118 protein-coding genes, 2 pseudogenes and 1 riboswitch (1 of these 121 running past the window's edge) are annotated in these 115343 nt (G+C 41.6%); of the genes and pseudogenes, 93 read left to right on the top strand and 27 right to left on the bottom strand.

The window, feature by feature from the left end; all coding sequences use genetic code 11:
• Positions 1-25: 25 nt before the first annotated feature.
• Positions 26-880: a COX15/CtaA family protein gene (locus tag AC0VXY_RS17150; RefSeq protein WP_475525993.1), complete on the bottom strand. Its 855-nt coding sequence runs from the start codon at positions 878-880 to the stop codon at positions 26-28.
• A gap of 490 nt (positions 881-1370) precedes the next feature.
• On the opposite strand from AC0VXY_RS17150, the gene AC0VXY_RS17145 reads away from it, so the two are divergent.
• The 6 genes from AC0VXY_RS17145 to nhaC all read left to right on the top strand — a co-directional run bounded on the left by AC0VXY_RS17145 (position 1371) and on the right by nhaC (position 8193).
• Complete coding sequence (locus tag AC0VXY_RS17145; protein WP_435989681.1) at positions 1371-1730, top strand: ArsR/SmtB family transcription factor; 360 nt, start codon at positions 1371-1373, stop codon at positions 1728-1730.
• Between the two features lie 21 nt (positions 1731-1751).
• Positions 1752-3851 (top strand): heavy metal translocating P-type ATPase, encoded by a 2100-nt coding sequence (locus AC0VXY_RS17140; RefSeq protein ID WP_475525992.1) that lies wholly within the window; start codon positions 1752-1754, stop codon positions 3849-3851.
• Positions 3852-4703: 852 nt separating this feature from the next.
• The gene (locus AC0VXY_RS17135; RefSeq protein ID WP_475525991.1) at positions 4704-4889 is read left to right on the top strand and encodes a hypothetical protein; all 186 of its coding nucleotides are present in this window, start codon (positions 4704-4706) and stop codon (positions 4887-4889) included.
• A 29-nt stretch (positions 4890-4918) separates the two neighbouring features.
• Positions 4919-5446, top strand: a complete 528-nt coding sequence (locus AC0VXY_RS17130; RefSeq protein ID WP_475525990.1) for a P-loop nucleotide/nucleoside kinase family protein — start codon at positions 4919-4921, stop codon at positions 5444-5446.
• Between the two features lie 104 nt (positions 5447-5550).
• The gene (locus AC0VXY_RS17125; RefSeq protein ID WP_475525989.1) at positions 5551-6651 is read left to right on the top strand and encodes an amidohydrolase; all 1101 of its coding nucleotides are present in this window, start codon (positions 5551-5553) and stop codon (positions 6649-6651) included.
• 123 nt (positions 6652-6774) lie between these two features.
• Positions 6775-8193, top strand: a complete 1419-nt coding sequence (gene nhaC, locus AC0VXY_RS17120) for a Na+/H+ antiporter NhaC (protein WP_475525988.1) — start codon at positions 6775-6777, stop codon at positions 8191-8193.
• Between the two features lie 5 nt (positions 8194-8198).
• On the opposite strand, the gene AC0VXY_RS17115 is transcribed toward nhaC, so the two are convergent.
• Positions 8199-9449, bottom strand: coding sequence for a transcriptional regulator (locus AC0VXY_RS17115; protein WP_475525987.1), 1251 nt, complete (start codon positions 9447-9449; stop codon positions 8199-8201).
• A gap of 86 nt (positions 9450-9535) precedes the next feature.
• Between AC0VXY_RS17115 and AC0VXY_RS17110 the strand changes: the two genes are divergently transcribed.
• The 6 genes from AC0VXY_RS17110 (at position 9536) to AC0VXY_RS17085 (ending at position 13899) form a co-directional block, all read left to right on the top strand.
• Positions 9536-10645, top strand: a complete 1110-nt coding sequence (locus AC0VXY_RS17110) for a mandelate racemase/muconate lactonizing enzyme family protein (RefSeq protein WP_475525986.1) — start codon at positions 9536-9538, stop codon at positions 10643-10645.
• A 13-nt stretch (positions 10646-10658) separates the two neighbouring features.
• Positions 10659-11366: a GNAT family N-acetyltransferase gene (locus AC0VXY_RS17105; protein ID WP_475525985.1), complete on the top strand. Its 708-nt coding sequence runs from the start codon at positions 10659-10661 to the stop codon at positions 11364-11366.
• 154 nt (positions 11367-11520) lie between these two features.
• Entirely contained in the window at positions 11521-11862 is a 342-nt protein-coding gene (locus AC0VXY_RS17100) for a hypothetical protein (protein WP_475525984.1), read from the top strand.
• 51 nt (positions 11863-11913) lie between these two features.
• Positions 11914-12429, top strand: coding sequence for an RNA polymerase sigma factor (locus AC0VXY_RS17095; protein WP_475525983.1), 516 nt, complete (start codon positions 11914-11916; stop codon positions 12427-12429).
• Positions 12416-13462, top strand: a complete 1047-nt coding sequence (locus AC0VXY_RS17090) for a hypothetical protein (RefSeq protein ID WP_475525982.1) — start codon at positions 12416-12418, stop codon at positions 13460-13462. The genes AC0VXY_RS17095 and AC0VXY_RS17090 overlap by 14 nt, the downstream gene beginning before the upstream one ends.
• Before the next feature lie 143 nt (positions 13463-13605).
• Complete coding sequence (locus tag AC0VXY_RS17085) at positions 13606-13899, top strand: DUF3784 domain-containing protein (RefSeq protein ID WP_475525981.1); 294 nt, start codon at positions 13606-13608, stop codon at positions 13897-13899.
• Between the two features lie 34 nt (positions 13900-13933).
• On the opposite strand, the gene AC0VXY_RS17080 is transcribed toward AC0VXY_RS17085, so the two are convergent.
• Complete coding sequence (locus AC0VXY_RS17080; RefSeq protein ID WP_475525980.1) at positions 13934-14173, bottom strand: hypothetical protein; 240 nt, start codon at positions 14171-14173, stop codon at positions 13934-13936.
• Between the two features lie 239 nt (positions 14174-14412).
• Between AC0VXY_RS17080 and AC0VXY_RS17075 the strand changes: the two genes are divergently transcribed.
• Positions 14413-14928 carry an MgtC/SapB family protein gene (locus AC0VXY_RS17075; RefSeq protein ID WP_430340057.1) on the top strand — a complete coding sequence of 172 codons (516 nt, stop codon included), beginning with the start codon at positions 14413-14415 and terminating at the stop codon, positions 14926-14928.
• Between the two features lie 97 nt (positions 14929-15025).
• Here AC0VXY_RS17075 and AC0VXY_RS17070 read toward each other — a convergent pair whose 3' ends face one another.
• The 3 genes from AC0VXY_RS17070 to AC0VXY_RS17060 all read right to left on the bottom strand — a co-directional run bounded on the left by AC0VXY_RS17070 (position 15026) and on the right by AC0VXY_RS17060 (position 16251).
• The gene (locus AC0VXY_RS17070; RefSeq protein WP_475525979.1) at positions 15026-15442 is read right to left on the bottom strand and encodes a hypothetical protein; all 417 of its coding nucleotides are present in this window, start codon (positions 15440-15442) and stop codon (positions 15026-15028) included.
• Positions 15443-15665: 223 nt separating this feature from the next.
• Positions 15666-16124, bottom strand: coding sequence for a putative toxin-antitoxin system toxin component, PIN family (locus AC0VXY_RS17065; protein WP_475525978.1), 459 nt, complete (start codon positions 16122-16124; stop codon positions 15666-15668).
• The gene (locus tag AC0VXY_RS17060) at positions 16114-16251 is read right to left on the bottom strand and encodes a hypothetical protein (protein ID WP_475525977.1); all 138 of its coding nucleotides are present in this window, start codon (positions 16249-16251) and stop codon (positions 16114-16116) included. Before AC0VXY_RS17060 ends, AC0VXY_RS17065 begins: the two co-directional genes overlap by 11 nt.
• Before the next feature lie 485 nt (positions 16252-16736).
• Between AC0VXY_RS17060 and AC0VXY_RS17055 the strand changes: the two genes are divergently transcribed.
• The 6 genes from AC0VXY_RS17055 to AC0VXY_RS17030 all read left to right on the top strand — a co-directional run bounded on the left by AC0VXY_RS17055 (position 16737) and on the right by AC0VXY_RS17030 (position 21906).
• Positions 16737-18011 carry an ABC transporter substrate-binding protein gene (locus tag AC0VXY_RS17055; RefSeq protein ID WP_475525976.1) on the top strand — a complete coding sequence of 425 codons (1275 nt, stop codon included), beginning with the start codon at positions 16737-16739 and terminating at the stop codon, positions 18009-18011.
• Positions 18012-18102: 91 nt separating this feature from the next.
• Positions 18103-18993: a carbohydrate ABC transporter permease gene (locus tag AC0VXY_RS17050; protein ID WP_475525975.1), complete on the top strand. Its 891-nt coding sequence runs from the start codon at positions 18103-18105 to the stop codon at positions 18991-18993.
• A 15-nt stretch (positions 18994-19008) separates the two neighbouring features.
• Positions 19009-19818 (top strand): carbohydrate ABC transporter permease, encoded by an 810-nt coding sequence (locus AC0VXY_RS17045; protein ID WP_475525974.1) that lies wholly within the window; start codon positions 19009-19011, stop codon positions 19816-19818.
• Positions 19819-19826: 8 nt separating this feature from the next.
• The gene (locus tag AC0VXY_RS17040; RefSeq protein WP_475525973.1) at positions 19827-20570 is read left to right on the top strand and encodes an MBL fold metallo-hydrolase; all 744 of its coding nucleotides are present in this window, start codon (positions 19827-19829) and stop codon (positions 20568-20570) included.
• A gap of 271 nt (positions 20571-20841) precedes the next feature.
• On the top strand, positions 20842-21627 hold the full coding sequence (locus tag AC0VXY_RS17035; RefSeq protein ID WP_475525972.1) for an HAD-IIA family hydrolase: 786 nt from the start codon (positions 20842-20844) through the stop codon (positions 21625-21627).
• Between the two features lie 123 nt (positions 21628-21750).
• Complete coding sequence (locus AC0VXY_RS17030; protein ID WP_475525971.1) at positions 21751-21906, top strand: hypothetical protein; 156 nt, start codon at positions 21751-21753, stop codon at positions 21904-21906.
• Positions 21907-22114: 208 nt separating this feature from the next.
• On the opposite strand, the gene AC0VXY_RS17025 is transcribed toward AC0VXY_RS17030, so the two are convergent.
• Positions 22115-22279 (bottom strand): hypothetical protein, encoded by a 165-nt coding sequence (locus AC0VXY_RS17025; protein WP_475525970.1) that lies wholly within the window; start codon positions 22277-22279, stop codon positions 22115-22117.
• A 257-nt stretch (positions 22280-22536) separates the two neighbouring features.
• On the opposite strand from AC0VXY_RS17025, the gene AC0VXY_RS17020 reads away from it, so the two are divergent.
• The 3 genes from AC0VXY_RS17020 to AC0VXY_RS17010 all read left to right on the top strand — a co-directional run bounded on the left by AC0VXY_RS17020 (position 22537) and on the right by AC0VXY_RS17010 (position 26519).
• Positions 22537-23454 carry a proline dehydrogenase family protein gene (locus tag AC0VXY_RS17020; protein ID WP_435989699.1) on the top strand — a complete coding sequence of 306 codons (918 nt, stop codon included), beginning with the start codon at positions 22537-22539 and terminating at the stop codon, positions 23452-23454.
• A 53-nt stretch (positions 23455-23507) separates the two neighbouring features.
• A complete protein-coding gene (gene pruA, locus AC0VXY_RS17015) occupies positions 23508-25139 on the top strand; it encodes an L-glutamate gamma-semialdehyde dehydrogenase (RefSeq protein WP_430337248.1) in 1632 nt (543 codons plus the stop codon).
• A gap of 108 nt (positions 25140-25247) precedes the next feature.
• On the top strand, positions 25248-26519 hold the full coding sequence (locus tag AC0VXY_RS17010; RefSeq protein WP_475525969.1) for a PucR family transcriptional regulator: 1272 nt from the start codon (positions 25248-25250) through the stop codon (positions 26517-26519).
• A 125-nt stretch (positions 26520-26644) separates the two neighbouring features.
• Here the strand turns inward: AC0VXY_RS17010 and AC0VXY_RS17005 are convergent, their stop codons facing one another.
• The gene (locus AC0VXY_RS17005; RefSeq protein ID WP_475525968.1) at positions 26645-27148 is read right to left on the bottom strand and encodes a GNAT family N-acetyltransferase; all 504 of its coding nucleotides are present in this window, start codon (positions 27146-27148) and stop codon (positions 26645-26647) included.
• A 483-nt stretch (positions 27149-27631) separates the two neighbouring features.
• On the opposite strand from AC0VXY_RS17005, the gene AC0VXY_RS17000 reads away from it, so the two are divergent.
• Complete coding sequence (locus AC0VXY_RS17000; RefSeq protein ID WP_475525967.1) at positions 27632-28177, top strand: GNAT family N-acetyltransferase; 546 nt, start codon at positions 27632-27634, stop codon at positions 28175-28177.
• 93 nt (positions 28178-28270) lie between these two features.
• On the opposite strand, the gene AC0VXY_RS16995 is transcribed toward AC0VXY_RS17000, so the two are convergent.
• Positions 28271-31255 (bottom strand): lamin tail domain-containing protein, encoded by a 2985-nt coding sequence (locus tag AC0VXY_RS16995; RefSeq protein ID WP_475525966.1) that lies wholly within the window; start codon positions 31253-31255, stop codon positions 28271-28273.
• A gap of 403 nt (positions 31256-31658) precedes the next feature.
• Here AC0VXY_RS16995 and AC0VXY_RS16990 point away from each other — a divergent pair, with 403 nt between their 5' ends.
• Entirely contained in the window at positions 31659-32201 is a 543-nt protein-coding gene (locus tag AC0VXY_RS16990; protein WP_475525965.1) for an MgtC/SapB family protein, read from the top strand.
• A 37-nt stretch (positions 32202-32238) separates the two neighbouring features.
• On the opposite strand, the gene AC0VXY_RS16985 is transcribed toward AC0VXY_RS16990, so the two are convergent.
• Both AC0VXY_RS16985 and AC0VXY_RS16980 read right to left on the bottom strand, forming a co-directional pair.
• Positions 32239-32808 carry a glycerol-3-phosphate responsive antiterminator gene (locus AC0VXY_RS16985; RefSeq protein WP_475525964.1) on the bottom strand — a complete coding sequence of 190 codons (570 nt, stop codon included), beginning with the start codon at positions 32806-32808 and terminating at the stop codon, positions 32239-32241.
• 183 nt (positions 32809-32991) lie between these two features.
• Complete coding sequence (locus tag AC0VXY_RS16980) at positions 32992-34164, bottom strand: iron-containing alcohol dehydrogenase (RefSeq protein WP_475525963.1); 1173 nt, start codon at positions 34162-34164, stop codon at positions 32992-32994.
• A gap of 519 nt (positions 34165-34683) precedes the next feature.
• Positions 34684-34788, top strand: a riboswitch (SAM riboswitch).
• Positions 34789-34909: 121 nt separating this feature from the next.
• On the opposite strand from AC0VXY_RS16980, the gene AC0VXY_RS16975 reads away from it, so the two are divergent.
• The 5 genes from AC0VXY_RS16975 (at position 34910) to AC0VXY_RS16955 (ending at position 39224) form a co-directional block, all read left to right on the top strand.
• Positions 34910-35935 carry a methionine ABC transporter ATP-binding protein gene (locus AC0VXY_RS16975; RefSeq protein WP_475525962.1) on the top strand — a complete coding sequence of 342 codons (1026 nt, stop codon included), beginning with the start codon at positions 34910-34912 and terminating at the stop codon, positions 35933-35935.
• Positions 35925-36587, top strand: coding sequence for a methionine ABC transporter permease (locus AC0VXY_RS16970; RefSeq protein ID WP_060674923.1), 663 nt, complete (start codon positions 35925-35927; stop codon positions 36585-36587). The genes AC0VXY_RS16975 and AC0VXY_RS16970 overlap by 11 nt, the downstream gene beginning before the upstream one ends.
• An 11-nt stretch (positions 36588-36598) precedes the next feature.
• Entirely contained in the window at positions 36599-37435 is an 837-nt protein-coding gene (locus tag AC0VXY_RS16965; protein WP_435989713.1) for a MetQ/NlpA family ABC transporter substrate-binding protein, read from the top strand.
• Between the two features lie 12 nt (positions 37436-37447).
• Positions 37448-38644, top strand: coding sequence for a M20 family metallopeptidase (locus AC0VXY_RS16960; protein ID WP_475525961.1), 1197 nt, complete (start codon positions 37448-37450; stop codon positions 38642-38644).
• Between the two features lie 133 nt (positions 38645-38777).
• A complete protein-coding gene (locus tag AC0VXY_RS16955) occupies positions 38778-39224 on the top strand; it encodes a hypothetical protein (protein ID WP_475525960.1) in 447 nt (148 codons plus the stop codon).
• 192 nt (positions 39225-39416) lie between these two features.
• Here the strand turns inward: AC0VXY_RS16955 and AC0VXY_RS16950 are convergent, their stop codons facing one another.
• Complete coding sequence (locus AC0VXY_RS16950) at positions 39417-40814, bottom strand: HD domain-containing protein (protein ID WP_475525959.1); 1398 nt, start codon at positions 40812-40814, stop codon at positions 39417-39419.
• A 377-nt stretch (positions 40815-41191) separates the two neighbouring features.
• Here AC0VXY_RS16950 and AC0VXY_RS16945 point away from each other — a divergent pair, with 377 nt between their 5' ends.
• From AC0VXY_RS16945 to AC0VXY_RS16870, 16 genes are all read left to right on the top strand, one after another.
• A complete protein-coding gene (locus AC0VXY_RS16945; protein WP_475525958.1) occupies positions 41192-41698 on the top strand; it encodes an N-acetyltransferase family protein in 507 nt (168 codons plus the stop codon).
• Between the two features lie 134 nt (positions 41699-41832).
• The gene (locus tag AC0VXY_RS16940; protein ID WP_475525957.1) at positions 41833-42264 is read left to right on the top strand and encodes a GNAT family N-acetyltransferase; all 432 of its coding nucleotides are present in this window, start codon (positions 41833-41835) and stop codon (positions 42262-42264) included.
• 260 nt (positions 42265-42524) lie between these two features.
• On the top strand, positions 42525-43136 hold the full coding sequence (locus tag AC0VXY_RS16935) for a hypothetical protein (protein ID WP_475525956.1): 612 nt from the start codon (positions 42525-42527) through the stop codon (positions 43134-43136).
• 21 nt (positions 43137-43157) lie between these two features.
• Positions 43158-43811 (top strand): class I SAM-dependent methyltransferase, encoded by a 654-nt coding sequence (locus tag AC0VXY_RS16930; RefSeq protein WP_475525955.1) that lies wholly within the window; start codon positions 43158-43160, stop codon positions 43809-43811.
• Between the two features lie 130 nt (positions 43812-43941).
• Positions 43942-44166 carry a hypothetical protein gene (locus AC0VXY_RS16925; protein WP_435989729.1) on the top strand — a complete coding sequence of 75 codons (225 nt, stop codon included), beginning with the start codon at positions 43942-43944 and terminating at the stop codon, positions 44164-44166.
• A gap of 113 nt (positions 44167-44279) precedes the next feature.
• A complete protein-coding gene (locus tag AC0VXY_RS16920; protein WP_475525954.1) occupies positions 44280-44858 on the top strand; it encodes an AAA family ATPase in 579 nt (192 codons plus the stop codon).
• Between the two features lie 142 nt (positions 44859-45000).
• Entirely contained in the window at positions 45001-45243 is a 243-nt protein-coding gene (locus tag AC0VXY_RS16915; protein ID WP_475525953.1) for a hypothetical protein, read from the top strand.
• Between the two features lie 17 nt (positions 45244-45260).
• Positions 45261-45560 carry a hypothetical protein gene (locus AC0VXY_RS16910; protein ID WP_475525952.1) on the top strand — a complete coding sequence of 100 codons (300 nt, stop codon included), beginning with the start codon at positions 45261-45263 and terminating at the stop codon, positions 45558-45560.
• 11 nt (positions 45561-45571) lie between these two features.
• The gene (locus tag AC0VXY_RS16905) at positions 45572-45895 is read left to right on the top strand and encodes a phosphotransferase (RefSeq protein WP_475525951.1); all 324 of its coding nucleotides are present in this window, start codon (positions 45572-45574) and stop codon (positions 45893-45895) included.
• Between the two features lie 168 nt (positions 45896-46063).
• A complete protein-coding gene (locus AC0VXY_RS16900) occupies positions 46064-46372 on the top strand; it encodes a hypothetical protein (RefSeq protein WP_435989731.1) in 309 nt (102 codons plus the stop codon).
• 101 nt (positions 46373-46473) lie between these two features.
• Entirely contained in the window at positions 46474-46914 is a 441-nt protein-coding gene (locus AC0VXY_RS16895) for an NUDIX hydrolase (protein WP_435989732.1), read from the top strand.
• Between the two features lie 364 nt (positions 46915-47278).
• Positions 47279-47674: a hypothetical protein gene (locus tag AC0VXY_RS16890; RefSeq protein ID WP_435989733.1), complete on the top strand. Its 396-nt coding sequence runs from the start codon at positions 47279-47281 to the stop codon at positions 47672-47674.
• A gap of 161 nt (positions 47675-47835) precedes the next feature.
• Positions 47836-48534, top strand: a complete 699-nt coding sequence (locus AC0VXY_RS16885) for an aspartate/glutamate racemase family protein (protein WP_475525950.1) — start codon at positions 47836-47838, stop codon at positions 48532-48534.
• Between the two features lie 146 nt (positions 48535-48680).
• Entirely contained in the window at positions 48681-49226 is a 546-nt protein-coding gene (locus AC0VXY_RS16880) for a GNAT family N-acetyltransferase (RefSeq protein ID WP_435994417.1), read from the top strand.
• A gap of 157 nt (positions 49227-49383) precedes the next feature.
• Positions 49384-50346 carry a helix-turn-helix transcriptional regulator gene (locus AC0VXY_RS16875; RefSeq protein ID WP_435989735.1) on the top strand — a complete coding sequence of 321 codons (963 nt, stop codon included), beginning with the start codon at positions 49384-49386 and terminating at the stop codon, positions 50344-50346.
• A gap of 74 nt (positions 50347-50420) precedes the next feature.
• Positions 50421-51053, top strand: coding sequence for a type 1 glutamine amidotransferase family protein (locus AC0VXY_RS16870; protein ID WP_435989736.1), 633 nt, complete (start codon positions 50421-50423; stop codon positions 51051-51053).
• Positions 51054-51353: 300 nt separating this feature from the next.
• On the opposite strand, the gene AC0VXY_RS16865 is transcribed toward AC0VXY_RS16870, so the two are convergent.
• From AC0VXY_RS16865 to AC0VXY_RS16855, 3 genes are all read right to left on the bottom strand, one after another.
• The gene (locus AC0VXY_RS16865) at positions 51354-52127 is read right to left on the bottom strand and encodes a nucleotidyltransferase domain-containing protein (protein ID WP_435994419.1); all 774 of its coding nucleotides are present in this window, start codon (positions 52125-52127) and stop codon (positions 51354-51356) included.
• 123 nt (positions 52128-52250) lie between these two features.
• Positions 52251-52667, bottom strand: a complete 417-nt coding sequence (locus AC0VXY_RS16860) for a hypothetical protein (RefSeq protein ID WP_475525949.1) — start codon at positions 52665-52667, stop codon at positions 52251-52253.
• Positions 52668-52810: 143 nt separating this feature from the next.
• Positions 52811-53050 (bottom strand): hypothetical protein, encoded by a 240-nt coding sequence (locus tag AC0VXY_RS16855; protein ID WP_435989738.1) that lies wholly within the window; start codon positions 53048-53050, stop codon positions 52811-52813.
• Positions 53051-53274: 224 nt separating this feature from the next.
• Between AC0VXY_RS16855 and AC0VXY_RS16850 the strand changes: the two genes are divergently transcribed.
• The 10 genes and pseudogenes from AC0VXY_RS16850 (at position 53275) to AC0VXY_RS16805 (ending at position 65941) form a co-directional block, all read left to right on the top strand.
• Positions 53275-54255, top strand: a complete 981-nt coding sequence (locus AC0VXY_RS16850; protein WP_435994421.1) for a LacI family DNA-binding transcriptional regulator — start codon at positions 53275-53277, stop codon at positions 54253-54255.
• 6 nt (positions 54256-54261) lie between these two features.
• The gene (gene rbsK / locus AC0VXY_RS16845) at positions 54262-55152 is read left to right on the top strand and encodes a ribokinase (protein ID WP_435989739.1); all 891 of its coding nucleotides are present in this window, start codon (positions 54262-54264) and stop codon (positions 55150-55152) included.
• A 481-nt stretch (positions 55153-55633) separates the two neighbouring features.
• Positions 55634-56455, top strand: a complete 822-nt coding sequence (locus AC0VXY_RS16840; RefSeq protein ID WP_435989740.1) for an alpha/beta fold hydrolase — start codon at positions 55634-55636, stop codon at positions 56453-56455.
• A 1252-nt stretch (positions 56456-57707) separates the two neighbouring features.
• A complete protein-coding gene (locus tag AC0VXY_RS16835) occupies positions 57708-58979 on the top strand; it encodes an MFS transporter (RefSeq protein WP_475525948.1) in 1272 nt (423 codons plus the stop codon).
• Positions 58980-59001: 22 nt separating this feature from the next.
• Positions 59002-60207 carry a beta-ketoacyl-[acyl-carrier-protein] synthase family protein gene (locus AC0VXY_RS16830; RefSeq protein ID WP_435989742.1) on the top strand — a complete coding sequence of 402 codons (1206 nt, stop codon included), beginning with the start codon at positions 59002-59004 and terminating at the stop codon, positions 60205-60207.
• Positions 60207-61424 (top strand): beta-ketoacyl synthase N-terminal-like domain-containing protein, encoded by a 1218-nt coding sequence (locus AC0VXY_RS16825; protein WP_435989743.1) that lies wholly within the window; start codon positions 60207-60209, stop codon positions 61422-61424. The genes AC0VXY_RS16830 and AC0VXY_RS16825 overlap by 1 nt, the downstream gene beginning before the upstream one ends.
• 2 nt (positions 61425-61426) lie before the next feature.
• Positions 61427-62296 carry an aminotransferase class III-fold pyridoxal phosphate-dependent enzyme gene (locus AC0VXY_RS16820; protein WP_475525947.1) on the top strand — a complete coding sequence of 290 codons (870 nt, stop codon included), beginning with the start codon at positions 61427-61429 and terminating at the stop codon, positions 62294-62296.
• A 203-nt stretch (positions 62297-62499) separates the two neighbouring features.
• Positions 62500-63678, top strand: a complete 1179-nt coding sequence (gene fabV, locus AC0VXY_RS16815) for an enoyl-ACP reductase FabV (protein ID WP_435994425.1) — start codon at positions 62500-62502, stop codon at positions 63676-63678.
• Positions 63679-63859: 181 nt separating this feature from the next.
• A pseudogene (locus AC0VXY_RS16810) lies at positions 63860-64636 on the top strand (D-ribose ABC transporter substrate-binding protein); the annotation flags it as partial.
• Positions 64637-65083: 447 nt separating this feature from the next.
• The gene (locus tag AC0VXY_RS16805) at positions 65084-65941 is read left to right on the top strand and encodes a malate synthase (protein WP_475525946.1); all 858 of its coding nucleotides are present in this window, start codon (positions 65084-65086) and stop codon (positions 65939-65941) included.
• Between the two features lie 243 nt (positions 65942-66184).
• Here AC0VXY_RS16805 and dgoD read toward each other — a convergent pair whose 3' ends face one another.
• From dgoD to AC0VXY_RS16785, 4 genes are read right to left on the bottom strand one after another with little or no spacing between them, the layout of a single operon-like run.
• Positions 66185-67333: a galactonate dehydratase gene (gene dgoD, locus AC0VXY_RS16800; protein WP_475525945.1), complete on the bottom strand. Its 1149-nt coding sequence runs from the start codon at positions 67331-67333 to the stop codon at positions 66185-66187.
• Positions 67334-67351: 18 nt separating this feature from the next.
• Complete coding sequence (locus tag AC0VXY_RS16795; protein WP_475525944.1) at positions 67352-67987, bottom strand: bifunctional 4-hydroxy-2-oxoglutarate aldolase/2-dehydro-3-deoxy-phosphogluconate aldolase; 636 nt, start codon at positions 67985-67987, stop codon at positions 67352-67354.
• Positions 67988-67999: 12 nt separating this feature from the next.
• Positions 68000-68953 (bottom strand): sugar kinase, encoded by a 954-nt coding sequence (locus AC0VXY_RS16790; RefSeq protein WP_475525943.1) that lies wholly within the window; start codon positions 68951-68953, stop codon positions 68000-68002.
• Positions 68944-69726: an IclR family transcriptional regulator gene (locus AC0VXY_RS16785; RefSeq protein WP_475525942.1), complete on the bottom strand. Its 783-nt coding sequence runs from the start codon at positions 69724-69726 to the stop codon at positions 68944-68946. Before AC0VXY_RS16785 ends, AC0VXY_RS16790 begins: the two co-directional genes overlap by 10 nt.
• A 224-nt stretch (positions 69727-69950) precedes the next feature.
• Between AC0VXY_RS16785 and AC0VXY_RS16780 the strand changes: the two genes are divergently transcribed.
• The 11 genes and pseudogenes from AC0VXY_RS16780 (at position 69951) to AC0VXY_RS16730 (ending at position 82757) form a co-directional block, all read left to right on the top strand.
• On the top strand, positions 69951-71297 hold the full coding sequence (locus AC0VXY_RS16780; protein WP_435989758.1) for a GntP family permease: 1347 nt from the start codon (positions 69951-69953) through the stop codon (positions 71295-71297).
• A 143-nt stretch (positions 71298-71440) separates the two neighbouring features.
• A pseudogene (rbsC, locus tag AC0VXY_RS16775) lies at positions 71441-71544 on the top strand (ribose ABC transporter permease); the annotation flags it as partial.
• A gap of 208 nt (positions 71545-71752) precedes the next feature.
• Positions 71753-72106: a hypothetical protein gene (locus AC0VXY_RS16770; protein WP_475525941.1), complete on the top strand. Its 354-nt coding sequence runs from the start codon at positions 71753-71755 to the stop codon at positions 72104-72106.
• A 668-nt stretch (positions 72107-72774) separates the two neighbouring features.
• Positions 72775-73647 carry a tyrosine-type recombinase/integrase gene (locus AC0VXY_RS16765; RefSeq protein WP_475525940.1) on the top strand — a complete coding sequence of 291 codons (873 nt, stop codon included), beginning with the start codon at positions 72775-72777 and terminating at the stop codon, positions 73645-73647.
• Positions 73644-74771, top strand: a complete 1128-nt coding sequence (locus tag AC0VXY_RS16760; RefSeq protein ID WP_430339633.1) for an IS91 family transposase — start codon at positions 73644-73646, stop codon at positions 74769-74771. The genes AC0VXY_RS16765 and AC0VXY_RS16760 overlap by 4 nt, the downstream gene beginning before the upstream one ends.
• Before the next feature lie 432 nt (positions 74772-75203).
• Positions 75204-77342: an AAA family ATPase gene (locus tag AC0VXY_RS16755; protein ID WP_475525939.1), complete on the top strand. Its 2139-nt coding sequence runs from the start codon at positions 75204-75206 to the stop codon at positions 77340-77342.
• Positions 77336-79123, top strand: a complete 1788-nt coding sequence (locus tag AC0VXY_RS16750) for a UvrD-helicase domain-containing protein (protein ID WP_475525938.1) — start codon at positions 77336-77338, stop codon at positions 79121-79123. Before AC0VXY_RS16755 ends, AC0VXY_RS16750 begins: the two co-directional genes overlap by 7 nt.
• 222 nt (positions 79124-79345) lie before the next feature.
• A complete protein-coding gene (locus AC0VXY_RS16745) occupies positions 79346-79423 on the top strand; it encodes a DUF7695 domain-containing protein (RefSeq protein ID WP_475527890.1) in 78 nt (25 codons plus the stop codon).
• Positions 79424-79802: 379 nt separating this feature from the next.
• On the top strand, positions 79803-80198 hold the full coding sequence (locus AC0VXY_RS16740; RefSeq protein WP_475525937.1) for a hypothetical protein: 396 nt from the start codon (positions 79803-79805) through the stop codon (positions 80196-80198).
• The gene (locus AC0VXY_RS16735) at positions 80195-81022 is read left to right on the top strand and encodes a hypothetical protein (protein ID WP_475525936.1); all 828 of its coding nucleotides are present in this window, start codon (positions 80195-80197) and stop codon (positions 81020-81022) included. Before AC0VXY_RS16740 ends, AC0VXY_RS16735 begins: the two co-directional genes overlap by 4 nt.
• Positions 81023-81113: 91 nt before the next feature.
• Positions 81114-82757 (top strand): hypothetical protein, encoded by a 1644-nt coding sequence (locus tag AC0VXY_RS16730; protein WP_475525935.1) that lies wholly within the window; start codon positions 81114-81116, stop codon positions 82755-82757.
• A gap of 267 nt (positions 82758-83024) precedes the next feature.
• On the opposite strand, the gene AC0VXY_RS16725 is transcribed toward AC0VXY_RS16730, so the two are convergent.
• Positions 83025-83543, bottom strand: a complete 519-nt coding sequence (locus AC0VXY_RS16725; protein ID WP_475525934.1) for a cytosine permease — start codon at positions 83541-83543, stop codon at positions 83025-83027.
• A 129-nt stretch (positions 83544-83672) separates the two neighbouring features.
• A complete protein-coding gene (locus tag AC0VXY_RS16720) occupies positions 83673-83861 on the bottom strand; it encodes a hypothetical protein (RefSeq protein ID WP_475525933.1) in 189 nt (62 codons plus the stop codon).
• 193 nt (positions 83862-84054) lie between these two features.
• Between AC0VXY_RS16720 and AC0VXY_RS16715 the strand changes: the two genes are divergently transcribed.
• The 3 genes from AC0VXY_RS16715 (at position 84055) to AC0VXY_RS16705 (ending at position 85582) form a co-directional block, all read left to right on the top strand.
• Entirely contained in the window at positions 84055-84495 is a 441-nt protein-coding gene (locus tag AC0VXY_RS16715) for a hypothetical protein (protein WP_475525932.1), read from the top strand.
• A 101-nt stretch (positions 84496-84596) separates the two neighbouring features.
• Positions 84597-84809 (top strand): hypothetical protein, encoded by a 213-nt coding sequence (locus tag AC0VXY_RS16710; RefSeq protein ID WP_475525931.1) that lies wholly within the window; start codon positions 84597-84599, stop codon positions 84807-84809.
• 434 nt (positions 84810-85243) lie between these two features.
• Positions 85244-85582 carry a hypothetical protein gene (locus tag AC0VXY_RS16705; protein ID WP_475525930.1) on the top strand — a complete coding sequence of 113 codons (339 nt, stop codon included), beginning with the start codon at positions 85244-85246 and terminating at the stop codon, positions 85580-85582.
• A 272-nt stretch (positions 85583-85854) separates the two neighbouring features.
• Here AC0VXY_RS16705 and AC0VXY_RS16700 read toward each other — a convergent pair whose 3' ends face one another.
• Positions 85855-87183: a purine-cytosine permease family protein gene (locus tag AC0VXY_RS16700; protein WP_475525929.1), complete on the bottom strand. Its 1329-nt coding sequence runs from the start codon at positions 87181-87183 to the stop codon at positions 85855-85857.
• A gap of 242 nt (positions 87184-87425) precedes the next feature.
• On the opposite strand from AC0VXY_RS16700, the gene ald reads away from it, so the two are divergent.
• Complete coding sequence (ald, locus tag AC0VXY_RS16695) at positions 87426-88544, top strand: alanine dehydrogenase (RefSeq protein ID WP_430337213.1); 1119 nt, start codon at positions 87426-87428, stop codon at positions 88542-88544.
• A gap of 318 nt (positions 88545-88862) precedes the next feature.
• Positions 88863-89543: a metal-dependent hydrolase gene (locus AC0VXY_RS16690; RefSeq protein ID WP_435989764.1), complete on the top strand. Its 681-nt coding sequence runs from the start codon at positions 88863-88865 to the stop codon at positions 89541-89543.
• 125 nt (positions 89544-89668) lie between these two features.
• On the opposite strand, the gene AC0VXY_RS16685 is transcribed toward AC0VXY_RS16690, so the two are convergent.
• Positions 89669-90001 carry a hypothetical protein gene (locus AC0VXY_RS16685; protein WP_475525928.1) on the bottom strand — a complete coding sequence of 111 codons (333 nt, stop codon included), beginning with the start codon at positions 89999-90001 and terminating at the stop codon, positions 89669-89671.
• Between the two features lie 184 nt (positions 90002-90185).
• The gene (locus AC0VXY_RS16680; RefSeq protein ID WP_475525927.1) at positions 90186-90521 is read right to left on the bottom strand and encodes a DUF3784 domain-containing protein; all 336 of its coding nucleotides are present in this window, start codon (positions 90519-90521) and stop codon (positions 90186-90188) included.
• Positions 90522-90776: 255 nt separating this feature from the next.
• Here AC0VXY_RS16680 and AC0VXY_RS16675 point away from each other — a divergent pair, with 255 nt between their 5' ends.
• Positions 90777-91019 carry a hypothetical protein gene (locus AC0VXY_RS16675; protein ID WP_475525926.1) on the top strand — a complete coding sequence of 81 codons (243 nt, stop codon included), beginning with the start codon at positions 90777-90779 and terminating at the stop codon, positions 91017-91019.
• 108 nt (positions 91020-91127) lie between these two features.
• On the top strand, positions 91128-92447 hold the full coding sequence (locus AC0VXY_RS16670) for a DRTGG domain-containing protein (protein WP_475525925.1): 1320 nt from the start codon (positions 91128-91130) through the stop codon (positions 92445-92447).
• 243 nt (positions 92448-92690) lie between these two features.
• On the opposite strand, the gene AC0VXY_RS16665 is transcribed toward AC0VXY_RS16670, so the two are convergent.
• Positions 92691-92996 carry a YtpI family protein gene (locus AC0VXY_RS16665; RefSeq protein WP_435989769.1) on the bottom strand — a complete coding sequence of 102 codons (306 nt, stop codon included), beginning with the start codon at positions 92994-92996 and terminating at the stop codon, positions 92691-92693.
• Positions 92997-93089: 93 nt separating this feature from the next.
• Here AC0VXY_RS16665 and AC0VXY_RS16660 point away from each other — a divergent pair, with 93 nt between their 5' ends.
• The 7 genes from AC0VXY_RS16660 to AC0VXY_RS16630 all read left to right on the top strand — a co-directional run bounded on the left by AC0VXY_RS16660 (position 93090) and on the right by AC0VXY_RS16630 (position 101881).
• Positions 93090-94031, top strand: a complete 942-nt coding sequence (locus tag AC0VXY_RS16660; protein WP_475525924.1) for a DHH family phosphoesterase — start codon at positions 93090-93092, stop codon at positions 94029-94031.
• 334 nt (positions 94032-94365) lie between these two features.
• Positions 94366-94638, top strand: a complete 273-nt coding sequence (locus tag AC0VXY_RS16655; protein WP_435989771.1) for a heterocycloanthracin/sonorensin family bacteriocin — start codon at positions 94366-94368, stop codon at positions 94636-94638.
• A gap of 143 nt (positions 94639-94781) precedes the next feature.
• On the top strand, positions 94782-96692 hold the full coding sequence (locus tag AC0VXY_RS16650) for a putative thiazole-containing bacteriocin maturation protein (RefSeq protein WP_475525923.1): 1911 nt from the start codon (positions 94782-94784) through the stop codon (positions 96690-96692).
• Positions 96689-98635, top strand: a complete 1947-nt coding sequence (locus AC0VXY_RS16645; RefSeq protein WP_475525922.1) for a TOMM precursor leader peptide-binding protein — start codon at positions 96689-96691, stop codon at positions 98633-98635. The genes AC0VXY_RS16650 and AC0VXY_RS16645 overlap by 4 nt, the downstream gene beginning before the upstream one ends.
• Before the next feature lie 20 nt (positions 98636-98655).
• Positions 98656-100224 (top strand): SagB family peptide dehydrogenase, encoded by a 1569-nt coding sequence (locus AC0VXY_RS16640; RefSeq protein ID WP_475525921.1) that lies wholly within the window; start codon positions 98656-98658, stop codon positions 100222-100224.
• A 461-nt stretch (positions 100225-100685) separates the two neighbouring features.
• Entirely contained in the window at positions 100686-101222 is a 537-nt protein-coding gene (locus AC0VXY_RS16635) for an N-acetyltransferase family protein (protein WP_475525920.1), read from the top strand.
• Positions 101223-101419: 197 nt separating this feature from the next.
• Positions 101420-101881, top strand: coding sequence for an NUDIX hydrolase (locus tag AC0VXY_RS16630; RefSeq protein ID WP_475525919.1), 462 nt, complete (start codon positions 101420-101422; stop codon positions 101879-101881).
• A 98-nt stretch (positions 101882-101979) separates the two neighbouring features.
• Here the strand turns inward: AC0VXY_RS16630 and AC0VXY_RS16625 are convergent, their stop codons facing one another.
• Both AC0VXY_RS16625 and AC0VXY_RS16620 read right to left on the bottom strand, forming a co-directional pair.
• Positions 101980-102519 carry a PadR family transcriptional regulator gene (locus AC0VXY_RS16625; protein WP_475525918.1) on the bottom strand — a complete coding sequence of 180 codons (540 nt, stop codon included), beginning with the start codon at positions 102517-102519 and terminating at the stop codon, positions 101980-101982.
• Positions 102516-103358, bottom strand: coding sequence for a sialate O-acetylesterase (locus AC0VXY_RS16620; RefSeq protein ID WP_475525917.1), 843 nt, complete (start codon positions 103356-103358; stop codon positions 102516-102518). The genes AC0VXY_RS16625 and AC0VXY_RS16620 overlap by 4 nt, the downstream gene beginning before the upstream one ends.
• 90 nt (positions 103359-103448) lie before the next feature.
• On the opposite strand from AC0VXY_RS16620, the gene bla reads away from it, so the two are divergent.
• From bla to AC0VXY_RS16555, 13 genes are all read left to right on the top strand, one after another.
• Positions 103449-104375: a class A beta-lactamase gene (bla, locus tag AC0VXY_RS16615; protein WP_475527889.1), complete on the top strand. Its 927-nt coding sequence runs from the start codon at positions 103449-103451 to the stop codon at positions 104373-104375.
• 115 nt (positions 104376-104490) lie between these two features.
• On the top strand, positions 104491-105066 hold the full coding sequence (locus tag AC0VXY_RS16610) for a dihydrofolate reductase family protein (protein WP_475525916.1): 576 nt from the start codon (positions 104491-104493) through the stop codon (positions 105064-105066).
• A gap of 215 nt (positions 105067-105281) precedes the next feature.
• Complete coding sequence (locus AC0VXY_RS16605; protein ID WP_435989780.1) at positions 105282-105797, top strand: hypothetical protein; 516 nt, start codon at positions 105282-105284, stop codon at positions 105795-105797.
• 104 nt (positions 105798-105901) lie between these two features.
• Positions 105902-107011 carry a sensor histidine kinase gene (locus AC0VXY_RS16600; protein WP_475525915.1) on the top strand — a complete coding sequence of 370 codons (1110 nt, stop codon included), beginning with the start codon at positions 105902-105904 and terminating at the stop codon, positions 107009-107011.
• Entirely contained in the window at positions 106989-107678 is a 690-nt protein-coding gene (locus AC0VXY_RS16595) for a response regulator transcription factor (RefSeq protein WP_475527888.1), read from the top strand. Before AC0VXY_RS16600 ends, AC0VXY_RS16595 begins: the two co-directional genes overlap by 23 nt.
• Before the next feature lie 444 nt (positions 107679-108122).
• Entirely contained in the window at positions 108123-108929 is an 807-nt protein-coding gene (locus AC0VXY_RS16590) for an aldo/keto reductase (protein ID WP_475525914.1), read from the top strand.
• 290 nt (positions 108930-109219) lie between these two features.
• Positions 109220-109741 carry an RNA polymerase sigma factor gene (locus AC0VXY_RS16585; protein ID WP_475525913.1) on the top strand — a complete coding sequence of 174 codons (522 nt, stop codon included), beginning with the start codon at positions 109220-109222 and terminating at the stop codon, positions 109739-109741.
• A gap of 514 nt (positions 109742-110255) precedes the next feature.
• Complete coding sequence (locus tag AC0VXY_RS16580) at positions 110256-110549, top strand: hypothetical protein (RefSeq protein ID WP_475525912.1); 294 nt, start codon at positions 110256-110258, stop codon at positions 110547-110549.
• A gap of 32 nt (positions 110550-110581) precedes the next feature.
• Complete coding sequence (locus tag AC0VXY_RS16575; RefSeq protein ID WP_435989786.1) at positions 110582-110869, top strand: 3-isopropylmalate dehydrogenase; 288 nt, start codon at positions 110582-110584, stop codon at positions 110867-110869.
• Between the two features lie 190 nt (positions 110870-111059).
• The gene (locus tag AC0VXY_RS16570) at positions 111060-113180 is read left to right on the top strand and encodes an MMPL family transporter (protein WP_475525911.1); all 2121 of its coding nucleotides are present in this window, start codon (positions 111060-111062) and stop codon (positions 113178-113180) included.
• Between the two features lie 48 nt (positions 113181-113228).
• A complete protein-coding gene (locus tag AC0VXY_RS16565) occupies positions 113229-113900 on the top strand; it encodes a response regulator transcription factor (protein ID WP_435989788.1) in 672 nt (223 codons plus the stop codon).
• Positions 113897-115273 carry a sensor histidine kinase gene (locus AC0VXY_RS16560; protein WP_435989789.1) on the top strand — a complete coding sequence of 459 codons (1377 nt, stop codon included), beginning with the start codon at positions 113897-113899 and terminating at the stop codon, positions 115271-115273. The genes AC0VXY_RS16565 and AC0VXY_RS16560 overlap by 4 nt, the downstream gene beginning before the upstream one ends.
• A 22-nt stretch (positions 115274-115295) precedes the next feature.
• On the top strand, positions 115296-115343 hold the 5' end (the start) of the coding sequence (locus AC0VXY_RS16555) for a hypothetical protein (RefSeq protein ID WP_475525910.1). 348 nt of this gene lie beyond the right edge of the window; the window shows 48 of its 396 coding nt (coding positions 1-48); the start codon lies at positions 115296-115298; the stop codon falls past the right edge of the window.

Below are 115343 nucleotides of genomic sequence, written 5' to 3'. Positions count from 1 at the left end.
CGAAGACACAAGAAAAGCCAGGCACTTAATTCTGCCTGGCTTTCTTCTTCTGATTAAAATAACTGACTGCCGTCATCCGGCTCAATAAAGCGACTGTCAGAATGGACAGGATCATGTGTACGGACGATGTAATAGGGCTCAGTTCTTCTGTTTTTACGACAAATCCACCAAAGGTTGTCAGAATGGAAAGGAGGATCAAGAGTAAGGCGGATTTCCTCATGACGTTAAACCTCAACGCTAGGAAAACGGCATATCCAATGAAGAATAACGCAATCATACCGAGCAATCCGTGGATCACATAGGTGAAATTTGCAAGTTCCACATTCGTGTTTCTTACTTCAAACAGTAATTTGCTGAGTTGAAAATGTTTAAAGAGTGCCCCGATTAACACCTCGAGCATAAGTGCGGAAAATCCGATTAATAAAGGCTTCTTTACTTCATTCAACTTCATGTTTCCAGTTCCTCTTTGTAATCCTTCATGAAGGAAAATAAGAGAGATTAATAGGAAGAGGCTGAACATGACATCGAGTGTTGTGAAACCGGTTGGTGTTCCGAGCAGAACATTCATCCCGCCGATCATCGCCTGAGTGAATAAGAGAACCAGGGATAGTAACGAGATGACTTTCACTGCTTTATCGGTTGTCTTTCTCCAGGCAATGATGGCATTGATCAGAATGACCAGTCCGAGCAGTGTCGTGAATAACCGGTGAGAATATTCAATCACGACGCGATAATTGGTGATATCCGGGATGATTTTCCCGTTACAGATCGGCCAATCACTCCCGCAGGCATCACCCGAATGTGTCGCTACGACCAGGTTGCCGAGCACTAATGCAGCAATGGTGACGATGATCGTAAAGAATGAGAATCTATTTTTCATATCATTGAAGTCCTTTCGTGTTAGAATCAATCATATATTGATATCTGTTCATATAGTAACAGGATTGTGAGATGGAACACAATCCATAAACGTCAATGTCACATAACGTTCATCTATCGTTAGAAATGATTGGAAGATTATTAAAAGGTAGCGAGTGCTGGTTGATTTCCGCTGCAGGTGCTCGCTTTCCGCGGGGCGTGAGTTGAGCCTCCTCGGGCTTTTGCCCTGTGGGGTCTCAACTTTCCCGCTATTCCCGTCGGAGTCGAGCACCTTCCGCTCCAATCAACTTACTAAGTATGGACGACAATCATAATTCCATTCCTAATAACTTAAGCTTGAATACTTAGATGGAAAGATTTTTTTCCGGATATCCCCCCTGTTTGAAAAGAACAACAACTTCTGTTTGACAGTGGCATGTTCTTTTTTTTATCATATAAATAAGAATACATGAACACATTGTCATATATTGAAATAGAATAGGAGTGTCGACATGCGAAAGAATAATAATCATGAAGAGCTGAATGGGCATAATCAGGATGAAAAAATAGATGAGCCGTGTGTGGAGATTGATGAAGAAACGTTATTTATCGTCACTCAGACGTTTAAAGCATTGTCAGAGCCTACTCGTGTAAAGATTCTTCATCTACTCGCGCAAAAGGAACACTCTGTTAATGATATTGCTGAAAAGCTGTCGCTGCTTCAAACGACCGTATCTCATCAGTTACGATTTTTGAAAAATTTACGACTGGTCAAGTATAGACGCGAAGGCACGACATTGTACTATTCTGCCGATGATGATCATGTCATGAACATGCTTCAGCAAACGATGCACCATGCGAGACACCACTAAGGAACACTGGGGGAGTTCAAGATGGACGAATATAAGCTTCAAGGACTCACGTGCGGAAATTGTGCGCGAGAAATGGAAGAGGAAATCAATAAGCTTGAAAATGGAGAAGGATCGAGAATTCTCTATAATAGCAGCAAATTAATCCTGAATAAGGGCGTGGATATGCAAAAAGTGGAGAAGATCCTCTCATCGGATGGAGCAGTCCTCGTGAAGGATCATGGGGATGAAGAGGCTCATGACCATTCCCACGAGCATACGAACAGCAGTCACATGCAGATCCTGCTTGGAATGTCAGCCATCATCTTTTTCTCAGCGATCTATGTCGATTCGCAGTTGGATAATCTGGTACCGGTCATCATGTATCTGACGGCAGCTGCGACAAGCGGATATCCAACCTTCATCAAGGGAGCAAAGAATATACTGAAATTCAAATTCAACATCGACACGCTTATGACCATTGCCTTGATAGGCGCTTTTTCCATAGGAGAATGGAAAGAGGGGACGCTTGTAGCCATTCTATTCGGCGTCAATGAACTGCTTGAAGGAATGGGCATGGAAAAGGCAAGGAAGTCCATGGAGGAATTAATGAAGGTCGCGCCGAAAGAAGCGATTCTGATTGAAGGGGACAAGGAAAGGGTCGTACCGATCAGTTCGTTGAAAGCAGGGGACCTTGTCCTTGTGAAATCAGGTCAGAAAATCCCGTCAGACGGAATTGTCGAATCGGGGAAGAGTTCAGTAAATGAAGCGGCCATAACCGGTGAAGCCATGCCGGTGGAAAAGGAAAAGGATGAGAAAGTCTTCGGGGGTAGCATCAACAACGAAGGAGTGCTCAAGGTAAGAATTTCGAAAGAATACAAAGATTCTTCCCTTGCGAAAATCCTTCATTTAGTCGAAGAGGCCCAGGAAACCAAGACTCCGACAGAACAATTCATCAATCGATTTGCCCGGTATTATACACCAATCATCATGATCGTGTCCGCATTGGTGATACTTGTTCCTCCCCTTCTGTTCAATGGGGACTGGGGAGAATGGTTCTATCAAGGGCTGGCCGTCCTCATTGTCGGCTGTCCGTGTGCATTGATCCTGTCGTCTCCGATCGCCATCGTGTCCGGAATTGCCCGCAATGCGAAAAACGGAATCCTTGTAAAAGGTGGCGTGTTCCTAGAGCAACTCGGAAAAATTGATACCGTTGCATTCGATAAAACGGGTACGCTTACCAAAGGGCATCCTTATGTAGAAGAAATGGCTGTCTACGATCAAGAAAACTTTTTCCGGATTGCCGGTTCAATCGAAAAATCTTCTTCACATCCGATTGCAAAGGCCGTCATGAAAAAAATCAGCGAAGACGCAATAAACCAGGCATTCTCGGAACCTGAAGAGATCAACACCATCTCGGGTCAAGGGGTATCCGCCGTGATCGAAGGGAAAACCTACAGAGTCGGAAACGAGAAAAGCCTCGAATGCTCCGTTCCGTCTGAAGTCGAGCAAAGAATCCAAGCGTTGAAAGAGAACGGGTATACGCTTGTGATCGTCTCAAGCGATACAGAAGTTCTTGGATTATTCGGCATCACGGATGAAATCAGGGAAGAAAGTAAGGAAATCATCCAAGACCTTTATGCTGCCGGCATTAAACAGGCAGTGATGCTGACGGGAGACCATGACAAGACGGCAGAAAAAGTGGCAAAGCAAGTAGGATTGACCAATTACTATGCAGGTCTCCTGCCAGACGAAAAAGTCGCTAAAGTAAAAGAGCTCACAAGTCAGGGGAAAGTGGCCATGGTCGGTGACGGAATCAACGATGCCCCTGCTCTTGCTACGGCAGATCTGGGAATCGCCATGGGTAAGGGAACCGACAGTGCCATAGAAACCGCTGATATCGTGCTGATGCAGGATCATCTCGGAAAACTTCCCTCCGCCATCAAGATTGCGAAAAGGGTCAATAATATCATTAAAATCAACATTTCCCTGGCATTGGGGTTAAAACTGATTGCGTTACTCCTGACCATTCCAGGGTTACTGACACTATGGATTGCCATCCTGTCTGATATGGGTGCAACCATTTTGGTGACGTTGATTAGTTTGACGGTAATGGTGGGGGAGAAATCGAAAGTGTCAAATTAAATGAAAGGAGCGGGATGATCCCTGCTCCTTTCATTTTTTTATTGGGTATTACAGGGTTTTCGCAGCTGTTTGGAAGATCAGGCTAAGTACCAGAGCTGATAAATAGTCGGAAAAATTCCGCTTAATTAGTCATTACTATTAAAAATAGCCAAAATAGCCGGAAGAATGAGACTGTCGATTAATTAAAATGTGAAACTTTTACTTGACCTCACTGAATCTCAACTGCTATTTTAATGCACTAGAGAGTCACGATCGTTTACAAAAATCCCCTTGAGACGCATTTAAATCGATTTTCAGACAGTTAAGGCTAAAAAAGGGGGTCAAGATACTCTGGGTAATACTAAATTGATCATTGAAACCTAACGAAATTTTAAATTTTTATTTGTCTAAAATATGGAGCATTTATTAAAAGTAGTTAATCGACGGTCTCAGAATTCCGTCTATTCACCTGAAAATACAAATATGGTTGAATTTTTCTGTGCATAAGCGGAAATCCTCCGCCTATCTAACCCAAAAACAAGGTCCGAGCTGATGATAACCGGAAAATTTCCGCTTATAAACTCGCCACATATAGGGCTGGTTCGACCCAAGCGGGGAGGGCTCTTACTTTTCTTTACGTATGAAATCCGGAGAAAAAAGCATCAAATCACATTACTGTATATGAGCTCATCCTTGCTCTTTATGTTAACAAATAGTACCACTATATTTTTGCACCCTAAACTTGGGTTATTAAAAAAGTTTTTACAATTTTTTCTAATGGTGAACTGGTAGTATGCTAAACTTACATATAAAGAATCTAGTGTTTATTTGCTAAAGAATAATCCAAATGAGGTGCCAAATCGTTCGGTTGACATGATAAAACAGGCTCAATTCGTTGAGGAGTTAGTTTGCAGTCTTACGAATAAAGATGTTACGTTTCATGATTGCCTGCTTGAAGATAAACCGGAGACATTTCATTTTGGGTTGAAGAGCATTCGAAAGGATCTTCCGGAGCATTTGGTGAAGACGAATAGGGCATTGATAAGCGATTTAGTTTAGGCAGATCCTGTTGAAATGGGGGCTCACAAATGTTTGATACGTTTAATTTTGACCTGATTTACCGTGAACGAAATGATGTAACCACATTAGTGGTCATGATGTGTGGTGTGGCGGGTTCCGGTAAAACGACTTTTTCACAAATATTGGAGCGATCTGGACTTGTTCGTCTTTCAATCGATGAAGAAATATGGTCAACGAATGGTCGTTGGGGGATTGATTTCCCAATGGAAAAGTTTGAGGAATATAGAAAAGATGCAGAAGTAACATTACGCAACCGTTTAATAAAGTTAATCCACGATAAACAACAGGTGGTGATTGACTTTAGTTTTTGGGACCGTGGGAGAAGGAATCGATATAAAAAACTGATCGAGGATTCCGGCGGTAAATGGATACTGGTTTATTTGAAGGTTCAAGAACATGATTTGCGTGAAAGACTTAAGGTACGTAACCAGCGTTTTGATGCAAATTCCTTCCCGATTTCAGAAGAGCTTTTAGTGTCATATCTTAATGGTTTTGAAATACCTCAAGGAGAAGGGGAAATAGTGATAGACAATTAAAAGGTCGTAAGTAATAGTGCAGGCCCATGCTTTTTGAACAAAAGCAGGAATTCCCCTCCCCATCTCAGAATACAAAGTGAAAAAGAAATGAAAGGAGAATGGGTATGAATGTTGAAAAACAGATATTAGACTGGTTCACTCATTTCCACACTCACCCTGAAATGAGCTGGAAGGAATATGAAACAACGAATAAGATTGCAGCAATTTTGGATGAACTGAATGTAAGCTACAGGAGATTTTCTGATGTAACAGGGTTGATTGCTGAAATAGGGGAAGGGGATGAAGTGACGGCTGTGCGCGCGGATATCGATGCCTTGTGGCAAGAGGTGGACGGGGTGATGCAGGCGAATCATTCCTGTGGTCATGATGCCAATATGGTGATGGTTCTCGGAGCGCTTCTTTATTGCCTTCAGGACCCTCCAAAGGATAAGCGGATCCGTTTCATTTTTCAACCTGCAGAGGAGAAGGGGAATGGCTCGCTGACCATGATTGAGAAAGGGGCACTTGAGGACGTCCGGTATTTATTCGGGGTTCATTTGCGACCGAAAGAAGAGTTAAATCACGGTTCCTTTTCGCCTTCGGTTCATCACGGGGCAGGCATTTACATGGAAGGAAAAATTAAGGGTGTTGATGCCCATGGTGCGAGACCTCACCAGGGGAAGAATAGCATCGATGTGTTGATGAGCATCCATTCCTTATTAAAAACGATCTATTTGTCTCCATTTGAATCATATTCTGCCAAACTGACAAAGCTCGCTGCAGGAGGGGAGAATTTAAACATCATTCCGGGGAATGGGGAGTTTGCCATCGATGTACGTGCCCAGAAGAATGAGGTGATGGAAGAGATACAGAGTCGTCTTAATGAAGGGGTCGATTGGATTGCCAAGCTGTACGGAGTCACGATTGAATATGAATGGACAGACTATACACCTGGAGCGGAAGTGTCTGCAGAAGCTGAGAGCATCACCAGGGAAGCGATTGTATCCATCGCGGGTGAAGAAGCATTGGCTCCGCCGGTCATTACATCGGGCAGTGATGATTTTCATTTTTACACAATCAAGCATCCGGAAGTAAAAGCGGCGATGATCGGGGTCGGTGCGGATTTGACTCCCGGGCTGCATCATCCGGACATGACGTTTAATGTTTCTTCGCTGAATCAAGCGGCAAAAATATTGGCTGAGACGTTAAAAAAAGCATCATCTTGATTGTAAACGGTACCAAAAACGGATTGACGACTCCAACTTCTGCCCTTATGATACTCATATAGCGACTATTTAACGACAATTAGCAATAGTCAAAAAACTGAGTGCTTTCAAGGGGGAATTTGGATGAAGAAAGAAATGTCTTTTTGGCTGGCAATCATACCATTGATTGTCATGATTACGGTAATGGCCATTACAATCGTGGTTTTGGAGCAGGGGCCGCACATTCCTCTGATCATTGGTACAGTCACGGCTGCACTTGTCGCCTGGTTTTCGGGGTTCAAGTGGAAGGATATAGAGGAAGCGATGTATAAGGGGATTCGTCTTGCTTTACCTGCCGTCGTCATCATCATGCTTGTGGGATTGACGATCGGTGCGTGGATCGGCGGCGGAGTCGTGGCGACGATGATCTATTATGGTCTGAAGATGATCACACCTTCGCTTTTCCTATTATCGATTGCTGTGATCTGTGCGGTTGTGTCGCTTGCGATCGGAAGTTCCTGGTCCACAATGGGGACCATCGGTGTTGCAGGCATGGGAATCGGCATTAGTATGGGGATTCCGGCTCCGATGATTGCGGGTGCCATTATCTCCGGGGCTTATTTCGGTGATAAGATGTCGCCGCTCTCAGATACAACGAACCTGGCTTCGGGACTGACCAACACGGATCTTTTTGTACATATTCGCCATATGCTTTACACGACGATCCCGGGCTTTGTGATTGCCCTGGCTGTATATGCTTATTTAGGAAGGAACTTTGGAAAAAGCGGCGTCAATACCGAGGACATTGAAAAAACGATCGGGGTACTGCAGGACAGCTTTGTTGTCTCACCATTTTTACTGATTGTACCACTGCTTGTCATTGTGCTCGTTGCCCGGAAAGTTCCGGCCATCCCTGCCCTGATCGTGGGGATCATTCTTGGGTTTGGGGCACAGGTATTCATTCAGCATGATTCGTTTGCGGATGCTGTTTCTGCTCTTCAAAGCGGATACGTAATCGAGACGGGCAATACGATGGTCGACGACCTGTTTACACGGGGAGGACTTGATTCCATGATGTACACGGTCTCGATGACGATCGTCGCGATGACCTTCGGGGGGATCTTGGAGCACACAGGTATGCTTCGTTCCATCGTCAACCAGATCCTTAAGGTGACTAAAACAGCGAAAGGCCTGGTGGCTTCCACTGTGGTGTCTTGTTTTGCCACAAATGCATCATGCTCTGAACAGTATATTTCTGTCGTGGTGCCTTCAAGGATGTATGCAGATGCCTATAAGGAAAAAGGACTGCATTCAAAGAACCTGTCCCGTGCCCTTGAAGACGGGGGGACGTTGACATCGGTCTTCATCCCATGGAATACATGCGGGGTCTTTATTCTAGGAACGCTCGGGGTCCATGCATTTGACTATGCGCCATATGCGGTGTTGAATTTTATCGTGCCGATCATCTCCATCATCTATGCCTTTACGGGCTTCACCATTACCAAGCTGAGTGAAACGGAAATGAAGGCAATGGAGCAGGAGGATGCCACACTTTCCTCCTGACCCGGTCAATAAATAGGGAAGGTCAGTTCATAAATGGCGCGCGGCCTTCCTTGTGCATAGGTCATTTCTTCTCCAATGATCTTGGCTGAACCATTGTCGACCAGCTTCTTCAAGATTCGTTCTGTGGAGCGCCGTGTGATTTGCATGTAGTCAGAAAGCTCTGCCGCAGTGAAATCACGGGATGAACGGGATTTGTAGAATTGAATGATTTTAGATAAATTCGATGGACTTAATTTTAATTGTTTGGCAAGGGACAGCATTTCTGGAGTATCATTTTTCAGATGCTGTTTCTTGCTTTTATCAGGGTAAGGTCCTGACAACTCTTTTTCCTCATTTAGAATAAAAGCGCAGCCATCAGGATCAACCTTTCTGGCAAATACCAACGCGGTCTGTGCGTTTGCCTCTGCCTCCGCTGCTGTATGACCGTATCCGAAGCCTGCAAGAATAGGGTGTTCAAGGAAGCCGGTGCTTTCCAGAAAATGTTCGATGCTTCCCCTATTGCTGTAGATTGTGTAGGAAGCATCATCCTTATTTTCTTGGAGTGTTCCGTTCATCAAGCGGGCGATTTCATGGAGACGTTCATGTTCACCTTCCCAATTTTGAACGGAAAGTCGGACAGCAGCGATTGTGGCTGCTTTTCGTTTAGAAAGAAGGGATTGGGAATAAGCTTCATCAATGGCACGTATGAGCGACTTGGCAGGATCAATCATTCTCATGCAAGGGATATGCAACTCGACAAGCCGGTCATAAACCGCATGGATGCTCGTTAAAGCCAACTCCGTTTTACCTTCTTGAAATAATTGGTGGTGGAATTCTGTATAGTCATTGATGTTAAAGGTATGGGGCAGGCTGTCTTTATAATCCATCACATTTCGGGGCGGGTTCTTGAGGTGTAAGTCTGACTGGGCGTGATCGATGAGAGAACAATCCATCAAATCGATGGAGACACGGTCTGGTTCAATCTGATGATGGTGCAGGATATATAGCAGTGATGTCACAAGGGCTGTTTCATCCTGTTCCAGGTAAAGGACCGGGACAGATAGTGTGCGGCATTCTTGTTGTGAAAAAAAGTAAGGCAGTGCTCCGGAAAACAATACGGCATCACAAGGCGTGAGGTCTTTCATAAGCTTGCTTGCTTCCTGAGGTTCATCGTACATATAGGGAACCAGTTCGATACTGTTCAAGTCATAAGGGATGGACGTCAAGGCACGTTCGATGAACTCCCTGGACCCGATCAGGGCGATTTTCGTTTTCATGACAATCTCCTTTCTGAATTAACGACTATATAACGACATTATACCAAGTGGAAAGAAAATTTGTTAGTTTAAGGAGTGTTTAACATATGATCATAAAAAAAATCAATCTGTATGCCATTCGATTACCACTGAAACAGCCTTTTATCATCAGTTACCATACCTATGAGGATATGCCTTCAATCATTTTGGAAATGGAGACGGACGAAGGAATCATTGGATACGGTGAAGCGGTGGCGGATGAACATGTGACAGGCGAAACGTGGGAGAGTACATTTCAAGTACTTCAGCACACCCTCGCCCCGAAACTGATTGGAGAGAATCCGTTTCATATTGAACGAATTCATGAGCTGATGGATAAAGCCATTTACAATGCCGCGACAGCTAAAGCGGCCATCGATATTGCTTGCTATGATGTCATTGGAAAAAAAGTGAATCAACCCGTTTATCAACTGCTCGGCGGCCGGTATCATGACGAATTCCAGATTACCCATGTCCTCAGCATAACAGAACCGGACATGATGGCAGACGAAGCGGCCAATATGATCGAGGAAGGTTTTCAATCGTTTAAAATGAAGGTTGGAACCGATATCGAACAGGATATTGAAAGAATCCGGAAGGTGAGGGAACGTGTCGGGGTGGACGTGCCGATCCGTGTGGATGTGAATCAGGGCTGGAAGAACAGCAGTCAGACATTGAAGGCACTAGGGCATCTTCAAGGGCTGAACATCGATTGGCTGGAGCAGCCCGTTTTGGCAGATGATCTAGATGGGATGGTCCGGATCAAATCCAGGACAGATATCCCCCTCATGATCGATGAAGGGCTGAAGGGCGTACGTGACATGCGTGAAATCATCCGGAAGCAGGCAGCGGATAAAGTGAATATCAAGTTGATGAAAAGCGGCGGGATCTACCCGGCAGTGAAACTTGCCCACATGGCTGAGATGGCCGGGATGGAATGCCAGGTCGGTTCGATGGTGGAGTCCTCGATTGCATCAGCAGCCGGATTCCACGTGGCTTTTTCCAAAAAGGTCATCACTAGTGTAGAATTGACGGGTCCGATTAAATTTTCACAGGACATCGGAGAACTGCATTATGACGTCCCATTTATCCGACTATCGGACAAAGCGGGCCTCGGTGTTACAGTAGATAAAGATATTCTGGAAGAGCTGACGGAGTTTAAGAGTATCGTAGAGTAAGGAGCATGGAATCATGGATCATCTATTCGAGGGATTTCTTGATAAAAATAATGAATCATACAATGTCCGTTTGTTAACTAAAGAACATATGAGCCAATTACAGCAGCTGCAGGAGCTTGTGGTGGATACGTTGACAGAAAAAAAGAACCTGCAGCCCCTGACGTATGAGGAATTGGACTATATACTAACCGGAAACGGACTGATGATCGGCGCCTTTACAGAGAAGGGATTAATCGCATTCCGCGCCTTGTTAGTCCCCCCTATTGATGAAGAGCATCTGGGGCTGGATGTTGGACTCGAGGCAGAGGAACTGCCACGGGTCATCTATCAGGAAATTTCGAATGTACACCCTGATTACAGAGGCAACCGGCTCCAGCAAACACTGGCTCATCTGATCATGCAGGAGCTGGGGGAGCTGGATCAAAGGTTCACCTATGTGGCGTGCACCGTCGCTCCCTTTAATATTCCCAGTTTAAAAGATAAGTTCAAGCAGGGAATGGAGATTGCTGCCCTTAAGATCAAGTACGTCGATCAATTGCGCTATATATTCATCAAGTCACTTGTTGGAGAGGGCCAGGGGGGAGAGATCTCCGAGATTGCCAGAGTTCCCATGGGGGATGTCGAGGGCCAGCAGGCTTTATTGGATGAAGACTGGCGCGGGATTTCCATGGAGGAAGATGATGATGGTGGGTATAGGGTGTTGTATGTGAAGAGGCAGTGAACGGCCTAACAGCGGGTTTGTGTTGAGAGGCAGAAAATTTATCCTTCACCTTGAGTGTCCTCTTTTTAATAAGCGGAGTTTTTCCTGTTATCGTGCAAAATAGGGCTAGGTTCAGGGGGAATAAGCGGAATTTTTCCGTTTAAGGCAAGCCAAAGTGGTCCATTTTAAAGCTTTTAGAGTAAATAGACGGAATATTTCTGTCTATTACTCGATATTTCGTGCAGAATTCCTCAATAAGCGGAATATGTCCGCTTATGACGGTCGTTTATTTTATGGGTATTTAGAAATTGCTAAAAAAATGCTTGGAGTATCTGTCTCCAAGCATTTTTATTATCTTTATGAAGTCTTCACAGGCTCATTGGACAGCATGCCTGATGAAACTTTCCTGAACATCCGATGCTTCGTTTTAAATAACGAAAACAATACGCACCCCGCCAAAACGATCATGCTGCTGCCGATATTGGGGGAATTTATGAAAAATTCACTTCAAACGTGACCAATCTATTACCAATTGCGTCTAAGTCTAGGAGGGAAAGGGGGAACAGTTTTGGACCAACAAGAACTAAATGAATGGTTTACACAATATGGAGAATCGATCCTCACTTACATACTGTTAATGGTACGAGACTATCAACAGGCAGAGGATTTAACACAGGAAACCTTCCTGAAAGCCTATAGAAGGAAACAACAATTCAAACAGAATTCATCTGTGAAAACATGGCTATTTTCCATTGCACATAATGTGACGATTGACCATTTCAGAAAAAAGCACCCGCTGAAACACTATCTCGGCCTAACAATGGAGGAGAAAGACGGCATGCCGTTGCCTGAACAAATCGTCGAGATGAATGAAGAATCGGAAGAATTATACAGAGCCATTCAACAATTAAAGCCAACATACAAACATGTCATCATTCTAAGAAAGTTGAAAGAATTTTCAACAACAGAAACAGCCCATGTGTTGAACTGGTCAGAAAGTAAAGTGAAAATGACGCTAAGAAGAGCGCTGGTTGAACTGGAAAAAGTATTAACGAGGGGAGGGGTCATCAATGAAATCAACTGATCCATTTAAAGAATTGGAAGAACAGCTAATGGTAACAGACGAATCGAAAGATCAGCTTCGAAGTAAAATTATGCAGAGCACAAATGAAAGGAAGAAGAGCCATCTAAAAAAATATGGATGGATTGCGGCAGCGTGTATGCTCTTTATTGTCACATCCCCGTTCTACTCAACCACGATGGCAAGTATTGTGGCGAAAGTGTTACCAATCACGATCACTCCACAGATTTCAGACGGCGAACCCAACCCCAATTTGACTTCTGACCTTTTTAAACTAGTCGAAAAGGAAGGATACCGAGTAGGTTCAGTTGGAACAATACCGTCTCCCTTCACGATTGAAGTGTCGCTCGTTTTGGGGGATTCCACATTAAAGCAAGCGAAAAAAGACCTTGAATCCAAAATCACCAATTATCTATATGAAAACGGGTACGACGATTACGAATTAAAGATTATTAAAGCACCTGAAGTTCCCACTCATGAGGGAAGCGATGGCTTAAATAAGGAATATGATCAAGTACGAGAGATAGTGAAAGAAGTATTCGCTTCCTATGGATATGCCGAAGAGGCTGAGTATGAGTTAGCAGGTATGAAGGGGGCCGGCGCTTCAACAATCGTCACCATTGATATGCCGGACCATATTGATGAATCAAAGGAAATCATTGCAGACATTAAAAATGAAATAAAACGACAGGATCTAGATGTGAAAGATGTCGAGGTGGATACTTTCAACTTACAGCATCGTCAGCAGGATAATCGATGGTCAATGATTTCTTCAGATATATACGATGCCATGGCAGGGAAATCGACGTATAAATTGGCCGGACTTTCGTACCAAGTGAAGGATGGACACTCTTATGTGTGGATAAAAACAGAGCTGGATAAACCACTTCCCGAAGAGCAAATCGAAGAAATTGAAAAATCCGTACAAGATTATTTGGCTTTACCAGAAATCAAAAAGCAAATTCGGAATGACGAGTATACGATTGAATTTTTGTTGAAGAATGGGAAGTCGTTTGTAGAGATAACGAATCAATAGTTGTTTCAAATTTTAAAAGCTGTCGAGATAGTCTCGACAGCTTTTTATAATTTCAAAAACTTAGATCTATGAATATGGTAAAATATAACTGTTAGGAATTGTCTGCAAGGAGGAAACTAAATGAAATACAAGTATGTGAAAGAATGTTTGTAGCTCAAATGATATTCATTTCAATAGGAATACTCACTATTATTATGGGTTTGTTGGTATGGAAAAAACGTTCCTACAAATTGATGGCGGGATATGTGGAAGGCAGCATCAAGAATGAAGCTGCGTTTGGAAAAGTGAATGGAATTTTCGTTATGGTCATGGGGATATGGACCATTGCTTTTAGTTTCTTTATGGATTTGCTGAGTGTAGGGGTGTTTATTGGATTATTGGTCGTTATTGTCGTCTCCCAAATCGTGATAAATCGTAAAATGGCTGACAAGTTATAGAATGAAGAAGGTGGTTCAAGGCTTTGTGTATGTTTCACTTCATTATCAGGAGTCGCGCGATTGTCGGATTTTGTAGAATGGCAGATATATAGGAAATATGGCAGATAAAATGACAGAACGGCAGATAAAAGAATAATATGGCATGCAAACTGTCAGAATGGCAGATCAATCCTGGAAATGGCAGATAACCATCCAACGGAGCGGTCAACAGTACTAAAGCCACGGCTGAGAGAAGGATTCCTTCTAGAAGAAGACCTGGTATTAGCAATTCCAAGTGGATAGTGGTTATTCCTCTCTCAATAACGAGGGGATTTTTTCTTCCCACGAAAAATCGTTCCGGCTAAATACAGCATTGCTATCATAAAATAATTAGTGTACGATAAAAAGAAATTTTAACGAACGAATCCTAGTAGAAGATATAGAAGGGACACTTACAAGGCGAACGGTATGATTTTTTCATAATAAGCAGATTCGTTTTGGTAAGGGTCTCTTTTGTTTAAGGAGGATGGCGGCATGGCGCATTACATCAATGGATTGACAGACTTCTTCTGGCAGCATGACATCTATTTCCGGATTGTGGTGAGTGCGGTGTTGGGGTTCATCATCGGATGGGACCGGTCATCAAAGAATAAGCCGGCCGGTTTGAAAACCTATACGTATGTTTCGGTGGCGTGTACGTTGATTACGATCGTTTCGATTGAAGGCGCTAATATGCTCAGTGAACCGGATAGCGGGAAGATGATGGATCCACTCCGTCTCGCTGCCCAGATCGTATCGGGGCTCGGGTTCTTGGGTGCGGGTGTGATCCTGAAAGATGGACTGAGGGTGAAAGGGCTCACGTCGGCAGCGATGATTTTTTACGTTGGGGGTATCGGAATCGGCATTGGAGCAGGGTTTTATTCGATTGTCATCTTCGCCACACTTGTCACCTTCATCATGACAAGGATCGGAAACTTCTTTGAAGAGCGGGAGATCAAGGCGATGAGTTTGCCGAAGCTCCGGAAGAAGAATGATGAAAAAGAGGACTGAATGTAGGTTGAGAATTGATATGTGTTGAAGTTCAATTGGCTACTTGGAGGAGGTAGATTACGTATCGACAGTCTTAGTATTTTTAAACGTGATCTCCCTATTTTATCTCCATTTCTTTCTCATTTTCAATCTCATCCATCTCTTCATGGGTCATTCCAAAAGGGAAATCACCATCTGTGTAGCCTGCAATGAATGCAAAGGTGTCATCCGAATCGAAGGAATCTTCTAGTTCTCGAGCTTTCTTCTTCATTCTTTTCCTTTCTTTTTCTTCTTCACGTTTCCTAAGTGTGTTTCTTACATCTTCTTTATCTTGGTTGCTTATGGTAACTCCCATTCTTCCAAGTTCTTTCATTGAGTTCTTCAGGTTAAGGCCGAATTTTCTAGAATATGCCTTAACTATATTCTCATCGCCTTTATACTCCTGGGTCCATGCAAGACCAAGTTCTTGCCTTTCTTCCTTCAGTAACCCCCAGAATGCCTTCTTCTTGCTTTTTCGTTTTTTCTTTTTTGCCATGTTTCATCCCTTCCTTTACAACAAGATGTCCTAAAACTATGTTAGCAAGGATTATTAAAAATCCGCAAATAAATACATGTATAATAGGGAAAAGAAGTATATATTGAGGAATATAACTCTGTAGATATAGATTTTTATCACAATAAGTCATCCCCATCTCTTTTTCTATTCACCATGAATTTCTTCATAATAAAAAAAAACCCACTAACCAGTAGGCAGGTTGTTAATTATTAAGTTCAATAACTCCATTCTTTTCTTCATAAATACTTATAAACTCATTTGATCCAATGATGACTAACTCATCATATTCACGTTCGTGCATACCTGCTTTAAAATCATCAGAAACCAAGTAGTTTGCATCACCTTGTAAGGCGCATTTTAAGAACATATCATCATACTCATCATTCGTCTTTTCAATTATAGTGTTCATGGTATTTACTGAAGTGGAATGATAAAACAACTCAGAGATAAAATTTAGTAGTCGAATTCTAATTTCTGTATCATCAATATTGTGCCGAGCGAAATTCTTAATTGTATAAAGTAGTTCACCAATCGTATCTTGCCCAAATAGTAATTGAACTTCTCTATTTTTTATCAATTCGAGAATTTTCTCACAATCTTCATCCCCTTCAAACCAACCAGAAATGAAGATATTAGTATCTACAACTAGCTTATTTCTCATATCTCTTATTACCTAAGGATTTTCTAGCCTCTGAGGCAGTCATTTCTTTATTTTTCATGTTTGATCTGATAATATTTTTAATTTCATCCATAAACTTTAACTTGTCTACTTTGTTTGCGGTTGCCATGTCCTTTTCCTCCTCATAACACATACTATCACCGCCTTTTCTGTAATAATAACAGTTATAGTATGAGTATTGGTTAAAAACATTATACCAAATTAATACAATTTATCAATTATTTTTGTATAATATGGTGGCCAATGGCATATACTGTAGTTTATTTTTTATCTACCCGACAAAATGCAAATCTAAGCATCAAATTACTTTTCATTTACAAAAATATTTGTTGATAATTTTTTATAATCGTAAAGTAAAGGTAACCAAGTTTGGCGAAAAAGCCTTTGTAAAAGATATGTAAATACCAAGAATTTCATTGCCAACTTTTAGTTAATGTTGTATTATTGTGAATAATCAGACATATATATTAGACAAGTTTTAGTCTAAGGGTAGAGATGAGGAGAATCCCTGTGACCAATAAAATGCATGCCACATTTTTGTGCTGCAGTTTATTGTTCATGGGTTTTTTTATGAAAAAAAGGGGAGGAAATGACATGAAGATCAGGCTTTTATCATTCGTTTTAGTGTTGATGGTTGTGTTTGCCGGATGTAGCAGCAGTGATACCGCTGGAGGTGAAACGACAGAGATTGATTTCTGGTTCCCGGTAGCGGTTGGCGGGGATGTGGCGAAGATCGTGGATGGGTTTGTGGCGGATTTCGAGAAAGAGAATCCCGATATCAAGGTGAATGCGAAATACGGAGGAAGTTATGCGGAGACGATGACACAGGTGATGGCGTCGGCCCAGGCAGGAAATTCACCTGAGCTTGCCGTATTATTCTCCATCGACCTTTTTACGTTGCTTGAGAATGACTTGATTGAGGAATTGACGCCGATGTTTAAAGAAGATTACTTGAATGATTTCTATGATGGATTCATGGCGAACTCTTCCATTGGTGATAAAGTGTACAGCTTGCCGTTCCAGCGCAGTACGATTGTCCTTTACTACAACAAGGACGCTTTCAAAGAAGCCGGACTTGATCCGGAAGCTCCACCTGAAAACTGGGATCAGCTCGTGGAATACGGGAAGAAGCTGACGAAGAATGGCGGAAAGGACCAGTGGGGTCTTGAGATTCCAAGTACCGGCTATCAGTACTGGATGTTCCAGGCGTTAGCTCTTCAAACTGAAAAGAATATCATGTCCCAGGATGGAAAAGAAGTGTATTTCAATGCTCCATATGCAAAAGAAGCAATGGATTTCTGGTTATCCCTTGGGAAGGAACATAAAATCATGCCGGAGGGCGTCATTGAGTGGGCAACGGTTCCTTCAGACTTCCTGAGTGGAAAAACGGCGATGATGTACCATACGACGGGGAACTTGACGAATGTGAAGAACAATGCGGACTTTGAATTCGGTGTGTCCTTCCTGCCGGCGAACGAGCAATATGGTTCCCCTACAGGCGGCGGGAACATCTACTTATTCAAAGACCTGCCAAAAGCAAACAAGGAAGCGGCCGTCAAGTTCATGAAGTTCCTGACTGAACCAGAGCGGGTAGCTCAGTGGTCGATCGATACAGGATATGTAGCCACCACCGAGTCGGCTTATGAGACAGACGTGTTGAAGAAGTATGTTGAGGAATTCCCTCCTGCACTGGTTGCACGTGAGCAGCTTGAATATGCAGAAAGTGAACTCGCCACCTATCAAAATGGTGAAGTACAGAAAATCTTCAATGATAACATTCAATCGATCTTAACGGGTCAAAGCCCTGTGGATGAAGGATTGGACAATGCACAGAAGAAAGCGGAAGACGTGTTGGAACCATTTCAGTAAAGGGCAACAGGTGAAGCATTGAATGGAGTGGAGCTCAAGCGGACAGTGTGCTGATCTTGGGCCCCTTTCACAAGAAAGGTGGGACTGATCGATGTCAACGAAGCATAGAAAATTCAGTTCCCGGGCAAGGAATAATCTGTTCGCCTACGGGTTGCTGTTACCTTCTTTCATCTTTTTAACATTGTTTACGTTTTATCCGACGCTCAAGTCAATTCAGCTAAGCTTCTACAGCGGTCCGATGACGAGGCTCCAATTTTCCGGAGTGGAACAGTATAAGGAAGTCTTCGGAGATGAAATATTCAGGAAGGTCATATTGAACAACATCCTCTTCATGATCGGCACCGTGCCCACAAGTTTGTTCCTGGCGATGTATCTAGCCATCTGGTTGAATAAGAAAATGGCGGGAAGCGCTTTGCTCCGTACATCTTTTTTCTATCCGACGATCGTTCCGCTCATTGCGGTGGCGAATATTTGGCTTTTCATCTACACGCCTCAGTATGGATTACTCGATAACTTTCTCCATACGTTCGGCCGTGGGGATACAAGCTGGTTGGGGGACCCGAGTACCGTCATGGTTGCGATGATTGTCATGATCATCTGGAAAGATGCGGGTTTCTTTATGATCTTCTATCTGGCAGGTTTGCAGAATTTACCGCAGGACGTGTATGAAGCGGCAGAGATGGAAGGGGCGAAACCGTTCCAGATGTTCCGTCATATCACGTTTCCTCTTCTGATGCCGACGACGCTGTTCGTCATGATCGTGGCGATTACGAATTCATTCAAAAACGTCGACCACCTCTACATAATGACCAAAGGTGGACCGGATAATGCCAGTAATCTATTACTCTACCATATTTACGAAGCGGCATTTACGAACTGGGACCTTGGCAAAGCCGCTGTGCTGACCGTGATCCTGATCGTCATCATGCTCGGTATCACCGCCTTCAACTATTTGTACCTTGACCGGAAAATCCATTATTAAGGAGGGGAAGAGACAATGAAGAAATTGAACTATGGCATCATTATTGTTCTAGGGATTCTTTCCTTCATCCCCCTGCTTTGGGTGATCATCACTTCTTTCTCCCCGGGGAATCAAGTGATTAATGGAGGCTTTCCATTCTGGGTCTCGAATCCGACGTTTGAGAACTACATCCAGGCGTGGGAGACGGCACCATTTCTGCAATACTATTTCAATACGTTCGTGATCGTGTTTGGCGTGTTGATCGTCCAGATCGTTACGGTTACCCTTGCAGCCTATGCGTTCGCACGGGTGAACTTCACCGGGAAGAATGTCTTGTTCATCCTGTTCCTGCTGCAGCTGATGATTCAGCCTGAAATCCTGCTGTTTCCGAACTACCAGGTCATCAGCCAGCTGGGACTTGTCAATACCAAGCTTGCCGTCATGATGCCGTATTGGGCGTCGGCGTTCGGGGTATTCCTGATGCGCCAGACGTTCAAGCAGGTTCCATTTGATCTTGATGAAGCGGCAAGAATGGACGGATGTAAATGGTATCAAACCCTGTGGCATGTCTATATCCCATCGGCGAAACCGACCTATATTGCCTTTGCCCTTGTCTCCGTCAGCCACCATTGGAGCAACTTCATGTGGCCGTTGATCATTACGGATTCCGTGGAGTCCCGCCCATTGACCGTCGGACTTGCGTTATTTGCACAATCCTATGAAACCGGCGCGCAGTGGGGGATGGTTGCTGCAGGTACGGTTATGGTCATCATGCCTTTGGTCATTGCCTTCTTCCTTTTTCAAAAACAATTTGTATCGAGCTTTATGCACTCAGGAATTAAATAGGAGGGGATATGATGGACATTCATTTTTTAGGAACGGGGAGTGCATATCCCGGTTCGGAACGCGACAATACCTCTATCTGCTTCTCGAATGATGAGTATCATGTGCTGGTCGATGTGAGCGGAAATCCTTGCAGGAAGCTGAAGCAGCTGCAGGTGGATTTAAAGAAGCTTGATGCAGTCGTGTTCACCCACTTTCATATTGATCACATTTACGGGTTGCCATCCTTGCTATGGGGGATGTGGCTTGAGGACAGGAGAAAGCCGTTAAGGATATTGTGTGACGTGCGGAATGAGAGGAAGCTTCAGGAATGGCTCGTGACGATGGAAGCCGATCAGTGGCCGATCGCCTTTTCAATCAAGATCGAGACCTTTGATGGTGACGAGGAAAAGGAAATTCTGTCTGGAGGAGGAATGACATTTTCCTGCTTTAAGGCATTACATTCGGTTCCGACTGTTGGCCTTGAAGTACGATGTGCCGGACGGGTGCTCGTATATTCGAGCGATTCGGAAATCAACGCACGGATTGGTGAGTATGACCATATAGATGTGTTAATCCATGAAGCAACGTCTGCCCGTAAAGTGGCAGGGAACCACAGCAGTCTTGTTGAGATTGTTAAAAAATATGACGTGGAAAGAATCGGGAAAATCATTCTTGTCCACTTATCCGACGGGGAATCGTATGTAGAAGAGGTGGAGAAGCTCGGGACATCTAAGGTCATCATTGGTGAAGACTTGATGACCCAACACATGTAAATGAAGAGGTACAAGGATAAAGATGAGGAGATTCCTTGGGTATGATGAAAAATCCAATTATTCAATTGGAGAAATCGTCATGCTCAAGGAATTTTTTATTGTAATAAGAGAGATTAACTTGAATGTGAGAATTGGCCAGCTCCAGCGCCTAGCCCCTCGAGACATTCCGGTCCGACGAATGAAGTCAAAGAACGACTTTACCCGTCGGCCCTCCAATGCTTGTCGGGGCTGAACTAGGCGCTTGCGCTTTTCTAATTTGGAGGGGGTACAGATGAAGAACTTAAAGGGGTATATTTTTGACTTGGACGGGACCGTGTATCTCGGCAAGCAATTGATAGAGGGTGCAGACACCACCATCAATGCACTTCTCAGGGAAGGAAAAAAAGTGCTGTTTCTAACCAATAAGACCATTGAGTCCCGTCAGCGCTATGTGGAAAAGTTGCATGGATTCAATATTCGGGCTAATCTTGAGAATATTTTGAATCCGACGGTCACACTGATTGACTATTTAAAGGAACATCACCCCCAAGCGACATTGTATGTGATTGGTGAGCAGCCCATCAAGGATGAGCTGACACTTGCGGGATTCAGGGAAGGAATGACACCGGCTGAGGTTGATATCGTCGTGCTGTCATGGGACCGGGATTTTCATTATGACCATTTGAATTTTGCCTACCAGTCGATTAAGCTAGGCGCGAAGATGATAGCGACCAACCCAGACAAAACCTGTCCGGTAGAGATGGGCGATGTGCCGGACTGTGCGGGGATGATCGGGGCGGTGGAAGCCGTGGTCGGGAGAAAGATTGATGTCCAGATTGGAAAGCCATCCATCCTGACCATCAAGGCAGCATTGAAAATATTACAACTGAAGCCGGAAGAATGCGTCATGATCGGTGATCGCCTGGAGACCGATATCCGGATGGGCATCGAAGCTGGGATGAGAACGGCCCTTGTGCTGAGCGGGATCACCACGGAGGAGGAATTAAGGGGGACGGTTTGGACGCCGGATTATGTGTTGGAGTCGGTTAAGGGTTTGTTGTCGGAAAAGAAGTTATAAGTAGCAAATCGGGGAGGGTTCTTACTCTACTTTTTTGGGAAACGGTAGAGACGGAATCGTCCCCACTCTGCCCTAGAAGCCGGATGTGGTTTTGGGGAGTGAGCTTTTTGATGAAGAAGGCTGGTGAAAAGGGAATGGCCCGTTTATGCCGGCTTTTTATTTGGTAATGGAGTGCAGGATGTCATTGGGTTTGTTGGGGATTGTATTTCGGTTGTAAATATTGTCAAAAACATTAAGAAAATGTATGCAGCTGATCATCAAGGTCCCTGCTTATCATAGATATATCTATATTTCTCCTATAATCATCTTTGGTAGGACTTCTATTGTCCTTCATTGAGTCATTATCCAAATAATTGCGTCATTTCCAGGGGTGATTGCGTCATTTTACGGATAATTGCGTCGTTTTTTTATTTATTGCGTCATTTTCAACATAATTGCGTATTTCGGAAAATTATGGAATGACTCTGACTATACCTCCATTGAGCACCTAATCCTTATCTACATTGACTGTATACCCTTCGTCCGTGAATCCGTCTTTAATACCTTTAAGGACGGATTCCCCATTAAAGATAAAAAAGGTCAACGCCAGAATAGCCAGCAGAATAATAGAACCGAAGATGATGGAAGGTATCATGCCCTTTTTCTTTTTCATTTCCACGCCCCTTATCAACATATGTTTATTAATTAGGAAAACCATGATATAAAGTTTCAAATTATTCCATTTGCCTATTCCAACACCCCCCTTTTGTGCATCCACCATAACTCAACCCACAAATGTTTGTGGCTCGAGCACGTTGTTTCGGAGCCACTATTCCCGTTATAATTTTCTTAAGATTTACATTTCTTCGTTTAATCACCCCGTGCTTGAGGTAACAGTCACTATAAGAAGTATAAGGAGGTGTTGTAATCTTGGAAGCAATAAGTAAGCGCTTTTTCCTGTTTCTTTCCCACAATAAGGCATTGGATAAAATGGCTAAACGGTGGGGATCGAGATTTGGGGCTAACAAGCTTGTGGGTGGAGAAACCTTTTTACAAGCGATTCCATTGATTACGCAATTGAACGGGGAAGGATTTCAGGTAACGGTCGATCATCTTGGTGAGTTCGTCGATTCCACAGATGTGGTGCGGGAGAATGTCCAAGGATGTATTCAGAGTATCAGTGCCATCGCGTATCATGGGCTGGACACTGAAATTTCTGTTAAGCTGACCTCCTTGGGATTGGATATCAGTCAAGATCTTGTCATGGAAAACATGGAGTTGATTCTGTCGAAGGCAAATGAAAGCGGAATCACGGTCACTCTCGATATGGAGGATTCCTCGAGGTGCCATGCCATCCTTGACGTTTATAAGAAGCTCCGTCAAAAGTACGACAATGTGGGGACGGTGATCCAATCCTATCTCTATGTTTCAGATAAGGATGTGGAGGATCTCAATGAGTATTCCCCTTATTTGAGGCTTGTGAAGGGTGCATATAATGAATCGGGTAAAGTGGCGTTCCAGGAGAAGAAAAAGGTGGATGAGAATCTGAAGCATCTTATCAAGAAGCAGCTCTTGAACGGCCATTATACAGCGATCGCAAGCCATGATGATGCAATCATCGATTACACGATCGGATTAGTGAAAGAACACAATATACCGAATGACCGCTTTGAGTTTCAAATGCTTTATGGCATGCGGAACCAATTGCAGTCAGACTTATTGAAAAAAGGATATACCGTCCGCATTTACCTGCCATATGGCGAGGACTGGTTCGGGTATTTCATGCGACGTCTGGCGGAACGGCCGGCGAATATCGCATTTGCATTGAAGGGGATTTTCAGCAAGTAAACTTTTTATAAAAACATCCAGACAGAATGTAATCAGAAAGGAATGTGAAGAGAATGAGTAACGGAATTTACAACATCCCAACACCTACAAATGAGCCTGGTAATACATATGCCCCAGGTACGAAAGAAAGAGAAACGTTAAAAGCTGAATTAGAGCGCCAAGCTGGTCTAGAGGTTGAGATCCCGGTCATCATCAATGGTGAGGAAATCAAGACAGATACAGTGAAGCAAGTGGTCATGCCACATGATCACAAACATGTGTTGGCTACCTATTCACAAGCAGGTGAAAAAGAGCTTCACGATGCAGTGGAAGCAGCAATGGCTGCAAAGGATTCTTGGTCCAATATGCCATGGCAACACAGAGCATCGATCTTCTTAAAAGCGGCTGACCTGATTTCTGGTCCATATCGCGACGTCATCAATGCGGCTACCATGTTGGGTCAATCAAAGACAGCCATCCAAACGGAAATTGATGCGGCACAAGAATTAGCCGATTTCTTACGCTTTGGCGTGGATTATGCAAACCAAATCTATCAAATGCAGCCGGACAGCATGAAAAATATCTGGAATCGCCTGGAATACCGTGCATTAGACGGTTTCGTACTAGCGATCTCACCATTCAACTTCACAGCAATCGGTGGTAACCTGCCGTCAGCTCCTGCGATCATGGGGAACGTAGTTGTTTGGAAACCGGCGACAACGGCTATCCTATCAAACTACTACTTCATGCGCATCCTGGAAGAAGCTGGACTGCCTAAAGGCGTCATCAACTTTGTTCCTTCACGCGGTTCACAAGTATCAGAAGTGGTATTAACAGATCCACGTATGTCAGGATTCCACTTCACTGGATCTACAAGCGTGTTCCAGACGATCTGGAAGACAGTAGGGGAAAACATCACTAACTACAAATCATATCCTCGTCTAGTTGGGGAAACAGGCGGTAAAGACTTTGTCTTTGCTCACGAAACAGCTCAAGCAGACAAAGTAGTCGCTGCACTTGTTCGTGGTGCATTCGAATACCAAGGTCAAAAATGTTCAGCTGCTTCACGTGCTTACATCCCTGCAAGCATGTGGGAAGAAGTGAAAAATGGGGTCGTGGAAGAAACGGCGAAGCTTAAAGTAGGGGATGTCAGAGACTTCAGGAACTTCATGGGTGCGGTGATTGATAAACCTGCCTTTGATTCCATCACAAGCTACATTGACTATGCGGCTGATTCTGAAGAAGCTGAAATCATTGCCGGCGGTACGTATGATGATTCTGTTGGATACTTCATTCAACCGACTGTCATTGTGACAACGAATCCAAACTTCAAAACGATGACCGAAGAAATCTTTGGACCGGTCTTAACGATTTATGTATATGAAAACGATCAATTAGAAGAAACACTGACTTCAGTGGATACAGCTTCCATGTATGCATTAACGGGTGCGATCTTTGCACAGGATCGTGAAGCGATCATGCACTTGGAACGCCGCCTATCCGGTGCAGCTGGTAACTTCTACATCAACGATAAACCAACCGGTGCCGTGATTAACCAACAACCATTCGGCGGTTCACGCGGTTCTGGTACAAACGATAAAGCAGGCTCTGTTTTCAACATGATTCGTTGGACCAGTCCTCGTATCATCAAAGAAAACTTCGCTCCAACAACCGATATCACTTATCCGTTTATGGATGAAGAATAAATCGAACTCGGAAAGGCTCTCCCGTCATGGGGGGAGCTTTTCTTTTTTTATTGGGGGGATTAACGCTATAATAGGAATCATAAACACTACTGGAAAGGTTAGATTCCTATGGAAGCACTTGATGTAATCCTCCAAACAGAAGACATTCATAAAGCAACGGAATTGATCAGCTCAAAATTAGGCAATCCCGTCATCATAGAAAACAAAAATTTCGAACTGATTTCATACAGTTCCTCTTCTAATAAATTCGATCAAACACAGCTCAAGACTATCCTCACGAAAAAATGTCCGGTTTTCATCATCGATCGATTGAAAAAAGAAGGGATCGTCCACCAGCTCGAGAAACATACGGATCCGATCCGGGTGCAGGCGATGGAAGAGTTAGGATTCCACCAGCGTGTCGTCATTGCGGCAAAGTACCTGGGGAATACGATGGGGTATATCTGGGTCCAGGAATCCAGCCGTCTCCTCGAAAATGAAGAGCTCGCTTTCCTTGAAGAAATCTCTTCGCACCTTGGAAACCTGATCAATGATATGTTCGCAAAGGTCAATATCAAAAAGGACAGAAAAGAAGAAGTACTGTGGCATCTCCTGCAGCACGAGTACGGAAGTGAAAGCCAGCTCCGCCATGATGCATCCCTCGTCAAGCTGACCCTGCCGGAACGGTTCACGGTAGCGGTGTACTCGATCGCATCGTCGCAATATAAGTCCATGCTCGACCAACTGGAGAAGCTGGTCCAGGAGTCCAGCTTCAACACAAACATTTATTCACTGCGGACGGAATACCAGGTGATCCTCGTTCTCTACGGCAAAGCTGACACACCAGCTTCTTCCCTGGAATTAGCAAGGGACCTTGTCGAAAGGGTGAAGGAACAAACTGGGGAAGAAGATTTCTACAACTTCCTGATCGGGATCGGGAAGGAATACACCACCTTATATCAAATGAGAAAGAGTTTCTTGGAAGCGTCAGAAGTCATTGAAACGGCAAACTTCATTAGTCCGCGTCCGGAATCGATGCCCCGGGAATTTGCTCAACTGGGCATTTACCGGTACCTCCCGACACTCTATGAGAAGAACACGTCAAAGGATTATTACAGTGATGATTTGTTGTCATTGATTAAGAATGATGTGAAGAAACAGACGGATTTGCTTAAAACGCTTGAGGTATATTTGGCGAATGACGGGAAGGGGAAACAGACGGCGAATGAACTGTTCATCCATCCGAATACGTTGAATTACCGGATTAAGAAGATACAGGAACTGACTGCGATTGATTTTAATGATTTTAATATGAAGGTGTATTTGTATACGGAGTTGTTGTTGTTGAATAATGTGGAGGCTTATTATCAGCGGTATAAGGATGCGTTGAAGGGGATTTAATACCACATATTAATAAAGCTAGTGCTGGTTGATTTCCCCTTCAGGTGCTCGCTTTCCGCGTGGGGTGAGTTGAGCCTCCATCACCCCGATGCATAAAAAAGTAGTTTCGGAACAGTTGGAAATCTCTAAAGATCCCGTACGTTCCAAACGATCTCTCCTTGCTCCTCCCACGTGCTGTGGTGCCGCTCAAATCCTATCTTTTCTAGGACTCGGAAGGAAGCATCATTCCAAGCACCTACAGTCGACCAAAGCCTGTGGCGTCCGGTAGCAATCGCAGCGTCCAGGACCACGGACGCTGCCTCAGTCGCATAGCCTTTACGGTGAGCGCTGCGGAACAGCTCATATGCAATCTCCGGCTCTTCAAGTGTGGTACGGCCGATAATCAAGCCACAGTATCCGATAAAATCGCCTTCATCCCTGCGGCGAATAGTGAGAAGAGAAATGCCATTTTCGACTGCTTTCTTACGGATCTCGATAATATCGCTTCGAGCGGAGTCAAGAGTTGGCATGTCTACACCACGTTCGCCAACCAGTTTTCTTATCCAGGCTGCATCGGAAACTTCCCACATACCCAGATCAAGTCGTTCAGTTTGCAGCTGGAATGCCATAGGTTTAAAGAAATTTGTCATAATAGAACCTCCTCGTTATATCACCAGGGTAGAATGGGGACATTTCCCTTTCTACCGTTTCCTTTCGATTATCACCCCGAATTAGCCCAGAAAAGTAGAGTGAGAGCCGTCCCTGGTTTACATGGATGTGATATATATATCTTTTATAGAACAATGAACGTTAAAATATTCAGAAAATTATAATACAATTTTATCATATGTTGTGTTAATGAAAAAGAACAACTGTTTTAAGAATGGGGTCGAATTAGGGGGCTAAATGACTGGACAATCCGCAATTTGTTCTCGGGGAAATGAGCCATTTGTATGGAAGAGTATGTTAAACTTGTAAATAATGGATATTTCGATAACTGGTTAGTTTTATTAAATAAGAGCTATCACTGAAGATTGCTTTTTTAATTATTGGGAAGTGGTGTTGGATAAGATAGGGTTGTAAGATCCTTAAATAATATAGTCTCAAAACATTATAAAAGGAAGTGTGTACTATTGGGTTGTGAAGGCAAACTCAGTATTTCTTCATTAACTAATGACTTAATAGAGGACATCAATAAAACAAATGATTATTTTAAAGTGTTTGGTAAGCTTGTCCCCAGTTTACAATCAGGAAGGTGGTCATATGAAGAAGTTCTTTTTGAAGAGATTAGAGAAACACGTTTCCCAGATGACAACCTTGATTGGAGCCAATATATAAACCGAGAGGATAAAGCATTGTTCTTAGCTTATGTGAATAATACCTGCATAGGACAGATTAGGGTAATGAAGGAGTGGAATCGCTTCTGTTATATTGAAAACATTGCTACGAAGAAAGATTATAGAGGCAGTGGAGTCGGAAAGTTGCTTTTAAATAAAGCAGAAGAGTGGGCGAAACAAAGAGAACTTATAGGAATGTCCTTGGAAGCACAGGATGATAATCTTGGTGCATGCAGATTTTATGTGAAACAAGGATTCATACTAGGTGGAGTTGACACATTGAAGCAGTCCTATAATCCTGATATAGAAACCACTTTGTACTGGTATAAGTTATTCAAGTAACGGGGCTTTAACGGGATAAGAAAAAACCAGAGCCAAATTTTAGCTCTGGTTTTTTCACTCACTGAGATCCTTCTCTCCTATGACGACTTTATGCTACTCAATCCCCATATCATCCTTCATCAACTTCTTCATATCAATCTTAAGCATCCGGTCCATCGGGTAGGTGGTGGTGTAGCGGTATTTATTAGCCCCGGATTCGAATACGACGTACAGCTCCTTCTGTATTTCCACAATTCCCTCAGGCATCGGGATGGCTTCGACACTCTGACGGGGTTTGGCCGTGTGACCATCGAGGAACCATAGAGGTACTTGTTTTCCTTCGACTGTGACAAATGTATGAGGATCTTCTTTCAACGGATATTCATAGCGATACAGTACACTGTCGTTTGCCCTCCCATAAGAAGTGCTGAGGGTGACGCCGTTTCTTGCTGCTTTCTGCATGATGGCTCCCTGGACTTTTCCTGTGGTGGATAGGACGTAATCCGGTACGGCGTTGACATCGGGTGAACCATTCCAATGGTCTTTGCTCAGCATGTCGTTGTTTCGTTCTAAATCGTATCCGATCATCCATGCGTAGTGCATGTCTCCGTCCCTGTTCTCGATGTGATGAGTTGGATCGGTCGGATAGGAGCTTGCTTCATAGAATTCCCCGACCCAGAGGATGCCTTCATCGTAAACGGTGTAAGCCGCTTCGACGGGGATGGGAATCTGTTTGGTGAACTGGATTTCCCCGTTGTTTTCTGCATTTACCAAGTCGCTTAGATTGAAGCTGAATAAGTGGTTTTCGGACGCGACCCAGCCGTGATCACGACTGACGGTCACTCCGCCTGCATGCCCGGTATAAGGTGTGCCGTCCGTATTGTAGAGGACAACGGACTTCACTAGTTCTCCTGTTGTGCGGTCTGTAACGGTAATGGTACCCGGTCGAATCCCATCATCGACGTAGCCGATGGTAAGGAGCCAGTCTTTTTTCTTGTAATAGGTCAATCCTTGTGGAACGAGCCCTTGTGATAGTCCGGCGATCACCGGGCCGTCGGTACTGATATCCCACAGGTCCTGGTAGGCGGGATCTTTCTCATGTTGGGACCGTTCAACCTGGGTGATGAGCTGGTGTTCCGGTGTGACGGATACAGGATCTGATTTCTCCGATACATTCCCTGATGTATCCTCTGCGCTAACCTGTAACGTGTATGTTTGATGACCCACTAGCGTATAAAGAGTAAATTCGGTCTGGGATGGATCCACGGAATATTCAAGTTCTCCATCTTTGTAAATATGATAACGGTACAGATCGGTTTCACTGGAAGCGGCCCACGTTAAAACGGCGTCCCCGTTGCCGGCAGTGGCTACCACGTTGGTCGGTGTTTGCGGTGCTTCCTCATCTGACACGGGACGATCCGGTGCTTGGTCTTCAATGACCCATCCAGGTGTCGGACTTTGACCCGCTGCCAATTTTTCCATCGTCCGGGTATTATCCTTTGGATAGGAATAGGTGACGGTTTGTTTCAGTGAAACGTCGTCTCCTGAATACTCGGCTCTGACGACTTCGCGTCCATCAGGGTCGTAAACGGTCAGAGTATTGCCTCCGTTCACCAGGCCGGCTATATCATCTAGGACAATCATATCTTCTTCCTGAAGATACTTACTCTTATACCCATAAAAATAGTTATAGTTGAAAGCTTCAAGGGAGATAGGGTTGATGCTTGCGTTTCTGGTCCAGATCACCACCGTCTCCCAAGGTTTCACGATATGAGTGTCCCCGATTTCTTCATCCCAGTTATAGGACGCAAACCGATATCCTTTCAAATCGATCGGGTCGGGGCTGTTGTTGTAGAGCTCGAAGTATTCGAACGCATCATAACCTGCATAGTTATCTGTATTCGGAATCAATTCCGTGATTAACAGGTTTGGTGTCGGTACGTTTTCACTCGGTCCTGTGACGAGTGGTTTGGTAGGTTCAGATTCGTTTCCGACTTGATCGATTGCCGTTACTTCGAAAGAGTACTCCCTGTTCAATTCCAGAGGGGATACGTTCATGCTCTTTTGGTCAGCAGGGGCGGTCCCATAAAGCGTCCCGTTGATGTAGACGCGGTATCCAGCAAGATCACTTTCTGTATTGGCACTCCAAAGCAACTTGACATGATCTTTGCCAGGAGTTCCTTTCAATCCTGAAGGCGTGGCTGGGGCTTCACTGTCAACGACCGCTTGTGGGACAGCCCGGACTTCTTTGGTTGCCGGGGATTCATTTCCTTCTGCGTCCACGGATGTCACCCTGAACGTATAGGAATTCCCGTTCTCCAACCCCGTAAAGGTTGATGTGGCAACGTCCGTGGAAGTGATCGATCCGTCAGACGGGTAGACTTTATAGGAAACGGCACCGTCAGTCTCTTCCCAGTCAAGGGTAACCGATTGGTTGGCAGGAGTTGCCGTCAGGTTTGTAGGTGTCGCGGGACCAGCTACCTGTCCGCTCAGAACGACGCCGGGAGTCGGCTGTTCATCGTTATTAAGCTTGATCATCGCAGCAGAGGTTGTAGCCTGATACGTGATGCTCCGGTTCGTGATGCCGTCGACTTCTCCATCATTGATGAGAGCGGTACTGAGGACTGTGCCGTCTGCGTCCGCAATCCCCACCTGTCGAAGACTGCTGTCATGCAACCCTTGACCTGCTGAGGTCAGCTTGATTTCGTAAACATCTTCGGGCGTGAGGTACATCTCATAGTTGGAGTTGAAGTCCCAAAGCGGTACATCAGGATTGGCCAATTTCTTTAACCAGAGGACGAGGGATTTTTTCGCCTGGATGATTTTCTCTTCGATGGGCCAGCGGTTGGCCGGACTTGAGAAGTTACTTGTGTAGTATTGAAGCTGATAGTCTTGCAGGTTGATGGCTTCTGAGGTGGTATTATAGATTTCGACGTACTCATAGGGCTGTCCTGATCCTGCAGATTTGGTGACGATTTCCGTTATGATGAGGGGCGGGTTGGTTTCTTTCGCGCTTGCGTTGTGAACCTGAAGCCATAACAATCCTGTGAAGGCTAAAGCAATAAGGATGGCTATCCGGGTGATTGAGTGGTTTTTCAACTTCATTTCCTCCTTTTTTTATTGTTTATGTAAAAAAGAAAAGAACCCCATGGCAATGGAGCGCACGGTGACCGTACACACGATTGACACAGGGTTCTCCTCATCTCTACCCACTATATTCACTCTGTAATTCCATCATACAATGTACCCAAGCTAGAGGAAATGGGCATTTAGGTTTAATTTAGTGTATATTTAGAATTTTTAGATATATCATTGAAATTTAGATAGGTCATTGAAATGAAGCGGAAATTGGTGTATGATGAAAGGAATAAGATGATGCTTGGTAGGAAGAGTAGAAGAGATCCCCTATGAAGCGAGTGGTATGATTTTTTCACAATCGTGTGGAGAAATCATGTATTCGTTTTGTGGCGCGGTCTCTTTTTCATTTAAGGAGGATAAGATCATGGGGCATTACATGCATGAAGTAACGAATTTCTTCTGGCAGCATGATATCTATTTCCGGATTGTCGTGAGTGCAATACTGGGGTTCATCATCGGATGGGACCGGTCATCGAAAAATAAGCCCGCTGGTTTAAAGACATATACGTATGTATCAGTGGCATGCACGTTGATCACGATTGTCTCGATCGAGGGAGCAGAGATGCTCAGTCAACCGGGGAGCGGAAAGATGATGGATCCTTTCCGTCTTGCAGCTCAGATCGTATCCGGCCTGGGATTCCTTGGGGCAGGCGTGATCCTGAAGGACGGATTGAGGGTGAAAGGACTCACTTCAGCTGCGATGATTTTCTACGTGGGGGGAGTCGGCATCGGCATTGGAGCAGGATTCTATTCCATCGTCATCTTTGCCACACTGGTAACCTTCATCATTACGAAGATAGGAAATATTTTTGAAGAACGGGAGATTACGATCATACGAATTCGCCTCCCGTGGATCGGGAAAAAAAGAAAGACAGACGACGATGCAGAAAAAAAGGTAGGGACCTAAAAGGACTCGAACTCCTAGGAGTTTGAGTCCTTTCTAGTCAAAAATCCAGATTCCAAAGCTTCGGATCCCCGGAAGAAATAGCGAGGGCGCCGGCACTCAGCCCATTCAGAATATCCTGCTTATTACTGATCAAGCCACCTGCGATGATGGGCAGGGTAGTCATGGTTGTGAGTTTATCAATGACAGAAGGCATCAGACCAGGAAGGACTTCAATGGCATCGGGCTTGCAGTTATAGGAGATGTCAATCCCTTTTTCAAGTGCATTCCGGTCGATCAAAAAGAGACGCTGAATCGTCATCAAGCCTTCTTCCTTCGCATATTTGATCAAATTGCTCCTCGTCGTAATGATGCCAGCCGGCTTCCAAATTTCTGCTATGTATTTAATGGCACTCTTCGTATTGGACAGCCCATCGATGAAATCAATATGAATAAACGTGGTTTTCCCGGCTTCCTTCAGCTTTTTCAGATAGCCGTTCATCGTAATCAAATTGCCGGTAAGAATGAACACGATATTGGCGTTTGACTGAATGGCCTTTTCAAGGTCTTTTTCTTCCTTGATGGAAGCGATGACCTGAGATTGGACGATGTCGATAATGTTTGGTTTCATGTACTTGGCCCCTTCGAAAAGTCTGAATATTGGTTATTCTTTTAGTATAGCACAGTTGTTTTGGGGGTTGAGAGGAATAATCTTAGGTAGAGTAGTGAAGGTTCTAACAAACATGTTCACTATAAAAAAGCAGAGCCCAGGGAATCTCCTAAGCTCTGCTTTCCGTATTTGTTCAATTGATCTTTACGCTTTCACTAAAGATTCCTTGCCATAGAAAGCGGCTTTAAATAGCTCTTTCATTTGTTCTTGACTAGTCTCACGTGGATTGGTGCCTGTGCATGGATCTTCCATAGCATTTTCAGCCATTGTATCAACATGCTTGTTGAACTCATCTTCGGATACACCGTAGTCCTGAAGGGTGGTAGCAAGACCGAGATCTTTGTTCAATTGATAGATATATTCAACAAGAGAATCAGTCAGTTCGGTATCGTTATTTCCTTTCAGGTTAAGACGGCGGGCAATATCAGCAAAGCGATCCTCCACGACCTCACGGTTAAACTGGATGACGTAAGGCAGGTAAATCGCATTGGCATAGCCATGCGGAATGCCGAACGTTGGACCACTTTTGTGGGCAAGGCTGTGCACGTTACCGAGTACAGCGTTGGCAAAGGCCATACCTGCCATGGCTTGAATGGTGTGCATTTTCTTAGCGGCTTCCTGGTCGCCTTGATAAGAAGCAAGAAGATTATCCTTGATCACTTCAGCTGCGCCTAGTGATAGGATATCCGTATACATCGTACGCGGTTTAGCTACATAAGCTTCGATGGAGTGCGTGAATGCATCCATACCGGTATAAGCAGCAATGTGCTTCGGCAGTTCTTTAATCATAACCGGATCGATAATGGCGACATCCGGTGTTAGTTCAAAGTCAGCAAGTGGATATTTCACGTTCGTGGTTTCATCGGCTAGAACAGAAAGGTTGGATACTTCCGAACCACTTCCGCTTGTCGTCGGAATACCGGCGAATTTCGCTTTATTACGAAGACGCGGCAGCTCAAATGGCTTAATGGCATCTTCAAAAGCAAGGTCCGGGTGCTCATAATAAAGCCAGATCGCTTTGGCAGAATCCATAGCGGACCCTCCGCCGATGCCGATTATCCAATCCGGCTGGAACTCCTCCAGTTCCTTTGCTCCTTTTTTGACCATTTCAAAGGTCGGCTCTGTATTGAAGCCTTCCAATACTTTTGTTTCTATATTGGCAGCTGCCAGATGTTCCTGTACCTTGGTGAGGTTTCCGTTACGTTTAACAGAACCTCCTCCAATAACAAGTGCGGCTTTTTTACCTTCAAAAGACCGTAACACTTCAAGTGCATTCTCTTCGAAATAAATATCGCGTGGAATGGTAAAACGACTCATAGTAAAAATAGCCTCCTTCAGTTTCATTCATTGATGATCATTTTTTAGTGAAAAAATTACCCCTCTCGTTCTTCGGAGGGCAATGGAATGTAATATTCCCATTAATTGAATGTATAAAACATCCACGATTGCTCGCAAAGTATCTGGAAAGTTTCATAACGGACTTGTGGTAAGACAGAATTTACATACGAATGAAAAGTGAAAATCGCCATGCTACTTGCCACAAACGTAAGATCTCTCCGTTCTTCATAAGGGTGGAAATCAACTATAAGTCTCTTTATCAACCATTGGTCTTTTTTTATGGTTGGGCAGAATAATGGGGATATTTGCTTATGTAAAATTAGTGAATTGAACGAAATGAATTTATTAGACCAGTTAAAGACAGGCTAAAGTAACCAATTTGATGATGTCCTCCTTAATGAAATTTTTTCAAAAACAGGATTGACAACCCAACTGAAATCCTTTACCATTACCCTAATGCATAAACGCATCATAACTTTAATTTAATAAAGCGATATCTTCTTATCAAGAGAGGTGGAGGGACTGGCCCTGCGATACCTCGGCAACGGGTTCTTATGAATACCGTGCCAATTCCATCAAGTCATATGACTTGAAAGATGAGAAGAGCGGGACATATACATATTTTTGTGCCTCTCTTCTTATGAAGGGGGGCACTTTTTATTTTCAGGCATGTCCTTAAATCCAGGCATCAGGAAGAATACATAGGGAAAGGAGCAAGTCCTATATGATCAGAGTTCAGAATGTTACGAAAGTTTTTGAGACGAAGGATGGCCCCTTCACCGCTTTGAGGGATGTTTCCTTTGAAGTGAAGAAGGGAGAGATTTATGGCGTGATCGGATTCAGTGGAGCAGGAAAAAGCACGCTTGTCCGCTGTCTCAATTTTTTAGAAAAACCATCTTCGGGTGATATTTTCATAGAGGGGCGCAGCCTGAAGGACCAATCGCCCATCGATCTGAGGAAAGAGCGGTACCGCATCGGGATGATTTTTCAGCACTTCAATCTGTTTCAATCCCGGACGGTGGCGGGGAATATCGCCTATCCTCTGAAACTGGCAAAATGGCCAAAAGATAAAATCAACGAGAGAGTAAAGGAGTTGCTAGCGTTTGTCGGGCTGGAAGATAAAGCGAAGCATTATCCGGATGAACTGTCAGGAGGGCAGAAGCAAAGGGTGGGGATAGCAAGGGCCCTGGCGACGTCGCCTTCGATTCTGCTCTGTGATGAAGCCACATCAGCACTGGATCCTCATACGACGGAATCGATTCTGAATTTATTAAAGAGAATCAATGCGGAGTATGGCATTACGATTGTGATAATCACCCACGAAATGGGGGTCATCCGGGAAATCTGTGATAAGGTCGCGGTCATGGAAAATGGAGAAATCGTGGAAGAGGGAAGCGTCTTCGATATCTTCTCCAACCCGCAGACCCGGACGACGAGAAACTTTGTGAAGAGTGTCATGAATGATCAGCTGCCGGCATCGGTTCTTGATAAATTGAATGACAGCAAAGAAGGACGCATCTGCCGTCTCATTTTCAAAGGGGATTCAACGGGCACGCCGATCCTTTCCGAAACGGCAAAGAAATTCAATGCCCATATCAATGTATTGTTCGGACAGATCACGGAACTTCAGGGCAAGCCGTTCGGTAATCTCATCGTACAGATCATCGGCAGCAAGAACGAAACGGAAGAAATCCTGGAATATTGGAAGAACAGATTATTCGTAAGCGAGGTGGAGAAGCGTGCAAGTTAACTGGGAATTATTCTGGCCACGAATTATAGAAGCGACATGGGATACATTGGCGATGGTGTCATTCTCCCTCCTGTTTGCAACGTTGATCGGACTTCCCCTCGGCATCATCGTCGTGGTGACGAGGAAGGGGCACTTACTCGAACATAAAGCCGTCTTTTCAGTACTCAGCAGCATCATCAACGTGTTTCGTTCGATCCCATTCATCATCTTGATGGTGGCGATCATCCCTTTTACAAGATTGGTAGTGGGCACTTCGATCGGAACGGCGGCAGCCGTCGTACCGCTTGTCGTATTTGCGGCACCGTATATTGCAAGACTGGTAGAGAGCTCGCTCCTTGAAGTGGAACCGGGTGTCATTGAAGCGGCGGAGTCCATGGGGGCAGGGCCGTGGCAGATCATCTTCGGGATCCTCATTCCTGAAGCATTGAGCACACTGGTCCTGAATATCACAATCGCGACCATCGGACTTGTCGGGGCATCGGCCATGGCCGGGGCAGTCGGAGGCGGTGGCCTCGGGGATCTCGCCATTGCTTACGGATATCAGCGATTTGAAACATCCGTCATGATTGTGACTGTCATCATTTTAGTCGTGATGGTGCAGGGACTTCAGACAGCAGGAAATACATTATCAAAAATCATCAGGAGACGATAGGAGAGAAGAATATGAAAAAATCAATCAGCCTTGCAAGTATCGCGATTCTATTATTTACCCTACTATTGAGCGGATGCTCGGGAAACAGTGCATCCGGCTCTGGAGAAAAAGAAGTCGTGAAAGTCGGAGTGAATGGATCCGGGGTGCCGATTTGGGAGTATATGAAAGAGAAAGCAGCGAAGGAAGGGATTGACATCGAGATTGTGGAGTTTGCCGATTACGTGAGACCGAACCAGGCGCTGGCCGATGGGGATATCGACCTGAACGCCTTCCAGACGATTTCGTATTTTGACTCTTTCGTTGAAGAACATAATCTGGACCTTGTGCCAATCGGCTCGACGATCATCGCGCCGATGGGCATCTATTCGGAAAAATATAAATCGGTAGAAGACTTACCGAAAGGCAGTAAAGTAGCCGTCCCTCAAGAGGCGACGAACCTCGGCCGTGCCCTTCTCTTACTGGAAGAAGCAGGTTTGATACAACTGAAAGAAGGATTTGATCAGTCACAGGGTCTCGAAGCCATCAAAGAAAACCCGAAAAACCTTGAATTCACACCGGTCGTTGCTGCCCAGACACCGAGGGTACTGCCGGATGTTGCGGCATCGATCATCAATAATGGTGTGGCGGTGGAAGCAGGACTCGTCCCGGTCGATGACAGCATCTATATCGAAGGAGCGGAATCCAAGCCGTTCATCAATATCATTGCGGCCCAGGAAAAAGATAAAGACAATAAGACTTATAAAAAAATCGTTGAGCTCTATCAGCAAGATGACGTAGCGGAACATATCAAGAAATCATACAAAGATTCCCTGATCCCGACATTCGTGCCGGTCAGTGAATTGCATTAGGAGGGAAAAGAGATGAGTCAACCAGCAGTGATTGCAGATCGTAAAAACAATATCCTCTCAGCAGTCGATCAATTGGCGGTGAAACTCGTGTCGACCAGCCATCAGATCCACGACAAACCTGAAATCGGAAACGAAGAGTTTTTTGCTTCAGAGACCTTGACCACCCTCCTTGAAGCCAACGGGTTCTCCATTGAACGGGGAGTGGCGGGTCATGAGACTTCCTTTGTGGCACGCAAACATTCAGGGAAAGAAGGGCCGGTCATCGGCTACCTGGCTGAATATGACGCCCTGCCTGGACTCGGTCACGCCTGCGGTCACAATATCATCGGGACGGCAAGCTGCGGGGCGGCCATCGCCCTGTCGTCCGTACTCGAGGAAACAGGAGGGGAAGTGGTGGTGTTCGGGACTCCTGCCGAGGAAGGCGGCCCGAACGGAAGTGCGAAGGGCAGTTTTGTAAAAGCAGGCTTGTTTGCAGGAGTAGATGCCTGCATGATGGTTCATCCGTTCAACCGAACAACGCAGACAGGAAAAACCCTAGCGGTGGACCCGCTTGATTTCGAATTTAAAGGAAGGTCTGCCCATGCGGCAGCTTCCCCTGAAGACGGCATCAATGCCCTCGATGGTGTGATCCAGCTGTTCAACGGGATTAACGCCCTTCGCCAGCACGTGACTGATGATGTACGGATCCACGGCATCATCACCCACGGCGGAGACGCCCCCAACATCGTCCCTGACTATGCAAAAGCCCGCTTTTATATACGAGCTGCAACCAGGGAGGCGTGCAATGAAGTCACGAAGAAAGTGAAAGCGATCGCTGAGGGATCGGCCCTAGCCACCGGGACGAAACTGAATATCATCAAAATTCAAAATGAAGTCGATCACTTTCAGCTCAACCGCCGTTTCGATCAAGTATTCCAGCGCTCCATCGAGTCACTGGGCGAATCCTTCGACGATACGGAACGAAAGGGACTCGGCTCATCCGACGCCGGAAACGTCAGCCGGGTGGTCCCGACCATCCACCCCTATATCAAAATCGGGCCCGAATCCCTCGTCGTCCATACGAACGAATTCAGGGAAGCGGCGAAATCCACCGAGGGTGACCGTGCCCTTGTGATCGGGGCAAAGGCACTTGCCTTGACGGGGTATGAACTACTGACAGATAAGCAGCTACTAGAAGAAATATGGAAAGAGTTCGGTTCAAGTAAATAAAGACGAAGAGACAGCCAAATCTCGGCTGTCTTTTTTGTATTAATGGAGAATGTTCCAATGTTTAACAAAAACCCTAAGAGGATAATGAATAAATGAGAGAAAGTATCGTAGAAACCAAAGAAAGGAGAACGACATGAAAAAACTACTGATTGCAGGAAACCTATTTTTCGCACTCTCGATCCTGGGAGCATGTGGTTCAGAAGAGGCCGAGCCGGAAGAGAATACCTCAAGCGATACGGCAGAAATGAGCGACCAGCAGGAAACCCAGGAAAAGGAAGAGCCGGCAGCCGAACTTCTCGGCAGTGAGAAGCTGCAGGAACGAATCCAAAAGGGTATGGACCTCGATTCCTATTCTGCTGAATTAACAGCAATGGAGGAAAAAGGAAAAACCACCCTCGTCAAAAAATACAACTTGACCGGGAATGAAGAAATAAAAGCGCAAATTCTCCAATCCTCAGACGGGTTTGTCGCAGTCGAAACCGATGGACTTGAAGTGACAGACGTTTCAAGCTATAAATCCATGAAAGAAGTCGAGGATCATTTAAACGAAAAGGATATGGAAGAAGACATGAGTGAGTAAACGTTCCATACCAGGCGTAATCCAATAATATATATAAATGAAAGGAAGCGTTGATCTAAAAAGGATTAACGCTTTTTCCTTTGAAGTTAATGGGTTGAAGGGCAGGTTAATGCATTCAAATCAAGAATAACTACATCGCCTCCCTAAATCCATTAGAATCCCCGTTTATGAAACATCCAGTTCCAGCGTAATTTAACAGTTGTTTAGCTTCTTATTGATCTCCTTAACTGCTTTTGAGGTTTGTACATAGTTCAACCAATCTTCTTTTACAGTTTCATGCCCTTCCAACAATATTTCGACTAGATCCATATCCTTTAATTTTGTATAAAGAGGTTTTGGTTTCCCATTTACTTTGGCACCGCCCATCCTTGTTGCTATTGTAGGATTTAAAAAGAATGCAAAATCTAAGACGGTTGAACCATCAGGTAGGGAAACCACGTCCATTTTAGGAGTGTAAATTGTAATATCATTTTGCAGTAATTCGAATGAAATCAATTCATAAAATTCTATAGGATCAGTCGAAACAGCCTTAACAGACTGAATTGAATCTCTTAGCAAATCGGAACTGAGCACTTCTATTTCTGTGACAGAAAGTTCATTGAGTAAATGAAATATACTCATATTCAAAGAGCTTTTCGTTTTGATTTCAAAGTTGACCTCAATATCATGAACCATGACGGAGGTCTTAAGATGGCTGTCGAATCTCTTTCGCTGACCTGAAATTTCATCTCGAAACATACTTGGAACAGGTCTGAATGAGTTATGTATGATTCCTAAAAGTGTATAACAGTTTAATTGGGTATCTGTGATGATATGAATGGTGAAAAGCTTAGAGAGAGAATCTCCTTCTTGAAGTTTTGAATAAGAAACGTAGATGGGTGCAGAATGCCATTTCATGTCTACATTAAGAGGTGTTTGGTTATTTTCTAAGATGTCTCTTTTACAATAATGAAAGATGTTGGAGAAAATTTTTTCATAATTAACTTTAAGATTCTTTACACTTACATACCTTTGGGGGTTGAGATACTTAAAAGCAAGTTCCTCGAGTTCCGATTGGAAATCAACTAACCCTAACCTTTCACAAAGCGGAGAGAATAAGACTATTGTTTCATTTGCATAAGGAACTTTCTTTTCGATCTTTTTAATACCAAGCGTTCTCATATTGTGAAGTCTATCTGCTATTTTAACAATCGCTACCCTAATATCCTTGGCTGCGTGTGAAAATAGTTTTTCGGAATTCAAGGCATTATAGAGCTCTTTGTTTAAGGAACCTTTCTCAAACTTCGTTAATCCATCTACAATAAAGGCAACCTCAGGACCAAACTTGTCTTTAATATCCTCTAAGGAGCAATCAGTATCTTCTACAACATCATGAAGGAGAGCTGCTATAAGAGTTGTAATGTCCGCTTTATAGTCCATCAGAATTTCACAAACTGTAAATGGATGACAAACATAAGGTTCTCCAGTAGCCCTTTTCTGTCCCAGATGTGCTAGTTCTGTAAACTCTAAAGCACTCTTAAAAATATTTAACTCTTTAGGTGTTAAATAAACAGCCTTTTCAATCAAAGAATTTCTTAACTCCATTACCATCTTATCTACTCCAATTTTCTTTTGGATAATTATAACATTTAAGCTGAGCGGGGGAGATAATAATTTTAAAAAATCGATTTGTTAATTCGCTTTTATACTATTTCTACTTTTTTTCTACTAATGCTCCTAAAAGCTAAGTAGCAAAGTAAGAATTGTCCCTAGTTCACATTAATCACAGTTCCTGCTTAAATGGCATTCTTCCATTAAAGGGCCATTTAATGGAATAAAGGATTGTATAAATTTGAATGTTTTGAAATAATTGGTATTAGGTGGAAGGTGCATACAAAAATAATTATTTCATAGTGAGTAAATAGTGGTAGGAGTCTTAGTTTTTCATTAAAACTATAAAATTATAAACGTATATAAAGGAGATTGTTATGAATATTAGAATTGCTACCTTAGATGATGTTAAATCAATAGCTAAAGTACATGTTGATAGCTGGAGGACAACATATAGAAAAACTTTTCCGGAAGCGTATTTAAAAAGCTTATCCTATAAGAAAAGGGAGCAACTTTGGGAAAAAGTAATACCTAAGGGTGGGGTCTATTTAGCAGAAAATGAACTTGGCGAAGTAATTGGTTTTGCTTCTGGGGGGCTTGAGAGAACAGAAAGCTATGATAAATATCAGGGGGAATTATATGCAATTTATATACTTGAAAATTATCAGAAACAAGGAATAGGAAAAGAATTGGTAAACGCAATATTGCAATACCTAAAGAGAAAACAAATAAATTCAATGCTCGTTTGGGTAATTGAAAAAAATAACTCATGTATGTTTTATGAATCACTTGGTGGAGGATTAATTGATAAAACTGAAGTAGAAATTGATGGTCGCAAATATAGTGAAGTTGCTTATGGTTGGGATAACTTGAGTGCAGATTAGTTTTCATGAAAACTGGAAATCGAAGGTAGGTGTGATTTATCCAGGTATGCCATTAAAGGGGGTTTAGCGGAAGAAGGACTTCCATTAAATATTATTGAATATATTCTAAATCAATGTTTAAGGGGAGTTTTTAAATGGAGATTAGAAAAGCAACTTCAAATGATATAAAAGAGTTAACATCACTAATGGAACAACTTGGTTATCAGACATCATTAGAACAAATGAGTGATAGGTATAAAAATATTGAAACCAGTCCAAATCACTATACTTTAGTGGCTGATTATGAAGGAAAAGTCGTTGGAATGGTTGGATTCCATACTGGTGTTCTTTATAACACTGATGGGATATACGCTCGTGTAATTGCCTTTGTAGTAGATTCAAATTATAGAAGTAAAGGAATAGGGAGACTTTTATTAACGGAAGCGGAAAGGTTTGCGAAAAATCTAGGTGCTAATGGAATTGGACTAAATAGTGGGAATCGGACAGAACGAAAAAACGCACACCAATTTTATGAAAAGATGGGATATGCAGTGAAGAGTACAGGATTTGCAAAGTCCCTTATTTAAAAAGAAGGGCAATAACTGAAGATCGGCTAATTAATCAGGCTATTGCCTTATTCAATTATTGGGCAGTTTACCTGAAGAAGTATTATATAGTCATTAATTAGAGTTAACACTATTAGCCCAAATTTATAGAATTGATATTAAAGTAGAAAAGATATTACATTGAAAATAAAAAGCAGATCTTCTTGCATTTATTGGATAATAGCGTTACGATATTATGATTTGCAAAATTACAACAATTTTATAAAGAGGGTTTTATAATTATGGAAGAAATCATTCATCGATCCATTCAAAGAAAAAAGATTGCACTTGAGATATTAAACGAATTAGACCTTATTGAAAAATGGGGAGAAGTTGGTGAAGTCCATCTGGTTGGAGCTACAGCTTATAACCTTATGGTAAATCATGATATTGATATAGAGACTTTCTGTGACATACCCTGTCCCCAAAACGTATTTAAAGTACTCGGAAAATTAGCTACTCATAGGGGTGTGGTAGAGGTTAAGTTTCATAACTACATGAACTCTCCATTTAAAGGTTTATATTCTAAATTAGCTTATCGTTATCCAGATAATACTGAAGGAACCCTCTGGAATGTAGACATGTGGCTTTTTCCTTCTAACCATACCGGTCCACTATCTAGGGACTTGGTCGAGTTTATGAATAAAAGGATAACAGATAAAAGTCGTAAATCAATTTTAGATATCAAGGAACACCTTGTAAGATTGGGATTGAACTATCCGTCTGTATTTATATACCGAGCTGTCTTGGTTGATGGTATAGAGGGTATCAATCATTTCTTAGACTGGATTAACAATCAGGATTTAAAAGAAACGTTTAAGTTAGAGACGTTGATCGGAGCAATTAAGAAATGAGATTTGAAAGGTGAGACGATCATGGAAGGAAATAAAGGAATATGGGAAAGACAATATGATCAGATAAAAGATAACTTATGGGGATTGAGGCCAATACAAACATTGGTTGATTACACTGCTTTAGTAAAAGAAGGAAAGGTCTTAGACCTAGGAATTGGTGAAGGAAGGAATGCTCTCTACTTTGCCAATAAAGGGTTTGAAGTTGTAGGTATTGATATTTCAGAAACAGCAATCAAGCGCGCATTAACTGCCGCTAAAGAAATAGGAGTAACAATCAAAGCAGAAGTAAGGGATATAACGAGCTTTCAAATTGAAGAAAATACATATTCTTTAATCATTCTTGCAAATGTCCTCAATTTTTTTAATGATGAAGAGATAAAAGAAATCATTAAGATAGCCAAAAAAGGATTAATTCCAGGGGGCCTTATTTATATCAATGTCTTTGATGTGAATGATCCAAGTTACAGTAAGAATCTAAGAAGTGCTCAAAAGAATAGTGAGTATACATTTTATCGGCCCAAGTCAGATACCTATATTCACTTTTTCACACAGAATGAATTAGAGCATTATTTTAACGGATATAAAAAGATTAAGGCATCTGAGACTTTCATGCTGGATATAGGTCACGGTGAGCCACATTATCATAGTACGATTGAAGTGTTATATAAAAAATAAACAGATTAACGGCAATGGCTTATTTATTCAATTAAAGGGCAGGCTAGTTGAATAAATCGAAACTTAAATAATTCGGCTTCGTCTAATTAGTAAAAGGTTTTTATAGAAAAAAGGAAAGAGGAGGGATTTGATGAGTGTCTTGAGAGTAGGAATAAATATACTAATTCCTTTTCTAATACTATTCTTGGTTTTTGCTACTTGGATGGGTTATATCGCTGAAAATATTAGGGATTACTATAATTTTAAATGGGGTGCGATTTTACTATTGTTAGCAGGATACATTCTTCAATTTTACAAAAAAACAATTGGCCTTATTCTCGTAGGGTTAAGTATTGTTAGTTGGTTCTTGTTATAAACCCATTTTTCAAGTAAAGGGCAGGTTAACGGAATATTCGAAACTTGTATACTTTGGTGTTCGTCAAACTTAGGATAAATTCAACTAAAAGTAATTTAATTTTAGGAGGAATTATGAAAAGGTTAGTTATTATCACAGTAGGTAAAACCCATAGTGGAAAAACTACATTCGCAAAAGCTTTAGAAAGTAAGTTAAACAATTCTTTTATAAATTCTTTTATAATGGACCAAGATAATAATGCTGAATTTTTAAATACATATTATAAAAATCTATTACCAAAGCAAGGACCTAACGTTCTAAAGCATTCTATATCAAAGGTAATTATTGATTATGCTAAAGAACACACGGATTTTCATATTATTGCTAGTAGTGCTAATCGTACTAGAAAAGGGAGAAAATATTTGCTCGAAGAAATATATGATAGGGATGCGTTTGTAAGTATCTTGGTTCATTTTGATATTCCTGATGAAGTTCTTCGTGAAAGAGTAACTAAAAGTCAACGAAGTGCCAATATACTAAGGGGGAGTTACTCTAACTTTGAGGAAGTGCTTGTTAGTCAACAGAATGGTTCTATGAATAAGGATGTTGTGGACCCAGAAGAAGGGGAAGCTGATTATTTATTTGTGATTAGAAATAATAAGGAAGTTGATTCTATAATTAAGGAGATCGTTCAAATAGCAAAAAGTTTATGATTCATTTTCATCCATTGTTAAGTTAACGGGGGCTTATCCGGAATATGGGTGAGCTTCTTTTTTTGTTTGAATTTCCCTTGAGTATGCTGCTCTATTTTGAAATAATTGGAATAATGAAATGTATTTTGGAGGCTTGCAACAAATGAAGGTAAATCAATTAATAGATATCGTAAAAAGGACACATCCGGATATCCAGATAAATGAAGTACAGACAAATATCAATGGATGGGATAATGACATTCTCATTCTGAATAATAATATTGTTTTTAGGTTTCCGAAGTCGAAAGGAATAGCAGCAAAGGTTAAAGATGAGGTGGCTTTGATGAGCCAGTTGCAGTTAAAGACCCTTTGGTTCAAATTCCTAAATATGAATGTGTTTACTTAGATGGAGTATTTAGAGGTGTGAGATATGAATATCTAGATGGCGAATCTTTAAGTGACTTAGAAGTTATTAATACATTAAAACCACAAAATGCAGAAATTATAGGGGACTTCCTTACAAAACTACATAGTATTGACTTATCAAAATTAAAGGATACAAAGATAGTACCGATCCATACCAAGGAATATTGGGAAGACTTATATAACTCTGTAGAGACTTTAGTTTATCCATACCTAAAACAGCCTCAAAAAACAGAAATTAATAACCTCTTTAAGAACTTCTTTAATAATTCTATTTTCTTAACCGCAAAAAGGTATTGATCCACGGAGACTTGACAATAGCAAATATTCTTTTTCAAAAGGACAAAGGACTTGTAAGTGGTATCATCGATTTTACAGATGCACAAATAGGAGACCCTGCATTTGACTTTGCCGGGCTATACTGGTCTTTCGGTCCTGATTTTACAAATAAAGTTCTATCTTTTTATCAGGTTAAAGACAAAGAGTCCATCTTTAACAGAGTACAGTCTTTCTATGGATTACAACGGATTTTTCATAACTTGCTTTATGCAATAAAAGAAAATAAATATGTGGATTGGGAAACAGCGCTAGACAGGTTCTCATCCCTTTATTCAATAAGAAATAAAAGATTTTAATGAACCCTTGCCAATTAAGGTACAAAGGGTGCCCTTTTAATGTTATTCAATTATTGGGCAGGTTACTTGAATAAAGCGAAACTTAATGCTCTTGCCTTATGTCTAATTCAAAAAGGTGGAGAACTGGGTTGAAATCAAGTGAAAGTACACCGTCAGAGGAGGAATTATTTGAATACATCAGTCTTAAATTTTTTGGCAGGATTTATTTTTCCGTTATTTATAGTGGTAGCTTTTGTTTATTGGACGATAAAAATTAGCTACCAAAAAAGATTTATACCAACACTTACGGTAATATTCTTAGCCATTTTAGCGTTTTTCTTGCCTTTTTTACTTGCTACCCTAGATGTAATAGATAAAGGTTTTGGAGCAGGCATATTAAGTATTTATTTCTCAGGTTTCCTTGGGTTGGGTGTATTGGTGAATATTATTGTAGCGACTTCTATAAAGAAGAAAAAAGAATCTAATAATAAATTATAGGGGCAATAACTGAAGATCAGTCAACTGATCTAGCCAATTGTCTTCTTCCATTATTGGGCAGTTTAGTCTAACAAGGATTAACTATAATATGAGGTGTGATAATGAAAATTGAATTCTATAATATAGGATCAGTAAATGATAAAGAATTAAAATTTGCTGTAATAAGTGCAATTTATAAAGATAAGTGGGTTTATGTTAAGCACAAGGACCGAAACACTTGGGAAATTCCTGGTGGGCATAGAGAATCAGGAGAAACAATTGATGAGACAGCTAAAAGAGAGTTATTTGAAGAAACAGGGAGCAAGAAAGCTGATTTACTTCCCATTTGCGATTACTCAATGAATAATTCCGGTCAAAAAATTTTTGGGAGGTTATTCTTCGCGAGAATACAGGGAACTGGTCAATTACCTGTATCGGAAATTGACGAAGTAAAACTATTTGAGAACCTCCCATTAAACCTAACCTATTTCGAGACTCAGCCAAAATTATTTGAGAAGACACTTGCTTTTATTAAAGATTGTAATGATTTACTCTTAAACTAACAGGAGCATTTGCTGAAAAACGCCCCTTTCTTCAAGTAAAGAAGCAAGATATATTATGGAATAAAGATATGAAGGATGATTATATGGAAATCATTATCGGATATTTACTTGGCGCTTTTGTCTTAGTTTTATTCTTTGTTTCGTTGTTTAAAATGGTGTCCAATCGAATGAAAAACTCCACTAATGAAAGGATAAATAACTTAGAAAAACGTATAGAGGATGTAGAAAACAAGTAATTATTCTTCAACTATAAGGGAGTTCGCTTAACACGCAGCCGCCCTTTGTTCAAGTAAAGGGGCAGTTTTGTTGAAGAACGGATTTTATAGAAATATCTTGATTAAAAAACTAATAAAGGGGTGATCAGATGAAAAAGATTGGACTTATTCTAGGTATTGTAATAGTTATTATTGGTGTGTTCATATTTGTAAATAAACCATATTATCCCTCTCTTCCAATAGAAAATTTATCAGCAAACCAAGCAATTGATAACCTAAAAGAATCGGATAGTAAGATAGCTGAAATTGCAGTGGAAGGGGATTTTATTTGGTATATCACAAGTAGTGAGGATAAAGGTATATCAATTGCTGATGAAAATATAAAGAAATTGATTGTTTCAAATGGATGGGAATTTAAAGATAAAGATGGTGCTGGTCTATTCTTTGAAAAGGATGATAATAGTTTAATTGCGACCACACAGATGTGGACTAAAAATTATCTTCTCGTTAAAATTCCGAGTGATTTTAAACAGCTGCCCTCTTAAGTAACCAAATGTTAGCATCCTCAGCTAGAGGGCAGTTTTGTAGAAGGAACAGTTTCAATATTCAGGATAATTTAAATATTTCGGCATTAATCAATACTTATCTTGCAATACTTTTTTTCTAAATACATAGAAGAGGTATGAAATCCAGGGGGGACAAAGTGATGAAAACGATTGGTCTTATAGGTGGGATGAGTTGGGAATCCTCAGTAAAGTATTACAAAGTAATCAACGAAGAAGTAAAAGAAAGATTAGGAGGTTTACATTCGGCAAAGTGTCTATTATACAGCGTTGACTTTGAGGAGATTGAACGCTATCAAGCTGAAGGTGATTGGGAAAATGCGGGTAGAGCATTAGGAGAAGTTGCCTCATCTTTAGAAAAAGCAGGTGCAGAATTCATAGTGATTTGTACAAATACGATGCATAAAGTCCTCGATCATGTTGAGGCGCGGATCAACATTCCGGTATTACATATTGCGGAAGCAACAGCAAAAGAAATTCAAAGGGCCGATATGAAAACGGTTGGCTTACTTGGGACTACCTATACAATGGAGCAGGATTTTTATAAATCAAGGATTCAATCTAACGGAATTAACGTGTTGGTTCCAGATCAAGAAGAAAGAAACAACATCAATAAAGTTATCTTTGAAGAGTTGTGTTTAGGGAAAATGGAACAATCATCTAAGGAGTATTATAAAGGTGTTATTCAAAAATTAGTGGATAGAGGAGCTGAAGGGATCATCTTGGGGTGTACAGAAATCGGATTGTTAATTAAACCGGATGATTCAGAAGTTCCATTGTTTGATACAACCGTTATTCATGCGATTGAAGCAGTAACTACGGCTTTAATTAAGAATTCTTAAAGTAGCGGGGCAATAATTGAAGATGTGTTCATTGGTCCAACTACTGCTCTTATTCGATTATTGAGGCAGGTTAGTACTTCCTATTTAAATTCTTATATAAGCTATAGGGCAGTTTAGTAAAAAAAGGATAGGTGGAGGGGATTATAATTCAAAACAGTAATAGTAGTCTCTCAAATGAAAGGTTATGGTTAAGGGAATTTACTACGAGTGATTGGATGGATGTACATACATACGCATCAAAAGATATAGTTTGTCAATATCAACCTTGGGGACCAAATACAGAAAAAGATTCGCAGGATTTTGTAAATCAAGCGATAAAAGACTCTACAGAAAACCCAAGAACAAGGTTTATTTTTGCAATAATATATGATGGAATTTTGATTGGAGCTGGAGAGTTTAATATAAGGGACTTTACTAATAAAGTTGGAGAAATTGGCTATATTGTTAATCCAGATTATTGGGGAAAAGGGATAGCCACAGAAGTTGCAACGCTATTAATTGATTTTGGATTTGGAGAACATAAACTTCATCGTATATATGCAACCTGTGACCCAAGGAACATAGGTTCATCAAGAGTTTTGGAGAAAGTTGGAATGACCAAAGAAGGTAGAATGCGTGAAGGTTTGTTAATGAAAGATGGTTGGCGAGATTCATTACTATACAGTGTTTTGGAACACGAATGGAAATCGTAATATAACACGTGGGCTATAGCTTAAGATCTATCGGGAAGCAAATCTTTAGCGTTTTTTCCCTGATCATTCAAGGTTCACTTAATGGCATAAGAGGATTAATTAAAATGATATATTCTTTATTGTAAGATGTTTACTCATTATATAGAGGTGGAATCATATGCCCAAAATTGACAATATGCTAGCCATTCTCTGGATGCTTCGTTCAGGTAAAAAAGTGACGGCACAGCAAATTTCAGAAAAGCTAGAGATGAATATAAGGACGGTGTATCGTTATATTGATACCATTTCTACAAGTGGCGTACCGATCGTTTCAGAACCAGGACATAACGGTGGATACTCTTTATTGAACCATTTTGTTGAGGCTCCGCTTTTTTTTGATTTTGAGGAGCAAACTTCACTATTTCATGCGGCTGTGTTTGCAGAGGAAGCCGGATATTATGGAGGGGAAGCACTCGATAGGGCCATATCTAAACTAAGTCACCACTCCAATCAAGAGCAGGAAACAAAGTTCAACCAACATGTATCGAGTCTTGAAGTCATAAGTCGATTACGTTCACACCCTATGGAACCTTTTTTGAAAGATTTGGAGCAGGCCGTAGCTGACGGGTACTCAGTCAACATTCTTTATCATAAAAGTGGCGAACAGCCGTTAAGTGAAAGATTGGTCGATCCGTACAGAATGATTTATTGGAATAACAAGTGGTATGTGATTGGGTTTTGTCATCTTCGAAATGATATCCGTAGTTTTAGAGTGGATCGAATGGAAAGTTTGGTGCTAACCGAAAATACGTTTATCCGGCCGGAGAACTTTTCAGCACGTGACTTTTTCGTGAAAAGCCTTCTTCCAACGATAGAAGATAAGGAAGGAATTATTTCTTTGGTTCTTAATGGGGGAAAAAGTGCATTGGATGATATTTGCCAACATTGGTTTTTAGGGCATTATTTACAAGTACGGTCGTCCAATAAAGCCGTCTTTCTTCTTGAAAAAGATGTGATACATACCTATGTACCTTATTTACTTTTACCGTACAATACCTCGATTAAAGTGATTGAGCCAATCAGTCTTAAGAAAAGAATTATTGAAGTTTTGGCGGAATTAATAGAATTTCATCAAGTATGAGAACTTCCCTGACGCTAGCTGTCAGGGAAGTTTTATTATAATGGCTATATCAATGGTGATTGGAGTGTGATTGGATGCAAACAACAAAAGCTTTTCTCTATGTATTTGATACAATGTCCGACTGGGAATATGGATATTTAATGGCTGAATTAAACTCAGGAAGATATTTCAAAAAAGATGCAGCACCTATAAAAGTCATGACAGTAGGAGCTACTAAAGAAATGATTACGACGATGGGAGGACTGTGCATAAAACCGGATATTTCGGTTGATGAATGTACTCTTGAGAGCAAAGATCTTTTGATTTTACCGGGAGGGACTACTTGGAATGAAGAAATTCATCAACCGATCTTGGAGAGAATTAGCCACGCTTTAGAGCTTGGCACGATTGTGGCTGCCATCTGTGGTGCAGTTGAGGGCCTCGCAAATATGGGGTACTTAGATACCAGAAAGCATACAAGTAATAACTTGGAATATACTAAAATCGTATGTCCTAACTATAAAGGAGAAGAGTTCTATGAGTCGGGACCAGCGGTAGCTGATGGGAATTTAATTACGGCATCAGGAATAGCTCCTCTGGAATTTGCGATGGAGGTACTGAAAAAAATTGATGTGTTTACGCCGGAGACATTACATTCATGGTATCACCTGAATAAGACTCATCAACCCCAATACTTCTTTCAGTTAATGGATTCAATAAATAGATGAAGGTACTGAAAAGCTCAATTTCTCTTTTTAGTTTTTGTAGAGAAATGGAAGAATTGCAGTTAGTGAAAAAAGCGGATGGTAAGGTTGTGATGACGGATCATCCGGGGGTGTTTTTGGATTATCTATAAAAACTAAAGGGAACTGTCTAAAGGGTACCGATTCGAGGTGCTCGTACATAAGTATAGTGTCACTCTTTTTGACACTTAAACTGGCAGCAATAAAGAGATTCGTCTATTGACGAGTCTCTTTGTTTTGGAATATAAGTTATTTGCGACATATTAGCGAGTATGCACGAAAAAATTATATTTCTGAAGGAGTAGTTCTGGAAGCAGCCAATGCAGTTAAAGCCTTCTCAATATAACTATATACTTCTTCTGCAATCCCCAGAAATTCTTCAACATCTACATTACTATCCATGTAACACGCATACAGATAGTCCACTAAAGCTGAATCAATAGTGCAATAATTTGATATCGCACTCTTCATCTTAGTGATGTCATCTTGCCAAACCCCTGTATCTGCTAAAACCAAAGAGTATAATGCACGAATTAATTTCTTAGAGTAACCTTTGGTATATCTAGATTTCAGTGTATCATCATTGGCATTAGATAGAAATCCGCGAACGCGCTCCACTGCCTCTTGAGTGTCTGAATTCAAGTCTAATATGAACTCAGGTGAAATAAGAATAGGCGGTACTTCTTCGCCAATATCAGTACCATGTATACAAACACAGATTATCTTGATCCAAAATCCCCATTCATTGGGCTTACTTCTTACATCATCCAGTGAACAAATAACCGTATCAATCTTAGTTACGAATCGATATTTTAGTAAAATCTGGTCCTTCAGACATGATACTCTATCATAATCTATATCTTCGGGTCTTTCACATACTATTGTAAAATCTGCATCAGACTCAAATGGCTTAGCAGTACCTTTAGGAATTGAGCCACATATATAAATACTGTGAATCTTCCCATTGAATTCTGAAAGCAAGCTAGCTGTATACTCATCTACAAAAGTCTTGTACTCACTCTGAATATTGATCTTCTTAATAGCCTTCTCCAAAACCATATCTGGTCTCTTTTTATCTTCTAAAATCATGTTATCTCCCCCTCTTTATAAGTATATTATTTTATGAATTTTTCTCTTATTGCTTTTTCACTATCCTGCCCCGATAATGGAATAACTTAAATTCTAATCAATTTCTTTGAACTCGATGTACGGCATATCATCTTCCTTTGCCTTTTTCCTTGAACGATACAACTCTAAAACTTCTTTTTCATACTTGTTTTCCGCACCGAAATTTTCTTCATAATACTCACCTATATATATTGCACGATACTTATTACCCTCATTGTCGATAACGTCTACCAATCCTGAAGAAAAGTGGTCATTCAACCCAGAAAAACTATCTGCAACATACAGTCTAGCAGCTTCTTCACCCACCTCTGCTATCTCGACCTCAGTGTATCGCATTGTTGTATTGTCCATCTCTTCCTTGCTTAGTAGAGTGAACTCTGGAACAGCTTCATCCTGTGATACTTCTAGCTTCTCAAAAACTATTGAATCCCTTGAATCATCAAAACATCCGACAAGAAGTAAGGCAACCATTATTATATAAAAACAATACTTGATCATAACGCCCCCTTTTGAATTAGATGAAACCCAATAGAATTAAGTTTCCCGTTAGGATATACCTCTTATCAAGAACATGGTTGATCTTTTAGAAATAATAAAAAAACCTTTGGGTCCCCTTAATCTTTAGACTTCTTCTTTTCAATCATGGATAATATCGAATACATGATAATTCCACAGGCGATCATCAGAAGAAAAGTGTTTGTGATCAGGTTAAAATCAAGCTCATGAATGACTTGTTCTACTTCTCCGTTACCACTGACCGTAATGTATTTCCAGCCATCATATTCGAGGGTAAAGAAAGCGATAATCAAGCCTGAAATAAATCCACCGACCATTGAAATCCAACCTTTTTTCATTGTTTCACCCCTTAAAATAAGTATAAAGGAACAAATGATATATTATTAGTAAATTCTGTAATATAGGTTGATATCGGAGGTGGTTTTTTTTGAGACAGGCAACATTCAATAAACCTAATAAGAGGACAAAACAAACAAAACTATTGCAAACGATTACAAACATATGTTACCTTATATGTAACCGGTTACATAATAACCAACCAAGCGAACAGGAAGTGACAAGCGTGGCAACAATCAAGGATGTGGCGAGTGAAGCGGGGGTGTCGGTGGCGACGGTCTCCCGGGTGCTGAATGATAACGGCTATGTAGGAGCCGAGACGAGGAAGAAAGTGCTGGGGGCGATCGAGAAGCTGAATTACAGCCCGAATGAGGTGGCCCGCTCCCTTTATAAACGGGAGTCGAGACTGGTCGGGCTGCTGCTTCCGGATATCACGAACCCATACTTCCCGCAGTTGGCAAGAGGGGTCGAGGATGAAGTGAGCGAGGCAGGGTTCAGGCTCCTCCTTGGAAACAGTGACGAGAACATCCAGAAGGAGCTGGATTATATCCAGACCTTCGTTCAGAACAATGTCGTCGGCATGATCTCAGCAACCAATCATGTGGAGCATGATCAGCTGTATAGTGAATTGAATCTCCCACTCGTCCTCCTTGACCGAACCACGGACAACTATCCTGCTGTCTATGCGGACGGCCGCAAAGGAGGACGCCTGGCGGCAAAGACCTTAGTTGAAAAAGGAACGAAGCGGATCACCGTCATGAAGGGGCCGGCCCACGTGAAGCCGGCACAGGACCGATTCCGTGGAGCCGTCGAGTACTTAAGCGGGACAGACGTCGATTTCACCGTGATGTCCACGACTTCGTTCTCCTTTGAAGAAGCAAAGGGCTGGGCAGAGGAACTGTTCGCCACCTATCCTGATACGGACGGGGTCATCGCGAGCAATGATATTGTCGGGATTGCGATTCTCCATGAGGCACTCCGGCTCGGGAAGAAGATACCTGAAGACGTACAGATCATCGGTTACGATGACATCCCTCAGAGCAGCCTTTCGTATCCGGCGCTCTCCACGATCAGGCAGCCGGCATACGAAATGGGCAGGCAGGCCGCTGCACTTCTGATGAAATTGATAAAAAAAGAAAAAGACATCGATACAACGGTTCAGCTTCCCGTTGAACTCATACAGCGAAACACAACACGAAAGGGATGAAGGAAGATGAAAAAAGCGAAGATTGCCGTGATCGGCAGTTCATCCATGGATCTGGTGGTGACATCAGCGAAACGCCCCGGAGCAGGGAAAACAGTGCTTGGCGACAGCTTTGACACGGTACCCGGCGGAAAAGGAGCCAACCAGGCCGTCGCAGCAGCAAGGCTTGGGGCTGAGGTTTACATGATCGGATGCGTCGGCGATGATCCGTACGGCAAAGAAATCTTGGGAAACTTTAAGAGCAACGGTGTTCATACGAACTATGTGGAACCGGTTACAGGTGAGAAATCCGGCACCGCTCATATCATCCTTGCTGAAGGGGATAACAGCATTGTCGTCGTAAAAGGAGCCAATGACCTTGTGACACCAGAGTACGTGGAGAAAACAGCCGATTTCCTCAAAACCTGCGATCTCCTCATGATTCAGCAGGAAATCCCGGAGGAAACAGTCGAGTATGTGGCAGACCTTTGCAACAAGATTGAAGTACCATTGCTACTAAACCCGGCTCCGGCACGAAAGATTTCACAAAAAGTTATCGATGGTGTCAGCTACCTGACACCGAATGAACACGAAGCAGATGTCCTTTTTAACGGAATGAAGCCGTCGGAAGCGCTGAAACAATATCCCGACAAAGTCATCATAACCGAAGGAGCAGCGGGAGTCCGCTACCATAATGGAATAAAAGAAATTCTCGTTCCTTCCTTCAAGGTCGAGGTCGTTGATACGACAGGGGCAGGCGATACCTTCAATGCCGCATTCGGAACAGCCGTGGCTGAAGGACAATCAATGGAAGAAAGTCTCCGATTCGCAAACCGCGCCGCATCGCTTTCGGTTACCGGATTCGGGGCACAGGGCGGAATGCCGACAAGAGACGAAGTGGAAAGGAAGCTGGCAGAATGAAACGACATGGCATCTAGTCACATTGCAAAAATACTAGCGGATGCCCATTGGGTCATGTAACAAAATTAGTGAGACAGCCACTAGGTCTTAAAAAAATTTTGATTTATATTAACATATAAAGCGTGAAAAGGACCTTCTACCCCAAATTGAGTTGCATTCAAGGAGAGCGACCAATTTGAAAGAACTACTAGGAAGGATTGTCAGGATTTTTATTGAAGTTAATCTATAAATGGTGTGGATAGTTTACTAGAAGAACATAGGAAATCAATGGACGGTTTACACTCAGTTGAAGCTAGCATGAAGAAAACAGAGTATTAACGATTAAGTAAAATTGTATCTGGAATTATTGAGTTACTTAATTAAGAATAAGATTAATGGCACTTAACATAACAGTGGAAATTTTGAATAATAATTATAATACTTAAATGTACCGAGCGTGTAGTACGGCTCCAAATGAAGAATAACTAGGGGGAATTTGATTGTGAAACATTTTGCAGAAGTATGTGGACAGGGAGAAAAAACAGCTATATTTTTACCTGGTACGGGTTGGGCAGGTAATTTCGGAATGCCCATAGCAGAATTATTAGTAGATGAATATATGATTCATATGCTGGACTTGCCTGGAATTGGTAGGAGTGATGGGCTTGATGGTATAGTGAAAATGAATGATGCAGCTAACTGGTTAAATGAGTATTTAGAAGAGAAAAAAATAGATAAAGTTACAATAATTGGTCATTCTCTAGGTGGAGGTATCGGAATGTCTTTTGCTTATTATTATCCTGAAAAAGTAGTAAAGATGATTTTACTTGATATTGGTTTTGCTAGAATTGAAAGGTTTCCGGTTGATATGTTTGGTTCAGTAGGGTACTTCCTTCCGATGATAAGTATGTTACATAGGATTTTTGGACAAAGATTTTTAGGAGAAGAAAAAAACAATAGTACTAATACAGAACAGATCTCTCAAGAAGAAATAAAAGAAAAAATCAAGAGTTTTGGATTTGAAGACAATGAATTCATCAGGAATGCAATGAAAAATCAACAAGAGGCTTCTTCAAAAGGCCTTAGTCTTCTCTTGGCATTATATCGTTGGAATTTACCAAAAACGTTAAACCGAATTAAAACACCCTGTCTTGTTTTATACGGGAATCGTAAGGACAAACCAATTAAATTTCAAAAAAAATTACATCGTCAAGTTAATCGAATAAAGAATCCCAATATTATTTTTAAAAATCTAAATGGTGGACATTATGCTCATGTTAATGATAACCGAGCATTAAGTATTATCAATTCCTATTTACAATAATAAGGGGCAGGCTTCCGGTCAAATTAAATAATGAAAGTATTTGGAGCGTTTGTGTTCCCTTTAAAAAATTTTTTTAACCAGTTTACGACATAAAGCGAAATAAGGCTTCTTCTTTAGCTATCCCAACATTCAAATGTTTCTATTTTGTTTGAGGGAAAACTAAGCGCTTGGATAAGGCGATTCCCCCCTCATCAATGTCTGGCAATATCCATCCCTATAATAAGTGTCTGTTCATTGATTTGCTTAAGGCGTTCATTTTGTGTAAAATCGTCTCCCTTCGATACTTACTTCGAGGTCATGTATGACACTCTCTATCGTACCAAGGGGGCTTTTTTTATGCCCATCAAAAACTTCAATATAACCCTAATTTACTTTTTGTTACAGAAATTCCAAATCAGTGCCTCTCCTGCGGGGTCTCACATATTCCGCATTTCCCGTAGAAGTCTTAGCCTTGCGCTCCGTTCAACAGCTTGAACCAGTAAAAGTACACATTATATGTTATATAAAAATATGTTATATAAAAAAATCCGAACGAATTCGAGTTTCATTACGGAATTTCGAAGATCGTTAGGATTTTTCTTTGGCTAAAACACTATTCTCCCAGTCTCATCTTTTAGTTCATTAGATTTAAACAAAGAAAGATTGGCAAGGGAATATGAGAAAACACCTATATAGAACAAAAGGCAGTTCATATTAGATATTTAATATGAGGAATTTACAGGTTTATTAATGATTTCATAGGCATATTGTCCTTTCGCTTGCATTAATTGTCCCGTAATTATCGTTTTTTATAAAAAATAATTGAAATATTCCTAAAAGAATATATATATAGAATATTAAAGAAATTGACCTTATTCATTACTTTTTTGGATTAAAATAGATAAAATAATTAATTTAACAAATTTGGATATATTTAGAAAAATGATATTATATGGTTGTAAGTTATTTCTTTAAGTGTTTCATTTGAAGGAAGAATGGTAGAAATTAGTTCCGAATTACTAGATCTATACTACCGCTTGTTTCAAATATGAACCTTATTTAGAGGAGGTGAAAATAATGAAAGCAGTAAAAAAAGAAGAAGTTTCAGTGGATATCGTTATTACAAAATTATGATAATTCATCAAGGGACTTAGAAAGCAATTGATATTATCAGTACATCAAAAAACCAGACAAATTGGGTATGAAGAAGTCTTCCATACCCAATTTGTCTGTCTATCTACAGAAAACGCTGACTTGCTCTTTTGAATGATGAATGTTTAACAAAGGATATTTTATCAAGAATGAGAATGGTTGGGATTTAGAGATGAAGAAAAGGTATGGGAATATATTATTGCTAATTAATTTCACTGATGGGTTAGTATCTTCAACTTATGCCCTTGCGATTCTATATTTTATGCAATTAAATAGTAACAGTATTTTTAAAAATAGTGTTATAGCGAATTTAGGATCTATCGCATTAATATGTGTAACTTTATTATTAGGAGCATTTATTGATAGGAAATCAAGTAAGTTCATTCTAATAACAGCAAATTTAATCATGTTTATCATAGCTTGGATTCCTGGACAATTTGTTTCGTCTGCCTACTTTTTTCTAATTGTACTAATTGTAGATTTGGTGGTGACCTTGCTAAATTTGATGATTAGTATTACTTCTGAGGCATTTATTAAGCTTATTATTTCTGAAGAAAATATGAGTAGATATGTTTCCGTTTCAAGTGGCCTCGTAATGTTGGGAACAATTTCTGGGATCGTATTCCTTTATTTTGGTTTTGATAATATTAGACCACAGTTTATTTTTTTGCTAATGGCAAGTGTTTTTCTATTGAATGTATTATTATCACTATTATTGCCAAATAAAAAGGTGGTAAAACATGAAGGGGAAAAGATAAGCACGTGGGAAGAGTTAAAAGAAGGAATTAGATACATGAAGTCATCTACATATCAAAAGAATAATTTGTTGTTGTATACAATTCTAGGGACAATTCATACTGTCTCTTCCAGTTTAATTATCTATTATTGGGCACAAGTCGATAAGCAATTTATAGAAAGTTCATTTTTACTTTATGGGCTTGGCATTGGAATTGCTGTAGGTGTAGTTCTGACAAATGTAATAAAAAAACATAACTTAACAGTACTATGGATATTTAGTATTCTCATTTCTCTGGCGTTGTTCTCGTTAACGGTTGCGCATACTCCACTTATGTTAAGTGCCGTTTTTGGTAGCATTTTAGGGTTTTTAGTTGTACCTTTGTCCATATTAAAGACCGTAAGAATTAAGAGGACAACTTCTGAAATGCAGGCAAGGGTATTGAGTATGAATCGTATGTTTATAGCGATTTTATCACTTGCCGTCGTTATGATTTTTGGTGCAGTCGGAGAGTTCACTGGTTTTATTTATGCACCAATGGTATTTCTAGGTGTATTAAATATTATAGGTTTAATTGTTTTTTCAATAAGAGATTCAAAAGACAGCTTTACACAACATGTCGGAGAATTAGAAATGTCTAGTAGCGTTTCAGAATAGATAATCTAGGTGGGATTATATTATGAGTGTTGTAATCACAGGGTTAGGGCAAGTATCTTCATTAGGAAGTAATATCGAGGAATTATGGTCAAATATTTTAGTAGGTAATCGGGGAATAAGTAGACTAAAGAACATTGATACTTCTGGATTCAGTACATTAAATGGAGCGCAGATAGAAATCGAGAAGATAAAACAGGTAATTCCATTAAGTAAAATGTTCGAAAAATCTATTCAAATATCTCTTGTAGCAATGGATGAGGCTATAAAATCAAGTGAACTAATTATTGAGAAAGATGATTTATCAACAGGAATCGTAATTGGAACTTCTTTAGGTGGAAATGAAAGCTTCTTTAAATGGAAAGATAGGCTAGAGGGGAAAGATATTAATCAAAAAGAATTATTACCTCTTGAAGTATTATGGAATAATGTATCGAAATTTTTAGCAAGAAGGTACAACATTTCTGGACCAAACTCAACAATGGTGACAGCATGTGCAGCTAGTGCCAACTCATTAGCTTATGGATATAACCTAATCGAGACTGGAAAATGTAAACGAGTGATTTGTGGAGGATTTGATTTATTAAGTAGAACTTCCTTTTTAGGTTTCTCCGCATTAAAATCTCTCGCAAAGGATTATTGTCGCCCATTCGATAAAAATAGATCAGGAATATCGATTGGAGAAGCTGCAGCATTCCTTGTATTAGAAGCGGAGGAGTCTGCAATTGAAAGAGGAGCAAAAAATATGGTTAGATTCTCCGGTTATGGTATTGGAAATGATGCTTACCATGCAACAAGTCCTGATCCGAGTGGAGTAACTGCTCAATTTGTAATGGAAGAAGCAGTAAAAAAATCAAAAAAAAGTTTAAAATCTGTTGATTATATCAATGCACATGGGACCGGAACATTATTAAATGACAAGATGGAAACTTTAGCCATAAAAAATCTTTTTGGTTCTGATGCATATTCAATTCCCGTGAGTTCAACCAAGTCTATGCATGGGCATACCCTTGGAGCTGCAGGAGCCTTAGAGGCCATCATAACCATTTTAGCTATTAAGAATAACGTAATACCTCCTACTATTGGGTATGAGCATCAAGATTCAGAATGCGATCTGTTTTATTGTCCCAATGAGGCTTTAAGTAAAAATGTCGATTTTGCAATTAGTAATTCTTTTGCTTTTGGGGGTCACTCCGTATCGTTAGCATTTGAAAAGATGGGGGATGTTTGATGATGGGCGGTAGATGTGTACTCTCTGGTATCGGTATTGTCACTCCAGGTGATAACATGGTAGGAACAAGGGACATATTAAAGAAAATAAGAGAAACAGAATCTCTTTTTTCATTTGATAAAGGAGAGTGTTATCCTTCAAAGGTTGGAATTGTAGATAAACAACTTGTAAATCAAAGTCTATCCATACCAAAGAATAAGCAAAGGAGAATGGATAATTTAACAAAGTATCTGCTTCTAAGCACTCAGTTTGCTATTGAGGACGCAGATCTAGATGTAAGTAAGGTTACCCAAAGAAGATTTGGAAATATTACTGGGACATCATTTGGATCATTTAGCGTAACAGAAAAATTCCATGATGATATCAATGAGAACGGAGTAGAAGCTGCAAGTCCTTTACTATTTCCAAACACTGTACTCAACCAGGCTACAGGGCAAGTAAGTATCCAATATAATGCAAAAGGTGTGAGTACAACTATAAATGGTGCAGGGAATTCAGGTTTACAAGCTTTAAGCTATGCAATAGACAACATTGAAATGAACATGTTGGATGTTTGCATAGTAGGTGGAGTAGACTTGATTTTTCCGACATTGTACAAAACATATAATCATTTAGGCTATTTGGCTAATAAAGGGAATAATGAAGAATTTTCAAGCCCATTTGATAGTAGTAAAAGCGGACTGATTTTAGGTGAAGGGTCTGTATCCTTAATAATTGAAAGCGAGGAACATTGTATTAATAGGGGTGGTAATCCTATTTGTTATATAGATAATGTGTCTTGTTCTTATAGTTTGGACAAACAGATTTCAAAAAATATTATGCTGAACACCTTAGTAAATGCTTTGGAAACTTCGAAAATAGAGTGGGACAATATTGATTATATTTCTTCAAATGCACGGTCAGATTACTATGATGACATTGAATTAAGCATTTATCAAGAAATGGTTAATAAATGCAACAAGAAATCATCGCCCTATATTACTTCACTAAAATCAATCACAGGTGAGCTTAATGCGGCAAGCACATTATTATCAATTGCGGATGGAGGTTATTCTTTACATTCAAATGAAGTCAGTCCATTAAGGAATTTTCACAAGAACGAAAATTATGAGATGTTAAATTTGGGTGGGGAAAAACCAGAAGAGATATTCACTTCATTAGTCGTTGACTTTGATCCTTCAGGATATAATGCTATAACAGTTTTAAGGAGTTTATAGAAATGAATATTGGACAAGAGGAAAAATACAATTTACATTCGTCTTGGCTTTCCTGGACAGATATGGACTCATTTATTAATGACTGGGGTGGAACGGTTTTTGTAGATTCATATGATAATACTTTGATAGATAATAAGGGAAAACATTATCTTGACTTATCCTCTGGTCTTTGGAATGTTTGTTTGGGATATAGTAATCAATCTATAATCGCATCAATTCAAAAACAGTTTGAAGTTCTACCATTTGCATCTAATGCTTGCTTCTCAAATGAGCCCGCAATTAAATTAGCCACAAAACTCTATGAAATAACAGGATATGAACATTCCTTCTTTACTTCTAGTGGTTCAGAAGCAGTAGATACGGCACTAAAAATGTCGAGACAATATTATTACAATCAAGGATATAAATTCAAAACAGGGTTTGTTTCTTTAGAAAAAGCATATCATGGCTCAACATTTGGTGCTTTAAGTGTATGTGGAATTGAAGAAGATAAAAAAGCCTTTGGCCCACTAATTAAAGTGAATGTGGATTTACAGACTAAAAAAAGCCTCAATAATATTGTGCATGAAAAATATAATAATAAACATGAAGATTTTTATCGTGACTTGATAGAAAAATATCTCCAATCACAAATTCCTTATACTGAATTAAATTTTGCTATGGGCATCTCTTACCTGACAAAAAGAAAGTTAGAAAATTTAGTGAGAAATAACAAGAAAGTTAATGTCATTCTTATAGGTACAATGGTCTTTAGTAGAGAGATTTCTTTTGAACTTGCAAAAAAAACCTTAAATTCTTTAAAAGTATACGGGATTTTAATATGTAATAGTAAAATGAAAAAAGAATTGATATCTAAACATATATTAATTTAATCAAACTGAATGTAATCGATTTAAAAAATGGAAAATGAACAGTTATTCTGATGCACATTGGGACTGTTTTCATTTGTGATAGATAAAATAATACTGATACCTTTCAAAATAATTAGTATTTTGAGTAGGTTCTTTTATACTTGTAAAAGTATTAAATCGATAAACTGACGCGGAACCAATAAACTTAGAGAGGAAGAATTATCATATATATGAAACCAAGAATTCGTGGGTCTCAATGCACTAACGCTCATCCTGAGGGATGCCGTGCTCAAGTAAAAAAACAAGTGGATTACATAAAAGAACAACCAAAAATATCCGGCCCCAAAAATGTGCTAGTCATTGGTGCCTCAAAAGGGTATGGTCTTGCAGCTCGAATTGTTTCTGCATTTGGTGCAGGTGCAAGTACAATAGGAATTTCTAATGGAAAACCAAAAACCAAATATCGTAGCGCTTCCGCTGGTTGGTATAATACGATTGCATTGGAGGAGTGGGCAAACGCTGAAGGAGTGTATGCTAAAAGTATAAACGGGGATGCTTTTACTCACGAAATCAAGCAGAAAACAATAGATTTGATTCGTCAAGATTTAGGTGAAGTGGATCTAGTTATTTATAGTTTAGCTACTGGGAAGAGAGTTGATCCTCAGACTGGTAACTTTCAACATTCAGTGCTAAAACCAATAGGAACTACTTTTACCAATAAAACGGTTGACTTCCATACAGGTAATGTAACAGAAGCTGAGCTACACCCTGCTTCGGAGGAAGAGATCGCTGATACAGTAAAGGTAATGGGGGGAGATGACTGGAAAGAGTGGATACATGCATTGAAAGAGGCAAATGTACTGAGCAACGGTACTAAAACAGTTGCCTTCTCCTACATTGGTCCAGAGATGTCGTTCCCAATTTACCGTAATGGGACAATAGGACAAGCCAAAAGTCACTTAGAAGCGACTGCTCATGACCTAACCAAATATCTACAAATGATTAATGGACAAGCTATTGTGACTGTTTGTAAAGGTTTGGTAACTCAATCTAGTACTGCAATTCCCGTCGTACCTCTTTATTTATCAGCACTTTATAAAGTAATGAAGAAAAAAGCTATTCATGAAGGCTGTATTGAACAAATGCATCGCCTTTTTAATGATTTTTTATATACCAAGGGCACATTTCATACAGACGAAGAAGGTCGTATTCGAATTGATGAATGTGAGATGCGAACCGATGTTCAAGCTGAAGTATTGGAAATTATGCAAAAAGTTAACTCAGGGAACATCTTTGAACTTACAGATTTACATGGCTTCCGAGAAGATTTCTTCCATTTGTATGGATTTGAATTAAACGATGATCTCGAAAGACAAAAGGACCATTCCCCGACTGTGAAATAAATACAAATGTCACAAGGAATCATGGCAATATTGTCATGTTTTTTGATTTTTGTATTGTTAAGGAGAAAATTATAAGCTTCTTTCAGCAAAAAAAAACATGCCATTTGTGAGCATACTCATCTCGGGCATCCAAGTCATGATCTACTCCATTGGCGGTTCAATGTTGGCATTTGTTGTAGCGATCTCGACTCGCGTTCAGGACGAAGCGAAGAAACAAGGCATGGAAGTCGTCGTCGTCGATGCCCAGAACGATGCCGCCAAGCAGATCAATGACGTAGAAGACCTTATCCAGCAGGGTGTCAACGTCTTACTCATCAACCCAACGGACTCAGCGGCCATCTCAACCGCCGTTCAATCTGCCAACAGCCTGGGCATCCCCGTCGTCACCCTTGACCGCTCAGCGGAAAAAGGAGATGTCGCGACACTCGTAAGCTCGGATAACGAAAAGGGTGGCGAAATGGCCGGAGAATACCTCGTCAAACAGCTAGGGGAAGGTGCGAAAGTAGCAGAACTTGAAGGGGTTCCTGGAGCATCCGCCACACGTGAGCGGGGAGCCGGGTTCCACAACATCGCGGATGAAAAGCTGGATGTCGTGGCCAAACAGACGGCAAACTTTGATCGTACGGAAGGATTGAATACGATGGAAAACCTGATCCAGGGGAATCCAGATATCAAAGCGGTGTTCGCTCATAACGATGAAATGGCATTGGGAGCACTGCAGGCGATCCAGAGCTCCGGTCGTGACGTTCTAGTCGTTGGATTTGATGGAAATGAAGATGCGATGACTAGCATTCGGAATGGCAACCTGTCTGCGACTGTCGCTCAGCAGCCTGAGAAGATTGGTCAGTTGGCTGTTCAGGCAGGGGCCGATGTGTTGCAGGGTAAGAAAGTGAAGGAAAAGATTCCGGTGCCGTTGAAGTTGGTGACGGAGGAGAATATAGAAGACTCTTCAGAATAAATTGTGGTGGTAAACCTCATTCGTGCATTTGTACGAATGAGGTTTTTTTCTTTGTTGATCAAAGTAGTGGAGAAAAGAATTCAGCTTTCCTTGCTTGCGTTTGCTCTAAATGAGTTGGGGGTCGCCTTGTTTTTCAGATAACTATTGGATGGAGATGTCTGTAAAAAGGAGGTGTGATGATTCTGGGATTGACCGACTTAATGATAAAAACTCAGGGTTGTACCAATCATTAAGATTTGAACAAAACTACATTTTACCTTGCAATAAAATAGGTTGTCAACAATGAATTTGTATTTTTACCAAAAAAATGCTATAATTACTACCTAGTAATTTTTTGAATTGAACGTTTAGTTAAATACCTTATTTATTCCCAAGGGAAATTCGAACAGTTTTTGTGAGCTTTTTAGGCAATAGTACCCAAGTTATTATACAAGGAGGACTAATATATTGAATTTAATCAATAAGAAAGTTACACATGAGCGGTTTGGTATGGGAAGTATCGTTAAACATAATGATACGGTAGTTGAAATACATTTCGCCTCGGAAAATAAAAAATTTGTTTACCCGGATGTATTTGGACAGCACTTGAAACTACATGATAAAAATGCTGCCAATTCACTTGAAAAAATTTTACACGAGCAGGAAATGGAACTCAAAGAGGAAGCAATGCAGAAGGAAGAGGAAAAGGCACGGCAAAGAAAATACCAGGAGCTTCGAGTGGGTCATGAAAAACTTATGAAAAATCATAAACTTCATCCCGAATCGCAGATGGTTTACAGGTGCGATACAGAAGAAGAACAGAGTAGCTCCTTTTCAGATTGGACGGTTTTCTCTGGTGAAATAAAAAGTGGTAATAATAAGGGTAAGCCAAACAAGCCCAGTCGCTTACACCAAAACAGTGCGGTCCTGCTGACAACGGTCGATCCCGGTATGCCTGAAAAAGACAGACGGATATTAGGAGTCTATATGGTGAAGGATAATTTCATCGGTAAACTATGTGAAGATGGTAATATTCCTGCCCATTCCCATTACAGACTCAAACTTACAGACGAGGAATCGAAGCAGATGCCTTTTTGGAAGTACTATGTCAATGAAAAATCCCCTCAAAAAACGACATGGAATACAGGTAAGTACCGTTATTTTGATAATTCGTGGATGGCTCAGATTTTACGCGACATCGTTTCATTGAAAAGTGACACGGAGGAACAAGAGCTGGCACAACAATTTCTGGACCACTTCTCTAAGATGAATCAAATAGTAGAGCAGGAGTTAAAAGAACCAAATGGAGCATTATTGCGTGCTTAGATAAGAACAGCGGGGGAACTAACACATATAAGGTGAGAGAGTGTGTTAGGTTCACTGCGAATAGTGTTAAAAAGGGACAAGGCGGCCGCCTTGTCCCTTTTAGTGGTTTTTGGGGACACCTTACTTGTTCCTTGGTCTCCCTGTTTGAATGGTAAATTTGTTAGTACGGGGGCAGGCCATTAAATGTTGGTGTTGAAAGCACCAACAAGGATGTCTCCAACACCATTCATATAGCAGGAGTGACTACCACTCAGCAATCGATCCATCCTTATGACGCCAGATCGGGTTGTGCCAGTCGACTTCGGTTTCCGCGATTTTCCTTACGTGGTCTTCATTGATGTCGATCCCAAGGCCAGGACCTTGCGGGATGTTCACGTAGCCGTTTTCGTATTGGAATACGTCTTTATCGGTGATGTAGTCCAACAGATCGCTGCCGACGTTGTAATGGATGCCGAGGCTCTGTTCCTGGATGAATGCGTTATGGGAAGTCGCATCCACCTGCAGACAGGCTGTCAAGGCGATCGGGCCGAGCGGGCAGTGCGGCGCCACGGCTACATCAAAGGCTTCTGCCATGGAGATGATTTTTTTGCATTCGGTGATCCCTCCTGCATGCGAGAGATCTGGTTGGATGATATCGACATATCCATCCATCAGTAATGGCTTGAACTGCCATCTGGAGAACATTCTTTCTCCGGTTGCGATAGGGGTGGACGTGTGATTGGCGATTTCTCTCAGTGCCTCATTGTTTTCAGGCAGGACCGGTTCCTCTATGAACATCGGTCGGAAGTGTTCCAGCTCTTTCGCTAATGTTTTCGCCATCGGTTTGTGGACGCGGCCGTGGAAGTCGATTCCGATGCCGACGTATGGGCCGACTGCTTCACGTACAGCTGCCACACGTTCCAGTACCTGATCAATTTTTTCGTGCGAATCTACATATTGAAGCTCTTCTGTACCGTTCATCTTAACAGCGGTAAATCCGGTGTCGACGACTTTTTTGGCGGCAGTGCCGACGTCGCTCGGGCGGTCGCCGCCGATCCAGGAGTAGACCTTGATGGAATCGCGGCATTTTCCGCCGAGAAGCTGATGAACAGGAGCATTATAGAATTTCCCCTTGATATCCCACAACGCCTGATCGATGCCGGCGATGGCACTCATCAAGATCGGGCCGCCGCGGTAAAAGCCGGAGCGGTACATCATGTTCCAGTGGTCCTCAATATGGGCCGGATCCTTGCCAATCAGATTGGACATCAGTTCGTGGACGGCGGTGCGAACCGTTTCCGCTCTGCCTTCAATAACGGGTTCACCCCAACCGGTGATGCCTTCATCCGTTTCAATTTTTAAAAACAGCCATCTTGGCGCGACCTTAAAAAGTTCATAACCTGTAATCTTCACAATGATAACCTCCTACATTTATTGACCAGAAGCAACTTTATCTTTGAATCGGCGTGCTTTCTCGGTAAGTTTCTGCAGATTTTCATCTGTCACGGCTTCCCTGGAGTTGACAAGTGAGCTGCCGAGACCAACACCTGCAGCCCCTTTTTCGATGTATTCAGCAATATTCGTCAGATCGATTCCTCCCGTCGGCAGTAATGGTATCTGGGGAAGCGGACCGTGAATATCCTTTACAAAACCGGGTCCGAGGGAAGAAGCAGGGAAGACTTTGATGATGTCGCCACCTGACTCATAGGCCTCAAGGATCTCGGTCGGGGTGAATGCCCCGGGGATGCTGACGGCGCCGTAGCGCTTCGTCATTTTAATTGTGTCACGATTGAGGGAAGGGGAGAGGATGAACTGGGCACCCGCGAGTAAGGCCGACCGAGCTGATTCTGGATCAAGAACTGTTCCCGCACCCACTACCAGATCATCTTCCAATTCACTGCGGACCTTCTCGATGGAAGAGAGGGCTCCGGGTGAATTGAGTGTGATTTCAATGGCACGAACTCCGCCTTTGTACAATGATTTTGCAATCGCGAGAGCCTCACTTGGTTCGGAACCGCGAATGATGGCAATCATCTTTTCCTGTTTGATTGTTGAAAGAACATCCATACTCTTCACTCCTTATCTTGAAATATCTTCGCCTATGGTGCTGCTCATGAATTGATGAAGCCTTTTTTTATCGGGGAGGCCTTCATAATCACCTTTGACGGTCACGGTCAGGGCTCCCATCGCACAGGCTCGTCTAACTGATTCTTCTATGCTTTCGCCGTCCAGGAGTCCTGAAAGCAAACCGGCGGCAAAACTGTCCCCGGCACCGACGGGATCTACCATTTTTCCGACGTCGAAACCTTTGACGAACCCGCTCTTGCGCCCATCTGTGTAATAGGCACCGTCTTTACCTGTTTTGACAACCACGAGTGATGCACTAAGTTGTAAAAATGATTCGGCCATCTTCTCGGCATCATTCGTTCCAAAGAGGAATTCCCCTTCACTAAGGCCGGGCAGAATGATGTCAGATTGTCCTGCGATCTCCAGTAGGGTCTTTTTCGCGGTTTTTTCATCCCATAGTTTCTTTCTGAGATTAGGATCGAATACAACCTTGACGCCATGTTCTTTCGCGAATTTTATACTTTGAAAAATGGCTTCTTTGGCAGACGTGCTCAACGCCGGAGTGATCCCGGTGATGAACAGATATTTTGCTTTTTTTATATAGCTTTCCTGTATGTCGAAGGTACTGATTGTACTTGCCGCTGAATAATCCCGGTAATACTGAATCCTGACTTCACCTTCACGGATGATTTCCTTAAAAAAAGTGCCGGTACGGTATTCCGGATCCATCTGAACCTGGCTTGTATCGACGCCTTCCCCGCGGACGGCCATCAGGATCCTGCGGCCGAACTCATCGTCCCCCAGCTTGCTGATCCAGCCAGTCTCATGACCGAGCCTGGACAGGCCGATCAATGTATTGGATTCTGCTCCTGCGATTTTGGCAGTGAACGAATCAGCATGTCTCATGAGCCCTTCTGATTGAGGGGAAAACTGAATCATCGTTTCACCGATCGCGACTACATCCATTCTATCTCCCCCTTGTTTGTCGTTTGCGGCCGTCCGCCGATGTTCACTGTAATCTTTCCGGCGGTTTCGGTCAGTGATTTCACGATGGCTTCTTTTCTTGAAAGCATCCGTTGTTTCGGGCCTGCAACACTGATCGCAGCGACCAGCTCTCCTGCTGACCCGAATAAAGGAGCCGCCAGGCAGTAGAGCCCCTCTTCGTTTTCCTCATCGTCAATGCTGTAACCTTGTTCTTTAAAAACGTCCAATTGGGCTTTTAACTCTCTTCGGTCCGTGATCGTGTGCTCGGTGATTGGAATCAGTTCTGTCTCATCGAGAATTTGTTCACGTATGCGGGGCGGCATAAATGCAAGGAATGCCTTCCCCAGTCCGGTGCAGTACAGGGGCTTCCTAAGTCCGGGCTGGGCGGTCGTGCGGATGGACCTGTTGTTGTCGATCTTAGCCACATAAAATAATTCTTCTTCAGATAATACAGCCATGAATACCGTTTCCTGTACTTCTTCCATTAATGAGGTTAAGTACGGGGTACCCACCGTTGAAAGATCGAAGGAATCCATGGCGCATCGGCCGATATGGATGAGCTTCGCCCCGAGCTTATACTTTTTTCCTGAGTCCTGGGAAAGGTAGCCCTCAGTCTCAAGTGTCTTAATGACATTGAACGTACTGCTTTGCGGTGCTGAAAGCAGGTGACTTATTTCCTTTACTGTCAGCCCATTAGAATAGGCAGCCAGCAGTTCAAAAATATCGAGCACTCTTTTTGCAGATTTTACAGACATTATTCTTCACCTAAAATTCATATATGAGATTTTGATTCACAAATGTGAATTTGTTAATAGAACCCTATCACTTGAAAGCGTTTCAGTCAACTGAATTTATTTTATTCAAATAATTTAAAATTTAAGTTGAAGCGCTTTCAACCGTGTGTTACCATATGGAACAAATAAATCGCATATATGAATATAAATCACATATGTGAATTTTAATAAAAGGAGGAAATACAATGAGTGGAGGTACTTTAATACTGATCGCCGCACTCGGGGTGGCATTATTGCTATTCCTTGTCATGCGCACGAAGCTTCAGGCGTTTCTGGCATTAATCTTGGTCAGTTATATTATCGGATTGGTAGCAGGATTGACTCCTGCAGAGGTGTTGAAAGCCGTCCAGGACGGAATGGGAGGCACCGTCGCAGAGATCGCGGTCATCATCGGGATCGGTGCGATGTTCGGTGAAATTTTGAAAGTATCGGGCGGAGCAGAACGGCTTGCCCTGACGTTAATGAAGAAGTTTGGAGAAAAGAGAGTCAACTGGGCTTTAATGCTGACAGGTTTCATCATTTCGATTCCTGTATTCCTTGATGTAGCATTTGTTATTCTTGTTCCTATTCTATACAGCTTGGCCCGCAAGACAAAAAAATCACTTCTATACTATGGGATCCCGCTACTCGCAGGTCTTGCCGTCACGCACAGCTTTGTCCCGCCAACACCGGGACCGATCGCCGTATCTTCTTTACTCGGAGCCAACATCGGGTGGGTCATCCTGTTCGGGCTGATTTGCGGTATCCCTGCAGCGATCCTTGCAGGACCAGTATTTGGAACCTATATCTCAAAGAAAATCCACGTCAAGGTTCCTGAAAATATGATTCCTGAAATGGAAGAAAGTAAAGATGTAAAAGAACTGCCGAGCTTTAGTATGATTGCGACTCTTGTAGGGCTCCCCCTCTTGTTGATCCTTCTTAATACTGTTCTATCAGCTACCCTTGCAGAAGGGAATAACTTGAGAACGACAATGTCATTCATCGGAGACCCAGGTGTGGCCCTGACTATCACTGCGCTTCTTACCTTTTACTTGCTGGGAACGAGAAGAGGTTATACGAAAGAAGAAATCCAGACGATTGCCACGAAATCCCTGGAACCTGCTGGAATCATCATCCTGATCACTGGTGCCGGTGGTGTATTCGGACAGGTGCTCGTTGAAACCGGGGTAGGGGATGTTCTTGCTGAAACGATGTCCAACCTGAATGTACCGATCATCGTATTCGCATTCGTCGTAGCTTCAGCTGTCCGTATAGCGCAAGGTTCTGCGACAGTCGCCATGATCACAACAGCGAGCTTGATCTCGCCAATCATCGACTCACTCGGAATCGGCGGGCCGATGCTTGCGCTCCTTGTAATCACGATCGCATCCGGTGCAACAATCGCGTCCCACGTAAATGACTCCGGATTCTGGATGGTCAACCGATTCTTCGGACTCACCGAGAAAGAAACACTCAAATCCTGGACAGTCATGGAAACAATCATCGCATTTGTCGGTTTCGGAGTTTCATTATTGATCAGTCTCTTTATCTAGTTTCATAGATTGATAGAAAAGCCTGCCGGTTGATTGGCAGGCTTTTTTGTTTTGGTTTGTGGCTGCGAAAATATTTAGCGTGGTGGCCGGTTTTGATTATAAATAAGGAGGCGAGCTCTACGATCGGCTGCCTACTTGGAGTGCTAATGGGAATGGTCAACGGATTTTGATTACAAAAGGAAGATTGGCCCCATTTATCACGACACTTGCGACGATGACGATGTTCTGTGTTTTGACGCTAGTGTATCGTACCGAGGATCAGACTCTGATTTTAAAGTAATAATTATCTTTAAGAACACAAACCTGCTCTTCATTTTCTCCTCCACTTCTAGCATTTAGCCTTCCTCTACTTTATAACAACATATTTTAAAAAGAAAATTGATCTAAGGGGTATCCTTTCCCAGGCAATCTCACTATATAAGGGTTGAATACATATTGAAACAGGAGTGAATCAAATGGATAGATGGAGAAATTCAAACCAATGGATGTTCGATTTGGATACATTTGATCATCTGTATATGTGGATTCTGTTGAATGCCATGTATGAGGGCGGAGTTCAGTTAGGGTGTGTGGTGCTTGTTGAAAGGCCGTATATTCGATCGATTGGGAAGTTTCGAGAGGACCTGTTTTATAAAGTGAGAATGTGGCCATTTTGTAATTGGTTGGAGTCTGAGAAGTATAAGTATGGGAGTGTCCATACGTTTGAACCGATGAATGATTTAGCTTGTGGGGATTATTTCTATTGGATCGGTATGTCTGTAAAAAAGAGTTGTGATGATTCTGGAATTGACCAGCTTGATAAAAGCTGATTCCGGATTGTCTTCGTGCGTCGAAAAGCGTGTGAATCGGGTGCGGAAATAACCTGCAAACAAACTTAAGATCTTAGAGAAAGAATAGATTTTAGAGAACAACAACATCAAAACCACCGCCATTAGAGACGCTAAGGAGGTAGATAGGGTGGAGATGGTGAGTGGACAGTTTGTTGGCAGTGAATCCTGGAGTCTTTCCCTTGGAACCTTGAGGCGATAGTGAATTGTAAACTAGGGGACTGACACCCATCGTTGTGGCTCTTAAGAGATGCAGGACTCAAGAGGACAAATCTTTGGTGTAGGTGGGCAATTTAATTGCGTAAGTGGATAGAAAAATGAAAACTGTTAAGGATCACTTATCTTTAGTTTAAAAAGTGCGTTTTTCTAGACTAATGAAAAAATCAAACTGGAAGAACGAAATCGCTATCGCGATGGCTTAAAAGATTCCTTCCAACTAAAAAAGGCAAAAAAAAATGAAAAAGTATATTCTTTTGTGGTATTGTTTAATCGCCAAACAAAACAAACCGTAGAAAGAACGTACTTTTTCATATGCCTATTATATCATCGTATTCCTCGTATTTGTATACCCTTATTCTTATTACCAAAAATCGACCACCTCCAAAGAGTAGATAGACATTATTTATCTATTATTCTAGGAGGCTATTTGCGTGGATTATCATCAAAAAATTGAACTTTATTTCGAACTTAAAGGAACACCAGACTCCTCGAGGGAGTCCTATAGGCGGAGAATGAAGGCATTTGTTTCGTTTATGGAAAAGCAAAATAAAAGAATCTCTGACACGACAGAAGAGGACATTCAACAATACATCCTTTTTCTGAAACAAGTGAAAGGACTCACCCCGGGGACGATTAACACCTACATTTCTTCAATTAAATTCTTCTACACTTACGTGTTAGAAAAAGAATGGAGCCCATACAAACTTCCGAGGATGAAAAGAGTAAAGAAGTTTCCTGTCATCCCACCCAGGGAAGACGTCCTTACTATTCTCAACTCCTTTCGAAACATCAAGCATAAAGCTATTTTTTATTTAATCTATAGTAGTGGGCTTCGTGTAAGCGAAGTCGCCCGATTGAAGATTAGGGATATCTGTAGTAAATCCATGAGGATTCGTGTGGATCAGGCCAAACATAATACCAATCGATATACCATACTATCCGAATCAGCACTTATCGTGCTTCGAGAGTATTTCAAAGCCTCTTTCAAAGGGAGACCCTACAAACCGGACGATTGGTTATTCCCTAGTAATAAAAATCCATCGGGACATATCCATATTAAAACGATTAAAAATACGATGATTAGACTCCGGAATAAACTGGAGTTAGAGACCACTATTTCAGCTCACACGTTAAGACATTGTTTTTCGACCCAATCATTGGAAGATGGGATTGACCCTGTATACATTCAACAGATGCTTGGTCATAAAAACCTTAATACGACACTTGGCTATTTACACATGACCTCAAAAAGTTTGATGGGCGTGAAAAGTCCTTTAGATAATCTGGGAAAAGACCAACGATGAGTACAGTTCAAGAACTGTTTCATACCTTCTATCCCACTTACAAAGAAACATACAAACGCTCTATGGAACAAGCAAAGGCAGCCACAAACATGATGAACTGCAGGACTGCCGCAATGGGTGGACATTCTTACGAATGTGGGTCCTGTAACCATTCCTTAGTACGATATAATTCCTGCCGAAATCGGCATTGTACCCTATGCCAGGGAGTAAATAAGGATATTTGGGTCGATCAACGAAAAAAAGATATTCTCGATGCCCCTTATTTTCATGTCGTGTTTACGATGCCAGAACAGCTGCATATGTTGATCTATCATAATCAGAAACTCCTTTATGATTTAATGTACAAAGCTGTCGCCGAAACGCTAACCGAACTGGCAGGTGATAAAAAGTACTTGGGGGCACAGATTGGATTTTTCTCGGTTTTACACACCTGGGGGCAAAACCTTCATTATCACCCTCACATCCATACCGTTGTATTGGCCGGTGGACTAAATGATCGAAATCAGTGGCGCCGTTCAAGTGAGAAATTCTTTATTCCAGTGAAGGTACTGTCTAAAAAGTTTCGGGGAAAGTACCTCTATTACCTGAAACAATACTATCAACAGAAACAATTGAGATTCTTTAACGAGTCCAAGAAATATCAAAATGCGAAGTCTTTTCAAGCATTGATTGATGAGTGTTACAAAAAAGATTGGTATAGCTATACGAAAAGGACCTTCTCAGGACCTATCGCCGTCATGGAGTACCTTGGCCGTTACACTCATCGAATTGCCATCTCTAACAATCGGATTGTTTCCGCTGACAAGCAATCCGTCACGATTAAAGTGAAGGATTATAAACGTAATCAAAAAAAGACCGTAACCCTGAAGGGTGTAGAATTTCTCCGTCGCTTTCTCATGCATATCCTACCGAAGGGGTTTGTGAAGATTAGACACTATGGTCTCCTGGCGAACCGGAATAAAAAGACCAAGCTGAAACTCTGTCGAAAGCTAACGAAAAGCCCTACGTACAAACCATTGTTTGAAGGATTAAACAAGATTGAGATTCTTTCTATTCTTATCAAAAAGGATGTTTCCCTCTGTCCTTCCTGTAAAAAATCGCATTTAACAGAGGCTATACCATGATCGTCAACAACCGAATATTTTCTTTGAAAAGCCTCTTAAGTGGGGAGGGGGAAACTATATTCTTTACAGTCCCGGAAGGGATTTAGCTGACTCTTTTCCCGGAAAAACATCAAAAAACAGAAGGATTTCGTTACCGATCAGCCGATTGAAATTCCATAGCTCGGGACCGTGACTTCCTTCTTCCTGGCAATCAAAAATTTTGCGTACATTCTTATTACAAATATAAAGTGAAAAGATCCAACTAGATTATTACCCTAGTTGGATCTTTTTGCGCGCAAAACTTCCGATTGACCCCTTTAAGAACCGTCCCCATTTAACCATGAGGTAATCAAAGAGATTTCAAGGTGCAAAGCGATTCATAGAGTATGAGTTTACCATATTATTCAAAAGTGATAGAGTATGTATATAAATTCCATTTGAATAGGAGAAAATATGTATATATCTCAGCTGACTCTACGGAACTTCAGAAATTTCAAAGCCCAACAATTCAGTTTTAAATCAGGGGTAAATACACTTATCGGAGAAAATGGCTCAGGAAAATCCAATGCTTTTTTGGCTCTGCGATTAATGTTGGATAACAGCCTTCCGAACAGTGCTGCAAATCTGATTGAAACTGACTTCAATCGGAGTCTTGGCGGTTGGAAAGGTCACTGGATTACTATCTCATTGACGTTTAAGGATTTAGACACCAGTGAAGGTGCCAGTTTGTTAGCACATAAGTTAGAGGACCTCCAAAGAGACAACACAAGTGGATCGTACCACTTTTTCTTTAGACCAAAGAAAAAAACACGGAAGGTGCTTTATGAGTTATCACAGTCTCCACAGAAAGATCGGGATCAGCTTAACGCCATTCTTGATCCTCTGACAATAAAAGATTATGAAACCGTGTACCATTTCAGAGGCACAGCAGATTTTTCAGATGACGAAACCTACAAGAGATTGATCGGAGATTTCGATTCCATTGAGTTTCCGAATCCAGATGAGGAACAAAGATATCTCCTCGGTACTCCGAACTCTCAGATTTTCATGATTCGTTCAGAATTAGCATGCACCCATATAAAAGCGTTAAGGGATGTCATGTCAGAACTGAGGAAAACGAGGCAGAGTCCTTTGTTAAATTTGTTGCGGGATAGTGCAAAAAACATACAAATTAGTGATTCGGAAAAAATTATAAAAAAGGTCTCACAGTTAAATAATGCCATCAGTGAATTAGAAGAAGTAAGCAGTCTTTCCGGGCGTGTTAAACAAACCATCGATTCGACCATCGGTCATACCTATGCTCCTGAAATTAGCATCCAGTCGGAAATGCCCGAAGACATTAACAAGCTATTTCAGACATTGACTCTCTGGGTCGGGGATGGAGAAAGTGATCATCAAGGACGATTAGAAGATCTGAGTCTAGGTGGAGCCAACCTAATTTATATCACCCTGAAGTTACTGGAATATGAGTTCAATCAGCCAAAAGAAGAGAAAGCAGCTCATTTCCTCTTAATAGAGGAACCTGAAGCCCATATACATACACATATTCAAAAAACCATGTTCGAGAATTATCAATTCGAGAATACACAGGTCATTACCACTACGCATTCAACCCATATTTCATCTGTGAATAAAATTGAATCTGCAAATATCCTATGTAAGGAGCCAAACGAGACCTTAGTATGTCATCCAAGCAATGGTTTATCTAAAGCGGAATGCAGGAAAGTGGAACGATATTTAGATGCGACAAGAAGCACTTTACTCTTCTCAAAAGGTGTTATTTTGGTGGAAGGAGATGCGGAGCTAATACTCATTCCACTTTTGTTTAGAAAAGTGCTTGGAATCAGTCTTGATGAAATAGGCGTGAGCTTAATCAATATGAGTAGCACTGTATTCACTCACATAGCAGATCTTTTCCATGATGATCGGATAAGGAGAAAGTGTGCCATTATTACTGATCATGATCAAACTCTCGTATCCTTTACAGGAAGGGACTACAGGGAACTGTCTAAATCAGAGCAAAAGCAGTACAATTCAGCTGAAAAGGGCGCAGAGAGGAAAATAAAATTAGATGCTTATTGTTCTAATAATTCTTGGGTGGATGTGTTTTATGCTAAGCATACCTTTGAAGTGGACTTTGTTCTGAATAGTAATGTACCTGAGATTATAGGTACGCTGAAAAGTATATATAAAAGGCCAAAAGAAATTACTGACTCGACAGCTATACTGAAATCAAAAGTGGATTCAAGTATAGGATTGGAAACACTGCGGCTTGCAGAAAAAGAAGGAAAAGGATGGTTCGCTTTGATACTAGGTGATGAGGTCACCTATGAAACCTTCATTCCGCCTTACATCCTTGAAGCAATTGCGTTTGCAACCTCTCACATCGGATTTAAGCATTTTGAAAAGATGGCCAAATACAGAGTAGAAAAAAATTGCAGTGAAGAGGAATATGTAGAGTTTTGTTCGGAATTGGCCGAATTAACATCAAGATCTATCCAAATAATATCTGACCTTACAAGTGATTACTTAGAAGATGACGATGATTTCTTTTTATTTGTTAAACGTAGTAAGGAGCGGAGCTTATGCTAGAAGGTCTGGATCCTCAACAGTTAAAAGCGGTAGAAAATGAACATGATACCCTTTTGTTAGCATGCCCTGGGAGTGGTAAAACCCTTGTGTTGACAAGGAAGATAGCATATGAACTAGATCGATTGGAAAGCAACAAGAAATTTATTGTGGCTCTGACCTATACCAACCGAGCAGCTGATGAAATTCAAAAAAGAATTGATGAAATGGGCATTCCCCAGGAACAGCTTTGGGCAGGGACCATCCATTCTTTTTGTTATCAATGGATTATTAAACCCTATGCAGAATTAATTCCTGCGTTAGTAAACGGCTTTACCATTCTGGATGAGTTTAAAAAAGAGACAATATTAAAAGAGTTAAAAACAAAGCACTCACTTCCATCTTATCAAGCAATAAGCACGAGCATCACTAGAGACGGAAGATACACGGTACAGGAGCCATTCAACAAAATGGTGGCCAAAGAGTACCACAAAAGTATAGTAGAAAATAAAGAAATCGATTTTGATCTCATTCTCTACCTTTCGTATAGGCTTCTGAAAAAGAATAAAAAAATCCGAAGACATTTATCCCGCTTGTTTCGTTATATCTTTGTAGATGAATACCAGGATACGTCGGATTTACAGTATGGGATCATTGGACAAATTATTCGCCCGAGTGAAGGGAGTTGTAACATCTTCCTCGTCGGAGACCCTGACCAATCGATTTATAGTTCACTTGGCGGTGTACCAAGAACATTAGAGGAAATCCAGGATGAAATCGGCAGCAAGCATATGGAGCTAAAGAGGTTGTCAGGAAATTACCGATCAAGTCAACGAATTGTAGACTATTCAGTTGAATTTCAATCCGAAGATATGAAGGTAAAAGCCTTGGGAGAGTATTCAAACAAGCACGGTCGAATAAGTTTGAATACTACAATCGATAAAGATGACGTGCCTCAAGAAGTCGCCAACCTCATCTTGTATTATATTGAAAAGGGCTGCAGCCCAAATGAAATATGCGTGATTGCCCCACAATGGTATTTCCTTTATCCAGTTGCGAAAAAATTACGAGCACTTCTACCAGGCGTTCCATTTGAAGCTCCAGGCTCAATCCCTTTACCTAAGGACAAAGACAATTTTTGGTGGAAGCTGGCCCGGTTGTTTCTAACTGAACCTAATCCACAGAACTCATTGAATCGATTTAGATGGGTAAGGAGGGTTATTGAGGACTTAAATGACTATACCAATGAAGGTTTTACATTTACTCATAATGATTGTAGAAGATATTTGAAATGGATAAACTCAATAAAGCCCAGACAAAAGGAAGGCGTTCTTTATCTTAAAGAAGCTTTCAAAGAATTCTTCAATAAGCTTGAAATTGATTTTACACACAACCAAATGCTTCATGATCAATGGGAAACATTCTTCAATGGGATCAAGCAAAGGTATGAAAGTGAATCCTTCTCGGATGTCCCTAATACAATCGACTACTTTAGAGGCATGTTTAAACCCTCTAGTGGAGTTGTGATTAATACCTGCCACGGAGTAAAAGGGGAGGAATACGAGACTGTCATCGCTTTTGGATTGCTATGGGGATACATTCCTCACTGGAATGCAATATGGAATGAACCTCCCATTGTAAGAGATACCTCCTCAAAGAATTTGTTGTATGTCATAAGCTCTCGTGCAAGAAGAAATTTGCATTTACTAGCAGAGACTGGAAGGAGCACGACAGCAGGCTACCCTTATGAGATCAATAGACACTTAGCAAATGTCAGCTTTGTGTATGATGCTTTATATGTTTGAAGAAGGCAAGGGATGTAGGGATGGAGTAATGGAAATTCTAAAAGATAATCAAAAAAGAACAGGAGATGAAAATTGGGGTCTGATCCTTGGCGCGGTAATGCATTAATGTACTGAGGGTCAGTCCCCGATTTGCAGCTAATTTCAAATTTGAAAGGACCATCTGAAAATGATTGATTAACTCAAAAAAGTTTAAACAATACGCATTATAGAGGAGATTTGTTAATGCGAAAAGTAACTATTAATAAAGTTGGTTGTAAGAGGTGTAACGACATTATTGAGTCTAAACATGAACATTTTTGAAGATGTAAATGCGGAGTCATATTTATTGATGGTGGAACAACTTATCAAAAATATGGACTGAGTGTAAATCCAACAGAGGAAAAAGATAAAATTGAAAGCTATATTGATTTTAGCTTGTCGGTCTACGAGGAAAGTGAATAGCTATCTTTCATAATCATTGTTTATTGTAAATAGGAGGTTGTTAATCATAAACTTTTTATATAGATTATTTCTTACTTTCAACGCTACATCAATAATAATTGTAATTTTTCTTGTGAAGGAACAAGCAGCAATACAATGGTGCAATAAACTATCTTTTTTACCTGATTTTTTTTCGTATATCCTGTATTTTAGTTTACCAATAGTTTTTACTTTGATAAGCCTCCTTTTAGCTAAATCATTGGCTAAAGATAGTTTGGAGAAAACCGAAAAGAGTATAAAAAAAGAAGATGGCCAAATACAAACTATTAAAATGTCTAAAGTAATTGAAGTGGAACAAGCAAATAATGCTTTTTTACCAAGTTATTTAGGTTATTTCTTTGTTGCACTTAGTATCCCTTATTTTGAAACCTTGATTTTTATTTTCTTAATATTATTTTTATTTACGTTTTATTCTCAAACCCTCTACTTTAATCCTTTATTTTTGCTGTTTGGGTATCACTTCTATTATTTAACTACTGTTAATAAGACAAAAGTTTTTATAATAACTCGAAAATCTCTGAAGAATCCAAATGATATTAACTTGCCAGAATTGAGAAGAATTAATGATTTTACTTTTATTGACTTAGGGAGATGACAAAGATGAATTTCTTAGTTGCTAGTACCAAAGGAAGAGAAGGACAAATCTATAAGGTTTTGTCAGATAAAGTTTTTGATATGCCAGATGACTTGGATAGCCCAAAAGCATATAATTCAGACTATAAATTAGAGGATGATGAATGGTTTCACATACCAAATTTCTCAAGTGAGGAATACTGTATAGAGTTTTTAAAAAAAGAATTTATTTCTACCGATTATGATCAGATAGGGACTATTGATATCGATAAATTACTTTTTTTATGTTCATACCAAGAAGGGATATATTTTTTCCAAAAAATCACCCAATCATCAATTGTTAATAAAAAGTGGTTTAAAATTGGTGAGCCAGTAATTGAAAATCAATCTCCTATTATAGTTATTAAAGAAGTACCTGATGCTATTTATGTACAGTCAGAGGATACGCTTTACTTTAAGAATCTTTCATCGCTTACTTCGATTTTCAAGGGCATAATAGAACTTTATAAGGAAGCCACACAACAAGAAACAGAAGAATTTCTAAGAAGTGACTATATTAAACTTGAAGAAGGTTATGATGCCTTAAAAGTAAAAACTGCAAATAGAAAAAGAATAGCATTAGCTATGGAAACATTTCAAGGATTTTCAACAAATGAGAAGAGTGCAATATATTCATACATTAAAGACTATTGTAGTGAAAAGCTCTCTTTTGATGAGGAAGAATCAAAATTTAAAATAAAGAACGAAGACGAATTAAAACATCTACTTTGGGGAATTGAACAACGATATTATACTACACCTGTTGGAAATGAAAAAATGGTAGCGAATTCTGTCTCAAAGGTGTGAATAACGTAACAATAATTAATGCTTTATAATATTTCTACCGTATAAATTATATTAAATACATCCAAATGTACAGTTATTAAGGAGAGATAATTTGGAAGAATATGAAGTAAGAAATCATACAAAAGATTACGTTTTAAATCGAATCGATGGCTTTATTAATAAATATCGTGAAAAATACAATGGGCATATAGGATATTTATTGTATTATCCTTTAATAGCTGTAGAGAGGAGGTTTCAGGATGAAGATCCTGATCATTATAAAGCAGATTTAGATAGATTTTCTATAAGCTGGTTTTTAGGTTATTTGTATAATAACATTGATTGGACAAAGAGTTTTGATTTTGATAATAGTGAATTTAATCATTTTCTAACTGAACATTTGAGAGATATTAAAAACATTTACTTAGATTACTTGATGTGTGAACAAATAATGGATATGAATTCGATTGCTAAAAGTAAATTTAATAAACTTGAGAGCGGAAAATATGAATTCACTTTACCTACAATTACGGGTGGTTTAAGAAAAGAATATATTTATTTTTATGGGATTGGTGGCACAACTGATTTTGAAAATGAAAATAGAAAAAAAGAAGCCCCAGTAAAATACCTAATGAACAACTTTGCTTCATTAGGTCCGAAGTCTTTCAAGAGAATAAAGAGATTACATATAGATATTGATACTGAACTATTAAACTTATGTTATGAAGCTGTTGAAGTAGACATAGTTAAGCTGGGAGGTAATGTTAAATCTGATGTATTGAACAATGTAAAAGACTTAAAAGAATTTTTGGCTTTTATATATTATCATTCTATTGTAGTTAAAAGTGCATTTATGATTGGAAATGTGTTTAATAGAGTAAATGAATATGATCATATCTTTACAAGTGATTTAGATTGGTTTTTAAACAAGTTTGTTAGCTCGACTAATTTATCTGAAGCAAAGACCATGAAATATGTAAATTATTTTAAATTTAACGGGAAGGGAAGTTTGCTCGAATTTCCGATTATAGAGCACAATAAAAAAGTTATATTTGTTCCTTCTTCATGGGTTCTAAATGATTTTCAATTTAGTATTGTAAATGGTCATTATTATAAAGAAATTCAGATTAATAATAGAGATAAAACTATTTCCCATAGCGTAGTAAAAGATATAGAAAGTAAAGTGGGGAATTTTCATAATATAATATATAGTAAAGAATTTTATTATGAAATTGAGACCGATGGCAATAAGGGAAAGATTAACAGTGATATTGACTTTACTATATATGATAGAGACTCTAATACATTTATAGTTATAGAATGCAAATGGAAAGAAAATCATTACGTTCAAGCAGGAGAGGAAAATTACAGAAAGATACACCGGTCTTTGTATGAAATATATAATAAGCAAATAAGCAAACACAAAAAATATATTAATGACAGTAAGGAGAGGTTATGTGAAATTTTGGACTGGAAGGTATCTCCTGAAGAAATAGATGATGATTTTGAAATATTTTATTTGGCAGTTGATAAAAGAAGTCAGCTTTTCATTGATGGTTATTCTTTAGTTTCTTCATTTGCTTTAAACGCTCTTTTTGATATTTATTCAAAAGGCAATAAGTTGATGCTAAATAAGGTTATTCAAGAATTAAGAAAACAATCAATGAAAGCAATATATATTAATCTTCAGGAAATAAGAGAGTATCAAGTATCTGAAGAAGTTACTGTCCTCACTGATGAATTTAACTACCTATAAGTAATAATTTGTAAAAAATCTTATTTTATATCTATACAATAAGTTGAAAATATCATACGTATTCGCTTTTTAGAGGGAATGATCTTAACTACCTTTTTGTTTCTATTCAAAAAAGTATTTATTCAATATAAGATAAACACTACTACATGATTTATCTGCCACCACTATCCAAGTCATATGGAGTGCGGAAACAAGTGTCATTTAAAATTGATCAAGCATTCCAGACAAACAAAAAGTGAACCTTATCTAAAGGTTCACTATCAATCCTTAACCAAGCTCTTGAATAGGATACTGCTCTTCCATCCGACCTCGCATCTTACTAACCACATAAACACCACAAGTAACAATAAAACAACTAAATACCGGCGAAAACGAATCAAGAATCCCCAAATAAACCACCATCCCAATTCCCAACACAACCAACGCCTCCCGATTAAAATTCGACTCCCCACTCGCAAGCCTCACAAGCGCACTCTCAGAAATTCTCCCTTTCCTAATCACCAAATAATCAGCCACCAAAATCGCCGATATCGGAATAATCAGGATCCCGAGATAAGAAATATACTCCTGCGCATTATAAACCAGCTGTGGAAACGAACTTAAAATAATCCCTGCGATACTGAACACCAATGCACTTTGAATTCGTGAAAGAGACAGAAGTGCGTTAAGCAAACTATATCCTCCTGTATACGCATTACTAAGATTAATCGAAATCATCGATACCATCGCACACGCCGTGATCACCAACAGAAGCAAACTGGAGTCAGTGAGCTGCCCAGCTGCCACGAATGGATTCAAATCTTTTGCTGTAGCGGGTGATGTCGGAGGATGCACTGACGCCTAAGATGTATTGGACGAAGACGAGGCTTGAGTAGAATAGGAACGTTCCGATGGAGAAGGGTTCCTGGCCTTGTGTTAGTGTTGGGAGGGAATCGCTCCTTTTGTTAGGAATAGGTACAGGATGATTCCCTGGCCGATCACGAGGATCGGGAAGTATAGTTTGGTCGCTTTCTTGACGGCTTCGAAGCCGATGAGGGCTAGAAGGGTCATGATGATGGCGAGTCCGATGGCGACCGGTGTGTACGGTGTGACTTTTTCCACCATGGAGATGATGACGAAGGTTCCTCCAGAATATAGGGGTCAGACCCTAGGTAATGTGAAACGTTAAAGAGATGGGGGGCAGATGTGGTCCCGGTTTTGTGAGAATCATTCTAAAAAATGGTATTGGTAGGAGGGTTTTAGTAGAATTTAGAGAATTACTAATTAGAATATATTATGAGAGTTGGAGGGGAAAGCTATGGAAAATATTATTGATAAAAAAGATTTTAATGATTTAGCTGATGAGGTTTTTGAAGGAGAAGTAATTAATCCAGAGATAAAGAAAAACATTATAGAACAAAGTTATTCAGCATATAAAGAGTCTATTAAATCAATGGATTTTGATAACCAAGATATTACAGATTTGACTCGAGAGGTTCTTCAAGTATATAAGGAAAAGCTATCTGATAATAACTTGGACTGGGATCAGCAATCAGAGATTATGGATAGAATGGAGAAAGTATTAGAACAAAAAGTTAAAGATGCTAAAGATATTAGAACAAAACACTTTATGTTTTTAACAGTAGGCCTATCTGTTGCAGCAGGTGCAGTTGGCGCTACCGGTGTAGCACTAGCAAAGCACGGACCAGAAGCAATGGAAAGAATACTTGATAAAACAAAAAGTTGGGTAAATAAATAATTTTACCCTTTTTGAGTATAACTTAAAAAGGATAAAAGGGGATTTCTAATGAAAAGTGCTACAAAATCAATTGAAGATTTAAATCTCAAGTTAAAGTTGAGTTGAAAGAGCTTGCGGCTAACAGAGGTTTAACAGGGTATGAAAGTGAAAATTTAGATGAAATAGCTGAATTTTTATCCCAAGGGCTAGAGGGATTTGGACTAGAGAGACAGACACCCAAAATTACTGTAACATGGTTAAATAAGTCTAAGCGAGTTGGAAATATATATACAATAGATGTTCTAGAAGGAAGCATCAATAAAGATGAATATTAGACTAGAAAGAGCATTCAGAAATTACTCTGAATGCCCTTTTTAATTAATTGTAATATTTCTTCATTTCTGTTTTTGATCTAATTTTTAAATGGGTATTCTTCAATTTCCGTATTCATAGATATTTGAGTACTTTAAGGAACAATAACCTTCAAGCAATATATAGATGGAAGTTGTACGTATTATAGAAGGAATGAACTATTTCTATGCTATTACCGTAATATCGTTAAAAGGTATCATCAAAGGAAAGTAAAAAACTAAAATAATTTGGAAGAAAAGTACAAAAAACAACTGGATACACAACGAAATAAAATAAAAAACTTGAAGCAAAATTAGGGATACTATCTTATAAAGATCAAGAAGACTATATTCAGTATGAAAAGAAGTTAAATGAAACTATTGAAGTTTCCTACACAGGCAATTTAGAAGGGTATAAAGTGGTAGATGAGTTTGAACTAGGAGATACTACCGATGAAACTGTTTATTTCACATCCTCAGAACCCATGAGGGAGATAAATTTTTACGAGTACGACTTTAAAAATAATAAGAATGGAAAATTAGCATATAAATATGGCATCTTAAAGAATGGAGAAGCCTTAAAAATAAAAACATTTCTACCATGTGGAATTCATAACTATATTGTAGAATACGTACGATTTGATTACGTTAAAGGAAAGATTTTACTTGGTGAAGATGGTAAGAGTGGAATGTTAAGTAACAACCTTACAATTAAACACACATGGAAGAGTTATTTTTATTACTTGGTAAAAGCTTAAAACTCGAGACACTTTCGTAACTAACAGCTTATTCTTTCTAATCTTCCAATGGAAATCCCCTAAATTTTTAGGGATTGATAAAGATAACTTAGAAAAATTTATATCCATGCTCACCGTAGAATAGGGAAATTGCCTTATAACAATTATTAGTAACATTAACTCAAAATGATGCAATATTTTTACAAGACGGACAGGTTAATTTACATTAACCACTTCTTGGATTTTATTGAAGAAGAAAGAGTGAACCTAACATACAGGTTCACTCTTTTTCCTTAACCAAGTCTCTGAAAGGGATGCTGTTCTTGCATCCTACCTTTTAGTTTACTAAAAACATAGATAATAGAAGTCATAATAAAACTACTAAACCCCGGCGAAAACGAATCCGGAATCACCAAATAAATCACCATCCCAATCACTAAAACATACAACGCCTCACGATTAAAATTCGACTCCCCACTCGCAAGCCTCACAAGCGCACTCTCAGAAATCCTCCCTTTCCTAATGACCAAATAATCAGCCACCACAATAGCCGATATCGGAATGACCAGGATCCCCAGATAAGAAATATACTCCTGCGCATTATAAACCAGCTGCGGAAACGAACTTAAAACAATCCCGGCAATACTGAACAGCAATGCACTTTGAATCCGCGACAGGGAAGGCAGTGCATTCAGCAAACTGTATCCCCCTGTATATGCATTACTAAGATTAATAGATATCATCGACACCATCGCACAAGCCGTGATCACTAAGAGAAGCAGACTTGAGTCGGTCAGCTGGCCCGCTGCCACGAATGGATTCAGATCTTTGAACAAGCTGGCACTCAATCCTCCAAGGAGTGCGGTCATTATGAATCCGACGACGTTTCCACTGTACAGTCCCCAGAATCCGTGGCGGTCGCTTTTGCTGTAGCGGGTGATGTCGGAGGATGCGCTGACGCCTGAGATATATTGGACGAAGACGAGGCTTGAGTAGAATAGGAACGTTCCGATGGAGAAGGGTTCCTGGCCTTGTGTAAGTGTTGTGAGGGAATCGGCACCTTTCGTTAGGAACAGGTAGAGGATGATTCCCTGGCCGATCACGAGGATCGGGATGAATAGTTTGGTCGCTTTCTTGACGGCTTCGAAGCCGATGAGGGCTAGAAGGGTCATGATGATGGCGAGTCCGATGGCGACGGGTATGAACGGTATGGTGTACGGTGTTACTTTTTCCACCATGGAGATGATGACGAAGGTTCCTCCGATGGTTTGGACGCTGAACCAGTAAAGGGACGTCAGGGACCGGATGGGGGATGCGATGAGCATCGACAGCCGGGTTCCGATGATGGACCGTAGGACGTATTGTGCGGGCAGGCCGTAGCGGGAGCCCGGTAGAGATAGGAATGATACGAATAGGAAGGCGACGCTTGCTCCGAGTACGGTGGCAATGAACGCTGCCTGGAAGGATAGTCCGCCTTCAAGGACGGCCAGTGCCGGGATAAGGAAGTTTCCTGCGTTCACGGAGAAGGCGAGCTGTATGATGAAGTATTCGATCCATGTAGTTGATTTTAACTCGGGTGGGACCTTTTCGAGTCCGAGCCGTTCGATCATGGGTTGTTTCATAAAAAAAGTCTCCTTTGGGTATACTAGGATGCATGGTTTCTATTTTAAAGAATTTTTGAAAAAAAGCGAAGAAATAATCATTTATTTTTTTAAAGAAAAGTAGAGATATTTCCTAAATTTTTTGTTAGAATGTAAGTGCTTACAGGGTGAGTAATTGCCCTTCGCTATTATATATGAATAGTGTTATATTTAGGAAGTAAATGCTCCAAGGAGCAATAGTGCATTTAGGAGGTTGGCTTAGTATGCGTATTGGTGTACCAACGGAAATTAAAAACAACGAAAATCGTGTGGCCATGACGCCGGCTGGTGTTGTGAACCTTGTTCAATTCGGACATGAGGTTTACATCGAAGCTGGAGCGGGAATGGGTTCAGGATTTACAGATGAAGATTACAAAGCAGCAGGTGGACACATCGTTGATTCTGCAGCGGAAGCATGGTCCATGGATATGGTCATGAAGGTAAAAGAGCCACTTCCAAGTGAGTACTCTTATTTCCGCGAGGGGCTTATCTTATTTACATATTTACATCTTGCTCCAGAGCCGGAATTAACGAAAGCGTTAATCGATAATAAAGTGGTCGGAATCGCGTACGAAACGGTTGAACTGAATCGTGCCCTTCCATTACTGACTCCGATGAGTGAAGTGGCAGGACGTATGGCGACTCAAATCGGTGCCCAGTTCTTAGAGAAGATCCACGGTGGTAAAGGTGTACTCCTTTCAGGTGTCCCTGGGGTTCGCCGCAGTAAAGTAACGATCATCGGTGGAGGAGTTGCCGGTACGAACGCCGCCAAAATGGCTGTCGGCCTTGGTGCCAACGTCACGATCCTTGATCTTAACCCAGATCGCCTTCGTCAGCTTGATGATATCTTCGGTAGCGACGTAACAACGCTTATGTCGAACCCGTTAAATATCGAACAAGCTGTAAGAGAAGCAGACCTAGTCATCGGTGCTGTACTGATTCCAGGAGCGAAAGCACCTAAATTGGTAACAGAAGACATGATCAAAGCGATGACACCTGGTTCAGTTGTTGTCGATATCGCCATCGACCAAGGCGGAATCTTCGAAACAACGGACCGCATCACAACGCATGACGATCCAACTTACGTGAAGCACGGCGTTGTACACTATGCCGTTGCCAACATGCCTGGTGCCGTACCACGTACGTCTACCATCGCACTGACAAACGTAACCGTACCTTACGCGGTTCAGATCGCAAACAAAGGCTACAAAAAAGCGTGCCTAGACAACGAAGCTTTATTAAAAGGTATTAACACATTGAACGGATATGTGACGTACCAAGCGGTTGCTGAAGCGCATACTGTAGACTACTCAGATACTAGAACACAATTAGAGCAACAATAACAACAGGAAGCCGACTGCATGGGAATGTTCAGTCGGCTTTTTTGTGTTTTTTTACCGTAAATTGACTAGCGTTTTTAAAGTGAACTGGGTTACGCCAGTTAGCTGATTGAAGCGGAAGGTGCTCGACTCCGACGGGAAAAGCGGGAAAGTTGAGACCCCGGAAGCGAAGCTGAGGAGGCTCAACTCACGCCCCGCGGAAAGCGAGCACCTGCAGCGGAAATCAGCCTGCACTCGCTTAATTTTATGAAATTCGGGTATAACATAAAATAGCATACGAGAGTAAGAAAAATAGATAAGTTTATTTGGAGGAGAGAAATTATGAAGATTTCATATCATGGACATTCAGTAGTGAAAATCGAAACCAATGAAAAAACGATCCTTATCGATCCATTCATCACCGGAAACGAACTGACAGATCTTAAATTGGAAGATGAAAAACCAGATGTCATCATCCTTACACACGGTCACAACGATCACGTAGGGGATACAGTGGAACTTGCGAAGAAAAACGATTCCCTTGTCATCGCCAATCACGAACTGGCAACGTACCTAAGCTGGCAACTGGTGAAAACTCACCCAATGCACGTCGGTGGAGCCTATGAATTCGACTTTGGTAAAGTGAAATTCACACAGGCCTTCCACGGCTCTGGTTTAATTACAGACGGCAATGAAATCATCTACATGGGGATGCCTGCAGGAATTCTCTTGATGATTGAAGGGAAAACCATTTTCCATGCAGGGGATACAGGATTATTCTCAGACATGAAACTGATCGGCGAACGTCACCCAATCGACCTTGCCTTCCTTCCAATCGGAGATAATTTCACAATGGGACCTGAAGATGCGGCAACGGCAGCAAGCTTCTTAAAAGCGAAGAAAGTCGTGCCGATCCACTATGATACATTCCCTCCGATTAAGCAGGACCCGCATAAATTCGTCGAGATGCTTGAGGATTCTGAGGGGCAGGTTATGAAGGCTGGAGATGTGATTGAATATTAATAGGGTTTACGTTACCTGAATAAGAAGTGAGTTAACAATACAATTAACACAACAAAAAGCTTGGGGTATCCCAAGCTTTTTGTTATTATTCTTATTCAATTAAAGGCCCCCGTTTGTTGAATAACTCAATTTCCATATTTATCGCCTCTAATAGGAATACCGTACTCTTCAGGATGATTAAAGTAGTCTTCATATGTTAATGAGCTAACAACTTCAAAATCTTTTGTTTCAGGATTATATTCAAAAACAACAAGTTGTTCCCAACCACTGTTATGACCAATATCCATCACTCCCACTCTGTTAGGTGCTAACTGAACAACTCGCCCACCTTGGTTATTAACCTCTACATTCGGTGGTGGATGTTGAACATTCTGGTTGGTATTTAATTTGAGTGCTATTACAATTAAACAAACTAAAATTCCACTTAAAATCACTTTGGTAAAAACATCATTTTTCATTACCAGAATTCCTCCTCTTTTACTTCATTTAACTATAAAATTTCAGTTTTCCTTTGTTGATTAATCCTGCCCTATAGCCGAAGATGCTAACGATTGCTGGTGTAGTTGCAAGGAGGATGCTTTATCAGCAAACGCCCCCTTCACTTTAAGAAGGAGCCAAGACAGAATTGGAAATTTACTTCTATTAATTATTCTTTTTAAATCTGTTTCCTGTATTTGCGTAAACTAATCCAAAAACAATAAGGGATATAAATAAAACCAGACCAATATAAAGCAAGAACTGGATTTCTAATACTTCACTCAATGCCCATAAAAATATACTAAAACTAATTCCATACATCATTTTACTCATGAACTTGCACAAACTTAATTCATTGTATTTAGCCTTTTCGCTATCAGACATTGTATTATAACCAGCAATTAAGAATGCTCCTTTTCCTTTCGATAGAAAAATAGCGTAAATTAAGAAAGCGATGGAACCGATAAGGTTAATAATAGCGTTAATATTAGCTCCCTCCATAACAATTATCCCTCCCCTTTAATATCTTTACGAATAAAGAAAGTAAAAGTTCCAAACTCGTCTAAAAGAAGACGAATTATCCAATGACTCGCCCGTTAACTTGATTTAATATCCTAATTTATATGCCATTTACGATGTTCCTCCACAAAAACTGAACTCCTTAGTTGCAAATGCATCGCCTTTTTCTCAAGTTCACACAACATCCCCCACTCACTCGCATATACATGATACAAGCCTAGAAAGGAGGAACCACCCTTGAAACAACGATACATTCTCTGCTTACTCATCACCGGGGCACTCATCTACTACGGAGCCCCCCGCATGTCCATTTTTGCAGAAGGCCTACAAGGAACCTTCGCCATCAGCTGGCTCATCCTCGCCACCTGTGTCCTAGCCGGTAACCTGGCAGCCGTGCTTTACACACCGAAAGGAACAAGCAAAGGTAAAAAGTTGAAATCGAAGCCGGTTCGTAAGGTGAAATCACGATCATTTGGCTAAAGAAAAGCGGGGCTTGTATCACTCAAAGCCCCGATTAAATTGAAACACCGCGCTTTTCACATTATAATAAACATATAAAGTAGGACGTTATAAAGAAGGGTGAAAAGCTTGGCTACAAAACACGAACAAATACTAGAGTACATAGATACCCTGCCTGTCGGAGAAAAGATCTCCGTCCGCCAGATCGCAAAAGCACTGACCGTCAGCGAAGGAACAGCATACCGGGCGATCAAGGATGCCGAAACCAAAGGCTACGTCAGCACCATCGAACGCGTCGGAACGATCCGCATCGAACAGAAGAAGAAAGAAAATATTGAAAAACTCACCTACGCAGAAGTGGTCAACATCATCGATGGACAAGTACTCGGTGGACGATCCGGCCTGCATAAGATGCTCAACAAGTTTGTCATTGGAGCCATGAAGCTTGAAGCCATGATGAGGTACACGGAAGCCGGAAACCTCTTGATCATCGGGAACCGGACCCAGGCTCAGGAACATGCCCTGCGCGCAGGGGCAGCCGTCCTGATCACAGGGGGATTCGATGCAGACGAAGACGTAAAGAAGCTCGCGGATGAACTCGAGCTCCCAATCATCTCCACTTCCTATGACACCTTTACCGTTGCCACCATGATCAACCGGGCCATTTACGATCAGCTCATCAAAAAAGAGATCGTGTTAGTGGAAGACATTTTAACCAAAGTGGATGATACGATCTATCTGCATCTGGATGACACGTTGGAAGAATGGTTCGAAAAGAATCAGTACACATTCCACAGCCGTTTCCCGGTCGTGGACCGAAACCTGAAAGTCCACGGGATGGTGACGTCAAAAGACGTTATGGGCCAGGAAAAGTATGCAGGCATCGATAAAATCATGACAAAGCAGCCAATCACCGTCAGCCCAAATACGAGTGTCGCATCTGCCGCCCATATCATGATCTGGGAAGGGATCGAATTACTTCCCGTCGTCAATGAACAGAACAAGCTGCAGGGAATCATCAGCCGCCAGGACGTTTTGAAAGCCCTGCAAATGATTCAACGTCAGCCGCAGGTCGGGGAAACGATCGATGACCTCATCTCGAACGCAGTGGAAGTAATCGGCGAGAAGAAAGACAACAAAGAAATCTACCAATTTGCCGTCACACCGCAGATGACTACAGGGATTGGAACGCTCTCCTATGGTGTATTCACCACCTTAATGACAGAAGCCGCCAACCGTGCACTGAAACCATACAAAAAAGGCGACCTCGTCATCGAAAACATGACCATTTATTTTATCAAGCCTGTTCAAATGGAAAGCGTACTCGAAATACATCCAAAGGTACTCGACGTCGGGAGAAAATTTGGTAAAGTGGATGTAGAAGTATATAGTGAAGGCGTGCTCATGGGGAAATCCCTGATGATTTGTCAGTTGATTGACCGGCATTAGGTCATTTTAGAAATAATAAGTGAGAGAAAGTAAAAAGCTAAAACTCATGTTGATTGTAGCGGAAGATGCTCGACTCCTGCGGGAAAAGTGGGACAGGTGAGACCCCGCAGGCGAAGCCGAGGAGGCTCACCGCCCGCCCCGCGGAAAGCGAGCATCTGCAGCGGAAATCAACCACTACTCCCTAATTAAAAAGTACTTACAATCAAAAAAAAGACTAGATAAACATCTAGTCTTTCAAATACCTTATTGGTTATCCAGTTCCTTCGCTTCCCTCTGTGCAAAAGGGAGCACATGCTTGTACATTTTATATCCGGCCCAGCAGCTTCCAAGTCCCAGCACGATAAAAAGCGCGCCGATGACATACGTTAGCGTACCAGGGAATAAAAACAGCTGATTGATCCCGAACAGGGCAACGAACAGCCCAAGGGCAATGCTTGCTTTAGCCGATAACCATTTCTTTTCCATCGGTCGTCTTGTCCGCACTTGTCTTATTTTATAAAAAACATAGAACGTGAACGTGACGACGATCAGTAATGCGAGAAAATACATAGTTTTGTCCTCCATCGTTGACATCTCTCGCTACTATTTTACAGATAACCGAGCAGAATGCCAAATAAAAATTCCACCACAAAGGAGATTCCCATGAAAGAACAAATCCTGAACCTTATCAAACAATATGAAACGATCATTGTACATAGACATGTCCGACCGGATCCGGATGCATACGGATCCCAGGGAGGGCTCGTGGAAATGCTGAAAGCCTCATTCCCTGAAAAACATATCTACGCTGTCGGGAAAGAAGAAGAAACCCTTCACTACCTAAAGCGTCTGGATGTTATCGAAGATTCCGTATTCGAAGGGTCCCTGATCATCGTCTGTGATACGGCTAACGAAGAACGGATCTGTGACCGTCGCTATAAACTTGGTGATAAGCTTGTGAAAATCGATCACCATCCAAACGAGGATGCCTACGGGGATCACCTTTGGATCGATACTACAGCGAGCTCGGTCAGTGAAATGATCTATGAATTTTACCAGTTCGGAAAAGACAAAGGATTGACCCTGCCTGATTCAGGGGCACGACTCCTGTTCGCAGGGATTGTCGGCGATACGGGAAGATTCCTGTATCCAAGCACGACCCAGAAGACGTTTGACATTGCAGGTGAATTGATCCGCTATGATTTTGACCGGAATGAATTATTCAATAAAATGTATGAAGTCGATTCCAATGTTACGAAGCTTAACGGATATGTGCTGCAGAATTTCGTGATGGATGGGGATGGCTGCGGCATGATGGTCATGACGAAGGATATCCTCGAGGAGCATGCGGTCGTCCCATCTGAGGCATCCCTTCTGGTCAGTACGCTGGGGAATGTGAAAGGCATGAAAGCATGGGTCTTCTTTATTGAAGAACATGATCAGATCAGGGTTCGCCTTCGCTCGAAGGGTCCTGTCATCAACACCATCGCCAAGAAATACAACGGCGGCGGACATCCCCTGGCTGCAGGCGCGTCCATTTATTCTTGGGACGAGAAAGAAGAAGTGATGAAGGATTTACGGGAAGTGTGCAGGAATCACCAATAATTTTTACCAAGAGTCGGCGGATGCCGGCTTTTTTTGTTGCCTGAATCATTCAGATAGGAAAGGGAAAAGGCACAACGGGTTTAAGCAGGAGCTTTTTCCGATTTCACAATCAACTCCGGTCCATTGACGGGAGTCTTTTTGTATTCTTCCTTACGCCATGTCCCTACAAAATAGGCTTATGTATCAGTAACAATACCCAGCGAATTTACATAAATTGTTGAGGATGATTCCCCTTTATAGTGCATTGACCTAAATGCCGGCAACTCTTTATAAAAAGACTCATGACTACACGTTTCGAGAGCCATATGATACTTTTTTGGGAGGTAATGAAGATATGAATAATTTTTATAATGAACTTCAAGGTTTGAATGTAGGTGATTTCCAGGCAACACAGCCCGTTTCCTGGGATCAAAACATGTATGATCCGAATGACGAACGGCTTTTCCTAGGAGGATTTGGAGGCTGCTTTGGATTTGGATTCTCATGCTTCTTTAGTTGTTTTGGGTGCGGTGGTTGTGGAGGATGCTTCCGTTGCGGCGGGTGCGGGAGATGTGGCGGAGGTGGCCGTTGTGGCGGATGCGGAAGATGTGGACGCTGCGGTCGTTAATCGGCTTTTAGAATATCGTGTTCGGATTGACTCCTGTATGAGTTCGTGCAGGGGTCTTTTTATACATATGGGACAAAGTGAGACTCATACTATGGTAATGACAGCCAAAATACAAGAGATAAGTGGGGGTAAGGAGGAGCATTATGGGAAAATTGGACCCTTCGATGCGTTTAAAAGTGAAGAGGGATACGTTTTACCTCCCTGAACGGGACAGCGGAGTTTACTTCAGGAATAACCTATGTTCTTTCCGTATGGAAGGTAGTGGAATTGATCAATGGGTTGAGAAGCTGCTGCCGATGTTCAATGGGGAATACTCCCTTGAGGAATTGACGAGTGGACTGCCTGGACCTTACCGAAACAGGGTCATGGAAATGGCAGAGGTTTTGCATAAAAATGGATTTGTCCGGGACGTCAGCAGGGACCTTCCACATCAGCTGTCCCCACACGCCTTGAAAAAATTCGCCTCACAAATCGAGTTTGTCGAAAGTTTGGCAGACTCCGGAGCTGCAAGGTTTGAAACCTACCGGCGGGCCAATGTCCTGGCAGTGGGATCTGGTCCTTTTCTGACTTCATTGGTTTCATCACTCATCGAATCAGGAATCTCAAAGCTGCAGGTGCTCGTGACCGATGAGGTACCTACGAATAGACGCCGAGTGATCGAGCTTGTGGACCATGCCCGGAAAACGGATCCGGAATTAGAACTCATGGAAGTCGGGTTCAGTGAAGGCGGTTGGCGGGAGGCACTGGAGCCTTTTGATTCAATTTTATATGTGAGTCAAAACGAAAACCATGAGGAACTCGACCTGCTTCATGCGATTTGCAGGACGGATCACAAGCTGTTTATTCCGGCCATTTCTCAAAAGGAGAAAGGAATGGCCGGACCCATCATCCATCCCGATACGGAGGCAGGGTGGGAATCGGCTTGGAGGCGAATCCATGTAACAGCCTTGGAAAAAGAGGACGGCAAATCGCTTGAATCGGCGATCCCTGGAGCCATGCTCGCGAACATGATCGTCTTTGAATTATTCAAAGAAATAACAGGAGTGGCAAAAGCCGATCAGCGAAACCGAATTTTTCTCCTGGATAAAGAGACTCTTGAAGGAAGCTGGCATTCCTTTTTACCACATCCGTTGGAGACAGGGCGTTTGGCAGCTGAAGCTGTTCAAGGTCTGGAGGCATCGCTGGAACAGGTGACGGAAAGGTCTGATCCTGAAAAAATGCTGTATTTCTTCAGTCTGCTGACGTCAAAAGAGACAGGAGTTTTTCATGTATGGGAAGAGGGGGATACGAAGCAGCTGCCACTCGCTCAATGCCGTGTCCAGCCCGTCGATGGACTGTCGGAAGGTCCTGCAAAACTGCTGGATGAGGTGATCTGCAATGGCTTGACCCATGCAGATGCACGTCGGGAAGCCGGGTTAAGAGGAGTAGAGGCATACGCTTCAAGACTTGCCGGTTTGATCGTTCCTCATCATACAGGTGAATCTATGGCCATCAGCACAGGAGCGACGTTTACAGAATGCGTGGGACGCGGGCTTCATCACTGTCTGACTGATGAGCTGCGAAAAAGAGAATCCGCTCAAAAAAACACCATTTCACCTCTTGCACTAGATGCGGTTGAAGATGAAACATGCCGTTTTTATGTAAACGCATTGACTACCATGCAGGGAGAGCCGGAAATCGGAATAGGGGAGGATGTGGCTGGCTTTCCTGTCGCCTATGTCCGGGGTAAGAAAGGTTGGTATGGAAATACCGGCTTCACCGTAACCATGGCGCTGAGGAACTCTCTGCAGCATGCACTCTTTCACGCTCAGAACGCTTCGGATGCTCTAGACGCAAACCCTGTTGCCGTTACATTAGATGAACAGAGTGTGCACAGGATAACCATTCCGGCCATTGATGATAGGATCCAGTATGAAAACCTGAGAGAAGCAATCGACACCTTGAAACGGAATCGGAAACAGGTAGTGGCGTACGAACTGGATATGGAACCTGCTTTTAAACAGGAGCTCGCAGGCGTGTTTGGTGTGCTGCTGCGAGAGGAGGAAGGGCAATGAGTTCTTTCGTGGTCATTGTGGGAGAGGGGATGCTCTCAAACCTTGTATGTGAGCAAATGTCAGCCCGGTACCCCGTTTTCAGGCAAAAAAACGTAGACAAAAACATCCCGGCCAATACCGATTTGGTGCTGACACTGGACGATACGTGGAATCCGGCCGTCCATGAAATGGCAGAAGAGGTAATGAGGGGGACCGGGGTTGCTTGGCTGAGGGGCTTCGTTGCCTTTGGAGAGGGAATCATCGGACCACTTGTGCGACCGCATACACCAGGATGCTCACATTGTGCCGATGTGAGACGTCTCCTTGGAGGAAAGGAACGGCATGAAATGCGGGAAGTGCAAAGGAAACTCGCGGATGATGGTGGAATGACGAAAGACCCGTGGGCTTCAAAAACAGGTATCTTGCACATGGCTCACATCATCACCTCAGAAGCTGTCAGGATCCTTGAGGGTGACGAGGCCAATGCTGAAGGACGGGTATGTTTCACCGACTTGAGGACGTTGAACAACTCTTGGCACTCTTTTGTTCCGGACTCGTTATGCCCGGTTTGCAGCGGCATTCCGGATGATTCACCGGAGTTGGCACATGTGTCCCTCAAGCCCAGCCCGAAAATCCGTGCCGACAGTTTCCGCTGTACACCACTCGATGAACTGGAGAACGTTCTGATAAAAGATTATCTGGATAATCGGACCGGACTCTTCAACAGCAAGATGTATGACCTGGTGACGCCATTTGCCGATGCGAGCGTCAACATGCCGATGTTCTCCGGGGATGAGGGGACGGCGGGACGGACTCAAGCTTACTCAGACAGCGAGCTGACCGCCATCCTTGAAGGGTTGGAGCGTCACTGCGGGTTGGAGCCACGGGGGAAACGGACCGTCATCCATGACTGCTATCGGAATGTGGAGGAACACGCACTGAATCCATTAGACGTCGGCGTGCACACCGACGAACAGTACAGCATGCCGGGATTCCCATTTGAAAAGTTCGACCCAGACAGGGCCATTGACTGGGTGTGGGGATATTCACTCATCGAAGAGCGACCGATTCTTGTTCCTGAGCTCCTTGCCTACTACAGTCTGGGTTGCGGCTCATCCGGCTTTGTCTATGAAACGTCCAACGGCTGTGCCCTTGGGGGAAGCAGGGAGGAAGCGATTTTCTACGGAATCATGGAGGTCGTCGAACGGGATTCATTCCTTATGACCTGGTATGCAGAACTGGGGCTGCCTCGTCTCGATCCCATGACAGCAGAAGACGAGGAGCTGCAGTTAATGATCGAACGGATGCGTGCGGTCGCAGGTTATGATCTCCATTTATACAACTCCACCATGGAGCACGGAATTCCAAACGTCTTTGCCATGGCCAAAAACAGGAAGGACAGTGGATTGAATCTGATCCTCGCGGCAGGTGCCCACCTGGATCCCGTTAGAGCTGCCAAAAGCGCGATTCAGGAACTGGCCGGGATGATGCTGAATCTTGATGAAAAGTTGGAGAAGAACAAGGCGACCTATGAAAAGATGCTGTACGATGATTCCCTCGTCAGGCAGATGGATGATCACGGCATGCTGTATGGATTGCCCCAGGCGGAAGACCGTTTTGCCTTTTTGCAGGGCTCGAGCCAAGGCTTACGGAGTTTCCAGCAGGAATTCAATTGGCGATCAGAACACACCGATCTGACGGATGACCTGAAGGAGATCCTTGAAAGATTCCGAAGCCGGAACCTTGACGTCATCGTCGTGGACCAAACGGCACCGGAACTTGAAAAGAACGGACTTCACTGCGTAAAAGTCCTGATCCCCGGCATGCTTCCCATGACGTTCGGGCATCACCTTACCCGGCTGACAGGGCTAGATAGGGTCCTGAACGTCCCGGCGGAACTGGGATACAGAGACCGGCCATTGACATTTGAGGAGCTCAATCAAAAACCGCATCCGTTTCCTTAAGGTGTGAGGAGGTGAGGAGGATGAGTCTGGAAGAATTTCTGCACAATCTGCAATTCGATATCAACCGGGCCAATCAGCCAAACTGGGAAGTAGACTGGGAGGATGCGCCCCTTCCCTATAAGCTGTACCGGGGATTGCCGGCGGTACCATTGTCACTTGAAGTACCGTTGTCACTCACCGGGGAACAGCCTCCGTTGAAACCTGATGTTGAAAGGATCGGTCATTTCCTTTGGTATGTCTACGGCATCTCAGGGGTAAGTCAGTCGGAGCATCCCGACGATTTCGGGGAGGAGTCGTATCCCATCCACTCCTATCGACGGTTTCCTCCATCCGGAGGGGCGCTGTATCCGAATGAACTCTATCTCTATTTGAAACTCGAGGATTTGCCCCAAGGAATCTATCATTATGATGCCGCCCACCACCGCCTTGTCCTACTCCGGGACGGGAATGTCGATTCGTACTTAGAACGGGCACTCGGCAATCACTGCGACATCACGACGTGTTTTGCCACTGCCTTTGTGTCGGTGAGATACTGGAAGAACTTTTTTAAATACAATAACTTTTCCTACCGGCTGCAGGGGCTCGATGCCGGCGTTCTGATGGGGCAGCTCTTGGAAACATCCAAACGGTTCGGATTCGAGACAGGGGTGTATGCTCAATTTCTCGACTCCCCGATCAACCATCTGCTTGGACTGTCTGAGGAAGAGGAAAGCGTCTATTCCGTCATCCCGCTTTCGGTTGCTGCAACGAATTGGGGTGGCAGGGGGATGGAGCGGTCAGTCACCGCTGAAGAATTATGCCGGGAACTGCCGGCTATTTCTCTTGGACATTATGAAAGGTCTGAAAAGGTTCGAGAGTTTCCTAGGTTACTGGAGGTGAATGAGGCTTCTAAAATCGATTGTACGGGTGATTTTCAAAAGGTGATGAAAAAGCCGGTTATGAGAACGGGAGAGAAAGAAATCCATCTTCCGCAAATCGAGTCCGTTCAGTATGAGTTTGTTGCAGCCTGTGAAAAGCGCCATTCCCCGGAGATGGATTTTGTCATGGGGAAGGTCAGCCAGGAGAGTCTCGCGGCCTTATTGAAAAGGGCCACTCATTCATACTCGTTTAGAAGTGACCTAGACAACGTTTTTGACTGCGAAGAACCCCGTGTTTCCATATACGGCTGTTTGTATAACGTAGAAGGCATACCAAATGGCGCATACGCATATGACAGTGGCCGCCATTCCTTGAGGGAAATCGGTACCGGGGATTATCGAATTCAGCTGCAATCGGGATTGTCACTTGATAACGTTAATTTGTTGCAGGTGCCGTTGTGCCTTCATATCATCGGGAACAAAGATTATTTCAAGGATTCTCTTGGATACAGAGGGTACAGGATCATGCAGATGGAAGCGGGAATGCTTGTTCAGCGCCTTCTCTTGGCGTCTTCGGCTGTAGGATTTGGGGGGCACCCGCTGCTTGGGTTTGATACGGCGGTGACGGATGGGATTTATCAACTGGAAGCTGAGAATCTAACCACCTTGATCCAGATCCCAATCGGACCTTTTCGGGAAAAGGCTTGGATGAGGGGGAGTTTGATGAGTTGAAAGGTAATGAGCCGCGGTGCCTGTTCCCCGTGGCTCATTTCTTCCACGGATAAAAAAATTCTACACCGTGGCATGATTATCGAATTTCTCGCTTGATTTCTATTAACCTCGTACGATTAGGACGTAAGCCGCATGATTAACCCAAATCCCGCACGATTATTTCAAATCTCGCATGATTCTGCTGATGCACTTTATCTAGGAAGTGAGTTAAGAAGGGGATATGGTGGAAAAGAATAGATCTATAGAAGTAACATTGAAAAAAACGTCCCTTGAGCAGGCCACGGGACGTTTTGTTGATGAAAGTAGATGAAACTGGGGATCAAGCACACTTTCAATTTAAAGTAGGGAGGTATCTTTTTTAGATTAGGTGGTTATTCGGTTAAAAGGCCAGTTCGTTGAAGAAGGAGATTTTAATCCGATGTCGTAATTATTTCTTAGAGATATCACTTAGGAGGATTTAAATGCCACTGTCTAAAGATAATGTAGAATACATAATTCGAAACGTGAAATTAGAGGATGCGGAGGTACTTTTGGATATTGAGAGATCTGTTATTTCTGAAGGTGAATATTTCATCGTAGTATCAGAAGAGGTAGAAAAAAAGCCATTGCAGGAGGAGAAAGAACGAATACAAAGTATATTGGATAACATAAAAGAAACTCTTATTGTAGCGAAAGTAAATGGTGTGGTTGTCGGATCGATAGAATTTCGTTCGCAAACTAGGAAGAGATTATCCCATACTGGCTCTGTTTCAATGTCGATAAGTAAAAATTACAGAGGCATGGGAATAGGGAAGGCGCTTTTAAAGGCATTATTAGAGTGGGCAGAAGAGAACCCATTAATTGAAAAGGTAAGTTTAGGGGTCCTATCAACAAATCAAAGAGCAATTTCCTTGTACAAGCAGATGGGCTTTTTGGAAGAAGGTCGTTTAATTAAGGAATACAAGTTAACTGATGGGAAATATATTGATGATATTCTTATGTACAAATTTGTACAATAACCTAATGTCGCTTTAGTTAAACATTCATTAAGCAAACGGGCGCAGTCTAGACTATTGGATAGCGTCCATTGTTCCGTTATAGGGGACAATAACTGATCCAGCTATTGCCCTTCTTTAATTATCAGGCAGGTTAAAGCAAGAAGAAGTTATACATTATAAAGAAAATGTAGTATTTAAATAGAATTGAGGAGAAATGGATGTCTCAAGATGGAATTGTATTAGTAGCAAGTGTATCAATTTTTAGTCATGATAAAGTCTTGATTATAAAAGAAAATAAACCCAATGCCGTCCATAAGTGGAACTTTCCAAGTGGGCATATAGAGTATGGTGAGGATATTCTTTATTCAGCTAGGAGGGAAGCTAAGGAGGAAACGGGGTTAGATGTAAAACTGATCGGCACGACAGGGGTATATAATTTTACCAGTAATACGAACAATCAAGTCATCTTGTTTCATTTTATTGGTGAGGTTACTGGAGGTACATTAAAGCTCGAAGAAGATGAAATTACCGACAGCAGGTGGATAAAAATGAATGACCTTTTAGCATTTGATAAAGAGGATTTACGGGAACCGCATGTATTAAACCAAATCATTCATAACTTAGTAGAAGAAAACATCTATTCAATTAGCGTAATGAATGAGCAACTTTTTAAGGGCTAATAAATTATCGCCTTTTCAAATATAGGGTAAGCCACGGTGCCGATCCCGTTGGCTCTAAAAATCACCTATCAATTTTGGATAGGTGATGTTAGTTTTATTTAATCAGTATCTGCTTCTATATCTGCCTTCAATTCCTTAAACCATTTTAAGTTCACTAAATGGTGAGAACGGGAATTTTCATTCATGCGACCAAAATAATCAATCTTACCAGGTAATTTCTCAATGGTAGCTAAGTATTCATCGAGAAGAGCAATTCTGGCTTCAGTTTGATCAATTTGGGATTGGATTAAGTCTACTAATTTGTTTTTATCGAATACATCTGCAAAGAGTAATGCGCCATAGACTGGTAAGTTGACATACTCGGATTTCGTTCCGTATTTGGCCATTAATTTATCAAATTCATCTATTCCTAAAGACGTGACTTTAAAGGTGTGAATGTCACGACCGTTGTTTGGACGTCCTTCATGTGTTTCTTCAATCAACCCTTTTTCTTGGAGTTGTTGCAAATTGTAATAAAATGATCCTTTAGTAAAATTGACGATATATTTATAATGTCGTTTTTCCATTAAGCTTAGTAGCTCATATCCATGTGCGCCGGGGTTTTGAATAAGTAAGCCAAGGATGAGTAAGGGAATCAAGGTTTCATCACCTTCGCCATCTGTGCTTCGAATTCAGCGTATGTGATTTTGCCCAGAGCCAAATTCATACTGTGAATATACATTTGTTCCGTTTTCGAATAGGTATGGTTGATCGTTAGTGATTGATTTTCATCCGAAAGGGGCCCTGAGATATGACGCTTTTTCGAAAATGCCTCAAAGTAGCGAAACCCGAATTTTCGTTGGGAAACGGCGTTCAAATGAATACCATCCGGATTGGAAGTTAGACCTTCTGCCGATACAAAATAACAATTTGGCTGCTCATGAGCAAATCGACGCAATTCTTCGTTGATTTCTTGAAACTCTGATGAGTACTTTCCGAAACCTTCTTTCCCTAAGAATTGACCAAGCTCACCAATGATCAATGGGACCTCTTGAAGGTTTAATTCGCTGCGTAACGTTTCAATGATAAGAGATAACTTTTCGTAATAGGTCTCATGGAGAGAATGATGGCTGTCACTTTCACCTTGATGCCAAAGGATGCCACAAATTTGACTGGTTTCAAGAGCAAAGCGGGCTTCTGACAAAGCATGTCGGAAAAGAGTGCCTTGCGGGTGCCAATCGTTCAAGGAACTGCCGCCTTCCGCACAAGGAATCAACCCGATTTCATCATCCGGGTTGGCTTTCGAACACAGGTCTGCAAAAGAGGCTGCCAGACTTACACCAGCCACAGGACGATCATAATTAATGGGCTCTGTCATCATTTGCCACTGACCGTTGCGAAGCATTTTTATTTTTTCATTATAGATCGGTTCTACCTCATGCAAGAATCCACGACCTGCCATATTCGATTGCCCTAACATTAAAAAAGATTTGATCATTTCATTTTCATTCCTTTACACAATAGTCTAATTAGACTAAGCTAGTATAAAGTCTAATTAGACTATTGTCAATAAAATAGGAGAGGAATGATGATGTTGAAAAGTGTCAGAATGTTAAAAATCTGGATGTGTGTTGGACTGTTAAGTTTAAGTCTTATCGGGTTAAGCCTCGTTGGAGACGGATTAAAGCAGGCGGAGGCAAAAGAAAAGGGAGACGAAACACAAGGTACAAGTCATGGGTCTGCTCATAAGTTCATGCAACTCGAGAAAAAGTTTGATGCACGGCTCGGCGTCTATGCTATTGACACCGGTACAAATCGCACGGTGGTCTATCGACCTGATGAACGGTTCGCTTACACATCCACCTATAAGGCTTTGGCTGCAGGGGCAGTGCTACAGCAAAACTCGATTGACGAACTTGACGAGGTCATCACCTACACCCAAGATGACCTGGTCACGTATTCGCCCATTACTGAGCAACACGTGGATACCGGGATGACCCTTAGGGAAATTTGCGATGCGGCTATCCGGTACAGCGATAATACCGCGGGGAACCTTTTATTGCAGGAACTCGGAGGACCTGACGGCTTCGAAAATACACTGAGGCAAATCGGAGATCAAGTCACCGAGGCTGATCGCTTTGAGACTGATTTGAACAGTGCCATCCCAGGAGACATCCGTGATACCAGTACAGCAAGAGCACTTGCCACCAGCCTGAAGGCTTTCACCGTCGACGACGTGCTCCAGGAGGGTAAGCGTACACTCCTAACCGATTGGATGCGGACGAATACTACTGGGGACGAACTGATCCGAGCCGCTGTACCTAAAGGATGGGAGGTAGGCGATAAATCCGGAGCAGGAGACTACGGAACGCGAAACGATATTGCTATCGTTTGGCCGCCGAATCGAGCTCCCATCATCATCGCGATCCTATCCAGCCGTGATACTAAGGATGCTGCCTATGATAATGAACTTATAGCAAAGGCAGCTAAGGTCGCACTGAATGCTTTTAAGTGATTTTCCGAAACGTTCTTTAATCTTTTTTTAAAAATGAATTCTTCTTAGTTTGTTTGTTAAGAGGAAGTTAAAGTATAGTGTTGTTACTATCTATCATAAAAAAGGAGAATCCAAAATGAGAAAACTTGTTCTATTTTTGCACGCATCGCTTGACGGTTTTGTAGAAGGGCCGAAGGGGGATATGGACATTGGCTGGGTTTCCTACGATGCTGATCTTGAGAAGCACGCGAAGGAAATTCTGAGTACTGTCGACACCGTCATCTGGGGAGGTGGGACATACCAGATGATGCACAGTTATTGGCCATCTGTCTCTTCGAACCCATCAGCTTCACAGCATGAAAGAGATCATGCCGAATGGATCGAAAAGACAGAAAAAATCGTATTTTCGAGGACACTGGAAAAAGTCGAATGGAACAATTCCAGACTGGTCAAAGAAGATGTCATGAAAGAGATCAACAACCTCAAACAGCAGCCGGGTCAGGATATGGTCATACTCGGAAGTCCAAGGTTGGCACACTACCTTATGCAGCTTGATTTAATAGATGAGTATAAAATGACAGTTTCTCCCGTTCTGATCGGGAGCGGGCTGCCGTTATTCCAAGGTATCAAAGAAAAGATCAATCTTAAGCTAATTGAAAACAAGACATTTGACTCTGGGGCCATAGGGCTCGTTTACCAGACGATTAAATGACCTTGTTTCCCAAAATGAGTTTTCAAAGTCAGCACGAAAAAAACATACTTTTCAGATCTTCATTCGACGTGATCCTTATGGGATTACGTCTTTTTGTAAACAGCATTTAAGAATTAATTAAGAACTACATAAGAAATCATTTAGAATTGCTCCTTACAATGAGTACATGTCAGCCGTTAAGGTGACAAAAACGAATTTGAGAAGGAGTTTTTTACATGTTCAAAAAAGTAGGTTATTACTCCGTTTTATCCCATCTTTGGATCCAGTGGATCATATTGGGGGGCATCTTGCTTAATACATTTATGGTCTATCCGAATATTTTTCACAACGTACCGGAGACATTGGAATCATCCATGGACTGGATGCAAGTCGCAAGTCCCCACACATACTTTCCGCCATTGGGGTTTGTCAGTATCCTGACGGGTGTCCTGGCAGGAATCTTTGTGTGGAAAGTGAAACCGGCAAGAAAATGGGTACTCTTCAGCCTGATGGCCATCATATTAGAAGGGGCAGCCTCCATTCTTTTTGAGTGGCCGCGGAATGAAATCATGTTTATTGAAGGTGCTGACGTCCATTCTGTTGAATTTCTAAAACAAACGTTAAAGGAATTCAAAATCGTCCATTGGTTCAGGGTTATGTGTAATATCTTTGGTTCATTGTTCATTTTTATCGGGTTTATTAAGTTCGATCGTTTTGTGACAACGGAAAATCTAGGGGAGAATCGTAAATAATATGAACGCTTGCCGGACAGTCCGTTTTATGCAACTGGAGAAACGTCCGGCATTTCCGATACTTATATTGGAGTTGTGATGTTGAAAGAGGAGGTGACAGTGCGATGTCCTTAAAGAAAAGACTGGTTTTATCGAATATCGGAATGATTTTTATCCCTATACTCAGTTTAATCATTGTCGAACTTGCTGCCGGGTATTTGTTTTTTTATGTGCTTGGAAAGAAGCCTGAAGGGGAGGATATGCACGTCTTTCAAACCTTTCGTTTTGGGGCGATGATTGTGATACTCTTCGTCACCAACGCGATCCTGACTTATTTTATTTCCAGGAGTATTCTCGAACCAATCAAGAGTTTATCCCTGGCAGCAAAAAGGATCAGTGAAGGGAATCTTGATGACAGCTGTGCTTCAGAGAAGAAGGATGAATTGGGGGAACTGTCCAATACCTTTGAAGACATGCGGTTGAAACTGAAGGAAGCGGCTGCGGTTCAACATCAGTACGAGCTGAATCGTCAGGAGCTCATTGCCAGTATTTCGCATGATTTGAAGACGCCACTGACCTCGATCAAAGGATATGTGAGCGGCATTCAAGATGGAGTGGCGGGCACTCCTGAGAAACTGAATCGTTATATTTCCAAGATTGAAAAAAACGCTCATGATATGGATGCTCTCATCGATGAACTGTTTCTCTATTCCAAACTGGACCTTGAACAAATTCCATTTATATTTGAGAAGATAAAACTGGATGATTATTTTCATGACTTCATTGAAGAACTCTCGTTAACCCTTGAACAAGACCATGGGAAAGCGGTACTGATCCATGATCCTCTAAAGTCTTACGTTGTGGAGGCGGATAGGGAAAAATTAAACAGGGTCGTCATGAATATCACACAAAACAGTCTGAAGTATATGGACAAATCAGTGAAAGTAATACAGGTCATCCTCAGTGAGAGCATGAATGAAGTCCAGGTGGAAATCAAAGACAATGGGAGCAGAATCCTGAAAAAGGATCTATCCAATATCTTTGACAGCTTCTACCGAACAGATGAATCGAGGAATTCAGCCACGGGAGGCACTGGGCTCGGACTGTCGATTGCCAAAAAAATCATCAAAAACCACGGAGGGGAAATCTGGGCAGAGAGTGAGCCGGGAGTGGGGACGAGCATTTATTTTACATTGAAAAAGGTGAATGAGCGTGAAGAAAATATTGATTATTGAAGATGAGATGGATATTGCTGAACTGGAAAGGGATTATTTAGAGGTGAACGGATATGGCAGTGATATCGCTTCGACAGGGGAGGAAGGGTTGAGCCTTGCAAGGACATATTCATACAACCTCATCCTGTTAGATTTAATGCTGCCTGGAATCGACGGATTTGAGTTATGCAAAAAGCTGCGGGAATTCTTAGATATTCCGATTCTTATGGTGACCGCCCGAAAAGAAGACATTGATAAAATCAGGGGATTTGACCGCGGAGCAGATGATTATATCGTGAAGCCCTTCACACCGAGTGAACTTGTTGCCCGGGTAAAGGCGCATATGTCAAGATATGACCGATTAATCAGTAGGGAAGCCCCGAAAGATGAAATCGAAATCAAGAACCTCAGGGTGGACCTCGATTCCCGGAGAGTATACGTGGACAATGAAGAAAAATCATTAACAGCAAAAGAATTCGATTTATTGGTGTTCCTGGCCACCCATCCTGACAGGGTCTTCTCAAAGGAACATCTATTCGAAAGACTCTGGGGATATGATTCTTTCGGGGACATCACGACGGTCACCGTCCATATCAGAAAAATCCGGGAGAAGATTGAAAAGGACCCTTCAACCCCTGAATTTATTGAAACCATTTGGGGCGTAGGCTACCGATTCAAGAAGCAATAGGAAATCCACATTGATTCATGGGGATCTTTCCCCCAATCATTTCCTTATTGATAGCGAAACAGGTGAACTGACAAATAGCCAATAGTGGATCGTGGGAATCCCAGGCCCCGTGGTACCTTTTTTACTCTCGGACAAAGAAAATCCGACACTGTGGCATGATTATCTGAATTCTTGCATGATTGCCTCTGAAACCCGCACGATTACTTGTGGAGCCGCATGATTGTTCCAAATCCCGCTTGATAAATGTGAACCTCGCATGATTTTTTTTCAGACCTCTTTTCAAGGGTAAGAGATTGAGTGGCTAAACGGTTGAAAAAGAAAATTTAGAGGAAATACATCCAAAAAACTCCCTTCTTTCATATTTCTTTTTGAAAATTCTATAATTTGATATGATGGACTTTGTAAGCAGAAAAATTTGAGTATACAGAGGGAGTGCTTAGACATATGGAATACATCACGCTTAATAATGGGCTGAAAATGCCAATTGTAGGTACAGGTACAAATACGTATGGGAAAGAAAATAATGAATATAACGCGGCGTTAACAAACGAAATTCCTGAACTTCTATCAGCACTTGAGTTGGGGTACCGGTCAATCGATGCAGCCATCGTTTATCGAAACGAAGAACTTGTCGGAAGAGTTTTAGCAGAAAGCACAGTGCCTCGGGAAGAGTTATTTATTACGACAAAAGTTCCAGGCGATGAAAAATATATTTCTTCAAAGGAAGCGACTCGTGCAACAATCGATAACAGTCTAAAAAACTTTCAAACCGACTATCTTGATCTGCTTCTTATTCACTTTCCTATCGAAGACAAAGGACAACTTCAAAACACTTGGGAAGTCTTTGAAGAATATTACGAAGCCGGCAAACTAAAAGCTATCGGCGTTTCAAACTTTGGAAAAGAGCATCTGGAAGAATTGAAATCATTCGCTAAAGTGAAGCCAGCAGTTAATCAAATACAAATCAACCTAACAGAACCTAACAAAGATCTTCTCGCTGTATTAAAAGAAGAGGGCATTGCACCGGTTGCATGGGGACCTATGAAAGCCGAAGCCCATCAAAAAGAGGTTTTGGATGAAATCGGTGAATCCTATAAAAAATCTGGCGCACAAGTTTTATTAAAATACCAAATCCAACGTGGTGTGATCGTTATTCCTAAATCTCACAACCGCGAAAATCAAGCATCTAATCTAGATCTTTTCGATTTCGAATTGTCTGCAGAAGATATGAAAAGAATTGAAAACTTATAATTTGTTTGTCCATCATCCTAGTGATATTGATAGTATCGCTACGATTTTGATTTATTAAAGCAATGAGATTGGCGGAGTACGGCTTTTTAGAGAATGGGCATTGCATAAGTGAAGAATAATTGAAATAATTAGGATTAGTATATATTTAACAAAATAAGGTAATCCGAAAGGTGTTTCCAAGTAGACTGGTTACACCTTTTTTTAATACATAAAAATTTTTATGAAAAGAAGCAACTTTTTGTATCCCCACACGTCTCACTAATGAAGCTGATCATTAGAAAGGAATATTCATGAAAAAATACTTTAGGAAAGACACGTTCAGTTTAATTGAAAAAGAATATACCATGAACTATTCCTACTTGAAAAATTTTTTGGTGAAGCTGACTAATGACCAGAACCTAGCTGAAGATGTAGTGCAGGAGGTTTTTTCAAGATTGTTAAAAGAACCTGAAAAAATCTTGGAAGTTCAATATATAAAGAGTTGGCTAGTTTCAGTGTCTAAAAACATTTTGATTGATCACTATAGGAAAAAGAAACCCCACTTGTTAGATGAAGTGGATCTAATGGAAAATCTCCTTGAGGATCATTTAACACCTGAAAAGATTACCATGAGAAAAGAAATTTTCGATGACGCTCTTTCTAGTATCAGTAAAGAAGAAAAGACGATCTTTTTGGCGAAGGAGTACTATGGATATAAGTATGAAGAAATATCGACGCTTATGGGGTTACCTGTTTCCGCAATCAAATCCAGATTATTCAGGGTAAGGAAAAAAATACTCTCAAGTTTAGAGAGAGGTGAAAGTATTGAATGAACATCAAAAAATTCATATCCTTTGTAATGAGCTAATGCCACTATATAGTGAATTGGATCAGCCAACACAAGAAATTATGGATGAACATGCTGAACACTGTAAAGCATGTAAGGAGTCCATTCATAGGTTTAAGTATACTTTTTCTGAAGAAGTATCACCAGAATTCAAGGACCATTCGGTAACTATCAAGCCATTCAAAAGTCTTATTCTATTTAAAACCTTACTTACTGTATTCTTTATTTTAATAAGGGGAGTAGTACTTGGCCTCTTAACAGCTAATTGGATAAACCATTACAGTAATGAGCAACCGGCACTTCTTATATCTAGTCTGCTGCTTTATTATTTCCCTCTAGTCACATTAATCAATTCAATTAACTTTGTGTTTTTTAGGAATAAATGGTTCTGGATAATGTTGAGTATCGACATTTTGATTTTATGTTTCTTTGACAATATGATTATTTAACTAAAAATGGAGAGTGATTTAATTATGAAAGGTTTAGCTATTACCGGAGGGTTGCTGGGTATAATCCTACCCCTATTTGCTCAATTGTTTGCAATGATTGATGATTCATATACATTTGGAAATATTGGATTTTTAGGTGTGATCAGTGGAATAGTGGCTTTAATTGGTGCATTCCAGATCAATAAGAGAAGCAAGCTGGCAGTAACCTTACTTATCATCTCTTCCATTGTAGGATATTACTCAGTCGCAATCTTTTACTTGGTACCAGCTATCATCACGATGATTGCCGGGGTTTTACTTCTATTTAAAATAAGTAGGGAGGGTAAGGCATCTCAATCGTTATAGGTTTTTATTATTATTGAAAATGGAGGTGTGAAATGGCTACTTTCTTTATCACACTAATGGGCATTTTTATCGTAATGGCAAATGTTTATGGATTCATAACTTACAAAAAGAAGCAAAATTTATTTTCTGCTGCGTTTTCAATATTTTTATTAGCCATTGTATTTGGGGGAATTGGTGCGCTGTTGGCACTGGCTATTATTCGTGATCCTTTTGCGATATTTTATGGGTTGAAAGTTGGGTACTATTTGTTGATAAATAGCTTCATTGTTTTGTTTATTGCAATCATAGTTACATTTATAAAGAAATTCAGCAATGGTTAGAGTTGCTGAGACCATCTTTCAAATTAAATTAGAGAGGCGTCTGTTTTAGAATAGATGATTATTTCTTAATAGGGCAACACGTTTTCTTTCACCGGTGAATGATTTCCCCCTCTCTGTAAACAAAAGTTGATATAAAGTTTATATTCAGGCTTTACAATGAGTAACGAATTACATACGAGGAGGTTACATAATGAAAAAATGGCTGTATCCCATTACAGACTGGGTATCGACAAAGCGGGGGATGTGGATGACGATCATCGTCTGGCTTGTGCTGATGATAGGGTTGAGTGCAGGGCCTAAGATTGGTGATTATCAAGTGAGTAATTTTCAATCACTCCCTGATGAAGCGGCGTCGATGATCGCTGACGATAAAATAGAAGAGTTATTTCCAAATGAGCAGGGAACTCCCGGTATCCTTGTGTTCCATAATGATTCCGGTGACATCAAGTTGGATGAAGTCAATGAAATTCTAAAAGGGATCATGGATGAGGATATTAAGGGGATTGATCGTATTGTTGATATCAGTAAGCTCCCCCCTCAAGCTCTGGAAGGGTTTATTTCCGATGATGGATCAACGGTGATCGCCCCGATGGAATTGGAAAAAGGGCTTGGAAGTAAGGATTATTCTGAAATCAACGACCGTGCCTCGGAAGTCGGTAATAAAATTGCGGATTCTTTCGAAGACACGAAATTCTATATAACGGGTCCTGCGGGGATTGCTGGGGACGCGACGAAGCTGTTTGAACAGGCGGATGTCGTTCTATTGCTTGCGACGATTGTGATTGTATTGGTTTTACTCATTGTCATTTATCGTTCACCGTTGCTGGCGTTCATTCCACTTCTCGCGACGATCATCGTCTATCAAGTGGTAAATCAAAGTGTGGCTCTGATGGGGGCTGCCGGGTTGGAAATCAATAACCAGACAACTTCGATCATGAGTATTCTACTATTTGCGGCCTTGATTGATTACTCCTTATTTGTGTTTTCCCGATACCGGGAAGGGCTCCTTCAGGTGGAAAGTAAATATGATGCCATGAAGAATGCCATGCGTGCTACGGGAGAGCCTGTCTTTTTTGCCGGTGGTACGGTGCTTGCGGCCATGCTGGTTTTATTCTTTGCGAATTTCCGTGATTATCAGAACTTTGCCCCGATCTTTGGACTGGCTATGTTCTTTATTATGTTGGCGTCGATCACGCTAGTACCTGCACTGTTTACGCTGTTTGGGCGGAAGGCGTTTTGGCCGAAGGTACCGAAATATGGTCAGGAACAAATAGTGAAACACACGTTTTGGGGATCGATTGCCAAGTTTGTGGGGAGAAAGCCATGGCTCAGTGGTGGATTGGTCGGAATTTTCCTAGTAGTGACAGCGATCAATGTTGTGAATATTGAGTTTGAGTTCGATACAGTCAAGAAATTTCCTAAAGATTTACCATCTCGTGTCGGATATGAGATCGTGGAGTCGGGGTTTGATAAAGGAGAGCTTGCTCCTTCTACTTTACTCATTGAAAGTGATGAGGCCCTTACACAAGAGAAGACGGCTGAAATCAAGTCTGAATGGGAGAAATTGGACGGGATTTCATCGGTCCGGATATCAGGACAAACAGAAGATCATAAGGCAGTGAAATTGAGTGTTGCTTTTTCCATGAATCCCTATTCAAAGGATGCCATTGACTTTATGGAAGATCTGAGGGAATCGACACCTGATATGCTTCAGGACCTATCCATCGATGGAGAAGCGTATTATGGGGGTGTGACGGCAAAGCTTGTAGATGAGAGGGACCTGAATAATAAAGATATCGTGACGATTGTGATCCTTGAAACGGTCCTTATTCTGGGTCTCTTATTTGCCCTTACCCGTTCAATTAAAATGCCTCTTTATATGGTGGGAACCATCCTGCTATCATATGTCTCTGCATTGGGACTTGGAAGCTTCCTGGTGGATGTGTTGTTTGGTTATGATGCACTCAGTACACGGGTGCCTGTTTACGCCTTCATCTTCCTGGTGGCATTAGGGGTTGACTATAATATTATCCTCGTTTCCCGATTTATGGAGGAACGGAAGACTCATGGTGTGAAGAAGGCCCTTGAAATCGCTATGACAAATACAGGTGGCGTAATTTCATCTGCAGGGATCATTCTGGCCGCCACCTTTGCAGCCCTGACAACGATGCCGATTGCTGACCTATTTATATTTGGTTTCATGGTGGCCGTCGGGATTCTGATGGATACCTTCCTTGTGCGGGGAGTGCTGCTGCCGACGTTGATTTTGGCATTTGAAAAGGATCATCAAACCTCTCATAATAGTCAATAGTAGACATACGAAGGTTACCTTTGTGTTGAGCAATAGGAGGTTCTATCGATGAAAATTCTGGTTGTGGATGATGATGTCTATATACAACAACTTGTTTCCATCCATTTAAGCCGTGAAGGATACCAGGTATATAAAGCGAATCATGCTGATGAAGCATTGAAGATATTAGAAGAAATGACGGTTGATTTAGCTGTAGTCGATGTGATGATGCCGGGAATGGACGGTTATCAACTGACGAAGATCTTATCACAGGATTATGACATTCCAGTGATTCTTTTGACGGCAAAGGGACAGTTGGACGATAAGGAACAAGGCTTTTTGTCCGGATCGGAAGATTATATTGTAAAACCCTTTGAGGTCAAAGAACTGTTATTCCGTATAGCTGTCATCCTGCGACGAGTGGAACGGGCAATGGAAACGGTGATCACGGTAGGGAATGTGAAGCTTGACCGGAAGAACTTCGAAGTGGTGATCAATCAAGAAACCATCCTGTTTCCATTAAAGGAGTTTGAATTGTTGAGTATCCTTGCATCCCGGGCCCATAAGATTGCCCCTCGTGCTGTATTGATCGAGCACGTGTGGGGGATTGATTATGAAGGAAATGAACAAACGCTCAATACCCACATCAACCGGATCCGTGACCGCCTTAAGAAATATGAGGCCACAGTAGAAATCCTCACCGTAAGAGGGATCGGCTATAAGCTGGAGGTCACGGGATGAGGACGCTCTACCGAAAATTCGTTGTTGCGACCCTCTCTATCCTGACCATCAGTGTCATTACTGGTTTCATTCTGGCAAATTGGGTTTACATGACGACCACTAAGGAGAAAATCGATCGTCAAAACGTCGAGGTAGCAGAGGAAATCGTGTCGAGTCTCGAGGGGATGCACGGTCACCAATCTGCTCTGTCTCCATATTTGGAATCGGTCGGGAAGCTGGGTTATCAGGTTCTCGTGATCGATGAGAAAGGGAGAAAAACGTTTTTTGGAGAGCCATTTTCTAAGACCGATCTTTCTGGGGAGGCCCGGAAAGTGTTGGAGGATCAGGAGATTTATCATGGAATGAGTGAGGATTCCAGTCGGTCCTTCGTGATGGAACACTTTTCTAACGATGTCCGGAATACGGTCGGGGTACCGTTTACGTCTAATGGACAACAATATGCACTGTTTATGCGTCCAAACAACAAACTGCTCTTCTCTGATATTCACATGATTCTCGCCTGGTTCGTTTTAGCGGTTTCAGTCGTCAGTATCATCGGGATGATCTGGTTTGCCAAACATTTAATCCAGCCCATCACCCAGCTGACGGAAGCCACAAAGGAATTGACCCGCGAGAACTTCCATTATGACTTGACGATCAAGCGCCGGGATGAAATCGGACAACTGGCACAAAGCTTCACCACCATGCAGAGACAACTGAAGCATAATAATGAAGCCCGTAAATCCTTCATTAATAATGTGTCCCATGATTTCCAATCACCCCTGATGAATATTCAGGGATATGCCGACCTATTGAAGTCGGATGTGGCAGAAGAAGAGAGGAATGAGTATCTCGAAATTATTGATCATGAATCCAAGCGTCTATCTCATTTAACGAAACAATTATTAATCCTCACTTCCCTTGATCAGAAAGCCTACCCGATGAACTATTCCGAGGTTCAGGTGGAGGAACAGATCAAGCAGGCCATCCGCAGATATCAGTGGCTAATAGAGGAGAAGGGCATCGAGGTCTCGTACAAGCTGCCTTCCCGTCGATTTAAATATGATGCCGAACTGATGACAAATGTGTGGGATAACCTTATGACCAACGCCATCAAATATAGCGGTCGTGGAGACAGTATATGGATTGGATTGAACGATAGAGGATCAGACCTGGTTATCACGTTTAAGGATAGCGGTATTGGAATGTCAGAAGAAGAGATGGGGCAGATCTTTGACCGCTTTTACCGTGTTGATGCAGCTAGAAAAAAGGGAGGAACCGGTCTCGGTCTCTCAATTGTCAAGCAGATCATCGACTTGCACAAGGGGAATATCACTGTTCAAAGTACAGTCGGGGAGGGAACGATCTTCACGATCACCCTTCCTTCTAAATAAAGAAATAATGGGAGAGAAGAATATGGAACAAATCTGGAGTATACGCTTGATCCGGTTTGCCGCAATCTTC

The organism is Rossellomorea sp. QJM3NY_18 (assembly GCF_056173145.1).
This window is presented reverse-complemented; position numbering and strand designations above follow the sequence as displayed.

What these genes read in the sequence shown, in the direction of transcription:
- AC0VXY_RS17150 (WP_475525993.1), bottom strand. Translation starts at nt 880, where the DNA reads ATGAAAAATAGATTCTCATTCTTTACGATCATCGTCACCATTGCTGCA.
- AC0VXY_RS17145 (WP_435989681.1), top strand. Translation starts at nt 1,371, where the DNA reads ATGCGAAAGAATAATAATCATGAAGAGCTGAATGGGCATAATCAGGAT.
- AC0VXY_RS17140 (WP_475525992.1), top strand. Translation starts at nt 1,752, where the DNA reads ATGGACGAATATAAGCTTCAAGGACTCACGTGCGGAAATTGTGCGCGA.
- AC0VXY_RS17135 (WP_475525991.1), top strand. Translation starts at nt 4,704, where the DNA reads ATGATAAAACAGGCTCAATTCGTTGAGGAGTTAGTTTGCAGTCTTACG.
- AC0VXY_RS17130 (WP_475525990.1), top strand. Translation starts at nt 4,919, where the DNA reads ATGTTTGATACGTTTAATTTTGACCTGATTTACCGTGAACGAAATGAT.
- AC0VXY_RS17125 (WP_475525989.1), top strand. Translation starts at nt 5,551, where the DNA reads ATGAATGTTGAAAAACAGATATTAGACTGGTTCACTCATTTCCACACT.
- nhaC (WP_475525988.1), top strand. Translation starts at nt 6,775, where the DNA reads ATGAAGAAAGAAATGTCTTTTTGGCTGGCAATCATACCATTGATTGTC.
- AC0VXY_RS17115 (WP_475525987.1), bottom strand. Translation starts at nt 9,449, where the DNA reads ATGAAAACGAAAATCGCCCTGATCGGGTCCAGGGAGTTCATCGAACGT.
- AC0VXY_RS17110 (WP_475525986.1), top strand. Translation starts at nt 9,536, where the DNA reads ATGATCATAAAAAAAATCAATCTGTATGCCATTCGATTACCACTGAAA.
- AC0VXY_RS17105 (WP_475525985.1), top strand. Translation starts at nt 10,659, where the DNA reads ATGGATCATCTATTCGAGGGATTTCTTGATAAAAATAATGAATCATAC.
- AC0VXY_RS17090 (WP_475525982.1), top strand. Translation starts at nt 12,416, where the DNA reads ATGAAATCAACTGATCCATTTAAAGAATTGGAAGAACAGCTAATGGTA.
- AC0VXY_RS17085 (WP_475525981.1), top strand. Translation starts at nt 13,606, where the DNA reads ATGTTTGTAGCTCAAATGATATTCATTTCAATAGGAATACTCACTATT.
- AC0VXY_RS17075 (WP_430340057.1), top strand. Translation starts at nt 14,413, where the DNA reads ATGGCGCATTACATCAATGGATTGACAGACTTCTTCTGGCAGCATGAC.
- AC0VXY_RS17070 (WP_475525979.1), bottom strand. Translation starts at nt 15,442, where the DNA reads ATGGCAAAAAAGAAAAAACGAAAAAGCAAGAAGAAGGCATTCTGGGGG.
- AC0VXY_RS17065 (WP_475525978.1), bottom strand. Translation starts at nt 16,124, where the DNA reads ATGAGAAATAAGCTAGTTGTAGATACTAATATCTTCATTTCTGGTTGG.
- AC0VXY_RS17060 (WP_475525977.1), bottom strand. Translation starts at nt 16,251, where the DNA reads ATGGCAACCGCAAACAAAGTAGACAAGTTAAAGTTTATGGATGAAATT.
- AC0VXY_RS17055 (WP_475525976.1), top strand. Translation starts at nt 16,737, where the DNA reads ATGAAGATCAGGCTTTTATCATTCGTTTTAGTGTTGATGGTTGTGTTT.
- AC0VXY_RS17050 (WP_475525975.1), top strand. Translation starts at nt 18,103, where the DNA reads ATGTCAACGAAGCATAGAAAATTCAGTTCCCGGGCAAGGAATAATCTG.
- AC0VXY_RS17045 (WP_475525974.1), top strand. Translation starts at nt 19,009, where the DNA reads ATGAAGAAATTGAACTATGGCATCATTATTGTTCTAGGGATTCTTTCC.
- AC0VXY_RS17040 (WP_475525973.1), top strand. Translation starts at nt 19,827, where the DNA reads ATGATGGACATTCATTTTTTAGGAACGGGGAGTGCATATCCCGGTTCG.
- AC0VXY_RS17035 (WP_475525972.1), top strand. Translation starts at nt 20,842, where the DNA reads ATGAAGAACTTAAAGGGGTATATTTTTGACTTGGACGGGACCGTGTAT.
- AC0VXY_RS17025 (WP_475525970.1), bottom strand. Translation starts at nt 22,279, where the DNA reads ATGAAAAAGAAAAAGGGCATGATACCTTCCATCATCTTCGGTTCTATT.
- pruA (WP_430337248.1), top strand. Translation starts at nt 23,508, where the DNA reads ATGAGTAACGGAATTTACAACATCCCAACACCTACAAATGAGCCTGGT.
- AC0VXY_RS17010 (WP_475525969.1), top strand. Translation starts at nt 25,248, where the DNA reads ATGGAAGCACTTGATGTAATCCTCCAAACAGAAGACATTCATAAAGCA.
- AC0VXY_RS17005 (WP_475525968.1), bottom strand. Translation starts at nt 27,148, where the DNA reads ATGACAAATTTCTTTAAACCTATGGCATTCCAGCTGCAAACTGAACGA.
- AC0VXY_RS16990 (WP_475525965.1), top strand. Translation starts at nt 31,659, where the DNA reads ATGGGGCATTACATGCATGAAGTAACGAATTTCTTCTGGCAGCATGAT.
- AC0VXY_RS16985 (WP_475525964.1), bottom strand. Translation starts at nt 32,808, where the DNA reads ATGAAACCAAACATTATCGACATCGTCCAATCTCAGGTCATCGCTTCC.
- AC0VXY_RS16980 (WP_475525963.1), bottom strand. Translation starts at nt 34,164, where the DNA reads ATGAGTCGTTTTACCATTCCACGCGATATTTATTTCGAAGAGAATGCA.
- AC0VXY_RS16975 (WP_475525962.1), top strand. Translation starts at nt 34,910, where the DNA reads ATGATCAGAGTTCAGAATGTTACGAAAGTTTTTGAGACGAAGGATGGC.
- AC0VXY_RS16965 (WP_435989713.1), top strand. Translation starts at nt 36,599, where the DNA reads ATGAAAAAATCAATCAGCCTTGCAAGTATCGCGATTCTATTATTTACC.
- AC0VXY_RS16960 (WP_475525961.1), top strand. Translation starts at nt 37,448, where the DNA reads ATGAGTCAACCAGCAGTGATTGCAGATCGTAAAAACAATATCCTCTCA.
- AC0VXY_RS16955 (WP_475525960.1), top strand. Translation starts at nt 38,778, where the DNA reads ATGAAAAAACTACTGATTGCAGGAAACCTATTTTTCGCACTCTCGATC.
- AC0VXY_RS16950 (WP_475525959.1), bottom strand. Translation starts at nt 40,814, where the DNA reads ATGGTAATGGAGTTAAGAAATTCTTTGATTGAAAAGGCTGTTTATTTA.
- AC0VXY_RS16945 (WP_475525958.1), top strand. Translation starts at nt 41,192, where the DNA reads ATGAATATTAGAATTGCTACCTTAGATGATGTTAAATCAATAGCTAAA.
- AC0VXY_RS16940 (WP_475525957.1), top strand. Translation starts at nt 41,833, where the DNA reads ATGGAGATTAGAAAAGCAACTTCAAATGATATAAAAGAGTTAACATCA.
- AC0VXY_RS16935 (WP_475525956.1), top strand. Translation starts at nt 42,525, where the DNA reads ATGGAAGAAATCATTCATCGATCCATTCAAAGAAAAAAGATTGCACTT.
- AC0VXY_RS16930 (WP_475525955.1), top strand. Translation starts at nt 43,158, where the DNA reads ATGGAAGGAAATAAAGGAATATGGGAAAGACAATATGATCAGATAAAA.
- AC0VXY_RS16925 (WP_435989729.1), top strand. Translation starts at nt 43,942, where the DNA reads ATGAGTGTCTTGAGAGTAGGAATAAATATACTAATTCCTTTTCTAATA.
- AC0VXY_RS16920 (WP_475525954.1), top strand. Translation starts at nt 44,280, where the DNA reads ATGAAAAGGTTAGTTATTATCACAGTAGGTAAAACCCATAGTGGAAAA.
- AC0VXY_RS16915 (WP_475525953.1), top strand. Translation starts at nt 45,001, where the DNA reads ATGAAGGTAAATCAATTAATAGATATCGTAAAAAGGACACATCCGGAT.
- AC0VXY_RS16895 (WP_435989732.1), top strand. Translation starts at nt 46,474, where the DNA reads ATGAAAATTGAATTCTATAATATAGGATCAGTAAATGATAAAGAATTA.
- AC0VXY_RS16890 (WP_435989733.1), top strand. Translation starts at nt 47,279, where the DNA reads ATGAAAAAGATTGGACTTATTCTAGGTATTGTAATAGTTATTATTGGT.
- AC0VXY_RS16885 (WP_475525950.1), top strand. Translation starts at nt 47,836, where the DNA reads ATGAAAACGATTGGTCTTATAGGTGGGATGAGTTGGGAATCCTCAGTA.
- AC0VXY_RS16875 (WP_435989735.1), top strand. Translation starts at nt 49,384, where the DNA reads ATGCCCAAAATTGACAATATGCTAGCCATTCTCTGGATGCTTCGTTCA.
- AC0VXY_RS16870 (WP_435989736.1), top strand. Translation starts at nt 50,421, where the DNA reads ATGCAAACAACAAAAGCTTTTCTCTATGTATTTGATACAATGTCCGAC.
- AC0VXY_RS16865 (WP_435994419.1), bottom strand. Translation starts at nt 52,127, where the DNA reads ATGGTTTTGGAGAAGGCTATTAAGAAGATCAATATTCAGAGTGAGTAC.
- AC0VXY_RS16860 (WP_475525949.1), bottom strand. Translation starts at nt 52,667, where the DNA reads ATGGTTGCCTTACTTCTTGTCGGATGTTTTGATGATTCAAGGGATTCA.
- AC0VXY_RS16855 (WP_435989738.1), bottom strand. Translation starts at nt 53,050, where the DNA reads ATGAAAAAAGGTTGGATTTCAATGGTCGGTGGATTTATTTCAGGCTTG.
- rbsK (WP_435989739.1), top strand. Translation starts at nt 54,262, where the DNA reads ATGAAAAAAGCGAAGATTGCCGTGATCGGCAGTTCATCCATGGATCTG.
- AC0VXY_RS16835 (WP_475525948.1), top strand. Translation starts at nt 57,708, where the DNA reads ATGTTTAACAAAGGATATTTTATCAAGAATGAGAATGGTTGGGATTTA.
- AC0VXY_RS16830 (WP_435989742.1), top strand. Translation starts at nt 59,002, where the DNA reads ATGAGTGTTGTAATCACAGGGTTAGGGCAAGTATCTTCATTAGGAAGT.
- AC0VXY_RS16825 (WP_435989743.1), top strand. Translation starts at nt 60,207, where the DNA reads ATGATGGGCGGTAGATGTGTACTCTCTGGTATCGGTATTGTCACTCCA.
- AC0VXY_RS16820 (WP_475525947.1), top strand. Translation starts at nt 61,427, where the DNA reads ATGAATATTGGACAAGAGGAAAAATACAATTTACATTCGTCTTGGCTT.
- AC0VXY_RS16795 (WP_475525944.1), bottom strand. Translation starts at nt 67,987, where the DNA reads ATGGATGTTCTTTCAACAATCAAACAGGAAAAGATGATTGCCATCATT.
- AC0VXY_RS16790 (WP_475525943.1), bottom strand. Translation starts at nt 68,953, where the DNA reads ATGGATGTAGTCGCGATCGGTGAAACGATGATTCAGTTTTCCCCTCAA.
- AC0VXY_RS16785 (WP_475525942.1), bottom strand. Translation starts at nt 69,726, where the DNA reads ATGTCTGTAAAATCTGCAAAAAGAGTGCTCGATATTTTTGAACTGCTG.
- AC0VXY_RS16780 (WP_435989758.1), top strand. Translation starts at nt 69,951, where the DNA reads ATGAGTGGAGGTACTTTAATACTGATCGCCGCACTCGGGGTGGCATTA.
- AC0VXY_RS16770 (WP_475525941.1), top strand. Translation starts at nt 71,753, where the DNA reads ATGGATAGATGGAGAAATTCAAACCAATGGATGTTCGATTTGGATACA.
- AC0VXY_RS16760 (WP_430339633.1), top strand. Translation starts at nt 73,644, where the DNA reads ATGAGTACAGTTCAAGAACTGTTTCATACCTTCTATCCCACTTACAAA.
- AC0VXY_RS16755 (WP_475525939.1), top strand. Translation starts at nt 75,204, where the DNA reads ATGTATATATCTCAGCTGACTCTACGGAACTTCAGAAATTTCAAAGCC.
- AC0VXY_RS16750 (WP_475525938.1), top strand. Translation starts at nt 77,336, where the DNA reads ATGCTAGAAGGTCTGGATCCTCAACAGTTAAAAGCGGTAGAAAATGAA.
- AC0VXY_RS16745 (WP_475527890.1), top strand. Translation starts at nt 79,346, where the DNA reads ATGCGAAAAGTAACTATTAATAAAGTTGGTTGTAAGAGGTGTAACGAC.
- AC0VXY_RS16735 (WP_475525936.1), top strand. Translation starts at nt 80,195, where the DNA reads ATGACAAAGATGAATTTCTTAGTTGCTAGTACCAAAGGAAGAGAAGGA.
- AC0VXY_RS16720 (WP_475525933.1), bottom strand. Translation starts at nt 83,861, where the DNA reads ATGGTGGAAAAAGTCACACCGTACACACCGGTCGCCATCGGACTCGCC.
- AC0VXY_RS16715 (WP_475525932.1), top strand. Translation starts at nt 84,055, where the DNA reads ATGGAAAATATTATTGATAAAAAAGATTTTAATGATTTAGCTGATGAG.
- AC0VXY_RS16700 (WP_475525929.1), bottom strand. Translation starts at nt 87,183, where the DNA reads ATGAAACAACCCATGATCGAACGGCTCGGACTCGAAAAGGTCCCACCC.
- ald (WP_430337213.1), top strand. Translation starts at nt 87,426, where the DNA reads ATGCGTATTGGTGTACCAACGGAAATTAAAAACAACGAAAATCGTGTG.
- AC0VXY_RS16690 (WP_435989764.1), top strand. Translation starts at nt 88,863, where the DNA reads ATGAAGATTTCATATCATGGACATTCAGTAGTGAAAATCGAAACCAAT.
- AC0VXY_RS16685 (WP_475525928.1), bottom strand. Translation starts at nt 90,001, where the DNA reads ATGAAAAATGATGTTTTTACCAAAGTGATTTTAAGTGGAATTTTAGTT.
- AC0VXY_RS16680 (WP_475525927.1), bottom strand. Translation starts at nt 90,521, where the DNA reads ATGGAGGGAGCTAATATTAACGCTATTATTAACCTTATCGGTTCCATC.
- AC0VXY_RS16665 (WP_435989769.1), bottom strand. Translation starts at nt 92,996, where the DNA reads ATGTATTTTCTCGCATTACTGATCGTCGTCACGTTCACGTTCTATGTT.
- AC0VXY_RS16660 (WP_475525924.1), top strand. Translation starts at nt 93,090, where the DNA reads ATGAAAGAACAAATCCTGAACCTTATCAAACAATATGAAACGATCATT.
- AC0VXY_RS16655 (WP_435989771.1), top strand. Translation starts at nt 94,366, where the DNA reads ATGAATAATTTTTATAATGAACTTCAAGGTTTGAATGTAGGTGATTTC.
- AC0VXY_RS16650 (WP_475525923.1), top strand. Translation starts at nt 94,782, where the DNA reads ATGGGAAAATTGGACCCTTCGATGCGTTTAAAAGTGAAGAGGGATACG.
- AC0VXY_RS16645 (WP_475525922.1), top strand. Translation starts at nt 96,689, where the DNA reads ATGAGTTCTTTCGTGGTCATTGTGGGAGAGGGGATGCTCTCAAACCTT.
- AC0VXY_RS16640 (WP_475525921.1), top strand. Translation starts at nt 98,656, where the DNA reads ATGAGTCTGGAAGAATTTCTGCACAATCTGCAATTCGATATCAACCGG.
- AC0VXY_RS16635 (WP_475525920.1), top strand. Translation starts at nt 100,686, where the DNA reads ATGCCACTGTCTAAAGATAATGTAGAATACATAATTCGAAACGTGAAA.
- AC0VXY_RS16630 (WP_475525919.1), top strand. Translation starts at nt 101,420, where the DNA reads ATGTCTCAAGATGGAATTGTATTAGTAGCAAGTGTATCAATTTTTAGT.
- AC0VXY_RS16620 (WP_475525917.1), bottom strand. Translation starts at nt 103,358, where the DNA reads ATGATCAAATCTTTTTTAATGTTAGGGCAATCGAATATGGCAGGTCGT.
- bla (WP_475527889.1), top strand. Translation starts at nt 103,449, where the DNA reads ATGATGTTGAAAAGTGTCAGAATGTTAAAAATCTGGATGTGTGTTGGA.
- AC0VXY_RS16610 (WP_475525916.1), top strand. Translation starts at nt 104,491, where the DNA reads ATGAGAAAACTTGTTCTATTTTTGCACGCATCGCTTGACGGTTTTGTA.
- AC0VXY_RS16605 (WP_435989780.1), top strand. Translation starts at nt 105,282, where the DNA reads ATGTTCAAAAAAGTAGGTTATTACTCCGTTTTATCCCATCTTTGGATC.
- AC0VXY_RS16600 (WP_475525915.1), top strand. Translation starts at nt 105,902, where the DNA reads ATGTCCTTAAAGAAAAGACTGGTTTTATCGAATATCGGAATGATTTTT.
- AC0VXY_RS16590 (WP_475525914.1), top strand. Translation starts at nt 108,123, where the DNA reads ATGGAATACATCACGCTTAATAATGGGCTGAAAATGCCAATTGTAGGT.
- AC0VXY_RS16585 (WP_475525913.1), top strand. Translation starts at nt 109,220, where the DNA reads ATGAAAAAATACTTTAGGAAAGACACGTTCAGTTTAATTGAAAAAGAA.
- AC0VXY_RS16575 (WP_435989786.1), top strand. Translation starts at nt 110,582, where the DNA reads ATGGCTACTTTCTTTATCACACTAATGGGCATTTTTATCGTAATGGCA.
- AC0VXY_RS16570 (WP_475525911.1), top strand. Translation starts at nt 111,060, where the DNA reads ATGAAAAAATGGCTGTATCCCATTACAGACTGGGTATCGACAAAGCGG.
- AC0VXY_RS16565 (WP_435989788.1), top strand. Translation starts at nt 113,229, where the DNA reads ATGAAAATTCTGGTTGTGGATGATGATGTCTATATACAACAACTTGTT.
- AC0VXY_RS16560 (WP_435989789.1), top strand. Translation starts at nt 113,897, where the DNA reads ATGAGGACGCTCTACCGAAAATTCGTTGTTGCGACCCTCTCTATCCTG.